Annotated in this window: 117 protein-coding genes and 2 riboswitches (2 of these 119 running past the window's edge); of the genes, 65 read left to right on the top strand and 52 right to left on the bottom strand. The window is 71.4% G+C overall.

All coding sequences use genetic code 11. The annotated features are described in order from the left end of the window. On the bottom strand, window positions 1-511 hold the 5' portion of the coding sequence (locus tag E4T13_RS13905) for a chorismate mutase (RefSeq protein ID WP_137178888.1). 266 nt of this gene lie to the left of the window's left edge; the window shows 511 of its 777 coding nt (coding positions 1-511); its start codon is at window positions 509-511; its stop codon lies beyond the left edge, outside the window. 115 nt (window positions 512-626) lie between these two features. Between E4T13_RS13905 and E4T13_RS13900 the strand changes: the two genes are divergently transcribed. Then, entirely contained in the window at window positions 627-1766 is a 1140-nt protein-coding gene (locus E4T13_RS13900) for a homoserine O-acetyltransferase (RefSeq protein WP_137178887.1), read from the top strand. A 10-nt stretch (window positions 1767-1776) separates the two neighbouring features. Here E4T13_RS13900 and moaB read toward each other — a convergent pair whose 3' ends face one another. The 3 genes from moaB to E4T13_RS13885 form a co-directional block, all read right to left on the bottom strand. Continuing rightward, on the bottom strand, window positions 1777-2316 hold the full coding sequence (gene moaB / locus E4T13_RS13895) for a molybdenum cofactor biosynthesis protein B (protein WP_137178886.1): 540 nt from the start codon (window positions 2314-2316) through the stop codon (window positions 1777-1779). A gap of 68 nt (window positions 2317-2384) precedes the next feature. After that, on the bottom strand, window positions 2385-3953 hold the full coding sequence (locus E4T13_RS13890) for a lytic transglycosylase domain-containing protein (protein WP_240791127.1): 1569 nt from the start codon (window positions 3951-3953) through the stop codon (window positions 2385-2387). A 380-nt stretch (window positions 3954-4333) separates the two neighbouring features. After that, window positions 4334-5122, bottom strand: a complete 789-nt coding sequence (locus E4T13_RS13885; protein ID WP_137178884.1) for a uracil-DNA glycosylase — start codon at window positions 5120-5122, stop codon at window positions 4334-4336. A gap of 88 nt (window positions 5123-5210) precedes the next feature. Here E4T13_RS13885 and E4T13_RS13880 point away from each other — a divergent pair, with 88 nt between their 5' ends. From E4T13_RS13880 to E4T13_RS13870, 3 genes are all read left to right on the top strand, one after another. Further along, window positions 5211-6854: an electron transfer flavoprotein-ubiquinone oxidoreductase gene (locus E4T13_RS13880; RefSeq protein ID WP_137178883.1), complete on the top strand. Its 1644-nt coding sequence runs from the start codon at window positions 5211-5213 to the stop codon at window positions 6852-6854. A 206-nt stretch (window positions 6855-7060) separates the two neighbouring features. Continuing rightward, entirely contained in the window at window positions 7061-7327 is a 267-nt protein-coding gene (locus E4T13_RS13875) for a hypothetical protein (RefSeq protein WP_137178882.1), read from the top strand. Between the two features lie 351 nt (window positions 7328-7678). Continuing rightward, window positions 7679-8560, top strand: coding sequence for a Ku protein (locus E4T13_RS13870; protein WP_137178881.1), 882 nt, complete (start codon window positions 7679-7681; stop codon window positions 8558-8560). Between the two features lie 68 nt (window positions 8561-8628). Here the strand turns inward: E4T13_RS13870 and E4T13_RS13865 are convergent, their stop codons facing one another. From E4T13_RS13865 to E4T13_RS13845, 5 genes are all read right to left on the bottom strand, one after another. Further along, the gene (locus E4T13_RS13865; RefSeq protein WP_137178880.1) at window positions 8629-8994 is read right to left on the bottom strand and encodes a hypothetical protein; all 366 of its coding nucleotides are present in this window, start codon (window positions 8992-8994) and stop codon (window positions 8629-8631) included. Between the two features lie 65 nt (window positions 8995-9059). Then, window positions 9060-9242, bottom strand: a complete 183-nt coding sequence (locus E4T13_RS13860; RefSeq protein WP_137178879.1) for a hypothetical protein — start codon at window positions 9240-9242, stop codon at window positions 9060-9062. A gap of 232 nt (window positions 9243-9474) precedes the next feature. Further along, window positions 9475-10245, bottom strand: a complete 771-nt coding sequence (locus E4T13_RS13855; protein ID WP_137178878.1) for a class I SAM-dependent methyltransferase — start codon at window positions 10243-10245, stop codon at window positions 9475-9477. After that, window positions 10242-10820, bottom strand: a complete 579-nt coding sequence (locus tag E4T13_RS13850; protein ID WP_137178877.1) for a TIGR04282 family arsenosugar biosynthesis glycosyltransferase — start codon at window positions 10818-10820, stop codon at window positions 10242-10244. Before E4T13_RS13850 ends, E4T13_RS13855 begins: the two co-directional genes overlap by 4 nt. Then, complete coding sequence (locus E4T13_RS13845; RefSeq protein ID WP_137178876.1) at window positions 10817-11512, bottom strand: TIGR04283 family arsenosugar biosynthesis glycosyltransferase; 696 nt, start codon at window positions 11510-11512, stop codon at window positions 10817-10819. The genes E4T13_RS13850 and E4T13_RS13845 overlap by 4 nt, the downstream gene beginning before the upstream one ends. A gap of 95 nt (window positions 11513-11607) precedes the next feature. On the opposite strand from E4T13_RS13845, the gene E4T13_RS13840 reads away from it, so the two are divergent. The 6 genes from E4T13_RS13840 (at window position 11608) to E4T13_RS13815 (ending at window position 18393) form a co-directional block, all read left to right on the top strand. Beyond that, window positions 11608-12696: a PA0069 family radical SAM protein gene (locus tag E4T13_RS13840; protein WP_306768492.1), complete on the top strand. Its 1089-nt coding sequence runs from the start codon at window positions 11608-11610 to the stop codon at window positions 12694-12696. A 123-nt stretch (window positions 12697-12819) separates the two neighbouring features. Further along, complete coding sequence (locus E4T13_RS13835; RefSeq protein WP_137178874.1) at window positions 12820-13371, top strand: hypothetical protein; 552 nt, start codon at window positions 12820-12822, stop codon at window positions 13369-13371. Between the two features lie 74 nt (window positions 13372-13445). After that, window positions 13446-15899, top strand: coding sequence for a DNA ligase D (gene ligD, locus E4T13_RS13830; protein ID WP_137178873.1), 2454 nt, complete (start codon window positions 13446-13448; stop codon window positions 15897-15899). Window positions 15900-16019: 120 nt separating this feature from the next. After that, entirely contained in the window at window positions 16020-16652 is a 633-nt protein-coding gene (locus tag E4T13_RS13825) for a ribonuclease HII (RefSeq protein ID WP_137178872.1), read from the top strand. A 60-nt stretch (window positions 16653-16712) separates the two neighbouring features. Then, a complete protein-coding gene (locus tag E4T13_RS13820; protein WP_137178871.1) occupies window positions 16713-17801 on the top strand; it encodes a DNA methyltransferase in 1089 nt (362 codons plus the stop codon). Then, window positions 17794-18393: an AAA family ATPase gene (locus E4T13_RS13815; RefSeq protein ID WP_137178870.1), complete on the top strand. Its 600-nt coding sequence runs from the start codon at window positions 17794-17796 to the stop codon at window positions 18391-18393. The genes E4T13_RS13820 and E4T13_RS13815 overlap by 8 nt, the downstream gene beginning before the upstream one ends. On the opposite strand, the gene E4T13_RS13810 is transcribed toward E4T13_RS13815, so the two are convergent. After that, window positions 18380-19456: an A/G-specific adenine glycosylase gene (locus E4T13_RS13810; protein WP_240791126.1), complete on the bottom strand. Its 1077-nt coding sequence runs from the start codon at window positions 19454-19456 to the stop codon at window positions 18380-18382. The genes E4T13_RS13815 and E4T13_RS13810 overlap by 14 nt on opposite strands. 2 nt (window positions 19457-19458) lie before the next feature. Between E4T13_RS13810 and E4T13_RS13805 the strand changes: the two genes are divergently transcribed. From E4T13_RS13805 to E4T13_RS13775, 7 genes are all read left to right on the top strand, one after another. Then, window positions 19459-19926, top strand: coding sequence for a DUF721 domain-containing protein (locus tag E4T13_RS13805; protein WP_240791125.1), 468 nt, complete (start codon window positions 19459-19461; stop codon window positions 19924-19926). Window positions 19927-19972: 46 nt separating this feature from the next. Then, on the top strand, window positions 19973-20575 hold the full coding sequence (locus tag E4T13_RS13800; RefSeq protein WP_137178867.1) for a thioredoxin domain-containing protein: 603 nt from the start codon (window positions 19973-19975) through the stop codon (window positions 20573-20575). A 1-nt stretch (window position 20576) separates the two neighbouring features. After that, the gene (locus E4T13_RS13795; RefSeq protein ID WP_170984987.1) at window positions 20577-25232 is read left to right on the top strand and encodes an AAA family ATPase; all 4656 of its coding nucleotides are present in this window, start codon (window positions 20577-20579) and stop codon (window positions 25230-25232) included. A gap of 85 nt (window positions 25233-25317) precedes the next feature. Beyond that, window positions 25318-25770: a VOC family protein gene (locus E4T13_RS13790; protein ID WP_137178865.1), complete on the top strand. Its 453-nt coding sequence runs from the start codon at window positions 25318-25320 to the stop codon at window positions 25768-25770. Beyond that, complete coding sequence (locus E4T13_RS13785; protein ID WP_137178864.1) at window positions 25767-26303, top strand: DUF6653 family protein; 537 nt, start codon at window positions 25767-25769, stop codon at window positions 26301-26303. The genes E4T13_RS13790 and E4T13_RS13785 overlap by 4 nt, the downstream gene beginning before the upstream one ends. A 32-nt stretch (window positions 26304-26335) precedes the next feature. Beyond that, window positions 26336-27577 carry a Na+/H+ antiporter NhaA gene (gene nhaA / locus E4T13_RS13780; RefSeq protein WP_137178863.1) on the top strand — a complete coding sequence of 414 codons (1242 nt, stop codon included), beginning with the start codon at window positions 26336-26338 and terminating at the stop codon, window positions 27575-27577. A 31-nt stretch (window positions 27578-27608) separates the two neighbouring features. Next, on the top strand, window positions 27609-29504 hold the full coding sequence (locus tag E4T13_RS13775) for an ABC transporter ATP-binding protein (protein ID WP_306768491.1): 1896 nt from the start codon (window positions 27609-27611) through the stop codon (window positions 29502-29504). A gap of 69 nt (window positions 29505-29573) precedes the next feature. Here E4T13_RS13775 and E4T13_RS13770 read toward each other — a convergent pair whose 3' ends face one another. Next, a complete protein-coding gene (locus tag E4T13_RS13770; RefSeq protein ID WP_206030172.1) occupies window positions 29574-30347 on the bottom strand; it encodes a CDP-diacylglycerol diphosphatase in 774 nt (257 codons plus the stop codon). Window positions 30348-30450: 103 nt separating this feature from the next. Between E4T13_RS13770 and E4T13_RS13765 the strand changes: the two genes are divergently transcribed. The 7 genes from E4T13_RS13765 to E4T13_RS13735 all read left to right on the top strand — a co-directional run bounded on the left by E4T13_RS13765 (window position 30451) and on the right by E4T13_RS13735 (window position 34777). Beyond that, window positions 30451-31749: an MFS transporter gene (locus E4T13_RS13765; protein WP_137178862.1), complete on the top strand. Its 1299-nt coding sequence runs from the start codon at window positions 30451-30453 to the stop codon at window positions 31747-31749. Between the two features lie 66 nt (window positions 31750-31815). Then, the gene (locus tag E4T13_RS13760) at window positions 31816-32109 is read left to right on the top strand and encodes an AtpZ/AtpI family protein (protein ID WP_137178861.1); all 294 of its coding nucleotides are present in this window, start codon (window positions 31816-31818) and stop codon (window positions 32107-32109) included. 44 nt (window positions 32110-32153) lie between these two features. Further along, a complete protein-coding gene (locus tag E4T13_RS13755) occupies window positions 32154-32909 on the top strand; it encodes a F0F1 ATP synthase subunit A (protein ID WP_137178860.1) in 756 nt (251 codons plus the stop codon). A gap of 49 nt (window positions 32910-32958) precedes the next feature. After that, window positions 32959-33183: an ATP synthase subunit C family protein gene (locus tag E4T13_RS13750; RefSeq protein ID WP_137178859.1), complete on the top strand. Its 225-nt coding sequence runs from the start codon at window positions 32959-32961 to the stop codon at window positions 33181-33183. Window positions 33184-33303: 120 nt separating this feature from the next. Then, on the top strand, window positions 33304-33801 hold the full coding sequence (locus E4T13_RS13745; protein WP_240791123.1) for a F0F1 ATP synthase subunit B': 498 nt from the start codon (window positions 33304-33306) through the stop codon (window positions 33799-33801). 11 nt (window positions 33802-33812) lie between these two features. After that, the gene (locus E4T13_RS13740) at window positions 33813-34322 is read left to right on the top strand and encodes a F0F1 ATP synthase subunit B (RefSeq protein ID WP_137178857.1); all 510 of its coding nucleotides are present in this window, start codon (window positions 33813-33815) and stop codon (window positions 34320-34322) included. Window positions 34323-34546: 224 nt separating this feature from the next. Next, complete coding sequence (locus E4T13_RS13735; RefSeq protein WP_137178856.1) at window positions 34547-34777, top strand: hypothetical protein; 231 nt, start codon at window positions 34547-34549, stop codon at window positions 34775-34777. Window positions 34778-34786: 9 nt separating this feature from the next. Here the strand turns inward: E4T13_RS13735 and E4T13_RS13730 are convergent, their stop codons facing one another. The 9 genes from E4T13_RS13730 to E4T13_RS13690 form a co-directional block, all read right to left on the bottom strand. Next, window positions 34787-35758, bottom strand: coding sequence for an acetylhydrolase (locus tag E4T13_RS13730; RefSeq protein ID WP_137178855.1), 972 nt, complete (start codon window positions 35756-35758; stop codon window positions 34787-34789). Continuing rightward, window positions 35739-36191 (bottom strand): GNAT family N-acetyltransferase, encoded by a 453-nt coding sequence (locus E4T13_RS13725; RefSeq protein WP_137178854.1) that lies wholly within the window; start codon window positions 36189-36191, stop codon window positions 35739-35741. The genes E4T13_RS13730 and E4T13_RS13725 overlap by 20 nt, the downstream gene beginning before the upstream one ends. Beyond that, window positions 36188-36748, bottom strand: a complete 561-nt coding sequence (locus E4T13_RS13720) for an NUDIX hydrolase (RefSeq protein ID WP_137178853.1) — start codon at window positions 36746-36748, stop codon at window positions 36188-36190. Before E4T13_RS13720 ends, E4T13_RS13725 begins: the two co-directional genes overlap by 4 nt. Before the next feature lie 58 nt (window positions 36749-36806). Beyond that, window positions 36807-37502 carry a PEP-CTERM sorting domain-containing protein gene (locus tag E4T13_RS13715; protein WP_137178852.1) on the bottom strand — a complete coding sequence of 232 codons (696 nt, stop codon included), beginning with the start codon at window positions 37500-37502 and terminating at the stop codon, window positions 36807-36809. A gap of 219 nt (window positions 37503-37721) precedes the next feature. Continuing rightward, complete coding sequence (gene gcvP, locus E4T13_RS13710; RefSeq protein ID WP_137178851.1) at window positions 37722-40625, bottom strand: aminomethyl-transferring glycine dehydrogenase; 2904 nt, start codon at window positions 40623-40625, stop codon at window positions 37722-37724. Continuing rightward, a complete protein-coding gene (gcvH, locus tag E4T13_RS13705) occupies window positions 40622-40999 on the bottom strand; it encodes a glycine cleavage system protein GcvH (protein WP_137178850.1) in 378 nt (125 codons plus the stop codon). Before gcvH ends, gcvP begins: the two co-directional genes overlap by 4 nt. A 12-nt stretch (window positions 41000-41011) precedes the next feature. Next, on the bottom strand, window positions 41012-42118 hold the full coding sequence (gcvT, locus tag E4T13_RS13700) for a glycine cleavage system aminomethyltransferase GcvT (RefSeq protein WP_137178849.1): 1107 nt from the start codon (window positions 42116-42118) through the stop codon (window positions 41012-41014). A 53-nt stretch (window positions 42119-42171) separates the two neighbouring features. Further along, window positions 42172-42262: riboswitch (glycine riboswitch) on the bottom strand. Between the two features lie 2 nt (window positions 42263-42264). Continuing rightward, window positions 42265-42368: riboswitch (glycine riboswitch) on the bottom strand. Window positions 42369-42411: 43 nt separating this feature from the next. After that, window positions 42412-42984 carry a histidine phosphatase family protein gene (locus E4T13_RS13695; protein WP_170984986.1) on the bottom strand — a complete coding sequence of 191 codons (573 nt, stop codon included), beginning with the start codon at window positions 42982-42984 and terminating at the stop codon, window positions 42412-42414. Continuing rightward, window positions 42981-43544 carry a hypothetical protein gene (locus tag E4T13_RS13690; protein ID WP_137178848.1) on the bottom strand — a complete coding sequence of 188 codons (564 nt, stop codon included), beginning with the start codon at window positions 43542-43544 and terminating at the stop codon, window positions 42981-42983. The genes E4T13_RS13695 and E4T13_RS13690 overlap by 4 nt, the downstream gene beginning before the upstream one ends. A 149-nt stretch (window positions 43545-43693) precedes the next feature. Here E4T13_RS13690 and ispH point away from each other — a divergent pair, with 149 nt between their 5' ends. The 5 genes from ispH to E4T13_RS13665 all read left to right on the top strand — a co-directional run bounded on the left by ispH (window position 43694) and on the right by E4T13_RS13665 (window position 48021). Continuing rightward, window positions 43694-44686 (top strand): 4-hydroxy-3-methylbut-2-enyl diphosphate reductase, encoded by a 993-nt coding sequence (ispH, locus tag E4T13_RS13685; protein WP_137178847.1) that lies wholly within the window; start codon window positions 43694-43696, stop codon window positions 44684-44686. 7 nt (window positions 44687-44693) lie between these two features. Next, window positions 44694-45674: a homoserine kinase gene (locus E4T13_RS13680; RefSeq protein WP_137178846.1), complete on the top strand. Its 981-nt coding sequence runs from the start codon at window positions 44694-44696 to the stop codon at window positions 45672-45674. Then, window positions 45667-46110 carry a ribonuclease HI gene (rnhA, locus tag E4T13_RS13675; RefSeq protein WP_240791122.1) on the top strand — a complete coding sequence of 148 codons (444 nt, stop codon included), beginning with the start codon at window positions 45667-45669 and terminating at the stop codon, window positions 46108-46110. Before E4T13_RS13680 ends, rnhA begins: the two co-directional genes overlap by 8 nt. A gap of 176 nt (window positions 46111-46286) precedes the next feature. Then, complete coding sequence (locus E4T13_RS13670; protein ID WP_137178844.1) at window positions 46287-46940, top strand: hypothetical protein; 654 nt, start codon at window positions 46287-46289, stop codon at window positions 46938-46940. Window positions 46941-47037: 97 nt separating this feature from the next. Further along, on the top strand, window positions 47038-48021 hold the full coding sequence (locus E4T13_RS13665) for a tripartite tricarboxylate transporter substrate binding protein (protein WP_170984985.1): 984 nt from the start codon (window positions 47038-47040) through the stop codon (window positions 48019-48021). A gap of 6 nt (window positions 48022-48027) precedes the next feature. Here the strand turns inward: E4T13_RS13665 and E4T13_RS13660 are convergent, their stop codons facing one another. From E4T13_RS13660 to E4T13_RS13640, 5 genes are all read right to left on the bottom strand, one after another. Then, a complete protein-coding gene (locus E4T13_RS13660) occupies window positions 48028-48966 on the bottom strand; it encodes a tripartite tricarboxylate transporter substrate binding protein (RefSeq protein ID WP_137178842.1) in 939 nt (312 codons plus the stop codon). A 78-nt stretch (window positions 48967-49044) separates the two neighbouring features. Beyond that, window positions 49045-49257 carry a DUF4170 domain-containing protein gene (locus tag E4T13_RS13655; RefSeq protein WP_137178841.1) on the bottom strand — a complete coding sequence of 71 codons (213 nt, stop codon included), beginning with the start codon at window positions 49255-49257 and terminating at the stop codon, window positions 49045-49047. Window positions 49258-49356: 99 nt separating this feature from the next. Further along, window positions 49357-50394, bottom strand: coding sequence for an Acg family FMN-binding oxidoreductase (locus E4T13_RS13650; protein WP_137178840.1), 1038 nt, complete (start codon window positions 50392-50394; stop codon window positions 49357-49359). A gap of 69 nt (window positions 50395-50463) precedes the next feature. Continuing rightward, window positions 50464-50751 carry an antifreeze protein gene (locus tag E4T13_RS13645; protein ID WP_137178839.1) on the bottom strand — a complete coding sequence of 96 codons (288 nt, stop codon included), beginning with the start codon at window positions 50749-50751 and terminating at the stop codon, window positions 50464-50466. A gap of 5 nt (window positions 50752-50756) precedes the next feature. Then, window positions 50757-51239, bottom strand: a complete 483-nt coding sequence (locus E4T13_RS13640; RefSeq protein ID WP_137178838.1) for a peroxiredoxin — start codon at window positions 51237-51239, stop codon at window positions 50757-50759. 132 nt (window positions 51240-51371) lie between these two features. Between E4T13_RS13640 and E4T13_RS13635 the strand changes: the two genes are divergently transcribed. The 4 genes from E4T13_RS13635 to E4T13_RS13620 all read left to right on the top strand — a co-directional run bounded on the left by E4T13_RS13635 (window position 51372) and on the right by E4T13_RS13620 (window position 54252). After that, window positions 51372-51983: a YqgE/AlgH family protein gene (locus E4T13_RS13635; protein WP_137178919.1), complete on the top strand. Its 612-nt coding sequence runs from the start codon at window positions 51372-51374 to the stop codon at window positions 51981-51983. A 51-nt stretch (window positions 51984-52034) separates the two neighbouring features. Then, entirely contained in the window at window positions 52035-52919 is an 885-nt protein-coding gene (locus E4T13_RS13630; protein ID WP_137178837.1) for a DMT family transporter, read from the top strand. Window positions 52920-52980: 61 nt separating this feature from the next. Beyond that, window positions 52981-53670 (top strand): class I SAM-dependent methyltransferase, encoded by a 690-nt coding sequence (locus tag E4T13_RS13625; protein WP_137178836.1) that lies wholly within the window; start codon window positions 52981-52983, stop codon window positions 53668-53670. Window positions 53671-53883: 213 nt separating this feature from the next. Continuing rightward, window positions 53884-54252, top strand: coding sequence for a hypothetical protein (locus E4T13_RS13620; RefSeq protein WP_137178835.1), 369 nt, complete (start codon window positions 53884-53886; stop codon window positions 54250-54252). 67 nt (window positions 54253-54319) lie between these two features. On the opposite strand, the gene E4T13_RS13615 is transcribed toward E4T13_RS13620, so the two are convergent. The 4 genes from E4T13_RS13615 to E4T13_RS13600 are packed head-to-tail and all read right to left on the bottom strand — an operon-like array spanning window position 54320 to window position 58294. After that, on the bottom strand, window positions 54320-55252 hold the full coding sequence (locus E4T13_RS13615) for a metal ABC transporter permease (protein ID WP_137178834.1): 933 nt from the start codon (window positions 55250-55252) through the stop codon (window positions 54320-54322). Then, a complete protein-coding gene (locus E4T13_RS13610) occupies window positions 55249-56538 on the bottom strand; it encodes a metal ABC transporter permease (protein WP_170984984.1) in 1290 nt (429 codons plus the stop codon). Before E4T13_RS13610 ends, E4T13_RS13615 begins: the two co-directional genes overlap by 4 nt. Next, the gene (locus tag E4T13_RS13605) at window positions 56535-57290 is read right to left on the bottom strand and encodes a metal ABC transporter ATP-binding protein (RefSeq protein WP_137178833.1); all 756 of its coding nucleotides are present in this window, start codon (window positions 57288-57290) and stop codon (window positions 56535-56537) included. Before E4T13_RS13605 ends, E4T13_RS13610 begins: the two co-directional genes overlap by 4 nt. Continuing rightward, a complete protein-coding gene (locus E4T13_RS13600; RefSeq protein WP_137178832.1) occupies window positions 57287-58294 on the bottom strand; it encodes a metal ABC transporter solute-binding protein, Zn/Mn family in 1008 nt (335 codons plus the stop codon). Before E4T13_RS13600 ends, E4T13_RS13605 begins: the two co-directional genes overlap by 4 nt. A gap of 132 nt (window positions 58295-58426) precedes the next feature. On the opposite strand from E4T13_RS13600, the gene E4T13_RS13595 reads away from it, so the two are divergent. From E4T13_RS13595 to E4T13_RS13545, 12 genes are all read left to right on the top strand, one after another. Next, window positions 58427-58759 (top strand): metalloregulator ArsR/SmtB family transcription factor, encoded by a 333-nt coding sequence (locus E4T13_RS13595; protein ID WP_137178918.1) that lies wholly within the window; start codon window positions 58427-58429, stop codon window positions 58757-58759. A gap of 224 nt (window positions 58760-58983) precedes the next feature. Next, window positions 58984-59910: a cytochrome c oxidase subunit II gene (gene coxB, locus E4T13_RS13590; RefSeq protein ID WP_137178831.1), complete on the top strand. Its 927-nt coding sequence runs from the start codon at window positions 58984-58986 to the stop codon at window positions 59908-59910. A gap of 38 nt (window positions 59911-59948) precedes the next feature. After that, window positions 59949-61550, top strand: coding sequence for a cytochrome c oxidase subunit I (gene ctaD, locus E4T13_RS13585; protein ID WP_137178830.1), 1602 nt, complete (start codon window positions 59949-59951; stop codon window positions 61548-61550). 21 nt (window positions 61551-61571) lie between these two features. Beyond that, window positions 61572-62522 carry a heme o synthase gene (locus tag E4T13_RS13580; RefSeq protein ID WP_137178829.1) on the top strand — a complete coding sequence of 317 codons (951 nt, stop codon included), beginning with the start codon at window positions 61572-61574 and terminating at the stop codon, window positions 62520-62522. Then, window positions 62519-62647, top strand: coding sequence for a hypothetical protein (locus E4T13_RS30780; RefSeq protein WP_256370452.1), 129 nt, complete (start codon window positions 62519-62521; stop codon window positions 62645-62647). The genes E4T13_RS13580 and E4T13_RS30780 overlap by 4 nt, the downstream gene beginning before the upstream one ends. A 2-nt stretch (window positions 62648-62649) precedes the next feature. After that, window positions 62650-63273 (top strand): cytochrome c oxidase assembly protein, encoded by a 624-nt coding sequence (locus tag E4T13_RS13575; protein ID WP_137178828.1) that lies wholly within the window; start codon window positions 62650-62652, stop codon window positions 63271-63273. A 93-nt stretch (window positions 63274-63366) separates the two neighbouring features. Further along, entirely contained in the window at window positions 63367-64203 is an 837-nt protein-coding gene (locus E4T13_RS13570) for a cytochrome c oxidase subunit 3 (RefSeq protein WP_137178827.1), read from the top strand. A 49-nt stretch (window positions 64204-64252) separates the two neighbouring features. Continuing rightward, window positions 64253-64621, top strand: a complete 369-nt coding sequence (locus E4T13_RS13565; RefSeq protein WP_240791121.1) for a DUF983 domain-containing protein — start codon at window positions 64253-64255, stop codon at window positions 64619-64621. A 126-nt stretch (window positions 64622-64747) separates the two neighbouring features. Next, a complete protein-coding gene (locus E4T13_RS13560) occupies window positions 64748-65431 on the top strand; it encodes an SURF1 family protein (protein ID WP_137178826.1) in 684 nt (227 codons plus the stop codon). Continuing rightward, window positions 65409-66893, top strand: coding sequence for a carboxypeptidase M32 (locus E4T13_RS13555; protein WP_137178825.1), 1485 nt, complete (start codon window positions 65409-65411; stop codon window positions 66891-66893). The genes E4T13_RS13560 and E4T13_RS13555 overlap by 23 nt, the downstream gene beginning before the upstream one ends. A gap of 172 nt (window positions 66894-67065) precedes the next feature. Further along, window positions 67066-67353: a hypothetical protein gene (locus E4T13_RS13550; RefSeq protein ID WP_137178824.1), complete on the top strand. Its 288-nt coding sequence runs from the start codon at window positions 67066-67068 to the stop codon at window positions 67351-67353. Window positions 67354-67400: 47 nt separating this feature from the next. After that, window positions 67401-68291, top strand: coding sequence for a hypothetical protein (locus tag E4T13_RS13545; protein WP_137178823.1), 891 nt, complete (start codon window positions 67401-67403; stop codon window positions 68289-68291). 256 nt (window positions 68292-68547) lie between these two features. Here the strand turns inward: E4T13_RS13545 and E4T13_RS13540 are convergent, their stop codons facing one another. Beyond that, window positions 68548-69627, bottom strand: coding sequence for a DUF2125 domain-containing protein (locus E4T13_RS13540; RefSeq protein WP_137178822.1), 1080 nt, complete (start codon window positions 69625-69627; stop codon window positions 68548-68550). Window positions 69628-69661: 34 nt separating this feature from the next. On the opposite strand from E4T13_RS13540, the gene E4T13_RS13535 reads away from it, so the two are divergent. Next, window positions 69662-70324 carry a gamma-glutamylcyclotransferase gene (locus tag E4T13_RS13535; protein WP_240791120.1) on the top strand — a complete coding sequence of 221 codons (663 nt, stop codon included), beginning with the start codon at window positions 69662-69664 and terminating at the stop codon, window positions 70322-70324. 222 nt (window positions 70325-70546) lie between these two features. Here E4T13_RS13535 and E4T13_RS13530 read toward each other — a convergent pair whose 3' ends face one another. The 4 genes from E4T13_RS13530 to E4T13_RS13515 are packed head-to-tail and all read right to left on the bottom strand — an operon-like array spanning window position 70547 to window position 73450. After that, on the bottom strand, window positions 70547-71257 hold the full coding sequence (locus tag E4T13_RS13530; protein ID WP_137178820.1) for a 1-acyl-sn-glycerol-3-phosphate acyltransferase: 711 nt from the start codon (window positions 71255-71257) through the stop codon (window positions 70547-70549). Then, window positions 71254-71841, bottom strand: a complete 588-nt coding sequence (locus E4T13_RS13525) for a YdcF family protein (protein ID WP_240791119.1) — start codon at window positions 71839-71841, stop codon at window positions 71254-71256. Before E4T13_RS13525 ends, E4T13_RS13530 begins: the two co-directional genes overlap by 4 nt. After that, window positions 71838-72710 carry an FtsX-like permease family protein gene (locus E4T13_RS13520; RefSeq protein ID WP_137178819.1) on the bottom strand — a complete coding sequence of 291 codons (873 nt, stop codon included), beginning with the start codon at window positions 72708-72710 and terminating at the stop codon, window positions 71838-71840. The genes E4T13_RS13525 and E4T13_RS13520 overlap by 4 nt, the downstream gene beginning before the upstream one ends. Before the next feature lie 8 nt (window positions 72711-72718). Beyond that, the gene (locus tag E4T13_RS13515) at window positions 72719-73450 is read right to left on the bottom strand and encodes a cell division ATP-binding protein FtsE (protein WP_137178818.1); all 732 of its coding nucleotides are present in this window, start codon (window positions 73448-73450) and stop codon (window positions 72719-72721) included. 120 nt (window positions 73451-73570) lie between these two features. Here E4T13_RS13515 and E4T13_RS13510 point away from each other — a divergent pair, with 120 nt between their 5' ends. The 3 genes from E4T13_RS13510 to E4T13_RS13500 all read left to right on the top strand — a co-directional run bounded on the left by E4T13_RS13510 (window position 73571) and on the right by E4T13_RS13500 (window position 75387). Next, window positions 73571-74062 carry a zinc-ribbon domain-containing protein gene (locus tag E4T13_RS13510; protein ID WP_137178817.1) on the top strand — a complete coding sequence of 164 codons (492 nt, stop codon included), beginning with the start codon at window positions 73571-73573 and terminating at the stop codon, window positions 74060-74062. Between the two features lie 28 nt (window positions 74063-74090). Beyond that, window positions 74091-74516, top strand: a complete 426-nt coding sequence (locus E4T13_RS13505) for a CoA-binding protein (protein ID WP_137178816.1) — start codon at window positions 74091-74093, stop codon at window positions 74514-74516. A 160-nt stretch (window positions 74517-74676) separates the two neighbouring features. Next, window positions 74677-75387: a DUF2076 family protein gene (locus E4T13_RS13500; protein WP_137178815.1), complete on the top strand. Its 711-nt coding sequence runs from the start codon at window positions 74677-74679 to the stop codon at window positions 75385-75387. Window positions 75388-75428: 41 nt separating this feature from the next. Here the strand turns inward: E4T13_RS13500 and E4T13_RS13495 are convergent, their stop codons facing one another. Genes E4T13_RS13495 through E4T13_RS13465 form a run of 7 tightly spaced genes read right to left on the bottom strand, consistent with a single transcriptional unit; the run spans window position 75429 to window position 80819 of the window. Beyond that, entirely contained in the window at window positions 75429-77033 is a 1605-nt protein-coding gene (locus E4T13_RS13495; protein WP_137178814.1) for a complex I subunit 5 family protein, read from the bottom strand. Further along, complete coding sequence (locus E4T13_RS13490; protein ID WP_240791118.1) at window positions 77030-78508, bottom strand: complex I subunit 5 family protein; 1479 nt, start codon at window positions 78506-78508, stop codon at window positions 77030-77032. Before E4T13_RS13490 ends, E4T13_RS13495 begins: the two co-directional genes overlap by 4 nt. Next, window positions 78505-78837, bottom strand: a complete 333-nt coding sequence (locus E4T13_RS13485) for an NADH-quinone oxidoreductase subunit K (protein WP_137178813.1) — start codon at window positions 78835-78837, stop codon at window positions 78505-78507. The genes E4T13_RS13490 and E4T13_RS13485 overlap by 4 nt, the downstream gene beginning before the upstream one ends. Next, a complete protein-coding gene (locus E4T13_RS13480) occupies window positions 78834-79781 on the bottom strand; it encodes a hydrogenase subunit MbhD domain-containing protein (protein ID WP_137178812.1) in 948 nt (315 codons plus the stop codon). The genes E4T13_RS13485 and E4T13_RS13480 overlap by 4 nt, the downstream gene beginning before the upstream one ends. Further along, complete coding sequence (locus E4T13_RS13475) at window positions 79778-80065, bottom strand: monovalent cation/H(+) antiporter subunit G (protein ID WP_137178811.1); 288 nt, start codon at window positions 80063-80065, stop codon at window positions 79778-79780. Before E4T13_RS13475 ends, E4T13_RS13480 begins: the two co-directional genes overlap by 4 nt. Further along, the gene (locus E4T13_RS13470) at window positions 80062-80322 is read right to left on the bottom strand and encodes a monovalent cation/H+ antiporter complex subunit F (RefSeq protein ID WP_137178810.1); all 261 of its coding nucleotides are present in this window, start codon (window positions 80320-80322) and stop codon (window positions 80062-80064) included. The genes E4T13_RS13475 and E4T13_RS13470 overlap by 4 nt, the downstream gene beginning before the upstream one ends. Then, on the bottom strand, window positions 80319-80819 hold the full coding sequence (locus E4T13_RS13465) for a Na+/H+ antiporter subunit E (RefSeq protein ID WP_137178809.1): 501 nt from the start codon (window positions 80817-80819) through the stop codon (window positions 80319-80321). Before E4T13_RS13465 ends, E4T13_RS13470 begins: the two co-directional genes overlap by 4 nt. Window positions 80820-80924: 105 nt before the next feature. Here E4T13_RS13465 and E4T13_RS13460 point away from each other — a divergent pair, with 105 nt between their 5' ends. From E4T13_RS13460 to E4T13_RS13450, 3 genes are all read left to right on the top strand, one after another. Continuing rightward, the gene (locus E4T13_RS13460) at window positions 80925-81800 is read left to right on the top strand and encodes a LysR substrate-binding domain-containing protein (protein ID WP_137178808.1); all 876 of its coding nucleotides are present in this window, start codon (window positions 80925-80927) and stop codon (window positions 81798-81800) included. Window positions 81801-81872: 72 nt separating this feature from the next. Beyond that, window positions 81873-83054, top strand: coding sequence for a non-hydrolyzing UDP-N-acetylglucosamine 2-epimerase (wecB, locus tag E4T13_RS13455; protein ID WP_240791117.1), 1182 nt, complete (start codon window positions 81873-81875; stop codon window positions 83052-83054). Continuing rightward, entirely contained in the window at window positions 83051-84223 is a 1173-nt protein-coding gene (locus E4T13_RS13450; RefSeq protein ID WP_206030171.1) for a nucleotide sugar dehydrogenase, read from the top strand. The genes wecB and E4T13_RS13450 overlap by 4 nt, the downstream gene beginning before the upstream one ends. Before the next feature lie 45 nt (window positions 84224-84268). On the opposite strand, the gene glmS is transcribed toward E4T13_RS13450, so the two are convergent. Then, entirely contained in the window at window positions 84269-86092 is a 1824-nt protein-coding gene (gene glmS / locus E4T13_RS13445; RefSeq protein WP_137178806.1) for a glutamine--fructose-6-phosphate transaminase (isomerizing), read from the bottom strand. Window positions 86093-86302: 210 nt separating this feature from the next. On the opposite strand from glmS, the gene E4T13_RS13440 reads away from it, so the two are divergent. Next, entirely contained in the window at window positions 86303-87547 is a 1245-nt protein-coding gene (locus E4T13_RS13440; protein WP_137178805.1) for an MFS transporter, read from the top strand. A 3-nt stretch (window positions 87548-87550) separates the two neighbouring features. Further along, entirely contained in the window at window positions 87551-88198 is a 648-nt protein-coding gene (locus E4T13_RS13435) for a trimeric intracellular cation channel family protein (RefSeq protein WP_240791116.1), read from the top strand. Here E4T13_RS13435 and E4T13_RS13430 read toward each other — a convergent pair whose 3' ends face one another. The 3 genes from E4T13_RS13430 to E4T13_RS13420 are packed head-to-tail and all read right to left on the bottom strand — an operon-like array spanning window position 88199 to window position 90890. Then, entirely contained in the window at window positions 88199-88612 is a 414-nt protein-coding gene (locus E4T13_RS13430; RefSeq protein WP_137178804.1) for a hypothetical protein, read from the bottom strand. A 50-nt stretch (window positions 88613-88662) separates the two neighbouring features. Beyond that, window positions 88663-89775 (bottom strand): alanine racemase, encoded by a 1113-nt coding sequence (locus E4T13_RS13425; protein ID WP_206030170.1) that lies wholly within the window; start codon window positions 89773-89775, stop codon window positions 88663-88665. Then, window positions 89772-90890, bottom strand: a complete 1119-nt coding sequence (locus E4T13_RS13420; RefSeq protein ID WP_170984983.1) for a pyridoxal-phosphate dependent enzyme — start codon at window positions 90888-90890, stop codon at window positions 89772-89774. Before E4T13_RS13420 ends, E4T13_RS13425 begins: the two co-directional genes overlap by 4 nt. Window positions 90891-90940: 50 nt before the next feature. On the opposite strand from E4T13_RS13420, the gene E4T13_RS13415 reads away from it, so the two are divergent. Then, window positions 90941-92050, top strand: coding sequence for a M20/M25/M40 family metallo-hydrolase (locus E4T13_RS13415; protein WP_137178802.1), 1110 nt, complete (start codon window positions 90941-90943; stop codon window positions 92048-92050). Window positions 92051-92114: 64 nt separating this feature from the next. Here E4T13_RS13415 and E4T13_RS13410 read toward each other — a convergent pair whose 3' ends face one another. The 5 genes from E4T13_RS13410 to E4T13_RS13390 form a co-directional block, all read right to left on the bottom strand. Then, the gene (locus tag E4T13_RS13410) at window positions 92115-94448 is read right to left on the bottom strand and encodes a hypothetical protein (protein ID WP_137178801.1); all 2334 of its coding nucleotides are present in this window, start codon (window positions 94446-94448) and stop codon (window positions 92115-92117) included. A 141-nt stretch (window positions 94449-94589) separates the two neighbouring features. Then, complete coding sequence (locus E4T13_RS13405) at window positions 94590-95933, bottom strand: tetratricopeptide repeat protein (protein ID WP_137178800.1); 1344 nt, start codon at window positions 95931-95933, stop codon at window positions 94590-94592. Window positions 95934-95946: 13 nt separating this feature from the next. Next, window positions 95947-96633 carry an SDR family NAD(P)-dependent oxidoreductase gene (locus E4T13_RS13400; RefSeq protein WP_137178799.1) on the bottom strand — a complete coding sequence of 229 codons (687 nt, stop codon included), beginning with the start codon at window positions 96631-96633 and terminating at the stop codon, window positions 95947-95949. Window positions 96634-96695: 62 nt separating this feature from the next. After that, a complete protein-coding gene (locus E4T13_RS13395; RefSeq protein WP_137178911.1) occupies window positions 96696-97019 on the bottom strand; it encodes a YnfA family protein in 324 nt (107 codons plus the stop codon). Further along, on the bottom strand, window positions 97016-98143 hold the full coding sequence (locus tag E4T13_RS13390) for a M20 family metallopeptidase (protein ID WP_137178798.1): 1128 nt from the start codon (window positions 98141-98143) through the stop codon (window positions 97016-97018). The genes E4T13_RS13395 and E4T13_RS13390 overlap by 4 nt, the downstream gene beginning before the upstream one ends. 126 nt (window positions 98144-98269) lie before the next feature. On the opposite strand from E4T13_RS13390, the gene E4T13_RS13385 reads away from it, so the two are divergent. The 3 genes from E4T13_RS13385 to E4T13_RS13375 are packed head-to-tail and all read left to right on the top strand — an operon-like array spanning window position 98270 to window position 100286. Continuing rightward, a complete protein-coding gene (locus E4T13_RS13385) occupies window positions 98270-98719 on the top strand; it encodes a MaoC family dehydratase (protein WP_137178797.1) in 450 nt (149 codons plus the stop codon). After that, entirely contained in the window at window positions 98716-99339 is a 624-nt protein-coding gene (locus E4T13_RS13380) for a TIGR00730 family Rossman fold protein (protein ID WP_240791115.1), read from the top strand. The genes E4T13_RS13385 and E4T13_RS13380 overlap by 4 nt, the downstream gene beginning before the upstream one ends. A 5-nt stretch (window positions 99340-99344) precedes the next feature. Further along, window positions 99345-100286: a bifunctional riboflavin kinase/FAD synthetase gene (locus E4T13_RS13375; RefSeq protein ID WP_137178796.1), complete on the top strand. Its 942-nt coding sequence runs from the start codon at window positions 99345-99347 to the stop codon at window positions 100284-100286. Window positions 100287-100308: 22 nt separating this feature from the next. Here E4T13_RS13375 and E4T13_RS13370 read toward each other — a convergent pair whose 3' ends face one another. After that, window positions 100309-101058 (bottom strand): arylmalonate decarboxylase, encoded by a 750-nt coding sequence (locus E4T13_RS13370; protein WP_137178795.1) that lies wholly within the window; start codon window positions 101056-101058, stop codon window positions 100309-100311. Between the two features lie 145 nt (window positions 101059-101203). Between E4T13_RS13370 and E4T13_RS13365 the strand changes: the two genes are divergently transcribed. The 7 genes from E4T13_RS13365 (at window position 101204) to E4T13_RS13335 (ending at window position 107954) form a co-directional block, all read left to right on the top strand. After that, the gene (locus E4T13_RS13365; RefSeq protein WP_170984982.1) at window positions 101204-102181 is read left to right on the top strand and encodes a tripartite tricarboxylate transporter substrate binding protein; all 978 of its coding nucleotides are present in this window, start codon (window positions 101204-101206) and stop codon (window positions 102179-102181) included. Window positions 102182-102302: 121 nt separating this feature from the next. After that, window positions 102303-104453, top strand: coding sequence for a catalase (locus tag E4T13_RS13360; RefSeq protein WP_137178793.1), 2151 nt, complete (start codon window positions 102303-102305; stop codon window positions 104451-104453). Window positions 104454-104573: 120 nt separating this feature from the next. Next, window positions 104574-105260, top strand: coding sequence for a 50S ribosomal protein L25/general stress protein Ctc (locus tag E4T13_RS13355; RefSeq protein ID WP_137178792.1), 687 nt, complete (start codon window positions 104574-104576; stop codon window positions 105258-105260). A 24-nt stretch (window positions 105261-105284) separates the two neighbouring features. Further along, a complete protein-coding gene (pth, locus tag E4T13_RS13350) occupies window positions 105285-105869 on the top strand; it encodes an aminoacyl-tRNA hydrolase (RefSeq protein WP_137178791.1) in 585 nt (194 codons plus the stop codon). Continuing rightward, on the top strand, window positions 105866-106330 hold the full coding sequence (locus tag E4T13_RS13345; RefSeq protein WP_137178790.1) for a hypothetical protein: 465 nt from the start codon (window positions 105866-105868) through the stop codon (window positions 106328-106330). Before pth ends, E4T13_RS13345 begins: the two co-directional genes overlap by 4 nt. A 6-nt stretch (window positions 106331-106336) precedes the next feature. Continuing rightward, entirely contained in the window at window positions 106337-107431 is a 1095-nt protein-coding gene (ychF, locus tag E4T13_RS13340) for a redox-regulated ATPase YchF (protein ID WP_137178789.1), read from the top strand. Window positions 107432-107447: 16 nt separating this feature from the next. Then, the gene (locus E4T13_RS13335) at window positions 107448-107954 is read left to right on the top strand and encodes a hypothetical protein (RefSeq protein ID WP_137178788.1); all 507 of its coding nucleotides are present in this window, start codon (window positions 107448-107450) and stop codon (window positions 107952-107954) included. Between the two features lie 196 nt (window positions 107955-108150). Here E4T13_RS13335 and E4T13_RS13330 read toward each other — a convergent pair whose 3' ends face one another. Further along, window positions 108151-108839, bottom strand: the 3' portion of a protein-coding gene (locus tag E4T13_RS13330) for an NAD(P)/FAD-dependent oxidoreductase (protein WP_137178787.1). It continues 487 nt past the right edge of the window; only the last 689 of its 1176 coding nucleotides appear in the window; its start codon lies off the right edge, out of view — the gene reads right to left on this strand; it ends in the stop codon at window positions 108151-108153.

The raw sequence follows: 108839 nt of genomic DNA, 5'->3' as shown, positions 1-108839 counted from the left end.
GTGCAACGACATGCAGGCGGGAGGGCGTGTGCGTGCGCCACCATCGCCCGGCGGCGGGCAGTGCGACCAGCGCGGCCGTTCCGGCCTCGAAGGCGGCGATCGCCGCGGCCTCGTTCCCGCAGCGCCTGATGGGGGCGGCCAGGCCGAGATGGGCGCGCAGCACCTCCACCCCGTCTTCCGGCAGCCAGGCGGCGACGCTGAGCGGTGCCTGCATGCTGGTGGTGGCGGCCAGCAATTCGCGCCACAGCCGGACCAGGGCGGTGCGGGGCAGCTTGCCGCCATGGCGGCCGAGCAGGCGGCGCAGGATGGCCGCCTCCCGCCCCGGACGGATCGCCGGGCCATTGCCCTTCGCTCCGCTGGCGGCCAGCCGCGCCACGACATCGGCCCGCCGCATGAGCAGGTCGTGCATCGCGTCGTCCAGCGCGTCGATCTCCGCCCGCAGCGCCGCGATGGCGGCGTCGGTGGCGGGCATGGTGTCGTTGCGCGGCTCTGGCGTGGTTGTGTCGGGCATGCTGGTCCGGTTCCGCCGGTTGAATAGAACCGCCGGCCCCCGGCGCCAAGGCGGCGGTTGCCCCGCCCGCGCGGCGCGCCTATTCCTGCGGCCCCCGCAAGACCCGCCAGAAGGGATGACCGAGGCCCTCGCCCCCACCCAGCCGATCGCCCATCAGCGCGTCCTGTTCGAGGACGGGCTCGCGCTGGATTGCGGGGCGGTGGTGGCGCCGCTGGCGGTGGCGTATCGCACCTATGGTACGCTGAACGCCGCGCGCAGCAATGCGATCCTGGTCTGCCATGCGCTGACCGGCGACCAGTATGTGGCGGAGAAGCACCCGCTGACCGGCAAGGCCGGTTGGTGGGAAACCATTGTTGGCCCTGGGCTTCCGATCGACACCAGCCGCTATTTCGTGATCTGCGCCAATGTCCTCGGCGGCTGCATGGGCTCCTCCGGCCCGGCCGAGCCGAAGCCGGATGGCAGCGGCCTCTGGGGGACGGATTTCCCCTCCGTCACCATCCGCGACATGGTCCGGGCGCAGAAGCGCCTGGTGGATCATCTCGGGATCGGGCGGCTGCTGGCGGTGGTCGGCGGCAGCATGGGCGGGATGCAGGTACTGGAATGGGCCGCGACCTACCCGGACATGGTCGTCGCCGCCGCGCCGATCGCCACTGCGACATACCATTCCGCTCAGAACATTGCCTTCCATGAGGTCGGCCGCGCCGCGATCCATGGCGACCCGGACTGGATGGGCGGCCGCTACTGGGAGGACGGGCGCATTCCCGCCAAGGGGCTGTCCGTCGCGCGGATGGTCGCGCACATCACCTATCTGTCGGAACAGGCGCTGGGCCGGAAGTTCGGCCGGCGCCTGCGCGGCGCGAGCGCGCTCACCTTCCTGGAAGACGTCTTCGAGGTGGAGAGCTACCTGCGCTACCAGGGCAGCACCTTCGTCCGCCGCTTCGACGCCAACAGCTACCTGACCATCACCCGCGCGATGGACTTCTTCGATCTCGGGGCCGAGCACGGCGGCGACGTGGCGGCGCCGTTCCGCGGCACGCAGACGCGCTTCCTGGTGGCGTCCTTCAGCTCCGACTGGCTGTTCCCGACCGCCGAGAGCCGCGCGATCGTGCGCGCGCTGAACGCAGCGGCGGCCAATGTCTCCTTCGTGGAGATCGCGACCGACAAGGGCCACGACGCCTTCCTGCTGGATGAGCCGGTGTTCCATCGCGCGCTGGGCGGCTTCCTGCGCGGCGCGGCGGAGCGGGCCGGGGTGTAGCGTCCGGCCGCTACGCCGCGCGCAGATGTTCCTGCAGCCGCGGCATCAACTCGACCAGGTTGCAAGGCTTGTGCCGGCTGTCGAGCTGGAACAGCAGGATGTCGTCCCAGGCATCCTTGCAGGCGCCCGTGCTGCCGGGCAGCGCGAACAGATAGGTCCCGCCCGCCACGCCGCCGATCGCCCGCGACTGGATCGTGGACGTGCCAATCTTGCGGTAGCTCAGCATGCGGAACAGTTCGCCGAAGCCCGTGATCTCCTTCTCCAGCACGCGGGCGAAGGCTTCCGGCGTCACGTCGCGCCCGGTGATGCCGGTGCCGCCCGTCGTGATCACGCAATCCACCTCCGGGTCGGCGATCCAGCGGCGCAGGATGCCCTCGATGATCGGCGCCTCGTCGCGGCAGATCTCGCGTGCCGCGAGCCTGTGCCCGGCCGCCTCGATACGGCTCGCCAGCGTGTCGCCGCTGCGGTCGGAGGCGAGGTCGCGCGTGTCCGAGACGGTCAGCACCGCGATGTTCACGGGCAGGAAGGTCAGGCTTTCGTCGATCGGCATGGCGGTGCTCCCTTGCCGAACAGGATAGGCGCGCCGCGCCTCCCGCCAAAGGGGCGCGGCGCAACCCGTCAGTTGCGCCGCCGCACCATCGCCGTCACCTCGGACGCCTCGGTGAAGCGGGGGAACTGCCCGGCGGCCAGCGCATCCAGGCTCGGCGCCGGCAGGCCGAGCCGCGCGGCATAGATCCAGGAATAGGCCAGCACGCGCTGCACGAAGCTGCGCGTCTCCGTCACCGGGATGCTCTCGATGAACAGGAAGGGATCGGTGCGGTGGCGCACGGCCGGCAGCCAGCGCGCCAGGTTGCCCGGCCCATTGTTGTAGGCGGCGAGCACCCGGATCAGGTCGCCATCCACCTGGTCGTGCCGGGCGAGATAGGCGACGTAACGCTGGCCCACTTCCAGCGAGAAGGCCGGGTCGTGCAGCCGCCGAACACCGGCCCCGCGCAGCGAGGCGTCACCGGTCACATAGCTGGCCGTCGCCGGCATGATCTGCATCAGCCCGCGCGCCCCGGCGGGGGAGACGGCCTGCGGGTTGAAGTTGGATTCCTGCCGCGCCAGCGCATAGAGCAGCGAGGGGTCCACCCGGAAGCCGTTCAGCGGCCGCAGCTGGGGCAGCGGGAAGCGGGCGAAGTCGCGCGGCCTGCCATCCGCGCTCTGCTGCAGCGAGGCGAGCTGCGCCGCCAGGTCCGTCATGTTCGCCTGGGACGCGATGGCCAGCATCGCCCGCATCACGCCGGCATTGCCCTGCACGCGGGGCCAGAGGGCGCGCATCTCGCGCTCCGCCCGGTCGGCCTCGCCGATCTGCAGCAGCGCCAGCGCGCGCCAGCCCGCGGCGCTCTCGGCAATCGCGGCCGCCTCGCCCTCGCCGGCGAGCTCGCGCTCCCAGGCGAAGCCCATCGGCAGGCCGAGCAGGCGCCGCGCGACGAGGCCGTAGAAGGTCCGGGGCTCCTGCGAGGCCTGCATCATCCAGGGCACGTAGCCCTGCGGTCGCCGCGCCTGCACCGAGGCGCGGCCGGTCCAGAAGGCCGCCGCCGAGCGCACCGCCGGGGAGGCCGCCTCCGCCCGCGCCGCGGCTTCGAAATAGGCGAGCGCCAGATCGGGCCGCTCCATGCCCCAGGCGGCAAGGCCCGCGATGAAGGCCGGGAATCCCGTGCCGCCGGCATTGCGGGCGGCCTCGCTGGCGACGCGGAAGGCTTCCTCGTCCTTGCCGGCCTGCAGCAAGGCCTGCGCGACGTCGCCCTTCAGCAGGGCCGCATAGGCGGTGCTCGCGCGGGACCGCGCGATCGCATTCAGCGCCGCCGAAACCTGCCCCTCCCGCGCACGATCGCGCACGGTGCGGTCGAGCGCCGGGTTGCGCGACACGCTGCGGGCGGCGGGTTCGGTCTCTTCCGGCACCACCTCGCCGCTCTCGGGCAGGGCGTTGCTGACGGGGGCGGGAGGCAATTCGGTGCCGCGCGGCGCCTTGCGCACCAGCAAAGCATGCACCGCCGGCGCATCCGGGTGGTCGGCATAGTCGGAAAGCCAGGCGAGCAGGTCTTGGGTCTGCACGGCATATCCGCGCGCCCAGCGGTCGGCCAGCACATGGCCGAGCAGGCGACGGTCATCCAGCCGTTCGGTCTCGCGCGCGGCCTGTGCCATCTCGCCCCGCGTCTGCAGGTCGAAGATGCGACGAAGCCGCGCCGCATCCGACGGCGCTAGGGGTTGCGGTAACCCGGCGACCCCACCCTGCAACGCGGGACGGGGAACGCTCATGGCGGTCTGGTCGGCCCGTTGCCCGAACGCAGGGACCTGAGCCCCCACGATCATCGTTGCCCCAACGAGGAGCAGCAGCGTCAGACGACGGGTGCTGCGAACCGGGCGGGGGCACCGGGCCATGGGGCAGATCGCTCGCATGGCGCCCTTCCCCTACAGGCCGATGTTAAGGGGTGGCAACCCCTCAAACGCGCCGAATGCTCGTGTCGTGAGACGCTACTTAACGAATCAGGGAGTTCCGCGGCGACCTTAACAAATTTTTTCGCTCATTCCGGTGCCACGGAGCCGTCCAGGGTCCGTCGCAGCAACAGCAGGTCGGACCAGGCATCCCTCTTCGCCGCTGGGCTGCGCAGGAGATAGGCCGGATGCAGGGTGGCGAGCGCCGGAAGACGGCCGAGGCCCTCCACCTCCAGCCCGTGCCAGCGGCCGCGCAACCGCGTGATGCCGTCCTTCGCCCGCAGCAGCGTCTTGGCCGAGACGCCGCCCAGCAGCACCAGGTGGCGCGGCCGTATCAGGGCGATGTGGCGCAGCAGGAAGGGCAGGAAGAGCATGATTTCCGCATCCGTCGGCGTGCGGTTCCCCGGCGGTCGCCAGGGCAGGATGTTGGTCAGGTAGAAGTCACGCTCCCGCTGCAGGCCGATGCTGGCCACCATCCGGTCCAGCAGCCGGCCGGAGACGCCGACGAAGGGCTTGCCCGCGCGGTCCTCGTCGGCGCCTGGCGCCTCGCCGATCATCATCAGGCCGGACGCCGGATTGCCATCCGAGAAGACCAGGTTGGTGGCGGTGTCGCGCAGCGTGCTCTCGGTGGCGGCGATGGCGTCCTTCAGCGCATCCAGGCTGTCGGCCTCACCGGCGAGCTTCGCCGCGGCCGCGGGGGCGGGCACCAGGGCCAGGGGCGCCACCACGACGGCAGCCGGCCGCGCGGGCACGACCGGACGCACGGGCGCGGCCGGCGGCGGCGCGGCGAAGCGGTCCACCGGCAGGGCCTCCAGCGCGTCATCCGCGCCCCATTCGAGCTGCAGCCTGAGCGCGGCGAGCAGCGCCTCTCTCTCCATGCCCGCGATATCGGCGCTGCGCGGGGTTCCGCGCAATGGCCCCCAGGGCTAAATGCCGGGCAGCCCCAGGAACGCCGGAGAAAAAGGCATGTCGGACGCCGAGCAGCGCGAAAGTATGGAGTTCGACGTGCTGGTGGTCGGCGGCGGTCCGGCTGGCCTCGCCTGCGCCATCCGGATCAAGCAGCAGAACCCCGACGCCGCCGTCTGCCTGGTGGAGAAGGGCAGCGAGATCGGCGCGCATATCCTCTCCGGCGCCGTGCTGGAGCCGCGCGCGCTGGACGAGCTGATCCCGGACTGGCGGGAGGACCCGCCCGCGCTGGCGACGCCCGTCACCGAGGACCGCTTCATGCTGCTGACGGCGACGCGCGCCTTCAGGCTGCCAACGCCGCCGCAGATGCACAACGAGGGCAACTACATCGTCTCGCTCGGCAATGTGTGCCGCTGGCTGGCCGCGAAGGCCGAGGCGCTCGGCGTCGAGATCTATCCGGGCTTCGCCGCCTCCGAGACCATCATCGAGGACGGCCAGGTGAGGGGCGTCGTCGCCGGCGTGATGGGGATCACGCGGGAGGGCGAGAAGGGCCCGAACTACCAGCCCGGGATGGAGCTCCGCGCCACCTACACGGTGTTCGCCGAAGGCTGCCGCGGCAGCCTCACCAAGCGCCTGTTCGAGACCTTCGACCTGCGCGCGGGCGTCGCGCCGCAGACCTATGCGCTCGGCATGAAGGAGCTGTGGGAAATCCCGAAGGAGAAGCACACGCCCGGGCTGGTGTGGCATTCCACCGGATGGCCGATGCCGTCCGACACCTATGGCGGCTCCTGGCTCTACATGCTCGGCGAGAATCTCGTCTCGATCGGCTTCGTGGTGGGCCTCGACTATCCGAACCCCTGGCTCTCGCCCTTCGAGGAGTTCCAGCGCTTCAAGCACCACCCGGCGGTGAAGGGCTTCCTGGAAGGCGGCAAGCGCGTGGCCTATGGCGCGCGCGCCTTGAACGAGGGCGGCATCCAGGCCGTGCCGAAGCTGGTCTTCCCCGGCGGGATGATCGTCGGCGACGCCGCGGGCTTCCTCAACGTGCCGAAGATCAAGGGCACGCACACCTCCATGAAGTCCGGCATGGTCGCCGCCGAGGCGATCGCGCTCGCGCTGCAGGGCGAGCGCCCGCCGGTGCTGGAAGGCTACCCCGCCGCGCTGAAGACCAGCTGGGTCTGGCAGGAGCTGGAAGGCGTGCGGAACATCCGCCCCGGCTTCGCGAAATACGGCTTCTGGGGCGGCATGCTGAACGCCGCGCTCGACACCTATGTGCTGCGCGGCAAGGCGCCCTGGACCTGGACTCACCACCAGGACCACGAGACCCTGAAGACGGCGTCCGAGGCGACGCGCATCGACTACCCGAAGCCGGATGGCGTGCTGAGCTTCGACCGTCTCTCCTCGGTGTACCTGTCCAACACCAACCACGAGGAGGACCAGCCCTCGCACCTGGTGCTGAAGGACCCGGCGCGCTGGGAAGGGGTCAACTGGGAGCGCTTCGCCTCGCCGGAAAGCCGCTACTGCCCGGCCGCTGTCTATGAGGCGGTGGGAGCGGCCGCGGGCAACGGCGAAGGCCCGATGCACCTCGTGATCAACGCGCAGAACTGCGTGCACTGCAAGACCTGCGACATCAAGGACCCGACGCAGAACATCGACTGGCGCACGCCGGAAGGCGGGGGCGGGCCGAACTACATCGGCGGGATGTAGCGCAACCCCCCGACGATTGCGGTCAATCGGGCAACACCCGCGGTTTTCAACGCGCTGCGGGGCTCGCCGCCCTTGACCGTCGCGCTTGCGCCGCGCAAGGCTCGGCGACGCTTCGGGGGCGCCGGAGCGGCCTGGTACGGTGCGGGACATGGGGTTCCGCGGACCCGCCGGGCGAGCGTGAGCGCCCGAGCCCAAGGGAGTCCCACATGATCCGTCGCTTCGCCCTCTTCGCGGCGCTCGGCCTGACCGTCGTCGCCGCGCCTGCCCTCGCCCAGCAGCGCCCGGCCCAGCCGCGCCAGCCGCAGATGTCGGAGACCGAGCGCCTGAACCAGCTCAGCCTGGAGCGCGCCCGCGCCGGCCAGAATGCGCTGCAGGGCGGCCCCGACACCACGCAGAACCTGAACCGCATCAGCGAGGAAGCGGCGCAGCGCGGCCAGAACATGGGCGGCCAGGCGCCGATGCCCTTCCGCTGATCCAGCGTGCCCCGCGCCGCCGGAGCGGCGCGGGTTTTTCCGGCGCCGCGCCGTGGATATCCTGTTCTTGCATCAACGGCGGTGGGATGCGGGCTCCGGGCCGTTCTCAACAAACAATCCCCGTATTTCTCCACAGGGTTGCTGGCGTTCTGCATCCTGGGCGCGTGCTGGCGCCAAGGCATGCTGCCGAGACTTGCCGCGCAATCTGAGCTGCCCTGGCCATCCATCTGATTCAGCCGCGAATGCTTGACCGCTTCTGCCGGGCGGGCTGCTCGTTTCACATTCGTTGACGAACCGCCGCCCGCCGCGCGCCGTTACGGCCCTGTCGCAGCCCTGCGAAAGAGGTCCTTCATGCCCGCGCGTCCCGTCTGGGAAGGCCATCTGCGGCTCTCGCTCGTCACCTGCGGAGTCGCCCTGCACAAGGCCGTTGGCGAGAGCGGCGGCGATGTGCGCTTCCATCTGCTCAACCCGGAGACCCACAACCGCGTCCGCCAGTGCTGGCGCGACGCCGAGACCGGCGACGAGGTGTCGCGCCGCGACCTCGTGCGCGGCTTCGAGGTGGCGAAGGACGAATACGTCGTCGTCACCGACGAGGACATCCAGGAGCTGAAGCTCGAAAGCACCAAGGTGGTGGACATCGAGCGCTTCGTGGATTGCGACGACATCGACCGGCTCTATTGGGATGAACCCTACTACATGGTGCCTAGCGGCAAGACGGCGGCGGAGCCCTTCGCGGTGATCCGGGAGGCGATGCGCGGCGAGAAGCGCGTCGCGATCGGGCGCATCGTGATGGCCAATCGCGAGCGGGTCGTCGCGATCGAGGTGCGCGGCCCGGGGCTGTTGCTGTCCACGCTCCGCTCCCAGGAGGAGGTGCGCAGCGACGCCGTGCTGTTCGAGGACATGCCGGAGGCGAAGGTGCAGCCGCAGATGGTCGAGATCGCCAAGAGCATCATCGCCCAGCAGGCCGGCCCCTTCGCGCCGGAGGATTTCCGCGACCGCTACCAGGAAGCGCTGGCGGAACTCGTGCAGCGCAAGGCCGGCGGCACCAGGCCCACCCGCAAGCGGGAGGCGCCGGAGGAGAGCAACGTCATCGACCTGATGGAGGCCCTCAAGCGCAGCCTGAAGGGGAGCGGCAAGGCGGCGCCGACGCAGCCGGAGAAGCGCGCCGCGAAGAAGGCGCCGGCGAAGCCGCGGAGCAAGGCGCCGCCGGCAAAGACACGGAAATCGGCGTAGGTCGGTCGCGTCCCCCTCCGGCAGCCTCCGGGAGCGGGCGAACGGCGGAACATGGTGTCACACGTCGTCTACCCCACCCGCCGCTCAGCCTGCCTGAGCGCCGCGCAGAGCCGCGAGAAGGAATACCAGAACGGACCATGCCCCTGCGCGCCCTGGCCAGGCGCGATCTCCGTCCCATGCGGCTCGCCGCGGCGGAGGATCGGCAGGCGCGCTTCGAACCGGCCGCGCATGTTCTCGAGGAAGGCGCCGGTCGCGGCCATGTATTGTTCGAGCATCTCGGCCGCGATCTCGATCTCGGCGAGGTTGCGGCCTTCGAGCGTCAGGGTCTTGAGACGCCGGCTGTCGGCGGCGAGCGCCAGATGCAGCTTGTGCAGTTCCGCCAGATGCCGCGCGATGGCCAGGCGGGCCTCGCGCGCCGAATCGCTCTCCGTCATCGCGCCGTCCCCGGGGGTTCCGCCGCGCATCCTGCGGCGGCAGGTCTTTCCCGGGCGTTAGCGCGTCAGGCGGGGCGGGGAAGGCGCCGGTAGGCGGGTGGTGCGAGGATGGCGACGACCAGCATCGCCAGGCTGAGTTCCACCAGATCGCCCGAAACCCAGGCGAGCATCACGCCCAGCAGCGCGGCCATCGCCAGCACCGCGGTGAAGAAGGCATCGGCGAGGCGCAGGAATTCCTGGCTGATCACGTCTCGTCTCCGGCCACGTGCGGTGCCTGTGCGGCGACCGCGTGCAAGATTGCTTCCCTGACGTTCCGTGACAATGTAAGCCACGGCACTTGTCGAAGTAGAGCATGTTTTCCGGCACGACGCAACTTCTGTGAGGAAGTGTAAGGTTCTGCGATGCGCTGTCTGCATTCCCGTGTAGTCGCCAAGCGCACGATCATTACAGAAGCGTGCGTGCGGGAAGTCGGGCCAGTAGTCAGGCCGGGCGGCGCGCCCAGATGGCGAAGACCCGGTGCGGCACGCTCAGCATCGCCTCCGGAAACCGGGCCTTCAGCAGCGCCGCGTGTTCCAAATCGAACCGCTCCACCGCCGAGCCGCCCAGCACCCCTCCAATGCCTGCGGAGGCCCGGACGCGACCGCGCCAATCGGCATGGCTGTACTCGGCCTCATGGTCGAAGCCGGCGAATTCCAGCGCCTCGAACCCCGCCAGCGAGAGATCCGCCGCCCAGGCCGGGTAGAAGCCGTTGCCGCGCCCGCCGCGCCAGCGCGGACTGTGCGCCTCGATCAGGTATTCGGAGGCATGCGCGACGCTGGCGGGCAGCGGCAGCCAGTCGAAATGGCAGATCAGCAACGCCCCGCCCGGCTTCAGCACGCGCCTCGCCTCGGCCGCCGCCAGCGCACGGTCGAACCAGTGCCAGCATTGCGCGGCGACGACCAGGTCGAAGGCGCCATCCGGCTGGCCGGTCCGCTCCGCCAGCCCTTCCTCGAAGCGTGCCGCCACCTCCTGTTCCGCCGCGAGCTTGCGCGCCGCCGCGATCTGGCCGCGCGCGGGGTCGAGGCCGAGAACATCGCCACCCATGCCGGCCAGCGTCCGCGCCACCGTGCCGGTGCCGGTGCCGAGATCCAGCACGCGCATCCCCGGCGCGAACAGGCCGCGTTCCGCGATCATCGCGTAGAAGCGTGGCGGGAAGCCCTGCCGGTGCTTCGCGTAGTCTTCGCTGGTGTTGGACCAGGCGGGCGCGGTCATGGGCTGCCTCCCCGGATGGCGGCAAGGTCGGCCGCGGTGTCCACGTCGCGCAACCGGCGCAGCAGCGCGACCCGGCGGCCGTGGAAATTGGCGAGCGTGTCGGTCAGCGCGTGCGAGGTTGACCAGCGCACCGCCGCGAAAGGCTTCCCGGGACGGCGCGGACCGAGCGCAACCAGCCAGTAGCCGCCATCCTCCGCCGGGCCGAAGGCGGCATCCGCCCGGCCGAGCGCGCGGAACGCCGCCGCGATATCCGCGCGGCCGACACCGGGGATGTCGCTGCCGACGATCAGTGCGCGGCGATGCGGCCGCAATGCTCGGTGCATGCGGGTGCCGAGGTCTCCCTGGCCCTGGGCGACCCGCGGCAGCCGCCTTGGCCAGCGCGCGGAAGCCCGGTCCGGCGTCACCGCGAGCACGGTGCACCAGCGCCGGTCCGGTGCGATCGCCGCCAGCAGCCTGGCAAGCTGCCCGCGATAGAACCGCAGCGCCGCCATCGCGCCGATGCCGCGCGCCAGCCGGCGCTTCACAGCGCCCAGTCGCGGCGCGCGCGCGAAGACGATGACCGTGTCGCCCTTCATGCTCTCCTGCGGGAATAGACGCTCTGGATCATGCGCGGCGGCACGCCGAGGAACCAGAGGGCGAGGCAGGACAGGTTGCGCGCGGAACGGCGCAGATAGCCCTCCCGCCGCCAGCGTTCGGCGCTGGTCACCGCAGCGGCGTCGAGCGGGGCGAGCCGCGCGCGTCCGAGGCGGCGGACAAGGTCCACATCCTCCATCAGCGGCAGTGGCCGCATCCCGCCGACCGACGTCAGCAGGTCGCGATGAATCAGCAGCCCCTGGTCGCCATAGGGCAGCGCCAGCTTGCGGCAGCGCCAGGCCACGGCGCGTTCCAGCCGGCGCGCTGCGGGCGAGTGGTCGTCGAGGGCGAAGCGGAAATAGCCGGCGCGGCCGGGATTGCGCATCGCCTCGCGAACCGCCGCCTCCCAGCCGGGCGCGAGCCGCGTATCGGCATGCAGGATCAGCAGCCACGGCCCGGCCGCCGCCGCCACGCCTGCGGCGATCTGCACGCCCCGGCCGCGTGGCGCTGCCAGCAGGCGTGCGCCCCGTTCCTTCGCCGCGGCCGCGGTGGCATCCGTGCTGCCGCCATCCACCACGACGATCTCGGCAGGCAGCCGCCCGAGCGCCGCCACCGCGCCCGGCAGGGTGCGCGCGGCGTTCAGCGCCGGGATCACCACGGACAATCCCGCGATCACGGATTCCGTGTTTCGCATTTTGTTCTTGACGCTTTCAAGCAGGTTGCTCACTCTTCGCCGTGAACAAAGCAGGAAACTCAGGAGCGATCATGCCGGACGGTGGAGCCTCCGCCATGCCCTCCCTGGCTCGCAAGGGCCGGGGCGCCGTCACCAACCCCGCGGTGCGCTACGAAAGCACGCGCACCGAGCGCTGCGACGATGGCTGGGGCACGCTCGCCGCGGAATTCGCGGAGCTTCCCCCGCTGCCCACGGAGCTGATCCGGGAGAAGGCGAAGGCCGCGCTGACCTGGAATGACAGCCCCGATATCGGCTTCGACCGGTCCCTGAACCCCTATCGCGGCTGCGAGCATGGCTGCGTCTACTGCTATGCGCGGCCCGCCCATGCCTATGTCGGCATGTCGCCCGGCCTCGATTTCGAGACGCGGCTGATGTTCAAGCCGGGCCTGCCGGCGCTGCTGGAGAAGGAGCTGTCGAAGCCGGGCTATGTCGCGAAGCCGGTGGCGCTCGGCGCCAACACCGATCCCTACCAGCCGGTCGAGCGGACCCTCGGCATCACCCGCGGCGTGCTGGAGGTGCTGGAGCGATTCGGTCATCCCGTGACCATCGTGACCAAGAGCGCGGGCGTGCTGCGCGACCTCGATATCCTCACCCGGATGTCCGAGCGCAACCTGGTCCATGTCTGTCTTTCCGTCACCACGCTGGACGGGAAGCTGGCCCGCATCATGGAGCCGCGCGCGGCGACGCCGCTGAAGCGGCTGGAAGCCGTCGCGGCGCTGAGCAAGGCGGGCGTACGGACCGGCGTGCTGGTGGCGCCGATCATTCCCGGGCTCAACGACATGGAGATGGAGCGCATCCTGGAGATGTCGGCCCGCGCCGGCGCCGCACGCGCGGGCTACGTGCTGCTGCGCCTGCCGCTCGAGATCCGCGGCATGTTCGAGGCCTGGCTGCAGGAACACTACCCCGACCGCGCCGCCCGCGTGCTGGCGCTGGTGCGGGAGACGCGCGGCGGGCAGTTCTATGACAGCCGCTTCGGCGTCCGGCAGACCGGCACCGGCCCCTATGCCGAGCTGATCGCGCAGCGCTTCAGGCTGGCGCTGCGCCGCTGCGGCATGGAGGGCCGCGACCGCATGGGCGAGCGCGGCCTGGACTGCAGCCAGTTCCGCCCGCCCCAGGCCGCGCCACGCCAATTGGAGCTGCTGTAGCTGCCGATACGCCAAAAACACCTCCCCGTGTGGCCAGGTCGAGTATCCTGTGCTCCGCTGCGCGCAACGGCATAGGATGCCGTCTCCGGCGCGCTGCGCCGGCCAGCGTGAGGGAGGCAGGCCATGCTCGATCTGGACCGCTTCGTCGCCGATTGCCGGGGGGCGCTCGCCGCCGATGCCGGGGGTCATCGCCACGTGCGGGAGGTGGTCGGCCGTGCCGTCGACGATCCTGCCGGCCTCATGGCGGCCATCGGCGAGCCGCAGCGCGCCGGGCTGAACGTGGTGTATCGCGCGCCGGACCTGACGGTGCTCAACCTCGTCTGGGGCCCGAACATGGTGCTGATGCCGCATGATCACCGGATGTGGGCGGTGATCGGCATCTACACGGGGCGCGAGGACAACATCTTCTGGCGGAGGCTGGAGGGCGGCCGGGTCGAGGCCGCGGGCGCCAAGGCGCTTGGCGTGCGGGACTGCACCGTGCTCGGCAAGGACATCGTGCATTCCGTCGTGAACCCGATCCCGCGCCTGACCGGCGCGCTGCATGTCTATGGCGGCGATTTCTTCGGCGTCGAGCGCAGCGAATGGGACCCGGAGACGCTGAACGAACGCCCCTATGACGGGCAGAAGGTCGTGCGCATGTTCGAGGAGTCCAACGCCGCCCTCGCCGCGCGCTGATCCGATGCGCCCGCGGCGGCGGGGATGATCGCATCGGCGCCGGCCGCGTTACGGTCTCATCCGGACCGGAAGCCATGCCGCGCCTCGATACCTACCGCGCCAAGCGCGACCTGACCCGATCGCCCGAGCCGGCCGGCCGCGTCGGCCGAAGGCGCAGGCACGCGCGGGCCTTCGTCGTGCAGATGCACGCCGCCACGCGGCTGCATTGGGACCTGCGGCTCGAACTCGACGGCGTGCTGAAATCCTGGGCCGTCACGCGCGGCCCGAGCCTCGATCCCGCCGAGCGCCGCCTCGCGGTGGAGGTGGAGGATCATCCGCTCGACTACGGCAGCTTCGAGGGCACCATCCCCGAAGGCTACGGCGCCGGAGAGGTCCTGCTGTGGGATCGCGGCACCTGGGAGCCGATCGGCGACACCGACCCCGCCACCGCCCTTGCCGAAGGCCATCTGAAGTTCAGCGTCACGGCGGAGCGCATGACCGGCGCCTGGGCGCTGATCCGCATGAAGCCGCGCCAGGGCGAGAAGCGGGTGAACTGGCTGCTCATCAAGGAGAAGGACGAATACGCCCAGCCCGGCAGCGGCGATGCGCTGGTGCGCGACAACGCCACCTCCGTCGCCAGCGGCCGCGCCATGCCGGCGAGGCGCAAGCCCGACCCCGCCGAGCCACAGCGCCGCTCGCGCTGGGCGAAGCGCGCGAAGCCGGATGCGCCGGTGCGCAACGCCGACCCGTCCTTCCTGCCGCCGCAACTCGCCACCCTCGCGGATCGCCCGCCGAGCGGCGCGGCCTGGGTCCATGAGCCGAAGCTCGATGGCTACCGCATCCAGGCGCGGATCCGCGATGGCACCGCGACTCTGCTGACACGCAACGGGCTCGACTGGACGCACCGCTTCCCGGAGACTGCCGCCGCCTTGTCGCGCCTGCCCGATTGCACGCTGGACGGCGAGGTGGTCGCGCTGGATGCGGAGAACCGGCCGGACTTCCCCGCCCTCGTCGCCGCGCTGGAGGCGAAGCGCACCGGCGCCTTGCGCTACCACGCCTTCGACCTGCTCTTCGCGGATGGCGCTGATCTGCGCGACCTCAAGCTGGCGGAGCGCAAGCAGCGCCTGCAGGCGCTGCTGCGGAAGCCGCCGGCGGGCGTCGCCTTCGTCGAGCATTTCGAGGCGCCCGGCGATGCCGTGCTGATGTCGGCCTGCCGGCTCGGCCTGGAAGGCATCGTCAGCAAGCGGCGCGACGCCGCCTATCGCGCGGGACGCGGGGAGGGCTGGGTGAAGACGAAATGCCGCGGCACCGACGAATTCGTCATCGGCGGGCATGCCACTGGCGCCAAGGGCTCGCTGACGCTGCTGATGGGTGCCTGGCGCGGCAGTTCCCTGGTCTATCTCGGCCGCGTCGGCTCCGGCATCGCGGCGGCGAAGGCGGCGCAGCTCGAACGCGCGCTGAAGCCGCTGCGCCGCAAGACCTCACCCTTCGAGGGCGGCGCCGGCGGCAAGGACGCGACCTTCGTCGAGCCGAAGCTGGTCGCCGAGATCGGCTATGCCGGCTTCACCGGCGAGGGGATGCTGCGGCAGGGCAGTTTCCGGGCGCTGCGCGAGGACAAGCCGGCGGAGCAGGTGGAGGCGCCCCGGACAGCAACGCAGAACCCCGCCGGCGGCAGCGTGCGGGCCTCCTCCGCGGCGGAGGTGGCGGGCGTGCCGCTCAGCAACCCCGACAAGCTGCTCTGGCCTGACGAGGGCATCGCGAAGCGCGACCTGGCCGAATACTTCGCAGCGGTTGCGCCGGCGCTGCTGGCCTATGCCGGCGGACGCCCGCTGACCCTGCTGCGCGCGCCCGATGGCGTGGAGGGCGGCCGCTTCTGGCAGCGCCATGCCGGCGCCGGCACCTCCGCGCTGATCGGGCAGGTCGCGATCGCGGGCGAGGCGAAGCCGCATCTCTGCGTGACGGATGCTGCGGGCCTCGTCGCGCTGGCGCAGTCGGGCGTGGTGGAGATCCATGTCTGGGGCTCGCGCGCCGCCGATCCGGAACGTGCCGACCGCCTGGTCTTCGACCTCGATCCGGATGAGGGCCTCGGCTTCGGCCGCGTGATCGAGGCCGCGCTGACCGTGCGCAAGGCCCTGGAGAAGGCCGGGCTGAAGGCCTTCTGCAAGACGACCGGCGGCAAGGGCCTGCATGTGGTGGCACCGATCGTCCCCTGCTACGAGTGGCCCGCGGTGAAGGCCTTCGCGCGCGGCTTCTGCGAGCGGCTGGCCGCGGCCGAGCCGGAGCGGTACACGACGACGCTCGCCAAGCGCGCGCGCAAGGGCCGCATCTTCCTGGATTACCTGCGCAACGAACGGCAGGGGACGGCGGTCTCCGCCTGGTCGCCCCGCGCGCGTCCGGGCGCGACGGTGTCGGTGCCGCTGGCCTGGAGCGAGGTGAAGGACGGGCTCGATCCGAAGGCCTTCACGATCCGGACCGCGCCGGATCGGCTGAAGCGCGCCGATCCCTGGCGGGGCTACGACAAGGCAGCGCGCGACCTGCCGGAGGCGTGACGTCGCCCGACCGGCTCGCAACCGTCGTCGCCATGGTCCGACGCTGATCGGCCGCGAACGCGGCGCCGACCGCGCGGGTTGCCCTCGCCAGGACTCGACCCCGCGCGCTATGCGGAGGTCATGCCGGGTTTCACGCTCGAATCGGCGCATGGCGGACGGGTGGCCGGGCTCGACGAGGCCGGGCGCGGGCCGCTGGCCGGACCTGTGCTGGCCGCCGCGGTGGTGTTCCGCCGGCGCCCCCCGCGCGCCCTCGCGGCGCTGATCGACGACAGCAAGAAGCTCAACGCTGCGAAGCGGGAAGCCGCCTTCGCCGCGCTCATCGCCGCGTCGCGGGCCGGGTTGCTGGACTATGCCGTCGCCGCGGCCAGCGTCGCGGAGATCGGCCGCATCAACATCCTCCGTGCCAGCCAACTCGCCATGGCGCGGGCGCTCGCGCGGCTGGCGGAGCCGCCGGACTTGGCGCTTGTGGACGGCAACCAGCCGCCCGCACTGCCCTGCGCGGTGCGCTGCGTGGTCGGCGGCGATGCCCAATGCCTCTCGATTGCCGCGGCATCGATCCTCGCGAAGGTCACGCGCGACCGGGCGATGGCGCGGCTCGATGCGCGTTGGCCGGGCTACGGATTCGCCAGCCACCAGGGCTATGCGACGGAGCAGCATCGCACGGCGCTCGCCCGCCTGGGCCCGACACCGCATCACCGCCGCGGCTTCGCCCCGGTGGACCAGGCGAGCCTCTTCGCGCTGCTCGGCGATTGACGCCGCGACTCGGCGCGCCGCATGGTGCCGGGCCGATTCGCGGGGGGTGCGGGCAGAACGATGGGGACCGGTCTCGACCTGCCGCTCGACCAGGTGCTGGTCGGCGACTGCATCGAGACGCTGCGGCGCCTGCCGCCCGCCTCGGTCCATGCCGTCTTCGCCGATCCGCCCTACAACCTGCAATTGAAGGGCGAGCTGCGCCGGCCGGACACGTCGGTCGTGGATGCCGTGGACGACGACTGGGACCGCTTCGCCGATTTCGGCGCCTATGACGCCTTCACGCGCGACTGGCTGGCGGAATGCCGCCGCGTGCTGCGCAAGGACGGCACGATCTGGGTGATCGGCAGCTACCACAACGTGTTCCGCCTGGGCGCCGCGCTGCAGGATCTGGGGTTCTGGATCCTGAACGACGTGATCTGGCGCAAGGCGAACCCGATGCCGAATTTCCGAGGTCGGCGCTTCACCAACGCGCATGAGACGCTGATCTGGGCGGCGCGCAGCCCGGAATCCCGCTATCGCTTCAACTACCAGGCCATGAAGGCGCTGAACGAGGAGCTGCAGATGCGCAGCGACTGGTTCATCCCGCTCTGCACCGGCGCGGAGAGGCTGCGCGACGATGCCGGCAGCAAGCTGCACCCGACCCAGAAGCCGGAGGCGCTGCTGCATCGCGTGATCCTGTCCTGCACCATGCCCGGCGAGGTGGTGCTCGATCCCTTCCTGGGCACCGGCACCACCGCGGCGGTGGCCAAGCGGCTCGGGCGGCGCTTCCTCGGGATCGAGCGCGAGGAAGCCTATGCCGCGGCGGCGCGGGAGAGGCTGGCGCTGGTGGAGCCGCTGCCGGAAAGCGCGGCGCTCTCGCTGCCCTCGAAGCGGGAGCAGCCGCGCATCGCCTTCGGCGTGCTGGTGGAGCGCGGCCTGGTTCCCGCGGGCGCGACGCTGACGGACCGGCACCGGCGCTGGAAGGCGCAGGTCGGCGCGGACGGCACGCTTCGCTGCGGCGCCGCGGCCGGCTCGATCCACAAGGTGGGCGCGGAGCTGCAGGCGGCGCCCTCCTGCAACGGCTGGACCTTCTGGTTCCTGGAGACGCGCGACGGCCGCATGCGCCTGCTGGACGAGCTGCGGCAGGAGGTGGTGGCGCAAGGTGGGTGAGGCCAGGCCGATCCTCTGGCTGATCGCCGGGCCGAACGGCGTCGGCAAGACAACCTATGCGCGGCGCTATCTGCGTACGGCGGCGGGAACGGAACGCTTCGTCAATCTGGATGAGTTGGCGCGTGGCTTGTCGCCGCTCACGCAGACGCCCGACGCGCAGACCGCAACCCGAGCGGCGCGTCTTGTGCTGACACTTGTCGACGAGGGAATCGCCGCACGCCGCAGCTTCGCGCTCGAAACCACCCTCGCCGGCCTCACGCACCTGCGCACCGTGCGAGGCGCGAAAGCCGCCGGCTTCAGCGTGAACCTTCTGTTCTGCATCCTGCCGGATCTCAGTCTGGCGCTGCGCCGCATCGCCGATCGCGTCGCGGCGGGCGGGCATGCCGTGCCGGAAGCCGACGCGCGGCGCCGCTTCCCTCGCGCCTGCGCCAATTTCGCGCGCTACGCCGCCGCTTGCGACCTGTGGCGCATCCTCGACACGCAGCGTGCCGAGCCACGCCTCGTCGCCTCCGGCCCGCCCCTCTCCGTAGCCGAGCCGGCACTGCTTGCCGCGCTGCCGGCGGCCTTGCGGGAAGCCGTCACGCCGGGCTGAAGGCGTCCTCCGCCAGGACGAGCAGCTTGCGCATCACCGTCGGCATCGCGGCCTTCGCCTCCGCCGGCGGCAACCAGGCGAACCCCTCCGGCGCGCCGCCCGCATGCCGCGCGGCGAGCAGCGTCATGCGCAGCTCGAAATGGGTGAAGCCGTGCCGCGCCTCGCCGGGCAGGGCGGTCCAGCGCAGGCCGGGCACGGGCGCATGCGCCAGCGCCTCCGCCGCGGCCCAGGCGGCCTCGCGCCAGGGTGTTCCGGGGACTTCAAGCATGCCGCCGAGCAGCCCCGTCGCCGGGCGGCGGCGCACCAGAAGGCGGCCGTCGGCATCGGCCATGGCGAAATGCACGCCGAACCGCAGCGGCCGCGCCTTCTTCTCCGCCTTGCGCGGCAGGGTCTCCGCAATGCCGGCACGCTGTGCCGCACAGGCCTCGCGCCAGGGGCAGAGCGCGCAGGCCGGGCGCCTCGGCGTGCAGATCGTGGCGCCGAGGTCGAACAGCGCCTGGGCGAAGTCGCCGGGGCGGGCCCGCGCAGCGGGCTGCTCCATCCAGCGATTCGCCAGCGCATCCAGCGCCTTCTTGGCGCCCGGCAGCGGCGCCTCCACGGCATGGATGCGGGCCGCCACCCGTTCCACATTCCCATCCGTCGGCACCACCGGCACGCCGAAGGCGATGGCCGCCACCGCCGCCGCGGTATAGGCGCCGATCCCGGGAATCCCGCGGAGTCCCGTGACGTCCCGCGGGAACCCCTGTTCCGCCAGCGCCTTCGCCCCGGCATGCAGGTTGCGCGCCCGGGCGTAGTAGCCGAGGCCGGCCCATTCCTCCGCCACCGCCGCCCAGGGCGCGGCGGCCAGCGCCGCCACATCGGGGAACCGCGCCAGGAACCGCGCATAGCGCGGGCCCACCGCGGCCACCGTGGTCTGCTGGAGCATGACCTCGGACAGCCAGACGCGGTAAGGATCGGGCTTGCCCGAGACGTCCCGCCACGGCAGGTCGCGCCGATGCCGGTCGTACCAGGCGAGCAGGTCGGGGGCCGGCGGCCCGCCCGGCAATGAGGAAGAAGGGGTCACGCGTGGCGAAGGATGGCGACGCAAGGCGGTTTCCGGGAGCCCCCCTGGCACTCTCCGCCCTGATCCCGGCCGTCACCCGCACGGCCTTCCGCCGGCGCAGCCCGGCCGGCGCCGCGCTGATGGCGGACTGGCCGCAGGCGGTCGGGCCGGCGTTGGCCGCCGTCACGGCGCCGCTGCGGCTCACCGCCGGCACGCTCACCATCGCCTGTTCCGGCCCGGTGGCCATGGAGTTGCAGCACCTGGCGCCGGAGCTGACGGCCCGGATCAATGGCCATCTCGGCCGCGCCGTGGTGGAACGGCTGCGTTTCGTGCAGCAGGCCGCCAGCGGCGCCCCGCACCGCGCCACCCCCGCGCCGGCCCGTCCGGGTGCCCTGCCGAAGCCCGTGGCGGAGCGGCTGGAGGCCCTGCCGCCGGGGGATCTGCGCGAGGCCCTGGAAAAGCTTGGCCGCGGCGTCTATCGGAACCGATAAGGGACCCCCCCGAGTCCCAGACCCCGCTTTGCCGGAGGCTGCCTGAATGATCCCTCGCCGTTCCGTCCTCGCCCTTGCTGCCGGCGCCGTGGCGCTGCCTGCCGCCCCGTCCTTCGCCCAGGACGACCCGCGCCTGACCGAGCGCTCCATCGGCAAGGCCGATGCGCCGGTGGTGGTGCAGGAGTTCTTCTCGCTGACCTGCGGCCATTGCGCGGCCTTCTCGCGCGACACCTTCCCCAAGGTGAAGCAGGACCTGATCGACACAGGCCGCGTGCGGCTGGTGTATCGCGACTTCCCGCTGGACCAGCTCGCCCTGGCCGTCGCCGCCCTGGCGCGCAGCGTGCCGGCGGATCGCTACTCGGCTTTCGTCCAGACGCTGTTCGCCACCCAGGACCGCTGGGCCTTCAACCGCAACGCGGATGTGAAGGGCGAGCTGTGGAAGCTCTCGGCCGTGGCCGGCATGGATCGCGAGACCTTCGAGAAGGCGATCGTGGACGCGCCCCTGCAGCGCGCCATCCTGGAGCAGCGGGCCGAGGCGCAGCGGCAGTACAATGTCAGCTCCACGCCGACCTTCGTGTTCGGCAGCCGCGTGGTGCCGGGCGCCATCGGCTTCGACCGCTTCGCCGCCCTGGTCGCCGAGACGCGCTGACATGGAGGCCGTGCCGCCGCCCGCCGAGGAGGGCACGGAGGCCGCGCCCGCCGAGGAGCCCGGCCGGACCGAGGCACAGATCGAGGCGGCGCGCACGGCCCGCCTCACCCGGCTGCGCATCGCCGGGTTCAAGTCCTTCGCCGAGGCGACGCTGGTCGAGGTGATGCCGGGGCTCACCGGCATCGTCGGCCCGAATGGCTGCGGCAAGTCCAACATCGTGGAAGCCCTGCGCTGGGCGATGGGCGAGACGAACGCCCGCACCATGCGCGGCGGCGAGATGGAGGACGTGATCTTCGCCGGCACGGCCAGCCGCGCCTCCCGCAATGTGTGCGAGGTGACGCTGACGCTGGAGGAGGCGATGGGGCTTGCCCCGCCACCGAATGCCGAGACGCCGGACCTCGAGATCGTGCGCAAGATCGAGCGCGGCTCCGGCAGCAGCTTCCGCGTCAACGGGCGGGAGCTGCGGGCGCGCGACGTGCAGACCATGTTCGCCGATATCGGCTCCGGCGCGCGCAGCTCCGCCATGGTCAGCCAGGGCCGGGTCGCCGCGCTGATCCAGGCCAAGCCCGAGGATCGCCGCGCGGTGCTGGAGGAAGCGGCCGGCATCGCCGGCCTGCGCGCCCGCCGGCACGAGGCCGAGCTGAAGCTGCGCCAGGCGGAGAACAACCTCGCCCGCGCCGAGGACCTGCTGAACGAGATGGAGGGCGCGCGGCAGGGCCTGCAGCGACAGGCCCGGCAGGCGGCGCGCTACCGCAACCTCTCCGGCTTGGTGCGCGGGGCCGAGGTGGAGTGGCTGGCGATCCTGCGCGCCCGCGCCCAGGCGACGCTGGCGACGGCGAAGGAAGCCTTCCACCGCGCCCGCACCGCGGTCGGCGAGGCCGAGTTCGAGGCGGAAGGGGCTGCGAAGCGTGCCTTCGCCGCGGAGCAGGGGCTGCCCGGCCCGCGCGAGGCGGAGGCGCTGGCGCGCACCGCGCTGGAACGCCGCCGCGTCGAATCCGAGACGCTGGACGCCGAGGAACAGGACGCCCGCGCGGCGCTCGACGCCGCCACCGGCCGGCGGGATGCGCTGGCCCGCGACCTGGACCACGCCGCGCGCATGCAGGCCGATGCCGAGGCCGCCGCCGCCCGGCTCGCTACCGAGGCCGAGGCGCTGGAAGCCGCCGCCGCCAGCCTGCCGGCGCGCAGCGAAGCCGCCGAGGCCGCCGAGGCCGAGGCCGCCGAGGCCGTGCAGGACGCCGCGCGCGCTGCCGACCGCGCCACCGAACTGGCCGCCGAGGCCGCCGCCCAGGCCGCCGCACTGGCCAGCGCCGAGAGCGAGGCCGCCAACCGCGCCAAGCGCCTGGCCGAGCAGGGCAACCGGCTCGCCGCCGAGCAGGGCGCCGCCGAGGCCGCCCGAGTGCCGCAGGACGCGCTGGACGCCGCCGCGGCCGCGGTGACGGAGGCCGAGGCCGCGCTGGCCGCGGCCGAAGACGCGCTGGTCGCGATGGAGGCCGGGCGGGCCGAGGCGCAGGCCCGCCACGAGGCCGCCCGCGGCGCCGCCGCCGAGGCCGAGGAAGCCGAGACCCGCGCCCGCGCCGCGCTGGAGGCCGCCGAGGTCGCGCTGCGCCGGCTGGGCCAGCAGCATCAGCGCCTTGCCGCCGAGCGCGACGCCGCGCGCGCCGCGCTGGTGCCGGAGGCCGAGCGCGCCGCCGCGCAGCAGGACGCGGAGACCACCGCCGACGCGCTCGCCGCAGCCCAGCAGGCGCTGGCCGCCGCCGAGGCGACGCATGCCGAGACCGTCGCGCGCCTGCAGGCCGCCCGCGCCGCCACCGCCGATGCCGAAGGCGCCGCCACGCGCGCGAATGCCGCGCTGGATGGCGCCGCGGGCGCGCTGCGGCGCCTGGCGGAGCAGCGCAGCCGCCTTGCCGCCGAACGCGACGCCGCCACCGCTGCCCTGGTGCCGGATGCGGAGCGCGGCGCGGCGCTGGACGAGGCCGAGGCCGCCGAGGCCGCGCTGCGCGACAGCCGCGCCGCGCTGGAGGGTGCCGAGGCCGCCCGCGCCGCCGCGCAATCCCGCCACGAGGCCGCGCGCAGCGCCGCCGTCGCCGCCGAGGGCGCGCGCGCCCGCGCCCGGGCCGAGGTGGCGGCGCTGACCGAGGTCGCCGCTGCCGCGGCGGTCAGCGCTGGGCTGGCGCCGGTGCTGGATTCCGTCTCGGTTCCGGCGGGGCTGGAAGCGGCACTGGGCGCCGCGCTGGGCGAGGCGCTGGACAGCCCGCTGGATGCCGCCGCGCCGCGCCACTGGCGCGCCCTGCCGCCCTTCGAGGTGCCGCCGCATCTGCCGGGTGGCGCGACGCCGCTGTCCCGGCTGGTCGAGGCGCCGGCGGCGCTGGCGCGCGCGCTGTCGCAGATCGGGCTGCTGCCGCGTGGCCAGGACGGCGCTGCGTTGCAAACGGCGCTGCTGCCGGGCCAGGCGCTGGTCAGCGAGGACGGCGCCTTGTGGCGCTGGGACGGCCATTGCGCCCGCGCCGGCACGCCGAGCCCGGGCGCGGTGCGCCTCGCGCAGCGCAACAAGCTGCGCGCCGCGCAGGTGGTGCTGGATCAGGCCGAGGCCGCCGCCGCCGCCGCCCAGACCGTCCGCGCCGAGGCCGAATCCGAGGAGCAGGCCGCGCGCGAGGAGGAGGCGCGCTGCCGCGGCCTTCGCGCCGAGGCCGAGCGCCGCGCCGCCGCCGCCATCGCCGCCGCCGAGCGCATCGCCGCCCGCGCCGCCGAGGCCGAGCAGCGCCTGGCTGCGCTGGCGCCGGAACTGGGTCGCCTCGACGCGGATGTTGGAGCCGCCGAGGCCGCGCTCGCCGCCGCCCGCGCCGCGCGCGATGCGGTGCCCGACCTCGCCGTGGCGCAGCGTGCGGCGCGCGACGCCGCCGAGGAAGAACGCCAGGCCCGCGAGGCCGAGGCGCGGTTGCGCGAGGCGCGGGCCGATGCCGAGCGCCGTGCCGGCGCTGCCGCCACGACCGCCGAGCGCGTCGCCGCCCGCGCCGCGCAGACCGAGCAGCGGCTGGCCGCGGTCGAGCCGGAACTGGCGCGGCTCGACACCGAGTTGCAGGCCGCCGCCGCCGCGCTGGAACAGGCACGCGCCGCGCGTGCCGCGGCGCCCGATACGCTCGCCGCCCGCGCCGCCCGTGACGCCGCCGCGCGCGCCGAGCAGCAGGCGGTGCAGCAGGATGCCACCGCGCGCGAGACGCGCCGCGGCGCAGAGGCGACGCTCGCGCGGCTGCGCCAGGAAGCGCAGGCGCTGACGGCGCGTGCGGCCGAGGCCGAGGCACGGCTTGCCGTGCTGGCGCCGCAGGTGGAACGCGCGGCGGCCGAGCGTGAAGCGGCAGAGGCCACGCTGGCCGAGGCGCAGGCCGCGCGTGAGGCGGCGCCCGATCTCGCCGCGCTGCGCGCCGAGGTGGAGCAGGCCCGCGCCGCACTGGTCGCCGCCCGCGCCGCCGAGGCCGCGGCGCGCGACGCCCGTGCCGCGCTCGCCGCCGAGGCGACGCGGCTGGCTGCGCGGCAGGAGACGATCGGGCCGGAGCGCGCGGAATGGGCGCAGCGACGCGAGGAAGCCGCCGCCCGCCGCGAGGAATTGTCGTCGCGGCGCGAGGAGGCAGAGGCCGAGGTCACGCGCCTGGCGGAAGCGCCCGAAGCCGCCGCGACGCGGCGCGCCGCAGCGGCGAGGCTGCTGGCGGAGGCCGAGACGGCGCATGCCGAGGCCGCGCGCGTGCTGCACGAGGCCGAGACGGAACTCCGCGCCGCCACGAACCATCGCCGCGAGGCCGATGCGCGCTTCGTCGCCGCGCGCGAGGGCCAGGTGCGCGCCGAGGGCGCGATGGAGACCGCCGAGGCCGCCGCCCTTTCGGTGGAGGAGCGCATCGCCGAACGCCTCGGCGAGGCGCATCCGGACCTGCCGGCCGACGTCGCCGACCTGACCGAGCAGGCGGAAGAGAGGGCGAGGAAAAAACTCGACCGGCTGACGCGCGAGCGCGAGGAGATGGGGCCGGTCAACCTGCGCGCCGAGCAGGAACTCAGCGAGCTCGACGCGCGCCGCGACGCCATCGACACCGAGCGGTCGGAAGTCGCCACCGCCATCGCCAAGCTGCGCGGCCAGATCGGCCACCTGAACCGCGAGGGGCGGGAGCGGCTGCGCGTGGTCTTCGACAAGGTGGATGCCGAGTTCCGCGGCCTGTTCACGCGCCTGTTCGGCGGCGGCCGCGCGCATCTGGCGCTCGTCGGCTCCGACGATCCGCTGGAAGCGGGGCTCGAGATCTACGCGGAGCCGCCGGGCAAGAAGCTCGCCTCGCTGAACCTGCTCTCGGGCGGCGAGCAGGCGCTGACGGCGCTCTCGCTGATCTTCGCGGTGTTCCGCTGCAACCCCGCCCCGGTCTGCGTGCTGGACGAGGTGGACGCGCCGCTCGACGACGCGAATGTCGAACGGCTCTGTGACCTGCTGGAGGTGATGGCCGCCGGCGACGAGGAGGGGCGCAACGGCACGCGCTTCCTGATCGTCACGCACCACCCGCTGACGATGGCGCGCATGCATCGCCTGTATGGCGTGACCATGCAGGAGCGCGGCGTGTCGCGGCTGCTGAGCGTGGACCTGCAGCGCGCGGTGGAACTGGCGGAGACCCCCGTCGCGGGCTGAGCCAGGCGATCAAGTTCTTGGTATGTTCTTGCATCGCGACCGGCCTGCGGCGCATGGTGCGGCCTTCCGACAGGAGGAAGCAGGCATGCCCGTCCCGCCCATCCCGCCCGGCTATGGCCGCGTCACGCCCTATCTGATCGCGGAGGACGCGAACCGCGCCTTGGCTTGGTATGCGGAGGCGTTCGGCGCCGAGGAGACCATGCGCATCCCCGGCGCGAACGGCACCGTCTCCCACGCGGAATTCCGGATCGGCGACAGCATGGTGATGATCGGCGAGCAGACCGCCGAGTACCAGGCCTATGCACCGCCGCATTACGGCGGCACCTCCGTCTCACTCGTGCTCTATGTCGAGGATGTGGACGCGGTCTTCGCGCGCGCCGTTTCGGCCGGCGCGAAGGCCGGGCGCCCGCCGGAGGACAAGCCCTATGGCGACCGCATGGGCTCGCTGACCGATCCCTTCGGCCATGTCTGGCACGTCGCGACGCATATCGAGGAGGTCAGCCCCGAGGAGATCGTGCGCCGCATGTCTGGCGGATGACCCTCGAGGCCCGCATCGCCCGCGCCCATCGGATGGATGATGCCGCCTGGGCGCGGCATGCGAACCCCTGGTCGGTCTGGACTCGTGTGCCGATCCTGCCGCTGCTGGCACTGGCGGTGTGGAGCCGGGCCTGGATCGGCTGGTGGGCGCTGGTGCCGGTTGCGGCACTGCTGGCCTGGACCTGGGTCAATCCCCGCGTCTTCCCGCCGCCACGCAGCACGGCAAGCTGGGCCTCGCGCGCCGTGCTGGGGGAGCGGCTTTGGCTGGCGCGGAACGAGGTGCCGGTGCCGGCGCGGCATCGGCGCATGCCGCTGCTGCTGAACGCGCTGTCCGCGTCGGGCGGGGTGTTGCTGCTCTACGGCCTTGCCATTCTGGCGCCCTGGGCCGCGCTCACCGGGCTTTCGGTGGCTTTGCTCTCGAAGATGTGGTTCCTGGACCGGATGGTCTGGATCGTTGCGGACATGGATGGCGATGTGCGCCTTGCCGCCTGGCGCGTGGAGAGATTGCGGAACGCTATCCAAGATCATACATAAAATTCACCTCCCGACATCCAGCGAGTAAGCTTATGGCCGAGCCTGCTTCGACCCGTCGTTCCGCACGTCCCGCCTCCATGCTCCGCGCCTTCCTCGCCAGCGAGGCGTCCGGCGGGCTGGTGTTGATGGCGGCTGCCGCGGCGGCCCTCGTCATTGCCAACTCGCCGCTTGCGCCCGCCTATTTCGGCGCCTTGAAGACCTATCTCGGTCCGCTCAGCCTTGGTCACTGGATCAATGACGGGCTGATGGCGGTGTTCTTCCTGCTCGTCGGCCTGGAGATCAAGCGCGAGGTGGTGGACGGCCAGCTTTCGACCTGGCCGCGCCGCGTGCTGCCGGGGCTTGCCGCGGCCGGCGGCATGGCGGTGCCGGCGGTGATCTATGTCGCGCTCAACCAGGGCAACCCGCAGGCGCTGGACGGCTGGGCGATCCCGACCGCGACGGACATCGCCTTCGCGCTCGGCGTGCTGGCGCTGCTGGGCAATCGGGTGCCGGTCTCGCTGAAGGTGTTCCTGACGGCGCTCGCCATCATCGACGACCTCGGCGCCGTCATCATCATCGCCATCTTCTACACCGAGACCATCTCGCTGCCCGATCTCGCCATCGCCGGGGCCATCGTGACCGCGCTGTTCGTGATGAAGGCGAGCGGCCAGCGGCGCGCGCTCTGGCCCTATCTCATCCTCGGCGCGGTGTTGTGGCTGTTCGTGCTGCGCTCCGGCGTGCATGCGACGATCGCGGGCGTGCTGCTTGCCTTCCTCATCCCGCTGCGTCGGACGCCGGGCGCGCCGGATGCCGGTGTCGAGGAATCGCTGCTGCACCGGCTGGAGCATGCGCTGCACAAGCCCGTCGCCTTCCTGGTCGTGCCGATCTTCGGCTTCGCCAATGCGGGCGTGACGATCCCGGCGCTTGATGCGAGCCTGCTGCAGGATGGCATCACCCTCGGCGTGATGGTCGGCCTGAGCCTCGGCAAGCTGGTGGGCGTGTTCGGCGCATCCTGGATCGCGATCCGGCTGAACTGGGCGGATCTGCCGATGGGCGCGGGCATGCTGCAGCTTGTCGGCACCTCGCTGCTCTGCGGCATCGGCTTCACGATGAGCCTGTTCATCGCGCTGCTCGCCTTCCCCGGCAGCGAGGCGATGCAGGCGCAGGCGAAGCTCGGCATCCTGTTCGGGTCCTGCATCGCGGGCGTCGCCGGCTGGCTGCTGCTGCGCTTCGCCCCGCGGGAGATCCCGGCGCCTGACGATCCCGTGCGCCAGGCTGCGCGCCAGGAAGGTTGACGCCGGCGCGGAAGGGGCGCGATCTGCCGCCGTGCTTCCCTTCCGCCAGTTCGAGAGTGCGATGGACCCGGTGGCGCAGCCGGGAAGGCCTGCGGCCCGCCTGCTCGGCGTGCCGGTGCCGGAGGAGGCGCCGCCGAAATCGCTGATCGGCTTCTACCTGCATTTCGCACGGCAGGCGCGCGCGCTGTTCCTGGCGCTGTTCGCGGCGGGGCTGGCGGTCGCGCTGCTCGACCTGCTGATCCCCATCTTCATCGGGCGCGTGATCGGGCTGCTGGAGGCGTACGGGCCGGAGCGCATCTGGGCGGAGGCAGGCGGCACGCTGGCGGGCATGGCGGCGCTGCTGCTCTTCGCGCGCCCTCTGGCGATCCTCTGCCAGAACCTGGTGACGCAGCAGGGCATCATCCCCGGCGTGACCAGCATGATCCGCTGGCAGGCGCATTGGCATGTGGTGCGCCAGGGCCTGCCCTTCTTCCAGGAGGATTTCGCCGGCCGCATCGCCAACCGCGTGATGCAGGCCGGGCCGGCGCTGCGCGAGAGCGTGGTGCAGTCGGTCAACGCGGTCTGGTACATCCTGGTCTACGGCACCGGCGCGGTGCTGACGCTGGCGGCCACCGATGCGCGGCTGGCGCTGCCGATCCTCTGCTGGTTCGTGCTGTACGCCACGCTGCTGCGGATCATCGTGCCGCGCATGCGCGACCGCGCGCGCAAGGCTTCGGAATCGCGCAGCGCGCTGACCGGTCGCGTTGTGGACAGCTACACCAACATCACCACGGTGAAGCTCTTCGCCAGCGCCGAGCAGGAAGACGCCCATGTGCGGGAGGCGCTGCAGACGCTGAACCACAACTTCGCGCGGCAGACCCGGCTGGTGACGCTGAACGGCCTGCTGCTCTCCACGCTGAACGCGATGCTGCTGGTGGCCACCGGCGGCCTGGCGGTGTGGCTGTGGTCGCAGGGCGAGATACCGCTGGCCGTCGTCGCGGCGGCGCTGCCGATGGCCTGGCAGATCGCCAACATCTCCGGCTGGGTCGCCTTCAACGTCGCGGGCATCTTCGAGAATATCGGCGTCGTACAGGAGGCGATGGGCTCCATCGCCGTGCCGCCCACCGCGCCAGACCCGCCCGGCGCCGTGCCGCTGATCGTCACGCGGGGCGCGCTGCGCTTCGAGCATGTGCGCTTCGGCTACGGGCGGGCGCCGGACGACCTGGCGCTCGGCCGCCGCGGCGCGGTGCTCGACGGTTTCGACCTGACCATGGCGCCGGGCGAGCGCGTGGGCCTGGTCGGCCATTCCGGCGCGGGCAAGACCACCGCGATCAACCTGCTGCTGCGCTTCTTCGCCCCGGAATCGGGGCGGATCCTGGTGGATGGGCAGGACATCGCCGGCTTCACGCAGGAATCGCTGCGCGCGGCCATCGGCGTGGTGACGCAGGACACCGCGCTGCTGCACCGCTCGATCCGCGACAACATCCGCTATGGCCGCCCAGATGCGACGGAGGCCGAGGTGGAGGCTGCCGCGCGGGGCGCGGAGGCGCATGACTTCATCGAGCAGCTCTCCGACTGGCGAGGGCGGCTCGGCTACGATGCGCATGTCGGCGAGCGCGGCGTGAAGCTTTCGGGTGGTCAGCGCCAGCGCATCGCCATCGCGCGCGTGCTGCTGAAGGACGCGCCGATCCTGGTGCTGGACGAGGCGACGAGCGCGCTGGATTCGGAAGTGGAGGCCGCGATCCAGGAGAGCCTCGATCGCCTGATGTCCGGCAAGACCGTGATCGCCATCGCGCATCGCCTCTCCACGCTGCAGCGCATGGACCGGCTGGTGGTGCTGGAGCATGGGCGGGTGGCGGAGCAGGGCACGCATGCCGCGCTGCTGGCCCAGGGCGGCGTCTATGCGAAGCTCTGGCAGCGCCAGTCCGGCGGGTTCATCGGCGCGTAGGTGCTTCTCCCTCTCCCGCTTGCGGGGGAGGGTCGGGGTGGGGGCCGCGCAAGCTGCCGGTCACGAAAGTCACCGCGCGATGGCGCAATCGTGGTCCTGCAACTCCTCCCCGCTCCCCGGATTGCCCGCCGTCGGATCGGCGCGGCCGGCGAGCAGCACGAAGCCCGGGCCTTCGCCGGCGAAGTCCATGCCCACCACGACCAGCGTGTAGCGGCCCATCGCCTCCCGCGCGCCGTTCACGCCCGCTGCCAGCAGCAGGAATGGATTGTCGGTCGTCAGCTCCGCGGCCGCGATGCGCCGCGCGAGGTAGCGCCGTCCGGCCAGGCGCGGCGCGAACGGCGCGAAGGCCGCGCCGATCTGCTGCGCGTTGTCGCGCAGCGCGTCGCGCACATCGGCGCGCACGCAATCCACATGGATGTGCAGCTGGTTCTGCGTGCGCCCATAGGCCGAGTTGATCGCCAGGCTGAACCCGTCGCGCGGGAGCGCGCGCGGCAGCCGCGCCTGCACCAGGTCGCGGATGCGCCAGGCCGCGTCGAAATAGTTCGGCGTTCCTGCTGCCAGCAGGGCCGGATCCTCGATGCCGGTCACGCGCGCGGTCGGGATCAGCAGGTATTGTGCGATGCCGCGGCGGTCCTTGAGCGCCGCATAGCCGCGCTCCACGCCCGCGCCGAGGGAGACCAGCGTGCAGGGCGCCGGCGAGGCACTTTCCTGCATGTCGGGCACGCAGCGCCCATGCACGATGTCCCAGAGCGCATCCGGGTTGGCCCTGGCGCCGGCCGCCGCCAGCACCAGCATGGACGCCACCCCGAGCATCCGTACTGCCCAGAGGCTCCAGCCGCGCATCGCTTTCGTCTCCTCCGCCCGCGCCGGTCGGCAGGCTGCGCCGGTCCCCGGGCTGCCGGCAAGCGCCGCTGGACGCTGGACCGCGCCGGTGCTGCCATGCGCCATGGCCGAACCCGCCAACGCCACGCTGCCATTGTGGCGCCAGCCTCCCTTCCTGCTGTTCCTCTCCTCCCGCGTCCTGTCCGCCTTCGCGCTGCAGATGCAGGTCGTCGCCGTGGGCTGGCAGGTCTATGCGCTGACAGACAGCGCCTTCGCCCTCGGCCTGATCGGGCTGGTGCAGTTCGTGCCCATGCTGCTGCTGACGCCCGTCACCGGCCTTGCTGCCGACCGGCTGGACCGCCGCGCCGTGACCGCCGCCTGCCGGGCCGCGAACGGCCTCGCTGCGGCCGCGCTGGCCGCGGGCAGCCTGGCGGGTTGGCTCGATGCCGGCTGGATCATTGCGATCGTCGCGCTGTTCGGCGTCACCCGTGCCTTCGAGATGCCGGCCTCCCAGGCGCTGCTGGCCAGCGTGGTGGCGGCGAAGGACCTGGCGCGGGCGAATGCGCTCGCCGCCTCGACCGGCCAGGCGGCGACCATCGCCGGGCCGGCCGCGGGCGGCCTGCTCTATGCGGCGGGCGGGCCGGCGGCGCCCTATGCGGGCGTCGCCGCCCTCGCGCTGCTGTCCGCCGTGCTGGTGCTGCTGATCCGCATGGCGGCGCAGCCACGGCCGCGCGGGCGCGTCACACTGGAGGTGCTGCTGTCGGGCCTGGTGTTCCTTCGCGCGCGGCCGGCGTTGATGGGGGCGGTGACGCTCGACATGGTGGCGGTGCTGATCGGTGGCGCCGCGGCGCTGCTGCCGGTCTATGCGCGCGACATCCTGGATGCCGGGCCCTGGGGCCTCGGCATCCTGCGCTCCGCGCTCGCGTCCGGCGGGCTGACGGCGTCGCTCTGGCTCGCCTGGCGGCCGCTCGGCCGGCGGGCGGGGCTCAGCATGCTGCGGGCGGTGGCGTTGTTCGGCGCCGGCACGGTCATGTTCGGGCTGTCCGAGTCGCTGGCGCTGTCGGTGATGGCGCTCGCGCTGGTGGGGGCCGCCGATGTGGTCAGCGTGGTGGTGCGGCAGTCCCTCGTGCAGCTTGGCACGCCGGACGAGATGCGCGGGCGGGTCGCGGCGGTGAACTCGCTATTCATCGGCACTTCGAACCAGCTCGGCGAGTTCTATGCCGGCAGCATGGCGGCGCTGCTCGGGCCGGTGGCGGCCGTGGTGCTCGGCGGTTTCGGCACGATGACGGTCGTGCTGCTCTGGATGCGCTGGTTCCCTTCGCTGCGGGCGGTGGACCGGCTGGAAGCGGTGACGCCCGATGATCCGCTCGGCGGTGGCGTGCAAGGCGCGGCGCATGCTGCAATGCGGCAGGGCTCGCCTTGACACCCGCCCCCCTGCACCGTAGGAGCAGGCCGCCTTCCGGGCGGGGGACCGCAAGGAGGAGCGCGCGTGCCGGACAGTGACGATTTCGAGGAGCGGCTGCGGAAAGCGCGGGAACGGCAGGGGGCGAAGCCCACCTCGCCAGGGCCCGGTCAGCTGCCGCAGGGGGGCACCTGGGGGATCGGTTTCCGGGCGGGTGTCGAGGTCGTCTCGGCGCTCATCGCGGGTGTGGGGCTCGGCTGGTTGCTCGACCGCTGGCTCGGTACCTGGCCGTGGCTCTTCCTCCTGTTCTTCGTCTTTGGCGGCGCTGCCGGGGTGCTGAACGTCTATCGGCTGATCACCCCACGCCGCGCCGGGAAATAGGCAGCTGCGGGCCGGGCCCGCTTGGGTTGGGCGGGAGAGCGAAGTTGGCTGCCGAAGGCAAGACGATCGACGCGCTGGGCCAGTTCGAGCTGACCCCCGTGCTGGGGAAGCTTGGCGCTTCCGTCGGCTTCACCCAGTCCACCGCGCATATGCTGCTGGCGGTCGGTGCGATCACCGCGCTGGTGATGTGGGGCATGGCGCGCCGCGCGGTGGTGCCGGGCCGCCTGCAATCGGTGGCCGAGGCGTCCTACGAGTTCATCCAGGGCCTCTGCCTGAACCAGATCGGCGACGAGGGGAAGAAGTTCTTCCCCTTCGTGTTCTCGCTGTTCATGTTCGTGCTGTTCGGCAACCTGATCGGGCTGCTGCCCTTCGCCTTCACCTTCACCAGCCACATCGTGGTGACCTTCGCGCTTGCCACGATCGTGTTCCTGCTGGTGACCATCGTGGCGCTGTCGATCCACGGCACGAAGTTCTTCGGCTACTTCTTCCCCGAGGGCGCGCCGAAGGCGCTGGCGCCGCTGATCATCCCGATCGAGCTGATCTCCTATCTCTCGCGGCCGGTCAGCCTCTCGGTGCGTCTCTTCGCCAACATGGTCGCCGGCCACGTCATGCTGAAGGTGTTCGCCACCTTCGTGGTGCTGATGGGCAGCGCCGGCGTCCTCGGTTTCCTCGGCGCCTCGCTTCCACTGGCGCTGAATGTCGTGCTGATCGGGTTCGAGCTGCTCGTCGCCTTCCTGCAGGCCTACGTCTTCGCGATCCTGACCTGCATCTACCTGCACGACGCCGTGCATCTGCACTGAGCGGCGGCGGACCCCTTACCCCAACCGAACACACGGAAGGATCACCACCATGGAAGTTCTCGCCGCGAAGGCCCTTGGCGCCGGCATCGCCGTCATCGCGCTCGCGGGCGTGGGCATCGGCATCGGCAGCATCTTCTCCGCGATGGTGTCCGCGGTCGGCCGCAACCCCTCGGCGCGCGATGCGGTCTTCCCGATCGGCATCCTGGGCTTCGCGCTGACGGAAGCGGTCGCGCTCTTCGCGCTGCTGATCGCCTTCCTCATCCTGTTCACCTGATCCGGCCGGGGCCGGGGCGGGTTCGCCCGCCCGGGCCCGCGCGCGGTGGGCTGCCGGCCAGTCCGGCGGCCGGGTGGCATGGGCGGCTTCGCGCCCATGCAGCGCAGAACAGAGGGTACCATGCCGCAGCTCGACTTCGGCAATCCGCTGCTGATCGCCCAGATCGTCTGGCTGCTGATCATCTTCGGCCTGCTCTACTACGTGATGTCCACCTACGCCCTGCCGCGCGTCGAAAGCGTGCTGGAGGAGCGTCGGGCTCGCATCGCCGCCGACCTCGCGGCCGCTCAGGCGGCCAAGGCGGAAGCGGATTCCGCGATGGCGGCGCATCGCGACGCCACGGCGAAGGCGCGGGCGGAGGCGCAATCCTCCATTGCCAGTGCGATGCAGCAGGCGCAGGCCGAGGCCGCGGCGCGCGGCGAGGAGCTGAACAAGCGCCTGTCGCGCCAGATCGAGGAAGCCGAGCAGCGCATCGGCGCCGCCCGGGACGCCGCGATGGGCGCGCTTCGCCAGGTCTCGCTCGAGACGGCGGAATCGCTGGTGGCGAAGGTCGCCGGCGGCGCCGACCGCGGCCGGCTCGAAGCCGCGGTGGACCGCGCGCTGGCCGCGCGGGCCGGCTGAAGGAGGCTCGGATGGAGCACCACTACGAGCATTTCTGGCTCGACCCGAAATTCTGGGTCGCCGTCTCCTTCGTCATCTTCTTCGCCCTGGTGGGCAAGATGGCCTGGGCGCGCGTCACCGCAATGCTGGACGAGCGCGCCAGCCGCATCCGCTCCGAACTGGATGAGGCGCAGCGCCTGCGGGCCGAGGCCGAGGCGATGCGCCGTGAGGCCGAGGCGGAGCGGGCCGCGGCGCTGAAGGAAGCCGAGGAGATGCTGTCCCGCGCCCGCGCCGAGGCCGAGCGCGTGGCGAAGGCTGCCGCCGAGGAGGCGGAGGCTGGAGCCAAGCGGCGGGAGCGCATGGCGCTCGATCGCATCGCGGCGGCGGAGGCGAGCGCGGTGGCCGAGGTGCGGCACGCCGCCGCCGAGATTGCCACGACAGCGGCGCGGGACGTGCTGGCGACGACGGTGGATGCCGAGGCCGATGCGAAGCTGATCGATGCCTCGCTGGCCGACCTGCCGAGGGCACTCCGGGCCGCCTGACCGCCCGCGACAGATCGGATCCCGCTTCGGCGGCTGAACGGGGACCCTCAGGGGTCCCCGTTTTCGTTTGCGAAGTCTCAACCTTTCCGACGGCACAAAGCGATCCGCGAAGGACGCATTGTCGCGCCTTGTGCGCGCGATGCGTGATTTGCGTCAAAATTGTATTGCTTTGTGAGGAAAATGTCGTCATGCTGCGATCCGAAATAGCGCGGTTTGGATAGATTATGAGACATCTTCCCGCCTCGCTGGGTGTGTTGCTGGGTCAGACTCGCGGAACGGTCAGTCTGGAATACGCCTTGCTCGCCGCCGCAGCGCTCCTCGGGCTGCTGGTTGGCGCCGCCGCGCTTCCCCAGGGCGAGTCCGGCCCGGTCGAGCGCGCGCTGATGCGCGCCTCCGCGGCTGTCCAGGCGGGCGATGCGCCGAGCTTCAGCGCCCGCGGCGGCGACCGGGACTGACGCGACGGATCAGAGGCCCCTGGTCTCCAGGCGGTCACCCGGTTCCAGCGCCTCCGGCGCGCCCTCCCGCAGCGTGGCGCGCGCCGTCGCGTCCTGCATCAGGATCGCCTGCAGGAACAGCACCGAAACCGCCGCGACGCGGGCGTGATAGGCGGGGTCGGACCAGCGGGGGCCTGCCGCAGCCTCGTCCGCGAAGGCGGCGTGTCGCGCCCCGTCCAGCACAAGCAAGGCCTGCGGCGCGCCGGTGATGGACTGGAACGGGATCTCGCGGTCCGCCGGGCTCGCGCCTTCCACCCAGCCATGGTCCGCCGTACCCGTCACATGCAGGATCGGGGTCGCCACGCGCGCGAAGGCCAGTCGCGGCGGCAATCCCCGCGGCGGGGAGGGGCTGAGGGCGATGCCCGCCCGCAGCCGCCGATCTGGCAGCGGCAGGCCGCGATCGCCGCCGGGCAGGCGCTGGCCGAGCAGGTGCTGCACCAGCCAGGCACCGTAGGAATGTCCTGCGACGGCCAGTCGCTCCGCATCCACGCGGCCCGCGAGCGGATCGCCCGTCTGCGCGGCCCGGCGCAGCACCTCCGTCACCGCGAAGATCCCGTCCTGCAGGCGCGCGACGGCATTGCCGACATCCAGCGCCGCCGCCGCGAGCGCCGGGCCGCGCTCGGCCACGCCGCGCCAGACTGCGGCATCGGTGCCGGGGTGCTGCAGATGCACCGCCACGAAACCGGCTTCCGCGACGCCGCGCCCGAGATAGGCCAGCCCCTCGCGCGATCCGCCAAGGCCATGGCTGATGATCACCACCGGGCGTGGGCCTGGCGTGGCCGGCAGCCGGATCAGCACCGGCAGGTCCCGATCCCGCGCCGCGTCGCGCCAGGTCCCGGGGAGCGGCTGGGACCGCGCCGGGCGCGCTGCCAGCAGCATCGGCGCCGCCAGCAACAGACGGCGGCGCAGGCCGGGCCTCCGCTCAGTCGAGCTTGCGGTCATAGGTGATCCACATGGTCCGGGTCGCCAGCCGGTCATAGACGCCGCGCGCCCGGAAATTGTCGTCCGCCGTGATCCAGCGGATCAGGCTCCAGCCTCGCGCGCGACCTTCCGCCGCCAGCGCCTCGATCAGCGCATCGGCCACGCGCGTCCCGCGCGCCGCCGGCGCGACGAACAGGTCATCCAGGAAGCCGCCTGTGCTCGCCGCCAGCGGCCGCGCGAAGGGGCGGTAATGCGCGAGGCCCACTGCGCGGCCGTCGGCATCCTCTGCCACCAGCGCCTTGACCTCATGCGCGGGGTCCATGATCCAGCCCCAGACCGTTGCGCGCATCTCCGGCGTCTGGGAAACGCGGTAGAAGGCAGCATAGGCGGCGTAGAGGCGCTCCCAATCCTCGCGGTGATGCGGGGCGAGAGGGACGACGCGGATATCGGTCACAGCCTTATCCTCCCTGCCGCCGCCAGGCCGGCGAGCGCGGCGCCGACATGCATCGCCTGGTGCAGCATCCCCTGGCCGATGCCCGCCAGCACCTCGGCGACGGGAAGGCAGGCAAGCTGCATCGTCTCGCCAGGCTCATGCGCCATGGCGCCGGCGGGATGCGCCCCCTCGGCCAGCACGAAATGGATGCGGTTCGTCTGGATCGCCGGGTTGGGGTAGGCGGCGTAGAGATACCGCCAGTTGCGCGCGGCGTGCCCGGTTTCCTCGAGCAGTTCGCGCCGGACGGCGGAGAGGGGGTCGGCATCGCCGGGGTCCATGACGCCGCCCGGCAATTCGAGGCACCAGGCCTGCGCGGCATGGCGCCACTGCCGGACCAGCACCATCCGGTCGTCATCGGTCAGCGCGACGACCGCCGCCCAGTCCGGGTAGTCCAGCACATACCAGGGGGAGAGCTCCGCCCCCTCCGCGGTGCGCAGCCGATCGGCCCGCAAGCTGATCCAGCGGTCCTGCACGAGGGTGCGGCTGTCGAGCAGGGTCCAGGGGGGCGCGTCGTCCATGCCCCTTCGTCGCCCGGCCCGCACCGCGCCGCAAGCGCGGCGCGATGACGCGTCGCGATCAGGCCGCGCCGCGATCCTTGCGGCGCGTCAGGCCGAGGCCGAACAGGCCGGCACCGAGCAGCGCGAGGCTTCCCGGGGCGGGGATCACATTCGCCAGGTCCGGGCCGGCATCGTTGGACACCAGGCGGAGCTCGGCGATGTCGAAGCCGTCGCGGCCGGGCGCGGCGGTGGACCCGTCGAGGAAGCGGATCAGGTTGTAGTCGCCGCCGCTGACGGTGATGGTGAAGGTGGTGCGATTGCCGTCGAAGGCACCGGTGAGGGTGGCGATGGTCTGGCCGGGCGCGGCCGTGGTGGGCGGCAGCCCGCCCCACTGGCCGTTGCGCAGCACGCCGATATCCACCCAGCCGCCATCGGCGACGCCATCGCCATCCGCATCCACGCCAAGCGCGACGGTCGCCTGCTCGCTGTGGTTGCCGGAGTTGCCAAAGGTGAACTCGGCCAGCGTCACCTCGGCGATCGCACGGTCGAGCGGGATACCCGCGACCAGCGCGCCGCCGATTCCAAGGGTGCGGAAGCTGTTGGCGACGCCGTCGAACATCGCGGCGGCATTGCTGCGCCCCGGAGCGACGGGTGTGCCGCCGCTGAAGGCAAGCGTCGTGAAGTCGGCGATTCCGTCATGCAGTACGGAGGCAGCCTGCGCGCCGGGGGCGAGAAAGGCGGCGCTGAGGACGGCGGCGGCGAGGGTGCGTCGCACGATGCAACTCCAAAGGGAGAAACGAGGGGGTCTTCCCCTCTCCTGTTCGGAGCAACAATGCGAAATACAACCAAAGGAGTCAACAAACGGTTGAGCTCGCCGCACCCGCGCAAACCAAGCTCTTACAAATCAATACATTGGTAGACATACCCGGATCGGTTGTGCCGATCCGGGGGGCTTGCTCCGCCGCGCGAAAGCGCGGCGGCCGGCACGCGGTGCCTACTCGGCCGCCTGGGCGTAGGCCTCCAGCGGCGCACAGGTGCAAACCAGGTGCCGGTCGCCATGCACGTTGTCCACGCGCTTCACTGGCGGCCAGTATTTGTGCGCCGCGACCCAGGGCAGGGGGAACGCGGCCTGCTGGCGCGAATAGGCATGCGTCCAGGCATCGGCCATCACCTCGGCCGCCGTGTGCGGCGCGTTCTTGAGCGGGTTGTCCGCCTTGTCCGCGCGGCCCTGCTCGATGGCTCGGATCTCCTCGCGGATCGCGACCATCGCGGCCACGAATCGGTCGAGTTCCGCCTTCGGCTCGGACTCGGTGGGCTCCACCATCAGCGTGCCGGCCACGGGCCAGGACATGGTGGGCGCGTGGAAGCCGTAATCCTGCAGGCGCTTGGCGATGTCCTCCACCGTCGCGCCGCCATTCTGCTGGAAGCCGCGGCAGTCGAGGATGCATTCATGCGCCACCATCCCCTTCGCGCCGCGATAGAGGATGGGGAAATGCGGCGCGAGCCTGTGCGCCACGTAGTTGGCGTTGAGGATCGCCACCTGCGTCGCCCGCGTCAGGCCCTCGGCGCCCATCATGCGGATATAGGCGTAGCTGATCGGCAGGATGGAGGCGCTGCCGAAGGGCGCCGCGCTGACCGGGCCGAAGCCCGTGGCCGGCCCGGCTTCCGCCAGCAGCGGGTGGTTCGGCAGGTGCGGCGCCAGATGCGCGGCGACGCCGATCGGGCCGACGCCGGGGCCGCCGCCGCCATGCGGGATGCAGAAGGTCTTGTGCAGGTTGAGGTGGCACACATCCGCGCCGATCGCGCCGGGCGAGGTCAGCCCGACCTGCGCATTCATGTTCGCGCCATCCATGTAGACCTGCCCGCCCTTGGCATGGATCAGGTCGCAGATCGCGCGGATCTGCGTCTCGAAGACGCCATGCGTGGACGGATAGGTCACCATCAGCGCCGAGAGGTTCGCCGCGTGCTGCTCGGCCTTCGCGCGGAGGTCGTCGAGGTCGACGTTGCCGTCGCGGTCGCAGCCGACGACGACCACTTTCATCCCTGCCATCACCGCGCTGGCCGGGTTCGTGCCATGCGCGCTGGACGGGATCAGGCAGACGTCGCGATGCGCGTCGCCGCGCGCCAGGTGGTAGGCGCGGATCGCCAGCAGCCCGGCATACTCGCCCTGGCTGCCGGCATTCGGCTGCAGCGAGACGGCGGCGAAGCCGGTGATGGTCGCCAGCCAGGTCTCCAGCGTGCGGATCAGCTCGATGTAGCCTTCCGCCTGGTCCACCGGCGCGAAGGGATGGATGGCGCCGAAGCCCGGGAAGGTGACGGGGATCATCTCCGCCGTCGCGTTCAGCTTCATCGTGCAGGACCCCAGCGGGATCATGCTGCGGTTCAGCGCGACGTCCTTGTCCTCGAGCGACTTGAGGTAGCGCAGCATCGCATGCTCGGCGTGGTGCGCGTGGAAGACCTGCGCCGCGCAGAAATCGCTGCGCCGCGCCAGCGCATCCGGCGTGCCGCCGAAGGGTGCGATGGAATCCAGCGGCTGCGGCTGCGCCTGCGCAGCTTCCGTGATCGCCATGACGAGCTGCGCGAGGTCCTTGCGCGTGACGGTCTCGTCCACCGCGATGCCGACGATGCCGCCGGCGTGCCGCGCCAGGTTGAAGCCGCGCTTCAGCGCCATGGCGATGAGCGCATCCGCCTTGTCGCCGGCCTCGATGGCGATCGTGTCGAAGAAGCTGTCATGCGCCAGCCCGAAGCCGGCGGCCTTCGCCGCACCGGCCAGGATGCGCGCCTGCAGCGCCACGCGGCGCGCGATGCGGCGCAGGCCCTCCGGCCCGTGCCACACCGCATACATGCTGGCCATCACCGCCAGCAGCACCTGTGCGGTGCAGATGTTGCTGGTCGCCTTCTCGCGCCGGATGTGCTGCTCGCGCGTCTGCAAGGCGAGGCGCATCGCGGGCGCGCCGGCGGCATCCACTGAGACGCCGACGAGCCTGCCCGGCATCAGGCGCTTGTGCGCGTCCTTCACCGCCATATAGCCGGCATGCGGTCCGCCATAGCCCATCGGCACGCCGAAGCGCTGCGCGGAGCCGACCACCACATCCGCCCCCATCTCACCGGGCGGCGTCAGCAGCGTGAGTGCGAGCGGATCGGCCGCGACGATGGCCAGCCCGCCGGCGGCCTGCACCGCGGCGATCTCCGCGCGCAGGTCGCGCACCTCGCCGGTGGCGCCGGGATATTGCAGCAGCAGCGCGAATGGCTTCTCGTTCGTCACCGTCACCGCGATCTCGGCCGGCTTCGCGATCACCACCTTGAAGCCGAGCGGCTCGGCGCGCGTGCGAACCACGGCGATCGTCTGCGGCAGCGCATCGGCGGCGATGACGATGGTGTCGGACTTGCCGCGGGTCGCGGCATGCGCCAGCGCCATCGCCTCGGCTGCCGCCGTCGCCTCGTCCAGCAGCGAGGCATTAGCCACCGGCAGGCCGGCGAGCTCCGTCACCATGGTCTGGAAGTTCAGCAGCGCCTCCAGCCGGCCCTGCGCGATCTCCGCCTGGTACGGCGTGTAGGCGGTGTACCAGCCGGGATTCTCGAGCACGTTGCGCAGGATCACCGGCGGCGTGATGGTGCCATGGTAGCCGAGGCCGATAAGGCTCTTGATGTCGGCGCGGTTGCGCGCGGCCAGCGCGCGCAGCTCGGCGATCGCCTCCGCCTCCGTCGCCGGCTCCGGCAGCGCGGCGGCGAAGCCGGCGCGGATGTCGCCGGGCACGGTCTGCGCGGCGAGGTCGTCCAGGCTCGCGACCCCGATCGCCTGCAACATCGCCGCGATCTCGGCCTCGGAGGGCGCGACATGGCGTCGGATGAAGGCGCCGTGGTCCTCCAGCGCGGCGAGTTCGAACAGCGCGCTCATGCCGCGCTCTCCACGAAGGCGGCATAGGCGGCCTCGTCCATCAGCGCGGCGACCGAGCCCGCATCCACGCCTTCCAGGCGGAAGAACCAGCCCTCGCCGGTGGGATCGGAGTTGATCAGGCCGGGATTCTCCGCCAGCGCGGCATTGGCTTCCGCCACCTTGCCCGCGACCGGCGCATAGACGTCGGAGGCGGCCTTCACGCTCTCGACGACGGCGATGGATTCGCCCTCTGCCACGTCGCGCCCGGCTTCGGGCAGGTCCACGAAGACCACGTCGCCCAGCGCGTTCTGCGCATGGTCGGTGATGCCGACCGTGGCGATGTCGCCCTCCAGCCGGATCCATTCATGGTCCTTGGTGAAGCGCAGTTCGGCCATCGGATCGGCTCCTCAGCGGGCGTAGCGGTGGGGATGGAAGGGAAGCGGCGCGACGCGCGCGGCAAGCGGCTTGCCGCGCACCAGCAGTTCGAGCGGCGTGCCGTCCGCGGCGTGTTCGCGCGCGACGTAGCCCATGGCGACGGGACCGTTCACGGAAGGCCCGAAGCCGCCGGAGGTGACCTCGCCCACGGTGGCGCCGTTCGCCTGGATTTCGGTATGCGCGCGGGCGGGCTGGCGGCCCTCGGGCCTGATGCCGACACGCAGGCGCTTCGCGCCGGTGTCGAGTTCGGCGCGCACGCGATCGGCGCCGCAAAAATTCCACTCGGTGCGGCGGCGCTTGCCGATGGTCCAGACCAGATTGGCCTCGACCGGGCTGGTCGTTTCGTCGATGTCGTTGCCGTAGAGGCAGAGCCCGGCCTCCAGCCGCAGCGAATCCCGTGCTCCGAGACCCGTCGGCTGCACGCCCGGCAGCGCCAGCAGCGCACGGGCAAATCGTTCGGCCGATTCCGCCGGCACGGAGATCTCGACGCCGTCCTCGCCGGTATAGCCGGAGCGGCTGACGATGGCGGGCACGCCGGCGATGTCGAAGGCGCCGATGCCCATGAAGGACAGGGCGGCGATGCCGGGCGCGAGCGTCGCGATCGAAGCGACCGCCTGCGGCCCCTGCAGCGCGATCAGCGCCCGGTCGGGCAGCGGGCGCAGCGTGACGCCCGCGGGCATGGCGGCGGCGATCAGCGCCAGGTCCTGCTCCTTGCGGGACGCATTGACCACCAGGAACAGGCGGTCACCGAGATTGGCCACCATGAAGTCGTCGAAGATGCCGCCGGCCATGGTCATCAGCAGGCCGTAGCGCTGCCGGCCCGGCTTCAGCCCCTGCACATCGGCCGGCGTCAGCGCCTCCAGAGCCTTGGCCGCGCCCTCGCCGACGAGTTCCGCCTGGCCCATGTGGGAGACGTCGAACAGCGCGGCCGCGGCGCGGCAATGCAGGTGTTCGGCCATGATGCCGGCGGGGTACTGCACCGGCATCGCATAGCCCGCGAAGGGCACCATGCGCCCGCCCAGCTCGCGATGCAGGGACGCCAGGGGCGTTTCGAGAAGCGCGGAATCCGACTCGGCCACGGTGCCTCCATGGGCTCCCGCCGCCGGAATGGCGTCGGGTCTTCCGTGGCCCCCCTCTGTCCCGTGACCTGAGAGATTCGGCGCCCTGCGGGCTGCCTTACTCCGTCGGTGCCGCGCCCCGTTCGAGGTGCGTCTTTCCAGAGGTCCCTACCCGCGCGGCCCTTCTGCCTGAGCGTTTCCGGGGGCCGGTTGCGCCTTCGGCGGATGCCGGGGCCTCTCGGCCCCTGCACCTCTCTCCCGCGCGGGATCTGCGGGATGGGCGGGTATGACTCAGGGGGAAGCCGGAGGCAACCTCAGCCGAGCGCCTGCCACGCCGCCGTCAGCAGCCGCCATTCCGGCAGCGCCACCGCGAACCAGCAGCCTGCCGCGGGCTGGTCCAGCGCACGGGAGATCGGCGCGCCCAGCAGATGCCCCCGCAGCAGGGCGCCGACGCCGCCATGCGCGGCGACCAGGATATCGCCGGCCTCGGGCGTCTCCGCCACGGCGGCGCGCACGGCGCCGACGATGCGCGCCTGTGCATCCATCGCGCGCTCCCAGCCGCGCACGCTCTCCTCCGGGCGGGCGAAGAAGGCATCCGCCATCCGCTGGAACTCCGGCGGCGGCAGGTAGCCCGTGGCGCTGCGGTCGTTCTCGCCGAGATCCTCCCGCACCCGCACGCCGAGCCCGCGCGAAGCGGCCAGGATGCCGGCGGTCTCGATCGCCTTGCATTCGGTGCTCGCCCAGACGGCGCCGATGCCCGCCATCCCGCCGGATGCGGCGAAGCGGCGGAGCTTCGCGATCCCGTCCGGCGCAAGGTGCCAGTCCGGCACTGGCACCGCCGGATCGATCACGACCTCGGGGTGCGTGAGGAAGACCAGCCGCCTCAACGCGGTCCGCGCTGGCGGTTGTAGGCCAGGTCGTCCGGGGTGAGCTGGAAGGCGATTCGGACGAGGTAATCGCGCACCTGCGTGCCCTCGGCCGGCTGGACCATGATCGCGGCGGGCCGGGCTGCGGCCACGGCGCGGGCGACATTGGCCGGGAAGCTGACCTGGGTGGCGCTGGTGACGCGCGCCAGGTTCACGCTGTCGGCCGGGTCGCTCAGCACCACGAACCAGGGCAGTTCCACGCTGCGCCCCTGCGCCGCCGGGCCGCGCTCGGCTTCGAAGCGGGGGGTGACGCGCACCTCCACGGCCCGCCGGTCGCGGCCGGCGAAGTCGCAGCGCGCATCGAAACCGATGATCCTGGCGTCAAGCACCATCGAGGTCAGGTCGCGCGGCGCGCCCGGCCGGAACTGGGTGAGGTCGGCGCCATCCGCCAGGATGGCGATGCGCGGGCAGGGGGCCTGGCTCGTGCTGGAGGTGCCGCCGCCGCAGCCGGCCAGCGACAGCACCGCCCCGGCGGCCCCCGCCATCCACGCCACCCGCTTGCCGTTCCACTTCTGCCGCATCCGATGCTCCATCCTTCCGTGCTGCCGGAGCGGCCGCCGGGTCTGGCGCTTCGCCATCCCCTCCGGTATCGCATCGCCGCCTGCCCAGGGCCAACCCCGCCCGCCCAGACCGTCACCGCGACCGAGACCGAGCCGAAGCCGCCCTGCGCATGATCCCGCCCGCCACCAGGCCGCCGCTCCGCCTTCTGCTTGCCGCCCCGCGCGGGTTCTGCGCCGGGGTGGACCGCGCCGTGCGGATCGTGGAGGAGGCGCTGGCCCGATACGGCGCGCCCGTCTATGTCCGACACGAGATCGTGCACAACCGCCATGTGGTGGACGGCCTGCGCGCCCGCGGCGCCGTCTTCGTCGAGGAACTGTCCGAGATTCCCGACGACGGCCGCCCGGTGATCTTCAGCGCCCATGGCGTGGCGAAAAGCGTGGTGAGCGAGGCGCTCAGCCGCCGCCTTGTCACGCTCGACGCCACCTGCCCCCTGGTGACGAAGGTGCACCGGGAAGTGGAGCGCCAGCATGCCCGCGGGCGCCACCTTCTGCTGATCGGCCATGCAGGCCACCCCGAGGTGCTGGGCACCATGGGCCAGTTGCCGGAAGGGGCCGTGACGCTCGTGCAGGATGTCGCCGAGGCCGAGGCGGTGCAGCCGCCCGCCGGCGCCGCGCTCGCCTGGAGCAGCCAGACCACGCTTTCCGTGGACGACACCGCCGGCATCGTCGCGGTGCTGGCGCGGCGCTTCCCCGACATCGCCGGGCCCGCCAAGGAGGATATCTGCTACGCCACCTCCAACCGCCAGGCCGCGGTGAAAGCGCTGGTGGCGCGCGGGGCGGAGCGGGTGATCGTGGTGGGAGCGCAGAATTCCTCCAACTCGCGCCGCCTGGCGGAGGTCGCGGAGCGTGCCGGCGCGGCGGGCGCGCTGCTGGTCGAGCAGCCCGAGAGCCTCGACGCGGGCGGCTTCGCGGGCTGCGCCGCGATCGGCCTCACCGCAGGCGCCAGCGCGCCGGAATCGCTGGTGCAGGCGGTGATCGACCGGCTTCGCAGGCGCTTCGATCTTGCGGTCGAGGAGGTGCGCGTGGCGGAGGAGACCATCGCCTTCCGCCTGCCGCCCGGCCTGGCCCCGCGCACCGCGCGCGACACGCTGGCGGCGGACTGAGCCGCGCATGGCGGTCTACACCGAGGTCTCGGACGAGGCGCTGCGCGCCTTCCTGGCGGAATACGAGCTGGGCGAACTCACGGCCTTTCGCGGCATCGCGGAGGGCGTCGAGAACTCCAACTACGCGCTGCGGACCTCGCGCGGCGACTTCATCCTGACGCTCTACGAGAAGCGGGTGGATCCGAAGGAACTGCCCTATTTCCTCGGGCTGATGGACTATCTGGCGTTCCGCGGCGTGCCCTGCCCGACGCCGGTGGAGGGACGGGACGGCGAGGCGCTGCGCAGCCTCTGCGGCCGGCCCGCGGCGATCTGCACCTTCCTGGAAGGCGTGTGGCCGCGGCGGGTGCGGCCGGAGCACCTGGCTCCGCTCGGCGCGGCGCTGGGGCGCCTGCATACGGCGGGCGGCGGCTTCCCGGTGTTCCGCCCCAACGCGCTCGGACCCAAGGGCTGGGCGCCACTGCTCGACGGCTGCCGTGCGCGCGGCGACGAGGTGGCGCCGGGGCTGGTGGCGGAGCTGGACGCGCATCTGGCCGCGATCCTGGCGGCCTGGCCCGCGGCGAGCGCGCTGCCCGACGGGCAGATCCATGCCGACCTGTTTCCCGACAACGTGTTCTTCCTGCCGGGGCCTGACGGAAAGCCGCAGGTTTCCGGGCTGATCGACTTCTACTTCGCCTGCACCGACCTGCTGGCCTATGACGTCGCGGTCTGCCTCAACGCCTGGTGCTTCGAGCCGGACGGCTCCTTCAACGTGACCAAGGCGCGGGCGCTGATCGGTGCCTATGCCGCCGTGCGCCCGCTCTGGGCGGCGGAGCGCGCGGCGCTGCCGGTGCTGTGCCGCGGGGCTGCGATCCGCTTCCTGCTGACGCGCCTGTTCGACTGGACCAACACGCCGCCCGGTGCGCTGGTGACGCGGAAGGATCCGGTGGAATACCTGCGCAAGCTGCGTTTCTTCGCCGCTGCGGCGAGCCCGGAGGCTGTGGGTGCCTGAGGATATCGTCGAGATCTGGACCGATGGCGGCTGCCGCCCGAATCCCGGCCCTGGCGGCTGGGCGGCAATCCTGCGCTACGGCCCGACGGTGAAGGAGCTGTCGGGCAATGACGCCGCGACCACCAACAACCGCATGGAACTGACCGCGGCGATCAACGCGCTGGAGGCGCTGAAGCGCCCCTGCTCCGTGGTGCTGCACACCGACAGCGAATATGTCCGCAACGGCATGGAGCGCTGGGTGAAGGGCTGGGTGCGCAACAACTGGCGCAACAGCGCGCGCGACCCGGTGGCGAATTACGAGTTGTGGCAGCGCCTTCTCGCCGCCGCCGCGCCGCATGACGTGGATTGGCGCTGGGTGCGCGGCCATTCCGGCGACCCGATGAACGAACGCGCGGACGCGCTGGCGACCGCGGCACGGCAGGCGCTGGCGGGGTGAAGCTGCAGAGCCCAATCTGCTTGCGCGTGGCAGCGCGCGTTCCTAATGTCGTCGCGGCGCTGCCCACCGAACCTGCCGCCGGGTTAAACGGGCCGATCTAAATTTGATCTTTGTCGGTCCCCTCGCGGTCCGTGTGTAATCGGCGGTCACTGGCCTTCATGCGAGAGGCGAAGCCCGTGCGTGTGATCCCTGTCACCACAGAAAACGTTGAACACCTTAAGCGAATCGGCCGGAGCGCACTGCCCGAGGTTGGCTCGTCGCACCTGAGCGAGGCGATAGCCTCGCTGCTCAGCTATCGGAGCCACGCATCACTCCTCGCCAGCATGGCCGTGGCACTGCAGGTTCCCCTGCTCGTTTGGCCAGACACGTCTCGTTTCGAAGGACGTTTGCGAGAGCTCGGCCACGACGTTCTCAGCGTCCCAGCTCTGGCTGAAAGACTTGCGTCAGCCGACTTGCCTACACCCGCCTGGCGGGAGTTCGAGGCTGGCGATCTTCCCGGCGTGAATGCTTGGTTCAGGTCGTGCGAACAACGCGGATCGCCCTACGTTTACATAAGCAGGCGCAAAGAGCGCGCACGGTTGGACTGGGACTGGATTTCTGTTGATTCGTCTGAAGATGGAAAGCTCGTTCGGGCAAACAAGCGCTCCGTCGTAGATCGCATGGTCAGCGCGTTCCGCGCGTCTGCTGCGCCTCGCAAGGCTGTATTCGAAGGCTCCGCATTCGTTGGTCAGATTGAGGGGCTGACGTTCGAAGCTGCCCGCCTCCTCGCGTCGGAGATTTCGCTCATTCTGAACGACGTTCAGCGTGTAAGGCACTTCGAGACCGCGTGATCTGTTGTTCGCTCTGAGTTGACAGCCGAGAGGACGGGCAGGTCTGATCCGTTGCGAAAGGCACGCCAGAAGGCGCGCCGATGGAGGAAGCCGCCACGTGACCCAGCCGCTCGCTCGACGTGTCTTGCTCGCCGCGCTGCCGGCGCTGGCCTTGCCCTCGCTGGCGCGCGCGCAGGTCGCCTCGGCCTCCGGCTGGCCGTCGCGCCAGGTGCGCTTCATCGTGCCCTTCGCGCCGGGCGGACCGGTGGAGGTGCCGACGCGCTTCATCGCGGAGCATCTCGGCACGCGCTTCGGCCGTCCCGTGCTGGTCGAGCCGAAGCCCGGCGCCGGCGGCGCGATCGGGCTGCAGGCGATGCTCTCGGCCAATGACGGCCACACCTTCGTGGTCACCACCGGCTCCGTTGCGATCCTGCCGGCAATCATGCGCAACCCCGGCTACGATCCCTTCACGGACCTCGTGCCGATCACGCGCGTCTCGGAAGTGCCGCTGGTGTTCCTTGCGCGGCCGGATGGCAAGGTGCGCGACCTGGCGCAACTGCTCGAGCGTGCGAAGGCGGAGCCCGGGCGGATCACCGTTTCCTCCTCCGGCACCGGCTCCACCACGCATCTGGCGAGCGAGCTGCTGAAGGTGCGGGCCGGCATCGACCTGCTGCACGTGCCCTATCGCGGCACGGCCCCCGCGATGAACGCGCTCTACGCCGGCGACATCGACATGGTCGTGACCGGCCTCATCGAGGGCATGCGTCACGTGAAGGAGGGCCGCCTGCTCGGCCTCGGCGTCACCTCGGCGCAGCGGACGCCGGCGCTGCCGGAGGTGCCGGCGATCGCGGAGGCGGTGCCGGGCTACGACATGCAGATCTGGTACGCGATGTTCGGCCCGCGCGGCACGCCGCCCGAGGTGGTGGAGCTGCTGGCGAAGGAGGTCGCGCCGCTCGCCGAGGGTTCGCTGCTCGCACAGCGGCTGCGGGAATCGGGCGGGCGTCTGCTGCTCGACGGGCCGGCACCGCTCGCCGCGCTGCTGCGGCAGGAGGTGCCGATGTGGAAGGAGGTCGTGGACCGCGCCGGGCTGGCGGAAGGCTGAGGGCCGCTATTGCGGCCTGAGCCCCGCCGCAGCGATCAGCGGGCGCTTCGCCTCTGCTTCCGCGGCCAGCGCGGCGGCGAAGCCGGCCGCGTTGCGCTGCACCGGGGAGAACCGGGCGGTGCGCAGCGTCTGCGTCACGCGCGCGTCGCTCGCCACCGCGGCGCATTCGGCCTCCAGCCGCTGCAGGATCGGCGCCGGCAGCCCGGCCGGGGCCAGCAGGCCGCCGAACTGCGATTCCTCGACATCGAGGCCGAGCTCGCGCGCGGTCGGCACGTCCGGGAAGTCGGGCAGGCGCTGCGGCGCCAGGGCGGCCAGGATCGGCACGCGACCCACCAGCCCCGCGGTGGTGCCGCCCGCCAGCACCGCCAGCGGGATCTCGCCGCCGAGCAGGGCGGTGGCGATCGGCGGGTCGCCGCGGAAGGTGATGCCGTTGAACTCCACGCCTGCGGCGCGCTGCAGGGCCAGCATGCCCCAATAGGGTGCGGTGCCGACGCCGCCGAAGGCGAAGGCCAGCGTGCCCGGTGCCGCGCGCGCGGCGGCGATGGCCTCGCGTGCCGTGGGCGGGCCGTCGCGGCCGGCGACGAAGAAGAAGTAGCCGGCGAAGACCTGACAGATCGGCTGGAAGCTCGCCATCGAATAGCCGGCGTCGCGCAGCAGTTGCGGCTGGGTCGCGATCGGACCGTTCGGCGTGAAGAGCAGGGTGTAGCCGTCGGGCCGCGCCTGGGCGACAGCGCGCGCGCCGATCGAGCCCGCCGCGCCGTCCCGGTTCACCACCGCGACGCCCGTGCCGAGCTTCTCCGACAGCGCCTGGGCCATGCCGCGGGCCAGCACATCCACCACGCCGCCGGCCGGGAAGGGCACGATCACCTGGATCGGCCGGTCCGGCCAGGCCCAGGCCGGCGCCGCCCAGACCAGGCAGGCGAGCAGCATCACCAGCTTGCGCATCCGACATTCCCTCCCGCCCGGCGACACCGCGCCGGCGCAACATCCTGCGGGAGTGCCGGGCCGGGCGCCAGGGGGCGGTCAGGCCACCGAGGCGGTCGGCCGCGCCTCCATCACGAACAGACGATGGGTCGCGATGTCCACCTTGCGGCGCATGTGGTCGCGCCAGGCGCGCTCGGCCGTCGCCAGGTCGTGGAAGGGGCCGTGCAGCTCCTCCGTGCCCGGGTCGAGACGCGTGAAGCTCGTGTCGGTGAAGACGCCGCCCCACACGACCCAGATCCTGCGCTCGTCCATCATCCTCTCCCTGCCGATGCATGCGGCGGCGCGGGTTCAATGCCGCAGCGCAGCATGAGCCCTACGCGGGCCGCGGCGCCGACGGAAGCCCTGGCGGTGTCAGGTCTCGTCGAGCACGGCCGCGACTGGCCGGCGCGCGCTGGGCGAAGGCCTCTCGCCGCGGCCGATCCGCAGCAGAAGCTGCGGCACGGCCGCGCCCACCGTGGCCGCCAGACGCAGGCGCAGCGCCGGCACTTCGACGGCCTGGTTCAGGTAGGAGGCGGAGAGCCCGCCGGCGGTGAGCGTCAGCAGCATCCGCTCCAGCGCCTCCCCCGCTGCCAGCCAGTCGCGCGGCGTATCGCCGGGCGTGGCGAGCACCGCCAGCGCCGGCGCGCCCTCCGCCAGCGCGGCGTCCCGGGCCGCCTGGCCATCGCCGAGGTCGAAGCGCCGCAGCAGCAGCGCCATGCCGCCGGAGAGCAGATCGGGCAGGCCGAAGCCGGCGGCGGAGATGCCATCCTGCGTGCCGCTGTGGCGCGAGCGGATCCACCTTGCCAGCTCCTGCCGGAAGGCGGGGTCGGCCATCTGCACCCGGTCGCCCTCCGCCACCAGCCGCGCGATGGCCTGGCGCTGGGCGGGAGACTCGACCCAGTGCAGCCAGGTGTCGCCATCCTGCTCGGCTGCGGCGATGGCCTCCTCGCGCAGCGTCGCCGGCACGGGCTCAGGCTCGAAGGCCTGTCGGCTGGTGTGCCGCGCGGTGATCGCGCGCAGCAGCCGCGCCATCCTGGCCGCCGGCGGGCAGGGGCCGCGCGCGGTGATGCGGGCGAGAAGGTCCGGCTCGGCGGGGTCGGGCAGCGCCGCGACCTCCAGCGCCTCGCCGAGCGCCGCGGCGGCGCAGCGCAGATTGGCGAGCGCGGCGCCGCAGGAGATGGTCAGTTCCCGGTCATCCGGGTCCACCACCGGCAGGGCGCGTTCCCGGTCCGCCAGCAGGTCCAGCCGCGCGCCGCCATGCAGGCGGAAGCGCCAGGGCTGGGTGTTGTGGCTCGAAGGGGCCAGCACGGCATAGGTCAGCAGGAAGCGCAGCCGGTCCGCAGGATCGGTGCAGCCTGCAAAGGCGCCGGGCTCCACGGCCCAGGGATCGTCCTGCCTCGGCCCGTCCATCCGCCCCTCCCCATCCGGGCTTGGAGGGACAGCATGAACGATGCCGGCGGGCTTGTGCCTTGCGCCGGATCAACTCCGCTTGCGCGTGAGTTGGCGCAGGTTGGCAGCGACCCGCTTGCGCGCGGGCTGCAGGGCGGCGGCCGCGACCAGGTCGGGCCGGGTGCCGGCCAGCGCCGCGCGGCTGGCGGCGAGCGCCCCGGCGGCGAAGGCCTGCTGCTTCTCGAAGGCCATCTCGGCCAGCGCCACGCTGGCGCCGACCGGCTCGGCCCAGAGCTGGGCGCTGCGCAGCGCGAAGACCCAGCCGGACTGCCAGGCGAGCGTCGCGTAGCTCGCCGCGCCCGGCCGGCGTCCGGCCATGGCGGCTAGACCGCCTCCAGCACCGCTTCGGCCTTGCTCACTTCGAAGGCGCCCGGCGCCTCGATGGCGATGTGCGTCACGGTGCCGTTCTTCGCGACCAGGGCGAAGCGCTGGCAGCGGACGCCGAGGCCGCGAGCGGTGAGGTCGAACTCCAGGCCCATCGCCTTGGTGAAGGCGGCGGCGCCGTCGGCCAGCATCGCCACCTTGTCCTCGACGCCCTGGTCCTTGCCCCAGGCGCCCATCACGAAGGCATCGTTCACGGCCATGCAGGCAACGAGGTCCACGCCCTTCGCCTTGAGCGCGGCGGCGTTCTGCACGAAGCCCGGCAGGTGCTTGGCCGAGCAGGTGGGCGTGAAGGCGCCGGGCACGCCGAACAGCACCACGGTCTTGCCGGCGAAGAGCTCGCCGGTATCGACTTCCTTCGGCCCCTCGGCGGTGGCCTGCATGATCTTGACCGCGGGGATCTTGTCGCCGGCCTTGATGGTCATCGTCTGCTCTCCGGGGGGCTCTCGGTTGTCAGGGGCGGTGTAGATCGGTTCGGGCCCGGCCGTCCATGCGGGGAGGGTCGTACGGTGGCCGCCGTCCTTGCGGCGCCACCCTGGCGCCGCCATCTTTCGCGGATGGCCAGATCGTCCTCCAAGAAGCGCTTTCCCGGCGAATCGGCGGCCCCGGCGGGCGAGGGGTGGCTGACGGGGCATCTGCTGGTCGCCATGCCGACCATGCAGGATCCGCGTTTCGCCCGCAGCGTGATCTGCCTCTGCGCGCATTCCGGCGAGGGCGCGATGGGGATCGTGCTGAACAAGCCGCTGGATGGCCTCTCCTTCGACGACCTGCTGAAGCAGCTGGACCTGGATCCGGTTCCTCCGCAGCGGCGCATCCGGCTGATGTCGGGCGGCCCGGTGGAGAACGGTCGCGGCTTCGTGCTGCACACCGCCGACTGGGAGACGGAAGGCAGCCTGAAGGTCCAACCCGGCATCGCGCTGACCGCGAGCGTCGATATCCTGAAGGCGATCGCCGGCGGCGGCGGCCCGCGCGAAGGGTTCCTTGCGCTCGGCTATGCCGGCTGGGGTCCGGGCCAGCTCGAGACCGAGATCCAGCAGAACGCCTGGCTGTCCGTGCCGGCCGACGAGGCGCTGCTGTTCTCCGCCGATGCGGCGCAGCTCTGGACGCGCGCTTTGGCGAAGCTGCATGTGGACCCGGCGCTGCTGTCGGGGGTCGCCGGGCACGCCTGACCCGCGCGGCGCGCGCTGGACGCGCGCAGCGTCCCTGCCACACTGGCGGCGATGTCCCGCACTCTCCAGGGCGTGCTGCTGCAACTCGTGGCGCTGGCGCTCTTCGTCGCCATGGATGCCCTGTTGAAGGTGATGGTCGCCTTCTACCCGGTGCCGCAACTGATGTTCGTGCGCTTCCTCGCGCACACGCTCTTCGTGATCCTGGCGCTGAAGCTGCTGACCGGCAGCGTGCCCTGGCGATCGCGCGCGCCGGTGCTCCAGACCCTGCGGAGCGCCATGCTCGCCGTCGCCAACGCCGCCCTGTCCTTCGCGCTGATCCATATCCCGCTGGCCGACGCCACCGCGGTGGTCTTCGCCGCGCCCGTGCTGACGGTCGCCGCCGCGGCCTTCTGGCTCGGGGAGAAGGTTTCGCCGCGGCGCTGGATAGGCGTCGCGATCGGCCTGGCCGGCGTGCTGGTGGCGATCCGCCCGCCCTTCCTGACTGGCGAGCCGCTGCACTGGGCGATGCTGCTGCCGCTGGTCACGGCGCTCGGCAACACGGTGTACCAGCTGCTCACCCGGCGGCTCGCCCTGGTGGACGATCCGCGCATAACTTTTGTGCATACCAGCCTTGCGGCATGCGCACTGACGGCGCTGGCGCAGCCCTTCGTCTGGGTGACGCCCGCCGCGTCCGACGTGCCGTGGATGCTGCTGCTCGGCGCGCTCGGGGCGCTCGGGCATTCCATCCTGGTGCTGGCCTTCGCCCGAGCCCCGGCCTCGGTTCTGGCGCCGATGTCGTATTCCCAGCTGATCTGGGCGGGGCTGGCGGGCGTGCTCATCTTCGGCGACTGGCCCGACGGCTGGACCCTGCTCGGGGCCGGGGTGATCGCCGCGGGAGGCGTGCTCGTGGCCCTGCCCGAGCGGCGCCCCCAGCCCTCTCCGCGCGGCGACGCGTGATGATCCGCTTGCGCCCGGAGCCGGTTGGCACTAGCACCGCGCCTGCCGGAAACGGGCCGAGATGAGCATCCGCACCGATACCCCCGCGAGGGACCATCCGCGCGCCGTCCTCGATGCCGAGGGCGTACGCGACGCTTACCGCCGCTGGGCCGGTATCTATGACGTCGTCTTCGGTGGGGTGTCCGCACATGGACGCCGACGCGCCGTCGAGGCGGTGAACCGCCTGCCGGGCACCCGCGTGCTGGAGGTCGGAGTCGGCACAGGCCTCGCCTTGCCGCGCTACCGGCGGGAAAAGCGCGTGATCGGCGTCGATCTCTCCCGCGAGATGCTGGAGAAGGCCGCGGTGCGCGTGCGGGAGGAGAACCTCGCCCACGTCGTCGGCCTCTGCGAGATGGACGCCGAGCGGATGGCCTTCTCCGACGGCAGCTTCGACATCGCCGTTGCGATGTTCACGGCCTCCGTCGTGCCGAATGCCAAGACCCTGTTCGCCGAGATGTCGCGCGTGGTGCGACCGGGCGGCGACCTGCTCTTCGTCAACCACTTCGCGGCCGAGTCGGGCCTGCGGTGGTGGGCCGAGCGTTCGATGGCGCCGCTGGCGCGGCTGCTGGGCTGGCATCCTGATTTCGCCCTGTCGGACCTGCTCGATCCCGCCCTGGTGCGGGTGGAGGCGATGGAGCCGTGCCAGCCCGCGGGACTCTTCACCCTCGTGCGGGTGCGCAACCAGCCGGCGTTGGCGCTCGCGGCGGAATAGCGCGGCGCGCGCCGTCGCTTGGCACCCTGTCCCAGGCGCGGGCGCCCCGTATCCGTTTTGCGCGATTGCCCTCAGGCAACGTTGTAGCCTCGACCCCTCGGCCTATTGTGATCGCGTGGATCTCCGCACGGCCGGGCGCGGCACGCTTCGCATGCCCCCCGGCCGGTGCCGGCTGCGTCCCGCGACAACGATGCATCAAGGAGAGACGAGACAATGATCACGCGGAAGAACGCGCTGCTCGGCGCCATCTTCGCCGCCAGCCTGGCGATTCCCTCCGCCTTCGCGCAGCAGGGTGCACTGCCGGCGCCGTCCTCGGCCTGGGTCAATGCGGTCATGCAGGGCCTGAACCCCGCCACGCGCGCCGACATCGAGCGGCGTTCGACCGGCGGCAACCACCCCTACGAGATCATGCGCGTGATCCTGCTGAACAACATGCAGCTCGCGAACCTGGTGCAGCCCGGCCAGCCGCCGCTGTCCGAGGTGGTGGCGATCGACTTCATCCGCGAGCACGCCGTCGTCCGTCAGGGCGACGCGCTGCGCGTTCTGAACTTCGATCGCCAGACGCTGAACCTGAAGCGCTGATCCGGCGCGCGGGGCGCCGCGCGGCCGGGCGAGGGGCGCGGCGGGGGGTGTTCCCCGCCGCGTTCCTTCATGCCGGCGCCGGCGCCGGGGGCCGGTCCTGCCGCAACGGCCTGACCAGCGCGGCGACCGCCACGACCAACCCGCCCAGCGTGCCGATGACGCCCGCCGCATTGAGCGCGAGATCCAGGCCCAGCGCGGCCGGCACCGGACCGGCAAGCGCATAGCCAGCGGCCCCGAGCGCCGCGCCCAGCGCGGCCCCGCCCAGCACCTGCACCGTGTAGCGGTCGGTCATCAGTCGCAGCGCGGCCGCCGGGCAGACCAGCAGCGCCACCACCAGGATCGATCCCACCGCTTCGAAGGCGGCGACGGCCGCGGCGGCGACCAGCAGTGCCAGGCCGAGCTCGATGCTGCGCGAAGGCAGGCCGATGGCGCGGGCATAGCCGGGGTCGAAGCAGGCCAGCTTGATCGGCCGCCAGAACACCGCGACGGCCAGCGCGACCGCCACCGCCACGCCCGCGAGAAGGCCGAGCTGGCGCGGCAGCGTGGCCAGCGCGGCCGGATCGAACAGCGCGCCGGGTTCGCGCCCGCTCACCCAGACCAGCGTCTCGAGCTGGCCGAACAGCACGCAATCCAGGTCCAGATCCACGCTGCGCGCGCCGGTGACTTCCAGCAGCACCAGCCCGATGGCGAAGAAGGTGGTGAAGACCGCGCCGATGGCAGCGCCAGGATCGAGTCGCGCCGCCTTCTGCACCACGGCGATCAGCGCCACCGCGGCGACGCCCGCCACCATCGCGCCCGCCAGCATCGGCAGGCCGCTGCGCGCCCCGGTTATGGCGAAGCCGAGCACGATGCCCGGCAGCACCGCGTGGGACAGCGCATCGCCCACCAGGCTCTCCCGTCGCAGCACCAGGAAGGAGCCGAGCAGCCCGCAGGTGCCGCCCGCCAGCATCGCCGCCAGCAGCGGCGGCAGGTCGAGCATCAGGAAGTCCTGCAGCGTCATCGCCGGGCCCCCAGCGCATGCGGGCTGGCCGGCAGGGCCGAGGGTTCCGGCAGCAGCCGCGCCGCCATGCCCGGCGGCAGCCCGTGCTCCACCAGGTCGGCCAGCCGATCGGCCGCGGCGGCATCGGCGGCGCCGGCCGCCAGCAGATGATGCTCCACGGCGCGATGCGCGCGCACGGCGCGGCGCGCCAGGGTGGCGCCGCGCGGGGTGAGGTGGACATGGTCCTCGGCGCGCGCCACCAGGCCGCGCTGCGCCAGCCAGAAGGCCAGCCGCCGCGCCTTGCCGAGGCTCCAGCCGCGCGCCGCCGCGACGGCGCCGATCGGCGCCCAGCGGTCGCCGGCCGTTCCCGGCCCGGCGCCCGCGGCTTCCTGCGCCTCCCAGGCGGCGCGCAGGAAATGCTCGGTGTCGGCGGAGAGGCGACGGCCGGCGATCTGCCAGGCGCGTGCGAGCAGCCCGCGCTCGGGCGCCAGCAGCAGCGCGAGGGTGAAGAGGCAGGCGGCGACCAGCACCACGGCGGCGCCGGTCGGCACCTCCGGATGCAGCGCCGATAGCCAGGCGCCGGATGCGCCGGCCAAGCCCCCGGTGGCGGCGGCGACGGCCAGCATGCGCGGCAGCCGATGCGTGACGAGCCGTGCGGTGGCGGCGGGCAGCACCAGCAGCGCCACCACCAGGATCAGCCCGACCGCCTGCAGCCCGCTCACGCAGACCAGCACGATCAGGCCGAGCAGCAGCAGGTCCGTCCGGTCGGTGCGCAGGCCCTGCACGCGGGCGAAATCGGCATCAAAGGCGACGCTGCGCAGGCGCTGGAACGACAGCAGCACGAGGGCCAGGCACAGCGCCGCGACGGTCGTGGCGATCAGCGCGTCCTCCGCGCGCATCGCCGCGGCCTGGCCCAGGATGAATTTCGACAGCCCCGCCTGCGCCGCGCCCGGCAGCGTCTGGAGCCAGGAGAGCAGCGCGACGCCGGCGGCGTAGAAGGCGGAGAGCACCACCGCGATCGCGGCATCCTCGCGGATGCGCTTGGTGCGGGTCAGCGCTTGCACCGCGAGCACGCCGAGCAGGCCGGCGATGGCGGCGCCGGCCAGCAGCGGCGGCAGGGCGCGCGGATCGGCGCCGAGCAGCGCCACGATCAGCGCCGCGACGGCAACGCCGGGCAGCGCGGCATGACCGACCGCGTCGGAGACCAGCACACGCCCACGCAGCAGCGCGAAGGTGCCGACCGTGCCCGCGGCGATGCCGAGCAGGGCGCAGCCGGAGAGCACGACGAGCGTGTTGTAGGCGATCACGTCCCGACCGCCGCGGCGCCGACGCTCGCCTCGTCCAGCACGGCGAGACGGGCGCCGTAGGTCGCGGCGATGTTGCGGTTGGTGAAGGCCTCCTTCACCGGCCCCGCCGCGAAGACCCGCGCATTGAGCAGGAGTACGGACGAGAAATACTCGGGCACGGTGGCGAGGTCGTGATGCACCGCGACGACATGCCGCCCGCGCTCCGCCAGGCTGCGCAGCACGCCGACGATCGCGGCTTCCGTGGCCGCGTCCACCGCGGCGAAGGGCTCGTCCATCAGCACGAGGTCCGCATCCTGCGCCAGGGCGCGCGCGAGGAAGACGCGCTGCTGCTGGCCGCCGGAAAGCCGGCCGATCTGGCGGTCCGCATACTCGCTCATGCCGACCTGCTCGAGCGCGGCGCGCGCTGCCTGCTTCTCGGCGCGCGGCACCACGCCCCACCAGCGCATGCGCGGGTAGCGCGCCATGCACACGACATCGAGCGCGGTCGCCGGGAAGTCCCAATCCACGCTGGCGCGCTGCGGCAGGTAGCCGACGCGATTGCGCACATCGTCGAGCCGCCGGCCGAAGAACCGCACCTCGCCCGAGAGCACCGGCACCAGGCCGAGTGCGGCCTTCAGCAGCGTGGACTTTCCGGCGCCGTTCGGCCCGACGATCGCCGTCAGTCCCGGCGGCGCCGACCAGGTCACGTCCCACACCGCCGGCTTCTCGCCATAGGCGACGGTGAGGTGCTGGACCTCCAGCGGCGCGCTCATGCCGCGAGGCGCCCGTTCAGGCCGCGATCCGGCACGCGGCCGCCGAGGGCGCGGGCGATGGTGGTGATGTTGTGGTCGAGCATGCCCTCATAGGTGCCCTCATAGGTGCCGGCCTTGCCCATTGCGTCGGAGAACAGGTTGCCGCCGAGCGCCACGCGCTGGCCGCGCGCGCCGGCGCCTTCGATCAGCGCGCGCACGGCGCGGTCGGGCACGGAGGTCTCGGCGAAGACGGCGGGAATGCGCTGTTCCGCCAGCTTGCGCACCAGCGCCTCGATGGCGGCGAGGTTCGCCTCGGATTCGGTGGAGATGCCCTGGATGCTCTCCACCTCGAAGCCGTAGCGCGCGCCGAAATAGCCGAAGGCGTCATGGGCGGTGACGAGCACCCGCGCATTCTGCGGCACGGTCGCCAGTACCTCCTCCGCATAGGTGTCGAGCCGCGCGAGGCGGGCACGGTAGCGCGCCAGGTTGTCGGCGAAGCCTTCCCGCGCATCCGGGACAAGCTGCGCGAGCGGGGGCAGCGCCGCCGGCGCGGCATCTGCCCAGAGCCGTGGGTCCATCCAGACATGCGGGTCGGCGGCGTCGGGATAGTCGGGATTGGCGCGCAGCCTCTCGCGCGGCAGCGACTCGGCCAGCAGCACGACCGGCCGGCCGGTGCCGCGCACCCGGTCCATCACGTCGCCCATCCGGCCCTCCAGCCGGTGTCCGTTGCCGAAGACGGCATCGGCGGAGAGCAGCCGGGCGATGTCGCTGCGGGTCGGGCGGAACAGGTGCGGGTCCACCCCCTCGCCGATCAGCGTCTCGACCCGCAGGCGGCCGCCTGCGGTCTCCCGCACCACGTCGCCGACCATGCCGACGGTGCAGAGCGCCGTCGGCATGCGGCTGCCGCGCGCCTGGGCGAGGGCCGGCAAAGGCAGGACGGCACCGAGGCCGGCGAGCAGGACGCGGCGGCCGACACGTGAACTCCTGTTCACATGTATTGCTGTCGAGACGTCATCCCTGTTCATCTGTTCAGATGTTCCTTGTATTTCAATGACTTGAGCTTGCGCGGAGATTGTCAGGCAGGCAGGTTTCGTCAAGGGATGCTGGACGCCGCGCGCGGCGCACGGGATGCTGCGGAGCAGGAGCGGGGCGGCGCGATGGGTGTCCGGGAACGGATCGGCGAGGACCAGGTTGTCGAACTGGCGGAGATGTTCCGCCTGATGAGCGACCCGACGCGGCTGCGCATCATCCTGGCGAGCCTGGATGCGCCGGTGCCGGTCGGCGAGGTGGCGGAGAAGCTGAACATCTCGGCATCGCTCGTCTCGCACCATCTGCGCCTGCTGCGCGCGGCGCGGCTGCTGCAGGCGGAGCGTCGCGGACGCCAGGTGTTCTACGTCGTCGGCGACAGCCATATCCGCTCGATGCTGACCGACATGGTGGATCATGTCGCCGAAGGCGAGGCGGAGGCCGAGGCTGCTCCCGGCGGCTGACGCTTTCGCGCAACTCCTTGACTTTCCCAGCGGGTTGGCCTTGGCCGCGGTGGCGCCGAGGCAGTCACGCCCGACTTGTGCGGTGCATTAGCCGCTTCTATAGGTCGCGTGTGGGGAGCCCGGCCGCCGAATGGCGGAGGGGGATCCGCGCGCCGGGTGCAGGCCCGGCCGTACAGGGTTCGAGGAAAGAGCGCGGCGATATGCCGCGCCGGCGGGACAATAGAATGAGGCAGGCGATCGGCGCGCTGATGGGACGGATGGCCCGCATCTTCGGGGCTGTCGCGATGGCCGGCGGTATGCTGGCGGCCGGCGCCGCCGCGGCGCTGGCGCAGGAGGGCGCGCCGATGGTCGGCGCGCCGCAGCCCTGGGGGATCGGGCTGCAGGCTTCGGGCGGGCCGATCAAGGACGCGATCTCGTCCTTCAACAGCCTCGTGCTGTGGATCATCATCGCGATCACGATCTTCGTGGCGGCGCTGCTGGTCTACGTGATCTGGCGCTTCCGCGCCGCGGCCAACCCGAACCCGACCCAGACCAGCCACAACACGATGCTGGAGATCGCCTGGACGGTGGTGCCGGTGCTGATCCTGGTGGTGATCGCGATCCCGTCCTTCCGCCTGATCTACTACCAGGATCGGGCGGTAGACCCGGAGCTGACGATCAATGTCCAGGGGCGCCAGTGGTACTGGCACTATGGCTATCCGGAGCAGGGCGGCTTCACCTTCGACAGCTATCCGGTGCGCGAGGAGGAACTGGCGCAGGGCCAGATCCGCAACCTCTCGGTGGACAATCCGCTGGTCATTCCCGTCGGCGCCGCGGTGCGCATCCTCACCACCGGCCAGGATGTGATCCACAGCTTCTTCGTGCCGTCGCTCGGCGTGCAGAAGTACACGATCCCGGGACGGACGCTGGAAACCTGGATCAAGGCGGACCGCCCGGGCGTCTTCTATGGGCAGTGCAACCAGATCTGCGGGGTGAATCACTGGTTCATGCCGATCGAGGTCCGCGCCGTGCCGCGCGAGGAGTTCAACGCCTGGGTCGAACAGGCGAAGACGCGCTTCGCGCAGGGCCTGCCGCCCGGCCCGCCGCCCTCGGCCCTGGCTGAGCGCGCGCCCGCCACCCCCGCCACCACCCTCGCCGAGGCGCGCCGCTGACGCGGCGCCCCGTCAACCCGATCACCGGACGGAACGCGATGGCAACCGCTGCCCACGGCCACTCCCACGACGATGACCACCACGACCACAAGCCCGGCTTCGTGGCCCGCTGGCTGTTCAGCACCAACCACAAGGACATCGGCACGCTCTACATCGGCTTCGCGCTGATCGCGGCGATCGTCGGCGTCGGCCTGTCCTTCCTGATGCGGCTGGAGCTGCAGCAGCCGGGCATGCAGATCTTCGCCGATGGCCAGATGTGGAACTCCTTCGTCTCCGCGCATGGCCTGATCATGGTGTTCTTCGTGGTCATGCCCGCGCTGATCGGCGGCTTCGGCAACTGGTTCGTGCCGATCATGATCGGCGCGCCGGACATGGCCTTCCCGCGCATGAACAACATCAGCTTCTGGCTGCTGGTGCCCTCGCTGCTGCTGCTGGGCGCGAGCCTGTTCGTGGGCGAAGGTCCGGGCGGCGGCTGGACCATCTACCCGCCGCTGACGACGAACACCTATCACCCGTCGATGGCGATGGACCTCGCGCTGTTCTCGCTGCACCTGGCGGGCGCGAGCTCGATCCTCGGCGCGGCGAACTTCATCACGACGATCTTCAACATGCGCGCGCCCGGCATGACGCTGCACAAGATGCCGCTGTTCGTGTGGTCGATGCTGGTCACCGCCTTCCTGCTGCTGCTGGCGGTGCCGGTGCTGGCCGGCGCGATCACCATGCTGATCACCGACCGCAACTTCGGCACGGCCTTCTTCAAGCCGGAAGGCGGCGGCGACCCGGTGCTGTTCCAGCACCTGTTCTGGTTCTTCGGCCACCCCGAAGTCTACATCATGATCCTGCCGGCCTTCGGCATCGTCAGCCACATCGTCTCCACCTTCAGCCGCAAGCCGGTGTTCGGCTATCTCGGCATGGCGTATGCGATGGTGGCGATCGGCTTCGTCGGCTTCATCGTGTGGGCGCACCACATGTTCACCTCGGGCATCGACGTGGACACGCGCGCCTACTTCATGGCGGCGACGATGGTCATCGCCGTGCCGACGGGCATCAAGATCTTCAGCTGGATCGCCACCATGTGGGGCGGCAAGATGACCTTCGAGACGCCGATGCTGTTCGCCATCGGCTTCATCTTCCTGTTCACGGTCGGCGGCGTGACGGGCGTGGTGCTGGCCAATGCCGGCATCACCCAGATCCTGCACAACACCTATTACGTGGTGGCGCACTTCCACTACGTGCTGAGCCTGGGCGCGGTGTTCGGCATCTATGCCGGCGTCTATTACTGGCTGGGCAAGATGTCGGGCCGCCAGTATCCCGAAAAGCTCGGCCAGATCCATTTCTGGCTGACCTTCATCGGCGTGAACCTGACCTTCTTCCCGATGCACTTCCTGGGCAACCAGGGCATGCCGCGCCGCTATCCGGACTATCCGGACGCCTTCACCGGCTGGAACGTGATCGCCTCCGTCGGATCCTACATCTCGGTCGCTTCGTTCCTGTTCTTCTTCTACGTGCTGTGGGTGACCTTCGCGCGCGGCGCCAAGGCGGCCGACAATCCGTGGGGCGAGGGCGCGACCACGCTGGAATGGCAGGTGAGCTCGCCGCCGCCCTTCCACACCTTCGACGAGCTGCCGCGCGTCCGCTGACGCGCATGGAGTAGGAACGCGATGAGCGGCCACGCCATCGAGCAGAGGGGGGCGCAAGCCCCCCTCGACACATCGGCGGACCTTTCGGAGGTGCGCGACTGGATCGCGCTGCTCAAGCCGCGGGTGATGACGCTCGTCGTCTTCACCGCCGTGGTCGGGCTGCTGGTGGCGCCGGTGGCGCTGCCGCCGGTGATCGCCATCGCCGCGATCCTCTGCATCGCGGTGGCGGCGGGCGCGGCGGGTGCCATCAACATGTGGTACGACCGCGACATCGACGCGCTGATGCGCCGCACGGCGCGCCGGCCCATCCCCTCCGGCCGGATCGAGCCCGGCTCGGCGCTCGGCTTCGGCATCACGCTCGCGGTGGCGTCGGTGGCGGTGATGGGGCTGGCGACGAACTGGGTGGCAGCCGGCTGGCTCGCCTTCTCCATCCTGTTCTACGTCGTGGTCTACACGATGTGGCTGAAGCGCCGGACGCCGCAGAACATCGTCATCGGCGGCGCCGCCGGCGCATTCCCGCCGCTGATCGGCTGGGTCGCGGCGACAGGCGAGGTTTCCCTTGTGCCGGTGATCCTGTTCGCCATCGTCTTCATGTGGACACCGCCGCATTTCTGGTCGCTGAGCCTCTGGGCGCATGGCGACTACGCGCGGGCAAAGGTGCCGATGCTGCCGGTGACGCATGGCGCGCGCCGCACGCGGCGCGAGATCATGGCCTACACGGTGGCGCTGGTGCCGCTGACGCTCGCGCCGTGGGCCGTCGGCTTCAGCGGCCCGCTCTACGCGGCGGTGGCGCTGGCGCTTGGTGCCGGCTTCCTGTGGCAGGCATGGCGCGTGCTGCGCGAGGCGCAGGATGCCGAGGGTCGCTCCCTGGCGAAGGATGCGGCGGCGCGCGGCGCTTTCAAATACTCGCTCTACTACCTCTTCGTGCTGTTCGGCGCGTTGGCGGTGGATCGGCTGGTCTTCGCCGGATGACGCCCGAGGAACGCACCGCCTTCGAGAAGCGCCGCCGTGCGCGCAACTGGGCGATTTTCCTGACGCTCGTCGGGCTGGTGGTGCTGTTCTACTTCATCTCGATGGCGCGGGTTCTTCGGGGGTGAGCATGGACGCCTCTCGTCAGGCCGTCATCGCGCGGCGCAATCGCCGGGTCGTCGGCGCTGCCTTCGGCGTGGTGTTCGGCATGGTCGGCGTGTCCTTCGCCGCCGTGCCGCTCTATGACCTGTTCTGCCGCGTGACCGGCTACAACGGCACGCCGATGATCGGCCAGGCCGCGCCGGGCGCTGCCGGGGAGCGGACCGTCACCATCCGCTTCAATGCCAACACGCAGCCCGACCTGCCCTGGCGGTTCGAGCCGGTGCAGCAGGCGGTGCAGCTTCGGCTCGGCGAGGAGGGCGTGGGCTTCTACCAGGCGAGCAATCTCGCTGACCGGCCGTCCACCGGCATCTCCACCTACAACGTCACGCCGGAAGTCGTCGGGAAGTATTTCCACAAGACGGCCTGCTTCTGCTTCGAGGAACAGACCCTGGCCGCCGGCCAGCAGGCGGACATGCCACTGGCCTTCTGGGTGGACCCGCGGATCGCCGACGACCCGAACACCCGGGGCATCCGGACCATCACGATCAGCTACACCTTCTTCCGCAGCCTGAACGACGCAGAGCGCGCCGGCGCGCTGGCCAATGCCGGGCCGCATGTCGGACGACGCGAGAGCCCGAGCGTGCTGCGCTGAGACCCGCGCCGACTTGATCCCACCCGCGTCTTGCGGGATTCATTCACCACCAAGGCCGGGGCCGAACCCCGCCGCGACCACCCAGGACGAGCGATGGCAAGCCACAGCGAACCGGGCGCCAGCCCCTACAAGCACCCCTACCACCTGGTGGAGCCCTCGCCCTGGCCGCTGATGGGTGCCTTCTCCGGCGGCGCGCTGGTGCTCGGCATCATCCTGGTCGCGCACAACAACAGCTGGTGGATGCTGGGCGCCGGCCTGGCCGGCGTGATCGCCACCATGTTCTTCTGGTGGCGGGACGTGCTGCGGGAGAGCAACACCCCGGGCCTGCACAGCGCCGTGGTGCGCATCGGCCTGCGCTACGGCATGGTGCTGTTCATCGCCTCGGAGGTGATGTTCTTCGTCGCCTTCTTCTGGGCCTATTTCCACTTCGCGCTGTATCCCGAGCATGTCTCGGGCGCGGAGCATGCGGTCTGGCCGCCGGCGGGGGTGCATACCTTCGACCCCTTCGGCCTGCCCTTCATGAACACGATGATCCTGCTGCTGTCGGGCTGCACGGTGACCTGGGCGCATCACGCGCTGCTGCAGAACGACCGCAAGGCACTCATCACCGGCCTGGCCCTGACCGTGCTGCTCGGCATGTCCTTCACAGCCTTCCAGATCTACGAATACGCCGAGGCTCCCTTCGCCTGGAGCGGGGGCATCTATTCCTCGACCTTCTATCTCGCCACCGGCTTCCACGGCTTCCACGTGCTGGTCGGCACGATCTTCCTGGCCGTCTGCCTGATACGCGCCACGCGCGGCGCCTTCTCGCCGGATCGTCACTTCGGCTTCGAGGCGGCGGCCTGGTACTGGCACTTCGTGGACGTGGTCTGGCTGTTCCTCTTCATCTTCATCTACTGGTGGGGTGCCGGCGAGATCGCGGCGCACTGACGCCGAGGCGGGCGGCGCGGCGTGAGGCCGCGCTGCCCGCGGCCCCCGCATGGCGACAGTCCCCGACAATGCGGTCGCCCCCTTCATGCGCGTGGCGCTGGCTGGCCGCTGCCCGCGCTGCGGCGAAGGCAGGCTCTTCGGCGGCCTGCTGGACGTGGCGCCGCGCTGTACCGTGTGCGGCCTCGAACTGTCGAAGCAGGATTCCGGCGACGGGCCGGCGGTGGCGGCGATCTTCCTGCTCGGTGCGCTGACGGTGATCGGCGCCTTCCTGGTCGAATTCCGGCTGGAGCCGCCCTTCTGGGTGCACCTCGTGCTCTGGCCGATCGTGCTGCTGCCGGGTTCGGTGCTGACCATGCGCATCGCGAAGGCGGCGCTGATCTGGGCGCAGTGGCGGCACCGGACCAGCGCGCTGGGCTGACACCCTTGGATCGGCGGGTGCGGTGCCCGCGCACCTTGCGCGTCGGCAGCATGAGCGGCCTCGGCCTCCCCGGGCTGCGCTGCGGCGGTGGCGGCGGCGAATGATGCGCCCCACATCGGTCGAGCGATGCGCCGCCCTGTCCTGATCGCCGTCCTGGCGTCGATTCCCGTCCTTGGCCTGCTGCTGTTCCTCGGCACCTGGCAGGTGCAGCGGCTGGCCTGGAAGAACGACCTGATCGCCCGCATCGCCGCCAGCGAGGCTGCGCCGGCGGCACCGCTGACCGAGCCGCCGGCGATGCTGGCCAAGGTGCGCGCCACCGGCCGATTCGACCACGCGAAGGAGGTCCTGCTCGGCCTTGAGGTGCGCGGTCCCGTGCTCGGCGCGCATCTCGTCACGCCGCTGCTGCGCGATGGCGCCTCCACCATCCTGGTGGATCGCGGCTGGGTGCCGATCGAGAGCCGCGCGCCCATCGCCCGGCCCGAAGGCGAGGTGACCGTGGAAGGCTGGGTGCGACCGGGGGAGCGGGCCGGCACGCTCTCCGCCACCGACGACCCGGCCGGGCGCCGCTTCTACACCTTCGACCCGGATGCCATCGGCCGGGCGCTGGGGCTGGACCCCGTGGCGTCTTTCGGGCTGGTGGCGCTGGGGGACGGCGGCGGCACGCTGCCCGATCCCGCGCGCACCTTGCCGCGACCGACGAACAGCCATCTGGGCTATGCGATCACCTGGTATGGGCTGGCGCTGGCGCTGGTCGGCGTGCTCGTGGCCTTCGTGCGACGGAGAGGTGATGAACAGCAATCCCGCCCATGACCGGCTGAAGGCCCGCTTCGCCCGGATCGGCGCGCTGAACGAGGCTGCCGGCATCCTGCATTGGGATGCGAGTGCGATGATGCCGCCCGGCGGCGGCCATGCCCGCGGCGAGCAGCTTGCGGCCCTCGCGGGGGTCATGCACGACCTGCTGACCGCGCCGGAGGTCGCCGGCGACCTTGCCGAGGCCGAGGCGGGGGATGCGTGGGAAGCGGCCAACCTCGCCCTGATGCGCCGCGCCCATGCGCGCGCCACGGCGCTGCCCGTGGACCTCGTCGAGGCGACCAGCCGCGCCAACTCCGCTTGCGAGAAGGTGTGGCGCGAGGCCAAGGCCGATGCCGACTTCGCCAAGGTGCAGAAGCTGCTGACCGAGGTGGTGCGGCTGCAGCGGGAGACGGCGCAGGCCCTCGGCGCCGCGCTCGCGATGGATCCCTATGACGCGCTGATGGATGGCTACCAGCCCGGCGTGACGGCGGGCGATGTCGAGCCGGTGTTCGCCGCCTACGAAGCCTGGCTCGCCGAGGCGCTGCCGCGCGCGGAGGCGATCCAGGCGAAGCATCCGCCGCCGCTGCCGCTCGAAGGCAAGTTCCCGGTGGAGGCGCAGCGCGCGCTCTGCCGCGAGATGGCCGAGCGCGTCGGGCTGGAGTTCAGCCATGCGCGCCTGGATGAATCGCTGCATCCCTTCTGCGGCGGCAATCCCGCCGATGTGCGCATCACCACCTACTACGACGAACGCAACCCGGCGAAGGCGCTGCTCGGCGTGCTGCACGAGACCGGGCATGCAATGTACGAGCGCCACCTGCCGGCGGGCTTCGCGCGCCAGCCGGTGGGCGAGGCCGCGGGCATGGCGGCGCATGAATCGCAGTCGCTGATCGTGGAGATGCAGGCCTGCCGGTCCGATGCCTTCCTCGGTTTCCTTGCCGGGCGGCTCCGCCAGGTCTTCGGCCTGTCCACGCGCATCGCCTGCGGCGAGAACCTGGCGCGGCTGTGGCGACGCGTGGGGCGCGGCTTCATCCGCGTGGACGCCGACGAGCTGACCTATCCCGCGCATGTGATCCTGCGCTTCCGCCTGGAACGCGCGCTGATCGGCGGGACGCTGGAGGTGGCGGACCTGCCGGCCGCCTGGAACGACGGCATGCGCGCGCTGCTCGGCATCGTGCCGCCGGACGATGCGCAGGGCTGCCTGCAGGATATCCACTGGCATGACGGCGCCTTCGGCTATTTCCCGTCCTACACCCTCGGCGCGATGGCCGCGGCGCAGCTCATGGCGGCGCTGCGACGCGCGGTTCCCGATCTCGATGCGCAACTCGGCAAGGGCGACCTATCGGCGATGATGCATTGGCTCAGCCTGCATGTGCACGGGCAGGGCGCCAGGCTCGGCTTCCAGGATCTGTTGCGCCACGCCACCGGCAAGCCGCTCGATCCCGCGGAGTTCACGGCGCATCTGACGGCGCGCTACCTGTAGAGGTGGTCGCTGGACAGTGAGCCTTGCCTAACAGCGCATCGAACCAGTTCACTGCTCCCGTGGCTTCCGGCTTGTGGCGTGTCGGCGATGTCGATACGCTCGGCGTTGAACTGTGACGTTCACGACGGCAGGGTCGCCTCAGGATTGCGCTATGGCTGCGGGAGGGCAGAGGGTGCAGACCCGCAGCAGTGCGTTGTGGGAACTCGTAAAGGATGTGGCGTTCCATACTGCAAGGCTCGGCGTGGTGCTTGGCGGTCATATCCTCATGGCTGCCATCTTGCTTGCCTCCATTTTTGCCATCGAGAAGCTTTTCGATTGGTTCTGGCCGCTTGAGGGTCTTATGCTGTTCGGCCATTGGAAAGCGAAATATCTTTTTCATGTCATGGACCTATTTGTGATCGGGCTCTTTATAGTGTCAGGTGTGCGTGAAGTCTTTGCTGTGTTTCGGAGTCGCAAATGACGCGGTTTAGCTCCGTTGCGCGATATGAGACAGGCAGAGTTCTGCCAGTGAACACGGCTGAATGGATCAGATCCGTAGTTACCTTAAATTTGGGAGGAATTTCAATACTCGCTGCGATGGCGCTTTTCGTGGGAGTGGTGTTCGGTGAATTTGTAGAGGACGCTTCAGGGCGGCCTCCGTTCAGCGTGAACCAGCAGGATAGCGACTCGCGCAATGCCGAGCGAGAACACAATCCATCCTCAGACGAACACATTCCTCAGATTCTTGAACAGGAGGCAGATTCGTTCCTGCTCGTCCGCTCCATCGGCGACGCATTGGCAGTTCGGGTTATGCTGCATGCGAACGTCTTGGAGAACGAAGCAAGTCGTCTTTTTGAGAAAGGAGAGGTAATTATTGCTCGAAACCTATATGGCGACGCAGTGCTGTTGGGCAGGCATCTTTTCCAACATGCCGTGAGTCCGGGTGTCGCCTTTTCCGGTCAAAAAGACGTTGTGCGCGTTTTGCATGCTTGGGCACGTCAGGAGGCTGCGTTTAGTTACTATCAGAATTCTACTCGCAGATTGCAGGAGACCATGACTGAGATTAGGGCAATTGGACGTTTATCTGGCGATTCGGAACGTGAACGAGAAATACTGCGAATATTTCGGGCTGAGCGGCCTTGGGATTTGGTAACTGAAATAGCCGTTAGGCGTGATCTTGCAGAAATTCTCCTTCAACAAAAAGAGTATTTTCATGCCTTGATTCAGATAAACGGGCTGTTAACTACCCTTAGGCAGCTGTCGACATTTGATGGATATCGCGGCGCGATTATTTTCTCGCTTGGTGAGGCGGCTGATTTACTTGCGCGCATGCCGAATCAGGACGATGTCAACGTTTCTGCTGTTCGCAACGTATACCGAGGTATGGTGGGGGATATGCAGAACTCTAGCGACCGCTAAAAATTCGCTCACCAGTCTTTAGGAGCTGTCGCCAAACATCTTCAATGTGAGCCTTTGGTGGCTGGGCGGCTGGGCTGCATCGTGACTAGCCGCGTTGTGGAGCCGCTAGAACGAACGACAGGATGTGGACCTCGGCCGCCCGGTGCAAAGTAGGCGCCGGCCTGCGCCGGGCGAGTGATATGGCGAACATTAAATGCCCGATCCTGGCACCGCTGCTGCCCGGCGCGCTCGGCGCCTCCGTCTCAGTGCGTCCCATTCACCGCGGCAGGGTCGGCCGCGGCCAGTCGAGCGGGGCGAAGCGCAGCACGGGGATCCGCGCGAGCGCCAGGGTGCGGTCCTCCAGCGTCACCGGCACCTCGACCTCCGGCGTCCCGGTCTCGGCCGAGGGCCGGCTGAGCAGCGGCAGGACGGTGCGCGCGGTCGCCGCCGCACGACGGCCGACCAGGCCGGCTTCCGAGAGCGCCTCCAGCGCTTGTGTCGCGCCGGTGATGCGCAGCGTGCCCGCGCCCATGGGCTGCAGCGCCTCGTCGAAGGCGAGCGTCGCGGCGGCGTTCGCGCCGACCGGGCCCCAGCGGACGGCAAGCGCGCGCAGCTCCAGCGTGCCGCCGCCATCGCGCCAGGCCTCGGCCCGCGTCGCGGGGGCGCGGCCGGCGGGCAGGGGGCCACTGAGCCAGAGGTCCGCGGCGATCGAACCGATGGTGCGCCCGAAACCCTCGGCACCGGCGCCGACCGGCGCGACGGGCAGCTCGACGCGCTCCGCGGTGAGCGTCACCGCCAGCGCCGGTTCTGTCTCCGTGGCGGAGGCGCTGCCTGCGGCGGTGAGGCGCAGCCGCCTGATCTCCACGCCGCCCGCGGGACTGCCGATGCGCAGTCGCTCGGCCGAGAGTTCCGCGGAGCTTGGCGGCGTATCGGTTTCCAGCGGCAGTTCGGCAGCGAGCACATCCGCGGCGAAGGGGTATTCGATGCCGCCGACCCGCAGCCGCTGCTGCCCCGGCAGTTCCACATGCAACCGGTCCAGGCGCGGCAGGGTGATGCGCAGCACCAGCGGCGTCGCGGTGAGCGCGAGGCCGCCCGGCAGCGTCGCCGCCGCGCCGTCCAGCCGAACCCGATCGATCGTGAGCGTGGCCGAGAAGGGCCAGCCGCCGCGCACCGCCGGGCCATGCTCCACGCGCCAGCCCTGTGCGCGCCGCAGCTGGACCCAGGTCTGCCAGCCCTCCTCGAGCTCGGTGGCCATGCTGCGCCACAGGACGGCATGCCCCGCCGCGACCGCGACCAGGCCGATTGCAAGCAGCAGCAGAAGGCGGCGTGCCGCGCGGGTGGGGGTCTTCCGGTTCATGCTCGCGAGGCCTATAGCCCGGCTCCGCCCGCCCGTGGATACACCGCCCCCTCCGCATCGCCTGGCCCGGCCCGATGACCCGCCGCTCGCGGCCTGCGGGCATATGTGGGTCTTCGCCTATGGCTCGCTCATCTGGCGGCCCGGCTTCGCGCATGCCGGGCGGCACAGGGCGCTGCTGCGCGGCTATCACCGCCGCTTCTGCCTGTGGTCGCATCGCTACCGCGGCACGCCGGAGCGGCCTGGACTGGTGCTCGGGCTGGATCGCGGCGGGGCCTGCCATGGCGTCGCGTTCCGCGTCGCCGGTGCCGCCGCGGCGGAGGTGCTGCGCTATCTCGACGACCGCGAGCTGCCGGATGGCGCCGAACAGGTCTATCACCGCCGCCTGCTGCCGGTGCGGCTGCTGGACGGCGGGGGGACGGTGGTGCCGGCGGTGGCCTATGTGGCCAACCGCGCCTGCCGGCTCTACGCGCCGACCCTGGCGGCCGAGCGGGCGGCTGCGGTGATCGCCGAGGGCGTCGGGCAGATGGGGGCCAACCGGGAATACCTGCTCAACACGCTGACTCACCTGGCGGAGCTGGGTGTGCGCGATGCCGGCCTGGCGCGGATTGCCGCGCTGCTGCCACCGGCGGACGGCGCGAACCTGTCCACAGGGGGTGGCGCCGCGCCGGAATGTGAGGAAATCCGCCACGTTCCGTAACACGGACCTGTCATGCTGCCGTGACAGGCCGATAGGCCGATTTTCCGCGGTCAATGAAATCAATTGGTTAGACGCAGGGCGGCGCTGGGGATAATTACGAAACAGTTGCGCTGCACCGCAAAAAACAAGCCTATCGTAAGGCTTTGTAGGCCGCGGTCACGCCAGCCAAGTGCTCATGTCCCACAGAATTATCCACAGCCGTCGCCCCCCAGTGCCGCGCCCTCAGGGTTCCGCCAGCAGCCGCTCGCTTTCCGTCTCGATGGCCTCCTCGAGTGCCGGCAGGAGACGCGCGCGCGGCAGGCGGGGCGGCAGCGGCGGCAGCACGGAGATTCGGATGACCCCTGGCCGCTTGTGGAAGGCGCGCCGGCCCCAGACGCGCCCGCTGTCGGTCGCTACCGGGATCACCGGCGCGTCGGACGCGCCGGCAATGGCGACCACGCCCGGCTGATACGGCACGCGCTTGCCCGGCGCGGTGCGGGTGCCCTCGGGGAAGATCACCACTTGCCGTCCTTCGGCCAGCGCCGCCTGTGCCGCGCGCAGCATGCTCCGCAGCGCGGGCCCGCCGCCGCTGCGGTCCACCGGGATCATCCTGGCGCGCCGGGCATGCCAGCCATAGAGCGGGATGGAGAGAAGCTCCTTCTTCAGCACGTAGGCGGTGTCGGGCAGCAGGGCGAGCCAGACGATGGTGTCGAAGGCCGATTGGTGCTTCGCCACGATCACCGACGCGCCCGGCGGGATGTGCTCCATGCCCCGCAGTTCGAGCCGCACGCCGCAGATAGCCCGCAGCAGCACGATCACGCCGCGCGCCCAGAGGCGCATCAGCCGCATCATCGCGCTGCGCGGCGCCAGCAGCAGCGGCAAGCCGGCGACGGTGAGGATTGCCGTCAGCGCGAAGAAGGCCGCGTTGAACAGCAGCGAGCGGAGGAAGATCATGAGCGCGCTGTCTCGCGCGCCGGCAGCAGCGCGCCAAGACCTGTCGCCGCCGCGCCGAGCTTCGCGTATTCCAGCGCCAGCAGCCACGCGCGGCGGCTGGCGGAGAGCGCGGGCGGCGCCACCGGGTTCGGCAGCAGCACGACCTCCGGCATCGCCCGGCGCAGTTCCAGCATCGCACGTGGCAGGTGGTAGTCGGCGGTGACGACGCGGAGCGACCGCAGCCCATGCGCCCGCGCCCAGGCCGCCGTCTCCACGGCATTGCCCGTGGTGGTGGCTGCGGCATGGCCGAGATCCACCTTTCCGGCCAGCGCGGTGGGCTGGCGCCCATTGGCCCGCGCCAGCGCCGCCAGCGTCAGCCCCGGGGCCGCGCCGGAGATCAGCAGACGTGGTGCGGCGCCGTTCTCCAGCAGGGCAAGGCCCGCCTCCACCCGCCCCCCGCCGCCGGTCAGCACGACGATGCCGTCGGTCCGCCGCCCCGGCTCCGCCCGCGCCTGATGCGCCGCCTGAAGGAACCACAGGAAGCCCAGGCCGAGCAGCAGCAGCACCGCCAGCGGCGGCAGGATCCAGCGCAGCCAGGACCTCACGGCAGGCGCCTCAGCCAGCGGCGCACGGTGGCCTGGGCGGTGCCCCAGCCCACCAGGAAGGCGAAGGGCGGCACGGCGGCCAGGGCTGGCCAGGGCAGCAGCGCCCAGGATTGCGCCATGCCCCCCGTGCCGGCGCCGATCCAGGGTGCGGCGAGGTCGGCCAGAAGGGCCAGCGCCGGCACCGCCGCGATCGTGCCGGCCAGCGCGCCGCCGGCGGCGAGCAGGCCGAGGCGCCGCGCGAAGCGGCCGGCGATGTAGCGGTCCTCCGCGCCCAGCCCGTGCAGCACCTCGACCGCATCGCGTCGCGCGGCGAGGCCGGCGCGGGTCGCCACCGCGACGACGGCGGCGGCAACCGCCGCGACCAGCGCCAGGATCACCCAGGACAGGCCCTGCAGGCTGCGCGCCAGCGCCGCGAGGCGCTGCACCCAGAGGCCGTGCGCCTCGATCACGGCGCCCGGCACGCTGGCCGCCAGGCGATCGCCGATCAGCACGGGATCGACGCTGGTGTCGCGCAGCCGCACCTCGATCACGGCCGGCAGCGGCAGGCCCGCGCTGCCGCCGAGCCAGGGGCGCAGCAGCTCGGCCAGGCGTTCCTGGTCCATGGCGCTTGCCTCCGACACCTCTGGCATGCGGCGCAGCGCGGCGATGGCGCGCTCCACCCGCGCCGCGTCGGAATCCGGCAACTGCACCGTGACGGCTGCGGCGGCGCCGCGCTGCCATCGCTCGGCCAGCGCGGCTGCGCCCTGCGCACCGGCGACGGCCAGTGCCGCCAGCAGCGCCATCGCCGCGACCAGGCCGGGCAGCAGCCAGCCTGCCAGGGCGCGGCGCAGCCCGAGCGGGTCGCGCGAATAGCGGGCACGCCTAGCCATGCGCGGGACTACTCAAGCGCACCGTCATCCTCCGGCCAGGCATCCAGGCCGCGTGCGTTGTCGGGGTCGTGCAGCCTTCCCTCATGCAGGAACAGCGAGGGCGCCGGGAAGCGCGCCACCAGCTCCTCGTCGTGACTGGCGACGACCACGGTGGTGCCGAGTCGGTTCATCTCCCGCAGCAGCGCCAGCAGGCGGCGCGCCTGCCGCGTATCCAGGTTGCCGGTGGGCTCGTCGGCCACCAGCAACTCCGGCCGGTGCACCACGGCGCGGGCGATGGCGATCCGTTGCTGCTCGCCCCCGGAGAGCTCGAGCGGAGAGGATTGCGCCTTCGCTTCCAGCCCGACCCAGCGCAGCATCTCCGACACATCGGCCCGCAGCGAGGCTTCCGCGCGCCCCGCCAGGCGCAGCGGCAGCGCGACGTTGTCGAAGACGGACAGGTAGGGCAGCAGCCGGAAATCCTGGAACACGACGCCGATGCGCCGCCGCACCGGCGGCAGCGCGTCGCGCGGGGCGCGGGCGAGTCGCAGCCCCAGCACCTCCACCTCGCCGCGCGTCGGGCGCAGCGCGAGATGCATCAGCCGCAGCACCGAGGACTTGCCGGCGCCGGACGCGCCGAGCAGCCAGGTGAAGGAGCCGCGTGGCAACGCGAAGGTGATGTCGGTGAGCGCTTCCGGCCCCCATGCGCCGCGCAGGGGACCGCCGCCGGGATAGCGCAGGCCGACCGCCTCGAAGCGGATCATGCGGCCTGTCTGCCCCGTGCCGCCCCGCCCGCCAAGAGGCGATCGCGCAGCACCGCCGCACCGGGCTTCGGCACGCGGGTCATTGCGCCTTTGCGCCGCGCCGATCACATTCGGTCTCCGATGCGTATCGCCTGTCCGAACTGCTCGGCCGAATACGAGGTGCCGGAGTCGCTGCTCACCGGCGGCGCCCGGCTGTTGCGCTGCGCCCGCTGCGGCCATCAGTTCGAGGCCAGGCCGGCCGAGGCGCCGCCGCCCGCACCCGCCCTCCCGCCGGCGGCCGCCGGGGAACCGCCGGTCGCGCAGCCCGCGCCCGAGCCCCCCCCGGCGCCCGAGCCCCCGGCGCCGGAGCCACCGCCGGAGCCGCCCGCGCCGCGGCCCCCCCCCTTGGCGGAGCGCCGCCCGCCGCCCGCCCCGCTGCCGCCGATCGAGCCCCCGGTTCGGCCCGACGCGCCGGAACCTGCGCGGCGCACCGGCGCTTCGCTGGCACTGGCCTGGGCGATTTCGCTCGGCGTGCTCGGCGCGGCGGGCTGGGCGACCTTCGAATACCACGCGGAGATCGTCGAGGCCTGGCCGCCGGCAGCGCGGGTCTACCAGGCCTTCGGGATGCGATAGGGCGGCCTTTGCCGCGAAAGGACGAAGCGTGGACGAGGACGCGACCATCCGCGACCTGCTGCTGTCGACGCGCCGGATCGCGGTGGTCGGCGCCTCCGACCGGCCGGACCGGCCGAGCCACGGCGTCTTCGGCTTCCTGCTTGCGCGTGGCTACGACGCCGTGCCGGTGAACCCGACGCTCGCCGGGCGGGAGATCCATGGACGCGCGGCGCTGGCCGGGCTGGAGCAGGCGAAGCCGCTGGACATGGTGGACGTGTTCCGCCGCAGCAGCCTCGCCGGGGCGGTGATGGACGAGGCGGTGCGACTCGGTGCGCGCTCCGTCTGGCTGCAGCTGGGCGTGGTGGACGCGGCGGCGGCGGCGCGGGCGCGCGCGGCCGGGGTGATCGTGGTGATGGACCGCTGCCCGGTGATCGAATGGCGGCGGCTCGGCCTGCCGCCGCGGATCTCCGCCTGATCCGTTGCGGATCGTCACGCGGCCGACGCTTGAAAAGCCCCTTGGGGTGGGCCACGTTCCGGCCTACATGAACAGTCGGTAAGGTTGCGCGGGCGCCTTGCCGACCCGACCCGCCCGCGATCCCAGGCCGCACGGCCAGTGAAGAGGACATCTGACGACGATGACCGACGAGGAACGCCGGATCATCACCAGCTTCGTGGAGCGGGTGAGCGGCGCCGCCGGCGCGGCGCCGGCCCGCCCGGCCTCGCCCTGGGGCGCGCTGGGCGGCGGCGCGCAGCCGGCGCAGCCCCCGCTGCCGCCCGTGGACCCCGAGGCCGACCGGCTGATCGCCGACCTCATGGCCCGCTACCCGGAGGCGCGCTACCGCCTGACCCAGATGGCCTTCGTGCAGGAGGCCGCGCTGGTGGAGATGCAGAATCGCATCCAGCAGCTGGAGTGGGAGAAGGAGAACGCTACGCGCCAGGGCCAGGCCGCGCAGAATCGCGGCATGCTCGGCGGCCTGTTCGGTGGCGGCGGCCGTCCAGCGGCGATGCCGCCCCGGCCGCAGCCGCAGTATCCGCCCGGCTACAACCCGGCGGCGATGCAGCGCGGCGGCTCGGGCTTCCTCGGCACCGCGATGATGACGGCGGTGGGTGTCGCCGGCGGCATGATGCTGGGCAATGCGCTGATGTCGGCCTTCTCGGGCGGCGGCGCGGCGGAGGCGGCGACAGCCGGCGCCTTCGGCCAGGATGCGGTGCCGACCTCCTCGCCCTGGACCGATCCGGGCGCGGCGCCGGCCGACGATGCCGCGGCCTATGACCAGGGCGGCGGCTACGGTCAGGACGATGCCGGCGCCTATGACGATGGCGGCGGCTACGACGAGGAGATCTGATCCGCGTTCCCCTCCCCCGCGCAGGCGGGGGAGGGGTTCGGTCAGCTTCGCGCCGCGGCCATCGCGGCGATCAGTGCGAGCACCACGCCGAGCAGCGACAGACCCGCGGCCGGCCAGGGCCTGAACAGCATCTCGAAGCGCAGGATGGCGCGGCCCAGGGCCTCGCGCGGGGCGGCGCCGCGCTTCGCCAGCACCAGCAAATCGCCTTCCGGCAGCGCCGGCACCCGGTCCGCCCAGCGCATCCACGGCCAGGACAGCGCCGCGCCGAGCAGCACGGGCGCGATCGCCGCCATGCTCCACATCTTTCCCGCATCGGCGCCAACCATCGGCAGCAGCGCCCAGGGCAGCAGCAGTGCCGCGCCGCCCAGGCCGAGCCAGGGCCACAGCAGTCCGGGCGCGGGGCGCGCGGCGTGGCCCTCGCCGGCCGCCTCCGTCACGCGCCGCACGAAGTGCAGCATCAGCAGCGTCGAGCCGAAGGCCGACAGCGCCGCGCACCAGGCGGCGAGGCCGGCGCCGAGCTCGTCCTTCACTGCCGCCTTGGCCAGCGCGCCGCCGGTGGGCGGCAGCCCGCCGAAGCCGAGCGCCAGCAGCAGCGCCAGCGGCAGCACCCAGCGCCGCGATTCGCGGCCGCTGGCCAGCGCCACGCCGACGCCGAGGAACAGCGCGCCCTTCGCCAGCATGTGGTGCAGCGCGTAGAAGGCCGCGTGCAGCCCGCCATCGGCGATGCCGAGCACGATGCCCATGCCGAGCACCGCACCGACGACGCCCATCTGGCTGACGGTGGAATAAGCCAGCACGGTCTTCGGATTGCGCTGCGTCAGCCCCGCGGCCACGCCCCAATAGGCCGTCAGGAAGCCGATCACCGTCAGGGCCATGCCCCAGCCGGCCGGTGCGCCGTCATCCGGCAGGAAGCGGATCAGCCCGATCACGCCGGCCTTCACGATCACGCCGCTCAGCACCGCGGAGGCCGGCATCGGCGCGGCGGGATGCGCGACCGGCAGCCAGACATGCAGCGGCACCAGCCCCATCTTCAGCCCGAAGCCGAGCACCAGCAGCAGCGCCGTGATGTGCCCGCCCGGATAGGTGGCGAGCGGCGGCACGACATCGGCGATGGCGATAGAGTCGCCCGGCGCCGCGGTGGCCAGCAGGGCGAAGCCGAGCAGCAAGGCGATCTCGCCGAGCACCGCCAGGAACAGGTAGAGCGCGCCGGCGCGCACCGCCGCCGCCGTGCCGTCCTGCACCACGAGGCCGAAGCCGGCGAGGCTCGCGACCGCGAAGGCGAGGTAGAAGCTGCCGAGGTCGCCGGCGATGAAGACACCGAGGCTGCCGGATTGCGTCAGCAGCCACCAGGCGGCGAAGCGCGGCTGGTCGCCGAGATAGGCGCGCGCGTAGAGCCCCGCCGCACCCCAGAGCAGCGCCGCGCCGCCGAGCAGCAGCGCGCCGGGCGCATCGAGCAGCAGCGTCAGGCGCAACCCGCCGGCATCCGCCACCAGCGGCGGCACATGGCCGAGGAGCAGCGCGACAAGCAGCGCGGGCAGCGGCGCCGCCCAGAGCAACCTCTGCACCGTCGCGCGCACCTTCGGCCAGGCGAGCGCGAACAGCATCGCCAAGGGTGCGAGCGGCGCGAGAACGAGCAAGAAACTCATGGCGCGCCCACGCGCACGAGGCCGAAGGCGTAGAGCGGCAGCACGCCGAGCAGCATCGAGGCGACAGCGAGCGCCAGCACGCAATACTCCTGCGCCCGCGGCACGGGCCGCGCCATGCAGCCCGGCGCCGGCGCCGACAGCGCGGCGGCGACGATGCGATACACGTAGCCGCCGGTCAGCAGCCCGCCCGCGAGGATCACCAGTGACCACCACCACTGCCCGGTCTCGACCGAGGCGCGCAGCAGCAGCCATTTCGCGCTGAAGCCGCCGCTGGGCGGCAGGCCCATGAGCGACAGGCCGCCGAGCGCGAAGGCGATGACGGTGACCGGCATGGCGCGCGCCGCGCCGCCGAGCGCATTCACGCGGTCATGCCCGAGCGAGGCCGCGACCAGCCCGGCGCCGAGGAACATCGCGGCCTTGGCGAGCGCATGGGAAATCGCCTGCAGCACGCCGCCGAGCCAGGCGCGGGAGGCGGTCTCGGCATCCGCCGCGGCGAGCAGCGGGAACATCAGGAACAGGTAGCCCATCTGCGCGACGGTCGAATACGCGACGAGCAGCTTCAGCCGCTCCTGCCGCAGCGCGACGACGCTGCCGACGACGATGGCGGTCGCGCCGAGTGCCGCCAGCACCGAGGCGCCGCCGAGCACGAAGGGCGCGGGCAGCACCCAGAACCACAGGCGCAGCAGCAGCACGAAGGCGCCCTTCACGACCAGGCCCGACAGCAGCGCCGAAGCCGCGGCCGGCGCGCCGGCATGCGCGGGCGGCAGCCAGAGATGCAGCGGAAACAGCGCCATCTTGGCGATGAGCCCCGCCGTCATCAGCGCGCCCGCCACCATGGTCGGCGCATCGGCCCGCGTGCGCCCCGCCAGCAGCGCGATGTCGAGCGTGCCATAGGCGCCGTAGAGCAGCCCGGTGCCGAGCAGGTACAGCACGGATCCGATCAGCGCGAAGAGAAGGTAGCGCAGCTCCGACTTGAACTGGCTCGGGCGGCCGTCGAGGCAGGCGAGCGCCAGCGCGGTGAAGGTCAGCATCTCCAGCGCGACGAAGAGGTTGAACAGGTCGCCGCCGAGGAACGCCGCGGCGAGGGACGCGGCCAGCGCCGGTACGAAGCACCAGAAGGCGTAGGCGGCGCGACTCTCCGGCGCACCGCGCGGTGTGTCGTAGGGCGTGCGGCCGAACAGCGCGACCGCGAGCAGCACGACGGCGCCGGTCAGCAGCATCGCGGCGGAAAGCCCATCGGCGCGCAGCGCCATGCCGAGCGGCGGCTGCCAGCCGCCGATCACATAGGAGAGCGGCGCGCCGCCGGACTGCACCTGCGCCGCAATGGCAAAGGCGATCACCAGCCACAGCCCCAGCGCCGCCAGGCTGATGGTGCGCGCATGCCGCCCGCCCGCCACGAAGGCGAGCAGCATGGCGCCCGCCGGCAGCGTCAGCGCCATCACCAGCAGCCAGCCGCCTTGCGTCGTCGCGGTCACGGCTCCGATGCCGTGCGTTCGGGCGGATCCTCGGCGACGGTCGCCGCGCCGGCGATCTGGTAGAGGCGCAGCGTCAGCACCAGCGCGAGCGCGGTGGCGGCGAAGGCGACGACGAGGCCGGTGATGACCATGGCCTGCGGCACGGGATCGCCGCCGAGGCCGGCCGCGGCGCCGCGCCGCGCCACCACGCCGAACAGCAGGAAGACGCCGGCGCCGAGCAGGTTGAAGGCGATGATCTTGCGCAGCACCTCGGCCTGCGCGACCAGGCCATACAGCCCGATGGCAACCAGGCCGCAGGCGGCGAGCGCCAGGATGTCGGTGCCCGTCATGCGCGGCGCCTGCGCTCCGGCGGGCCGGCGATGAGGCAGGCCAGCGCGGCCGCGACGGAGAGCGTCATCGCCGCCTCGATCAGCAGGATCAGCGGCTTCGCGAAGCCGGCGGGATAGGCCAGGAAGCCGTCGGCGATCAGGAAGCCCGCCAGCCCGACGCCGAGGAACGTCAGCGGCCCGATGGCGATCATCAGCCTGAGGCGCCAATCGGTGACAGAAGGCGGCCGCGCCAGCCCCGCGATCCAGGGCAGCACCCACATCGCGGCCAGGATCGTGCCGCCCTGGAACTTGCCGCCGGGCGCATCGGTGCCGACCCAGGCGATGTAGATGCCGATGACGATGCCGACCGGCGGGAGGATGCGCGCGAGCAGCGAGAGCGGCCCGTGATCCGCACGGGGGAAGACCGGGCCGGGCGCGCCGCCCCAGCGATGGTCCGCCGCCATGGACCAAACGGCCAGCACGGCGAAGACCAGCACGATCGCCTCCAGCAGCGTGTCCAGGCCGCGATGCGCCATCAGCACCGCGGAGACCGGGTTGCCGAGGCCGAGCGGCGCGGTGCCGGCGAGCGCCGCCTCGGCCAGGCTCGGCGCGGGATCGGGCAGGTTCAGCACGCCCCAGGCCAGCAGCCCCCCGACCGCCAACGCAAGCAGGGCGGCCAGGATTCGCTGCACCGGGTTGGGCGTCGCCGCAGAAATCTCCGCCTCCCCGCCGCGCAGCCGCGCGACGACATAGAGGATGATGACGCCTGTGGCGCCCGCACCGATCGCGGCTTCGGTCAGCGCGACATCCACTGCGCCGAGCCGCACCCAGACCAGCGTCAGCAGCAGCCCCGTGGCGACGAAGCCGATCACCGCGGCGAAGGCCGTGCGCGCGAGCAGCGTCCAGGCTGCGGTGCCGAGCACGGCGAGCGCGAGCAGCAGATCGAGCAGCAGGCCGGCGTTCAACGCTCGTCCCTCGCCGCGGCCGCGCCGATCAATTGCGCGGCGGTCGCGCCGCCGATCAGCACCAGCGCCCAGATCAGCACCAGCTTCAGCGCCGCGCCCAGGCTCGGCGCCAGCGGCAGCAGGCCGAGGACGATGAGCCCGAGCCCGAGATTGTCCGCCTTGGTCAGCGCATGCACCCGGCTCAGCGTGTCGGGGAAACGGATCAGCCCCGCCGTGCCGGCGACGAAGAAGAACACGCCGGCCAGGACGCAGAGCGTGCTGAAGGCGCCGATGACGAGGCTCATCGGCCTATCAGCCGCGCGGCCATGACGAAGGCGACCGAGGTGAAGGCGCCGAGCAGCGCGAGCAGCAGCGCAACATCCAGGATCGCCGCGCTGCCAGAGGCGCCGGCCACCAGCAGCAGCGCCGCGATGCCGCCGGTGCAGAGAAGCTGCGCCGCCATCAGACGGTCCGCGCGGCGCGGCCCGCGCAGCACGCGCCACAAGCCGGCCAGCACCGTCAGCAGCACCAGCACGGCGGCGGCGAGCAGGATCTCCGTCATGGCTTCGCGCCCAGCGCGGCGGCGACGTCCCGCTCCGTCCTGGCCAGCGCGGCCGCATGCGGCTCGCGCATGTCCAGCACATGCAGGCGCAGCGTGCCCTGGCCGCTTTCCAGCGGCAGCGCGCCGGGGGCGAGGCTGGCCAGCAGCCGGAATCCGTCCTGCGCCGCGCCCGGCGGCAGGTGCAGCGGCACCGCGACATCGCCAGGGGCCAGCCGCATGTCGCGCGCCAGCGCCCGCCGCGCGATGTCCCAGCCCGCCAGCACGCTCTGCCGCAGCACCCCCGCGATCACCCGCGCCAGGGCGGCCGGCGAGATCCGGGCCGTTGCCGGCGGCAGCAGCGCCAGGCTCGCCCAGGTGCCGAGCCCGGCCGCCAGCAGCCCGAAGCCGAGTCCGAGGAGATTCGGTCCCGCCACCACGAGCCACAGGGCGAACAGCGCCGCGCCGCGCAGCAGAGCGGCGGAGAATGGCGTCGGACTCGGCGGGTCGGGGTCGGGCACGGCGGCATACTACCCATCCTGGCTTGCCTGGGCGTCGCAAGACTGTGCCCTGCGTGCCCGCACGGCGCTTGATCCGCGCGGCCGTTGCGCGGCATCTGCTGCGCGATGCGGCTGCCGGACCTCGATCTCGACCTGTTGCGCTGCTTCGTCCTGGTGGCGGAGACGCGGGGCTTCACCGCGGCGGGCGATGCGCTGGGCCTGACGCAATCCGCCGTCAGCCTGCGGGTGAAGCGGCTGGAGGAGGTGGTGCGCCACCCGCTCTTCGATCGCACCACCCGGACCGTGTCCCTGACGCGGGAAGGCGAGGTTCTGTTGGGCTATGCCCGCCGCCTGCTGGCACTGAACGACGAGGCGGTGCGGCGGCTGGCGGCGCCGCCGGTGGCGGGGCGGCTGCGGCTCGGCGTTGCCGACCATTTCGTGCCGCGCAGCCTGGCGCCCATCCTGGCCCGCTTTGCCCGCACCTATCCTGAGGTCCGGCTGGAGGTGGAGGTCGGGCGCAGCCACGAGCTCCGCGCCAAGCAGTCCACGGGCGGGCTCGACCTGGTGCTGGGCAAGCGCCGCGATGGCGAGACGGCGGGCACGCCGATCTGGACCGAGCAGGTGGTCTGGGCCGCGGCGCCGGATTGGACGCCGCCGGTGGATCGCCCGCTGCCGCTGGCGCTGCTGCCGGAGGGCTGCCTGTTCCGCGAACGCGCGCTGGCCGCGCTGGGCCGGGCGGGCCTCGCCTTCGAGACGGTGTTCACCTGCGACAGCCTGCTCGGCCTGGCGGCTGCGGCGCAGGCGGGATTCGCGCTGACCGTGCTCGGGCGGTCAGGCTTCCCGCCGGGGCTGGTGGAGGCGCAGGGCCTGCCGGAGCTCGGCGTGGTCGAGATGGCGGTATTCGGCGATCCCGCCGGGCGGCATCAGGTCGTGGCGCCGCTGATCGGCTTCATCCGGGACAGCCTGATCGGCACAAAGCAAGAACAATCAATTTCAGGTTGAATTGCAGGCAAGGCTGAATCACCCTCGCGGGAGGATGCCGCATAGCGTTTCAGGGTGGGCGAGCGCGCCTCGATGAGCCTGCAATCCGGTTGCGCCGGCCTGCGGGTGATGCTCGTGCTCGGCACGCGCCCCGAGGCGATCAAGATGCTGCCCGTGCTGGATGCGCTGCGCGCTCGGCCGGGCTTCGCGCCGTTCCTGCTCTCCACCGGCCAGCATCGGGAGATGCTGGACCAGACGCTGGCAGCCTTCGGGGCGGCGGCCGACCAGGACCTTGGCGTGATGACGCCGGGGCAGCCGCCGGCGTTGCTGTTCTCCCGCATCCTGCTCGGCGTGACGGAGGTTCTGGGGCGGGAGAAGCCCGACCTGGTCCTGGTGCATGGCGACACCACCACCGCGATGGCCGCGGCGCTGGCCGCCTTCTACGCGCGCGTGCCGATCGGCCATGTGGAGGCCGGCATGCGCTCCTGCGACCTGGCGCGGCCCTTCCCGGAGGAGTTGAACCGGGTGGTGGTGGACGCGATGGCGACGCTGCGATTCGCGCCGACGGAGGCGGCGGCGGCGAATCTCCGTCGTGAATACGGCGCGCGCGGCCATGTCCTCGTCACCGGCAACACCGGCATCGACGCGCTGATGGGGATGGCGATGCGGCTTGCCACGGATCGCGCCCTGTCAGCCCGGGTGGAGGCGATGCTTCCCCCGCTCGACCCCGTGCGGCGCCTGCTGGTGGTGACGGCGCATCGGCGCGAGAGCTTCGGGCGCGGCCTTGATGCGCTGTGCGACGCGCTGGCGCGCATCGCCGTACGCGGCGATGTCGAGATCGTCTGGCCGCTGCACCGCAATCCCGCGGCGCGCGGCGCGGCACTGCGGCGGCTGCGCAGCGTGCCCGGCATCCACTTGGTCGAGCCGCTGGACTACGCCGGGATGGTCTGGCTGATGTGCCGCGCCACCCTGCTGCTGACCGACAGCGGCGGGTTGCAGGAGGAAGGCCCGGCACTGGGCAAGCCGGTGCTGGTGCTGCGCGACGTGACGGAGCGGCCGGAGGCGGTGGCCACGGGCGTGGCGAAGTTGGTCGGCACCGATCCGCGCGCGATCCGGGGCGAGGTCGCGCGGCTGCTGGACGACGGGGTCGCCTATGCCGCCATGGCACGGCATGTCTTCCCCTATGGCGATGGCACCGCGGCGGCAAGGATCGTGGACGCGATCGCGGCATGGGCCGGCTCGCACCGGGTAACGGCGGCGCGGAGTGCGGCGTGAGCCGCGTCTGCGTGCATGGCCTCGGGCATGTGGGGCTGCCGACGGCGGCGCTGCTGGCGCTGGCCGGGCATCCCGTGACGGGGCACGACATCGCGCCCGCCCTCGTCGCGCGCGTCAACGCCGGCGCCTCGGGCTTTGCGGAGCCGGGGCTGGATGCGCTGCTGGCGCGCGTGATCGGCTCCGGCGCGCTGCGTGCCACCACCTGCCCGGCGACGGCCGAGGTCCACATCATCGCCGTGCCGACGCCGCTGGCCGCGGATCGTCGCGCCGATCTCTCCGCCGTGTGGCAGGTCGCGGCCGCCATCGCGCCGCTGCTGCGCGGCGAGGAACTGGTGATCCTGGAAAGCACCGTGCCGGTCGGCACGACCGAAGCGCTGGCGGCGCGCCTGCCGCCGGGTGTCGCGGTGGCGCATGTGCCCGAACGCGTCCTGCCGGGACGCGCGCTGCAGGAACTCGTGCACAACGACCGCGTCGTGGGCGGCCTGGACCAGGCGGCGGCGTCCCGCGCCGCGACGCTCTACCGCGCCTTCGTCCGCGGTGCGCTGGTGGAGACGGATGCGCGCACGGCGGAACTCGTGAAGCTGGCGGAGAACGCCTATCGCGACGTGAACATCGCCTTTGCCAACGAGCTGGCGGCGATCTGCGAACGGGTCGGCGTGGAGGCGCGGCACGCCATCGCGCTGGCGAACCGCCATCCGCGCGTGAATATCCTTTCGCCCGGCACCGGCGTGGGCGGCCATTGCATCCCGGTGGACCCTTGGTTCCTGGCGCAGGCGGCGCCGGAGGATTCCGTGCTGATCCGCGCGGCGAGGTCGGTGAACGATGCGGTGCCGCAGCGCGTGCTGGCGCAGATCCGCGCCGCCTGCGCGCGCTTCCCGGCGCCGCGCGTGGCCTGCCTCGGCCTGGCCTACAAGCCGGATGTGGAGGATGTGCGCGAAAGCCCGGCGATGGCCGTGGCGCAGGCGCTGCTGGCCGATGGTCTTCCGGTCGTTGTGAGCGACCCGTTCGTCAGCGAGGTGCCGCAGGGCGCGGTGCGGCGGGAGGCGGCGGAGGCGATCGCAGGGGCGGATGTGGTGGCGGTGCTGGTGCCGCACACGGTGTTCCGCGCGCTGGATTCACGACTTTTCGCGGGCAAAGCGGTGGTGGATCCGGTCGGTCTGCTAGGGTGATTTTGTCGTTCGCTGCCTCGCATGCGGCGCGAACGCCCGAAAGAATCACTCCACCGTCACGCTCTTGGCGAGGTTCCGGGGCTGGTCCACGTCGGTGCCCTTCAGAACGGCCACGTGATACGCCAGCAGCTGCACGGGAATGGCGTGCAGGATCGGCGTGGAGAAGGCGCCGACGGTCGGCAGCTCGATTACATGCTCGGCGAAGCGGCGCAGCGCCGGGGCGCCCTGCGCATCGGTGAACGCCATCACGCGGCCGCCGCGCGCCGCGGCTTCCTGCAAATTGCTGCAGGTCTTCTCGAAGAGCGGGCCGCTGGGGCACAGCGCGATGACCGGCACGGCGGAATCGATCAGCGCGATGGGCCCATGCTTCATCTCGCCGGCGGCATAGCCCTCGGCGTGGATGTAGCTGATCTCCTTCAGCTTGAGCGCGCCTTCCAGCGCGATCGGGAAGAGGCTGCCGCGGCCCAGGAACAGCACGTCCCGTGCCTTCGCGACTTCGGCGGCGAGCGCGCGGATCTCGGCGTCGCGCTCCAGGATTTCCGCGGCGAAGGAGGGCACCGAGAGCAGCGCCTGGGTCAGCCGCCCCTCATCCACCTGCGAGATCTGCTTGCGCGCGCGCCCGAAGCCCACGGCCAGGCAGGCGAGCACCGCAAGCTGCGCCGTGAAGGCCTTGGTGGAGGCGACGCCGACCTCCGGTCCCGCCACCGTCAGCAGCGCGGCGTCGGAGGCGCGCGCCATCGTGCTTTCCGGCACGTTGACGATGGAGAGCACCTTCTGCCCGCCCTCCTTCAGCAGCCTGAGCGCCGCCATCGTGTCCGCCGTCTCGCCGGACTGGGAGACGAGGATCGCGGCGCCGCCTTCGGGCAGCGGCGGGTCGCGGTAGCGCAGCTCGCTGGCGACGTCGGCGTCGCAGGGGATGCGCGCCAGCTTCTCGATCCAGTAGCGGCCGACATGCGCGGCGAGGAAGGCGCTGCCGCAGGCGGTCAGCGTCAGCCTCGGCACCTTCGCGGGATCGAAGGGCAGGCGCGGCAGCCGCACTTCCAGCGTGCCGGGGTCGAGATACTGGCGCAGCGTGTCGCCGAGCACCGCCGGGTGCTCGTGCAGCTCCTTCTCCATGAAGTGGCGGTAGTTGCCCTTTCCCACCGCGGCGCCGGAGACGGCGGTCTGCACGATGGCGCGTTCCACCGGCGCATCGGCGGCGTCGAAGAACTTCGCGCCCTCCTCCGTGATGACGACCCAGTCGCCTTCCTCGAGATAGGCGATGCGGCGCGTCAGCGGGGCCAGGGCCAGTGCGTCGGAGCCCAGGAACATCTCGCCCTCGCCAAAGCCGACGGCGAGTGGCGCGCCCTGTCGGGCGCCGAGCAGCAGACGGCCATGGCCGGCGAAGACCGCGGCGATGGCGAAGGCGCCATGCACCCGCTTGAGCGTGGCGCCGAAGGCGGCGACCGGGTCCATGCCATCGGCCAGGTGCTTGTCCAGCAGGCGGACGAAGGTCTCGGTGTCGGTCTCGGTCTCGAACAGGGCGCCCTGCGATTCCAGCTCGGCGCGGAGCTCGGCGTGGTTCTCGATGATGCCGTTGTGCACCACGGCGACGCGGCTGGTCGCGTGCGGATGGGCGTTGCGCTCGGTCGGCGCGCCATGCGTGGCCCAGCGGGTGTGGCCGATGCCGGTCGTGCCGTTGAGCGGCGTGCGTTCCAGCACGCCGGCCAGGTTGCCGAGCTTGCCCTCGGCGCGCCGGCGGTCGATGCCGTCGGGCACCAGCGTGGCGATGCCCGCGCTGTCATAGCCCCGGTATTCCAGGCGCCGCAGCGCATCCAGTAGCAAAGGGGCGGCCGAGGCGCGGCCGATCACTCCGACGATCCCGCACATGCGGTGCTGTCTCCTTGTCTGCGGTCGGCCGCAACCACCTTACATTAACCGTAATGCCCTTCCGGCGGAATGCGGCGTTGCAGCAGAACCCGGTCACAGCCTGTTTCCCGATCTTGCGCGACGCATGGCTGCCCGGCGCGGCTTCGCATTGACCCGCCACGGCCCGAGGCGCAGCCTTCCCGGCCTCCGCCCCGCAGGAGCCCTGCCGGCATGGTTGCAGCCCCGACGCCCGAACGGGCGCAAGATCCCGCACCGGCCGGGCGTGATGCCCGCATCCTGACGCTGATCGGCACGGGGCATTTCCTCAGCCATTTCTACATCCTCTGCCTGCCGCCCCTGTTCCTGGTGTGGCGGGATGAGTTCGACGTTTCCTATGCCGAACTGGGCCTTGCCGTTGCGTTGATGAGCGCGGTAACGGCGGCGCTGCAGACCCCGGTGGGCTTCCTGGTGGACCGGCACGGCGCCCGGCCCTTCCTGGTGGGCGGCGTGCTGCTGATGGGCCTGTCCATCGCGGCCATGGCTTTCGCGCCCGGCTACTGGGCGATCCTGCTGCTCGCGCTGCTCTCGGGCGTGGGCAATTCCGTGATCCACCCGGCGGACTACGCCATCCTCGGCGCCTCGATCGACAAGTCGCGGATCGGGCGGGCCTTCGCGCTGCATACCTTCACCGGCAACCTGGGCTTCGCCTTCGGCCCGCCGACCGTCGCGGCGATGCTGCTGGTGATGGACTGGCGGCCGGCGCTGCTGATCCTGGGCCTGATCGGCGTGCCGGTGGCAGGCGCCATCCTGTGGCAGAGCCGCATCCTGCAGGACCAGGTGAAGGCCAAGGATCGCGGCCCGCAGCCGAGCGGGCGTGAGTTGCTGCTCTCCCGCCCCATCCTGCTGTTCTTCGGCTTCTTCCTGCTCTCGGCGATGGCCGGCACGGCGATCCAGGCCTTCTCCATCACGGTGCTGGGCAAGCTCTGGGGCACGCCGGTCGCCGTCGCCTCGCTTGCGCTGACCGGCTACATGGTGGGGGCCACGGGCGGCACGCTGGTCGGCGGCTGGTTCGCGGACCGCTCCACGCGGCACTTCGCCTTCATCGTGGGCCTGACCTTCGCCGCGGCGGCGCTGCTGATGGCGCTTGGCACGGTGCCGCTGCCGGAGTGGATGATCCCGCTGGTCGCCGCCGCAGCCGGGCTTGCGATGGGCGCATCGCGCACGCCGCGCGACGTGATGCTGAAGGAAGCCGTGCCGCCGGGGCAGATGGGCAAGGTGTTCGGCTTCGTCTCCTCCGGCCTGCCGCTGGGCGGCGCGATCACCCCGGTGCCCTTCGGCTTCCTGATCGATATGGGCCTGGCCTGGATGGTGCTGCCGCTGACCGCGGCGCTGCTGCTGGCTTCGTTGCTCTGCATGGGCGGCGCGGCCGAGGCGGCGCGGCGCGCCCCGCCGGTGGCGCCGCTGCCGGCGGAGTAGCGCTTGGACGCGCTGGATGCGGCGCTTCGGCTGCTGGACTGGATCGGCATCGCCGCCTTCGCCGCCTCCGGCGCGCTCGTGGCCAGCCGCAAGCAGATGGACGCCGTCGGCTTTATGCTGATCGCCTGCGTCACCGGCTTTGGCGGGGGCACCATGCGCGACCTGCTGCTGGGCCGCACGCCGGTGTTCTGGCTGGCGCATCCGGAACTGCTGGCGATCGCCGCCGCCGCGGCGCTGGTGGTGTTCTTCACGGCTCATCTCGTCGAAAGCCGCTTCCGCGCCCTGCTCTGGGTGGATGCCGTCGGCATGGCGCTCTACGCGGTGATCGGGGCCGAGATCGCGCTGATCGCGGGCGCCGATCCCTGGGCCGCGGTGCTGCTGGGCGTGGTGACTGCGACGGCGGGCGGCATCCTGCGCGACGTGATCTGCAACGAGCTGCCGCTGATCCTGCGGCGGGAGATCTACATCACGGCCGCCGCCGCCGCCGCGGTGACCTATGTGGCGCTGCGCCTGGCGCCGCTGCCGCGCGACGTGGCGCTGGTTTCCGGCATCCTGATCGGCTTCGCGATCCGGGCGGCGGCGATCGCGCGGGGTTGGTCGCTGCCGGCGTACAAGTCCCGCCCCGCGCGGGACTATCCCGACCGCCGCTGATCAGGCGCAGCGACCGGCGGCGTCCGGCGCGTCGAAGCCTTCGAACTCGGCCTCGTGCGGGGCCGCCTCGACCCAGAGCAGGCGCTGCGCGCCAGGCAGGATGCGCGCCTCCCCGGCGATCAGGCGGCTACTGTCCAGCGCGGAGACGCGCCGGTAGCGCAGCGAGGCGCCGTCCGGCCCGAGTTGCCAGTCGCGCACCGGAAGGGTGCGGCAGAACAGCAGCAGCCGCACCGCCATCTGGCCCGTGCCGTCCTGCGTCAGCAGCAGGCGCGCGGCGCCGCCATCGCCGCGCAGCCGCGCGGTGCGGCCGATCCAGTCACGGAAGGGCGGAACCGGGAGCGGCGCGGCCTTCGCGATGCCGGGCAGGGCCAGCATCGGCACGGCGAGCACCGAGCGGCGCGCGAGATGCATCATGGCAAGGCGTAGCTTGCCACGGCGCGCCGCACCGCAGCATGCTCAAAGCGTTACCAATAGTTGCAGCGCAACCACTCCGCGACGACCCGTCCGCCGCGCAGCACATGGTAGCGGTCATGCGCCGCGGCGGTGAGGCAGGCATGGTTCGGCGCGATGCGCAGCCGGGCGCCGACCCGCAGCTTGTCGAAGGGCAGGGGCGTGTCACCGGCGGCGCGGACCTCGCCATGCTCCTGGTGCACGCGCACCACCATCGCCTCCCCAGGCAGGGGTTTTCCTTCGAGGTCCAGCACGCGGCCGAATTGCCAGTCGCGCGGCGCGTTCTGGGTGCTGCGGTCCTTCGACAGCGCGAGCGCGCCGGCATCCAGCAGCACCGTGCCCCGTGCGGGATAGCGGCCGATGACGCTGGCGAGCACCGTGACGGCGATGTCCTCCAGCGGGTGGGTGCCGATCTGGCCCTGGAACAGGTCGCCGAGCATGTAGACGCCGGCGCGCATCTCCGTGACGCCCTCCAGATGCGAAGCGTAGAGCGCGGTGGGGGAGGCGCCGGCCGAGACGATCCGCACCGCATGGCCGGCGGCGCGCAGGCGCGCCGCCGCGCGCACCACGCCGGCGCGTTCCGCCTCCGCGATGGCGGCCATCTCCGCCGCGCTCCGCCCGGCATAGGAATGGCCGGAATGGGAAGCGACGCCCGCCAGGCGCGGGCCGAGCGCGGCGCCGATGGCGAGCAGCTCGTCGCTGTCGGGTGCGACGCCGGCACGCGCCTCGCCCACATCCACCTCGATGAGTGCTTCCAGCTTCCCGGGATGCGCGGCGATGGCGCCAGCGGTGTCGAGGTCGTCCGTGATGACCTTCACCGCATTGCCCGCGGCGTTGAGTGCTGCAACGGCATCGAGCTTCGCCGGCACGATGCCGACGGCGTAGATCTGGTCGCGGAAGCCGTGGTCGGCGAAATAGCGCGCCTCCGCCAGCGTGCTGACGGTGATCGGGCCCTTGCCGGGTGCCGCCATCTCCGCGACCTGGGCGTTCTTGGCCGTCTTCATGTGCGGTCGCAGGATCACGCCGGGATGCCGCGCCATGGCCGTCGCCATGCGGGCGACGTTGCGCTCGAGGATGTCGAGGTCGAGCAGCAGGCAGGGTGTGGGCAGATCCAGCAGGCCGGTCACAGCGCGAGACCCAGCATCTCCGCGTAGCGCGGCGTGGATTTGAGGCCGGTGCCGGTCAGCACGACGACGGTGGTTTCCGCCGGGCCGATCCGTCCGCCGTTGCGCAGCTTGCCGAAGGCTGCCGCGGCCTGGGCGCAGGTGGGCTCGACATAGATGCCTGTGCGGGCCAGCGCGAGCGAGGCTTCCGCGATCTCCGCTTCCTCCAGCAGCACCGCGCCGCCGCCGCTTTCGCGCATCGCCGTCAGGCATTCCGGCAGGCGCAGCGGCTGGGCGATGGCGGTGCCCTCCGCGATGGTCGGCTTTGCCGGTTCCGCCGGCAGGCCGAGGGCCGCCCGCGCGATGGGGCCGCAATTGGCCGGCTGCGCCGCGAATATGCGTGGGAGCTTCGCGATCTGCCCGGCGCGCAGCAGTTCGGAAAAGCCGAGCCAGCAGCCCAGCACGTTGGAGCCCGCCCCGCAGGGCACGATCACGTTGTCCGGGGCGACGTACGATAAATCCTCCCAGAGTTCGTAGGCGAGGGTCTTGGTGCCTTCCAGGAAGAAGGGATGCCAGTTGTGGCTGGCGTAGAACACTTCGTTCGATTTGTTCAGCGCGGCGTCGGCGCAGTCCTGGCGAGAGCCGGGGATCAGCTCGATCGCGGCACCCGCCGCGCGCGATTGCACGGTCTTGGCGGGGCTGGTGCTGGCCGGGACGAAGATGGTCGCGGCCATCCCGCCGGCGGCGGCATAGGCGCTGACCGCCGCGCCGCCATTGCCCGAGGAGTCCTCCAGAACGCTCGAAATGCCCTGGTCGCGCAGCAGCGACAGCATCACGGACGCGCCGCGATCCTTGAAGCTGCCGGTCGGCATGAACCATTCGCATTTCAGCAGTGCCGTGCCGCCCGGCAGCGCGCGCTCCACCAGCGGGGTGCAGCCCTCGCCCATGCTGATCGGCGCCTTGGGGGCGAAGGGGAAGGCGGCGGCGTAGCGCCAGATGTTTCGTTCGTTCCGCGCGATGTCTTCGCGGGAGATTCCCTTGCGGGGCGTCAGCATCAGGGGCTCGCGGGCGTCGCCGCTCCAGCGCGGCTGGTCGAGCGGCCAGGTCCGGCCGGTGCGGGGGTCGAGGTAGCTCTGCATGGGGGGCACTCTCCCTTGCGGCGCTGCCCCGGGCAAGCGAGGCTCCGGGCATGCCAGACCTGACAGACCCCGTCCTCAAGCTCGCCGCGGAGCTCGTCGCGATCGACAGCCGCAGCTTCGTCTCCAACCTCCCGGTCGCCGACCGGATCGAGCGCGAGCTCGGCGGCTTCGATCTGGAGCGGCTGGACTACGTGGACGCGAACGGCGTCGCGAAGCGCGCGCTGGTGGCGCACAGGGGGCCAAAGGGCGGCTATGCCCTGTCGGGCCATATGGACACGGTGCCGGCGACGGGATGGGAGAGCGACCCCTGGGCGCCGCTTCTGGACGAGGCGGGGCTGCTGCACGGCCTCGGCAGCGTGGACATGAAGGGGCAGGTCGCGGCAGCCATCGTCGCCGCGCAGCAGGCGCCGAAGGACGTGCCGGCGACGCTGCTGATCACGTCGGATGAGGAGACCACCAAGGCCGGCGCCGCGCGCATCGCGAAGGACAGCGCGCTCGCGAAGTCGCTCGGTCTCAAGGGCATCATCGTGGCGGAGCCCACCAGCCTGGCGCCGGTGCGCGGCCATCGCAGCCATATCGCCTTCATGGCGATCGCGCGCGGCGTGCAGGCGCATTCCTCCACCGGCAAGGGCGAGAACGCCAACTGGAAGCTGCTGCCCTTCCTGGCGGCGATGCGCGGCGTCTTCGACCGGCTGCGCAGCGATGCGTCGCTGCAGGATGCGGAGTACGACCCGCCCTTTTCCGACTTCAACCTGGTGCTGGACAACCACGGCACGGCGCTGAACGTGACGGTGGCGAAGGCGACCGCGCATATCAAGTTCCGCTACAGCGCCAAGGTGGATCCCACACCTGTGGTGGAAGCGGTGCGCGCTGCGGCGAAGGATGCCGGTCTCGACTTGCAGGAGCAGTGGGAAGGCCGCCCGCCCGAACTGCCGGCAGATCACCCGCTGGTGGCCTTCGGCGTGAAGCTCAGCGGCAAGCCGCCGCGCACGGCGCCCTACGGCACCGATGCCAGCGAGTTGCAGGCGCTGGCACCCTGCCTGGTGCTGGGGCCGGGCGATGTGGGCCTGGCGCATACGCCGCGCGAATGTGTGCGCGCTGCGGAGTTGGTGGAAGCGGTGCCGCTGTTCGGCAGGGTGTTGGCGGCCGGCGCGGGGTGAACCGCGCCGCGGCAGATGTACGGGGAGGAGATCGCCCCCTCCCCGATTTTTCGCTCTGCCGGGATCAGAACGCGAAGACGTTGAAGGTGATGTCCTGCAGGTTGAACTGATCGGCCGAGGTGGGGGCCGAGACCCGCAGCGTGTCGAAGGCCTGCCCATCGTAGCCGGTCAGGTCGTCGAGGTTCACGCTGGTGATGTTGCTGCCCGTGTTGTTCAGCAGCGACGTCTCCAGGATCAGGTTGCCGCCGGCATAGAACTCGAAATTGGCGGTCTCTCCATTGCCGAAGGCGGTAAAGCCCAGCGTTCCGCCAAAGGCGAAGGCGAGTTGGTCGTCGAGGAGGTTGGAGTCGCCGTCATCGGGCAACGAGGCGCCAGTCTTCAGGGAGATTGTCACCGCGCCATTCGGCCCGTCGATGTCGCGGTTGTTGTCGCCGTCGCCGGTCGAATAGATGCCCTCCGGCTTGCGCCAGCGCACATCGGTCGGGTCGCCGTCCAGCGTGAAGTAGGTGAAGACGTCGCCGATGGGCAGGTTCTCCACGATCACGCCGTCCACCAGCGGGTGATACTCGGGATTGGCGCCGGTATTGATGAAGCCTTGGCCGTCGCCGGCGCGATCCACCAATTCGTTCACACCGTCGTTCCGGACATCCAGCCGGATGCGGTCGTAGCTGTCCGCCGCGCCCGGCGTGAAGGAGGCGATCGCGTCGATGTCGAGGTCGGTGAGGGCAAGGTTGGACGCCGCGTCGACGAGCGCGACGATCTCCAGAGTGTCGAAGGTGCCTGCCCCGGAAACCGCCCGGTCGGCAAGGCCCAGGCCATCATCGAGGTCGATGGCAACCTGCTCGACCAGTGTGCCGCCGGAGAACAGGCGGACGACGACGTCCATGCCGTCATGCGAGTCGGGCTCGTACTTGAAGTCGAGCAGCGCGGAGACGCCGGCGAAGCTGCTGCCCAGTTCGAAGCGCATGATCTCGCCGTTGTTGAACTCGCGATTCCCGGTGCCTTCGTCACCGTAGTTGCCGCCGGGCTGATAGGGCGTGCCGTCCTCGGCCACGGCGTTACTGCCGGAGTCGACCACGAGTCCGCCTCCGGTGACGCTGCCGCCACCGTTCCCGCTGCGCAGCCCGCCCTCCTGCTGCTGGAAGTCCGGGTCGCCGGGTTGCGTGTTGCCGAACCGGTCCGGCAGGCCGATACGCGAGTCGAACTGACCGAAGACCGTGAGATCGAAGATGTTGAGCGGCGTGTCCGTTCCGTTTAGGTTCCCCATGGGGTCCGCGTTCGGATCGCTGCCAAAGAAGAAGTCCGAGGAGGAAGTCGACAGCAGCTCCCGCGCATCCACCCCATTCTTGCCGATGTCGAGCGTCGCATAGAGGCCGCGATCCGGCGCCGTGGTGTCGATCTCGAAGGAGATCATGGCATTCGCGGTGGGCAGGGGCGGGATGGTGTCCGGCACGACATCGGCTGCCAGCACCAGGTCGTCGGCCGACCAGCCGACGGCGTTATCGAACACCGAACCGATGGTGAGGTCGTTCGAGCCCGCAGCCTGGAAGGCGTCGAAGAAGGCGACGATGTCGCCGAGGTCGCCGACGAAGGCGTTGCCGTCGATCCAGATCGTCTCGTTCTCGTAGTTGATCGTCACCTTGGTGCCGTCCGCGAGCACGCCGAGGTTCAACTCGCCGGCCGAGTCGTCCTGCACGAAGCCGCCCTGCAGGTCGCCATTGGTGTCGTCGATGGTCGCGCCGTCGCTGTCGATGATCACGGCCGTCTCGGCGCCGTTCACGCGCACGGTGAAGGAGGCCATCAGAAGCTGCTTGCCCTGCTTGACCTCGAAGTTGATCGACTCGCCGTTGTTCAGGCGCGAGGCGTTGCCGCCTGGATCGAAGCCAGCATTGCCGATCACGCCGAAGCCGACGCCATCGGAGAACATGATCCGGTTGCCGGTGTCGGCAGCTTCCATGGTCGCGGTGTCGAGCTTGCCCGGGCCGGAACGGGCAAGGCCGGTGATGGTGAACGGATCGTCCGAATCGTCCAGCGTGCCGGTGGTATCCACCAGCCGCCCGCCATTGAGGTCGGCGATGTTATAGGCCACCACGCCCTCGCCGACGCGCAGGTCGCCCGTGGTGTTCACCTGGCCGGCAAGCGCGGTGTCCACCGAGCCGTCCAGTACGTTCACGCCAAGCGCCGCCATCTGCTCGGCGGTGCCGGTGAAGGCGAGGAACTGCTTCCACTCGCTGCCGGTGAAGTCGACCGTCGTGCCATTGCTGTAGGTGCGGGTCGCGAAATCCTCGTTGGAGGTCAGGTACTCCAACTGCTCGCCGCTCGGGCCTGGCAGGGCGAAATCGACAGAGCGGGTGCCGAACCAGAAATACTGGGTGGTGGTCGTCGGGACGATCGTCATGGCGTTTTCTCCTGCCGCCGCGTCATCAGCGGCTCAGCAGGAATTGTTAGGAAAAAGGAACTTTTCTGCCACTAACTCACGGTTGCATACAGTGTAAGACGATCACCCGACATTGTATGGCAAAATGCATAACATTCCGGATCAGTGCATTACGAGGCGCGCGCCATCCGCATAGCCGATGCGCTTTTCCGGCGGGACAGGATGGCGGCCGGCGACCCGCTCCAGCAGCATCCGCGCATCCTCCGTGAGGCCCGCCTTCATCGCCGCATCGAGGAAAAGCTGCTCCAGCACGTCCTGCTGCGCGTGGCTGCCGCCGAGGCGATGCAGGTCGCCCAGCGCCGGCCGCAACGCGTTCACTGCATCCGCGAAGCGTCCCTGCCGATGCGCGAGCGCCGCGCGGCAGGCGGGCAGCGCGGCATCGCGCAGGATGGCCGCATGCGCCGTGTTGCCGCGACCCGCCTCCGCCACCGACTGCAGCAGGCGCTGCGCCGCCGCCTCCCGCCCCGTCGCCGCCAGCGCCATCATCCAGTGCGGCTGGGTGAAGGCCGAAAGCGTGTCGCCGATACGCGCCTCGGCCTTGTCCGCCAGTTCCGTCCAGCGATCGCCAACCGGCACGCCCTGGCGTTCCAGCCGCCACAGCATCGAGGCGGCATTCTGCACGTCGATATAGAGATCGGGCATCGCCTGCGTCACCGGCGAGGCATGGTCGCGGAAGCGGCGGTCATAAAGCGCCAGCACCGCATCGAACTCGCGCCGCTCGACATGGAACATCGCGCGGTGCCACCACAGATGATGCATCAGGTTGTTGCCGCCTGCCCAATGCGGCTCACCTGCATCCAGCCAGGCGATGCCCTCGCTGCGGCGGCCCTGCATCTCCAGCACATGCGCCACGCCATGCGTCGCCCAGAGATCGCCGGGATCGAGCGCCACGGCATCCCGCCCGGCATGCTCGGCCACGGTGTAGTTGCCGCATTCCTCGTTGGCGAAGCAACGGCAAGCCAGCACGCTGCCCCAGCCGGGAATGTCGGCGGACCAGTGCGGCAGGATGCGCTCGACGAGCGACAGCATGCGCTCCGGCGCGCCCATCCAGAAGGCGGTGAAGTGGTGCAGGCGGAAGGCGAGGATGTCGCGCGGATGCTCCGCCACGATCTGCTCCCACACGCCGAGCGCGGCTTCGGGTCGGCCGCCGCTCCAGGCGCGCAGCGCGGCGAGATGCGCGCGTTCCCGCGCATTGGCCGGCAGCGCCTCGGCGCGCGCCAGCGCGGCTTCTGCGCGCGGCAGCATGCCGCGGTCGTAGGCGAGCATCGCGGAGTAGCCCGCCATCGCCTGCAGCAGCGGCGCCTGCGGGTCGAGCGCCAGCGCCGCCTTCAGCCGCGCGCCGGTGTCGAAGCGGTAGCGCAGGAAGCCATCGATCACCCGGTCGAAGCCCAGCGCCGCGTCGTCAGACGCGGCCGTCATCGCCAGCCCCTGTGCGTCCTTCGGCATGATCCGCAACTCCTCAGAAGGTCTCGACCCAGGGCCGCATCTCGATCTCCTGCGACCAGGCGCTGCGCGGCTGCTCCACCGCGGCGAAGGCGGCCTCGGCGATCGCGTCGGGGTCGAGCAGCGTCTCCTCGCCGGGGTCGGGGCGGCGCGCGCTGCGGATGCCGCCATCCACAACGATGTGGACGACATGGATGCCCTGCGGGTGAAGCTCCCGCGCCAGCGCCTGGCCCAGGCCCCGCAGCGCGAACTTGCCCATCGCGAAAGGCGCGGAGCGCGGATAACCCTTCACGCTGGCGGAGGCGCCGGTGAGCAGGATCGTGCCGCGGCCGCGCGGCGTCATCGGCCGCGCCAGCATGTGCTTCGCCGCCTGCTGCGCGACGAGGAAGGCGCCGAAGGCGCAGACCTCCAGCGTGCGACGGACGCCCGTCGGGTCCAGCTCCGTCACCGGCCCGCGCACGCGGAAGGAGGCGTTGTAGAGCACGATATCGGCGCCCGCGGCCTGCGGCGTCGCGAACAGCGCTGCCACTTGCGCGGGATCGGACGCATCGCAGGCATGGGTGGTGGCGCCGATCCCGGCGGCCAGCGGGGCGAGCTTCTGCACGTTGCGCGCGGCCAGCGCGACGGCATGGCCCGCGCGGGAAAGGCGACGCGCGAAGGAGGCCGAGAAGCCTTCGCCCGCCCCGACGATCAGCGCCTGCATCGCGATCCTCCCTTGCTGTCCGGCCACGCTGCAACCACAGGTCACGCCGGCAAGGCAAGCCCTCAGGCGCCGCGCGGCGCGAACAGGATCACCGCGGCGCCGCCGAGGCAGAGCGCAGCGCCGACCAGGTCCCAGCGATCCGGACGCGCGCCTTCCGCCAGCCACATCCAGGCCAGTGACGCCGCGATGTAGACGCCGCCATAGGCGGCGAAGGCGCGGCCGGCGAAGGGCGTATCCACGCGCGTCAATGCCCATGCGAAGAGGATGAGCGAGACCACGCCGGGCAGCAGCCACCAGGCCGACCGCCCCAGCCGCAGCACCGCCCAGAAGGCGAAGCAGCCGGCGATCTCCGCGAAGGCGGCGAGAAGATACAGCGCAGCGGTCAGCCGATCTCCTCCAGCAGCGCGCAGAGCGTCGCGCAGCGCGGCGCGAGCTGTTCCCACAGGATGTGCTCATGCGGCGCATGCGCGCCGGCGCCAGGGCAGCCCAGCCCGTCGAGAGTCGGCACGCCCATCGCGGCCGTGAAGTTGCCGTCCGAGCCCCCGCCGCGATGCTGCACCGGCAGTTCGTAGCCGTGCTTCGCGGCCAGCGCCTTGGCCTGGTCGTAGAGCGCCAGGATCTCCGGCGTCTCGGCGAAGGGCGGGCGGTTCATGCCGCCGGTGACCGTCACGGCGACGCCGTCGCGCTCATAGGCCAGCGCATGGATCGCCGCTTCCATCTTCTCGCCGAGCGGGATGGTCGGCACGCGCAGGTCCACCTCGCACCACGCCTCGGGCGAGATCACGTTGGGGCGCGTGCCGCCGCCGATGGGCGCGACATTGGTGGTGACGCCCGCGGCGAGGTCCGTCATGGCGTGGACCTTCAGGATCACCTCGGCCAGCGCGACGATGGCGCTGCGGCCGTCGCTCCAGTTGCCGCCGAAATGGGCGGAGACGCCGCGCACACGCACCATGAAGCGGCCGACGCCCTTGCGTGCCGTCACCGCCGAACCGTTGGCGCCGGCGGGTTCGGGGATCAGCACGGCGCGCGCGCCCTTCGCGGCCTGCTCAATCGGCGCGCGGCTGGTCGGGCTGCCGACTTCCTCGTCCGGCGTCAGCATCAGGATGATGGGGCGACGGGTGGACGTCTTCTGGCGCAGGATCTCGCGCACGCTGTGGAAGGCCATGAAGCTGCCGGCCTTCATGTCGTAGATCCCCGGGCCATGCGCCTTCGCGCCCTCAACCCGCCAGGGCATGGAGGTGGCGAGCGTGTCGTGGTCCCAGACCGTGTCGAGATGGCCGGCCACGACCACAGGCGCACCCTCGCCCGGCGTGCGGCAGACCAAGGTGTCGCCGAAGCCGTCGCGGCCTGGCAGGCGCTCGATGGCGCCGCCCGCGGCGGCAAGCTCGGCCTGGCAACGGTCCAGCAGGCGGTTCACCGCGCCGGCATCGGTGGTGGGCGTCTCCGCCTCCACCCAGCCGCGCAACTCGGCCAGCAGGCGGTCGGAGGAGCCGATCTCGGTCTTGGGCATGGGGGTGTCCGGCAGGGAAAGCGGGGCTTCTGGCAAGCCGTCGCGGCGCCGTAAACCCCGCCCCTTGCCCGGCCGCAACCCCAGGGCTAACCAAGCGTGTTGCGCTGCAGCGGAGCCGCGAGATCCATGAGTGAAGGCGTGTTCTACGAGGACCTGGCCGTCGGCCAGAAAGCGAGCTTCGGCAAGACCATCACCGAGGCCGACATCGTGCTGTTCGCTGCCGTTACCGGCGACACCAACCCGATGCACCTGAACGAGGAATACGCCAAGGGCACGATCTTCGGCGAGCGCATCGCGCATGGCATGCTGGCCGCGGGCCTGATCACCAAGGTGATGGGCACGCAGCTTCCGGGTCCCGGCACGATCTATCTCTCGCAGAACCTGAAGTTCCGCCGCCCCGTGCGGATCGGCGACACGGTGACGGCGACGGTCGAGATCACCGCGCTGAGCCCGGAGAAGCACCGCGTCTCGCTGCGCACCGTCTGCGCCGTGCGCGGCGAGCCTGTGCTGGAGGGCGAGGCGCTGGTGACGGTGCCGTCCCGCGCGGGCCATCGCGTGAAGGAAGCGGCGGAGTGACCGCATCCGATGAGGGTAGGGCCGGACCGCGCAAGCTGAAGCGCGTCTGCGTGTTCTGCGGCTCCACCGTGGGCAGCCGGCCGGCCTATGCCGAGGCCGCACGCGCGCTGGGGCGGGAGGTTGCGGCGCGCGGGCTTGGCCTGGTCTATGGCGGCGGCGCGGTCGGGCTGATGGGCATCGCCGCGGACGCCGCGCTGCAGGCCGGCGCGGAGGTGATCGGCGTGATCCCCTATGGGCTGCTGAAGCGCGAGGTCGGCCATGGCGGCGGCGTCGAGATGCACATCGTGGACACGATGCATGAGCGCAAGGCGAAGATGGCCGAGCTCTCGGACGGCTTCGTCGTGCTCCCCGGTGGCTACGGCACGCTGGAGGAGGCGGTGGAGGCGCTGACCTGGTCGCAGCTCGGCATCCAGGACAAGGGCGTCGTGTTCCTGGATGTCGAGGGCTACTGGGGCCCGTTCATGGCCGCGCTGGACCACATGGCGACAGAGGGCTTCGTGCGGCCGCAGCACCGGCCGCTCGCGATGCATGCGGCGACGCCGGGCGCGGCGCTGGACGCGCTGGACGCCTTCGCGCCACCGCCTGGCACGCAGGTGTGGCTGCGGCCGGAGCAGATGTGACGGCGATGCCGGCAGTCGTCGAGGACTGGTGCGCAGTTCCGGCTGACCTGCGCGGCGCTACGGTGGCGCTCGGCAATTTCGATGGCGTGCATCTCGGCCATGCCGCGGTGATCCGCGCCGCGCATGGCGCGCGGCCCGACCTGCCGCTTGCGGTGCTCACCTTCGAGCCGCATCCCCGCGAGCACTTCCGCCCGGAGGACCCGCCCTTCCGCCTGACCTTGCTGCCGGCCAAGGCCGAGGCGCTGGGCGTGCTCGGCGTTGCGGTGGTGTATGCGCTGCGCTTCGACGCCGCCCTTGCCGCCATGCCGGCCGAGGCCTTCGTGGAGCAGGTGCTGGCGGAGGGCGTCGGCGCGAAGCACCTGGTCTGCGGCCACGACTTCGCCTTCGGCCATCGCCGCGGCGGCGACATCGCCTTCCTGACGCGCGAGGCGGAGGCGCGCGGCATCGGCCTGACGGTGGTGCCGGCCGTCGCGGACGAGGCCGGGCCGATCTCCTCCTCGCGCATCCGCCGCCTGCTGCAGGACGGCTATCCCGAGCGCGCCGCGCGCGAACTCGGCCGCGACTGGGAGCTGCGCGGCGAGGTCTTCCGCGGTGACCGGCTGGGGCGCGAGCTCGGCTGGCCGACGGCCAACATCCTGCTCGGCCGCCACCTGGAACCCGCCCGCGGCGTCTATGCGGTGACGGTGGCGCTGGCGGACGGGGCCGTGGTGCCGGGCGTCGCCAATGTCGGCCGCCGCCCCACGCTGGGCGGCGATCCGGTCACGCGGCTGGAGGCGCATCTGTTCGACTGGTCGGGCGACCTCTACGGGCAGGAAATCCGCGTGCGCCTGCACAGCTTCCTGCGGCCCGACGCGACCTTCGACGGGCTCGATGCGCTGAAGGCCGCGATCGCCGCGGATGCGGCGGAGGCGCGGCGCGTGCTGGGCGCATGGGGCGGGCTTGGATAGCCACGCCCCCTGCGCAACGGGGTCAGAACCGCTCCAGCAGCTTGCCGCAGCCCTCGACCTTGTCCTGGATGCCGCGCGCGCGCAGCGCGTGCCAGTAGGTCGCCGTGTTGATCGCGATCACCGGCTTGCCGAGCCACATCTCCGCCATCGCCGCGAGCTTCACCATGGAGAGGTTGGTGCCGACCTGCACGATCGCGTCCACGTCGTCGCCATCCAGGTATTTCATGGCGGCGACGCATTCCTCCGACGTCGTCTCAGCGATGCCGATCCAGCTCGGCCGCTGCAGCGCGATGTCGCGCACGACGGAAAAGCCCATGTCGGTGAAATAGCGCGCGACCTCGATGTTCATCGCCGGCCAATAGGGCGAGAGCACCGCGATGCGCTTCACCCCGCCATAGGCGTTCAGCGCCGCCGTGCAGGCATGGCTGCCGACGCTGATCTTGAGGCCGGAGAACTCCTCCACCTGCTTCACGAAGCGATCGGCGCCCTTCACCCCGTCGAAGAAGGTGACCGCCGACATGCCCATCACCAGGTGGTCGGGCGCGCAGGTCAGCACCGACTTCACCGCGTCCAGGGTGTTGCCGGCGATGACCTCGGCGCCGGCCCGGAAGGTCTCGTTAGAGATGGCGTTGGCGTTCGGCGTGAAGATGCGCGCGTAGTGGTTCGTCACCCCGGCCGGGCGCATCATGTCGAAATCGGGCTGCACGATGGTGTTGGTGGACGGTCCCATCACCCCGAACTTGCACCGCCAGCCCAGCATGTCCTTGCTCATCGCAGCCCTCCTCGGCAATCGCGCGGGCGCAGCCTGCCATATCGGCGACGCGGCGGAAGAGGGCCGCGCGGGTACGAATATTGGAAGGGAGTTGCGTCCGGGCCGTCTCCGAACCAGTTTGCGGGGAGTCAGGGAGACCTATTCGATGACATCCTCGCTGCCGCGCCGCCTGGCGCTTGGCCTCGGCGCAGCCCTTCTCACGCGGCCCGCCCTTGCCCAGACCGGCGATTGGCCGAACCGGCCGATCCGCTGGGTGAACCCCGGCCCGGCCGGCGGAGCGGGCGATGTCATCTCCCGGCTGGTGGCGGACCGGCTGAGCGCGCGGCTCGGCCAGCCTGTCGTGGTGGACAACCGCCCCGGCGCCGGCACCAATATCGGCATGGCGATCGTCGCCCGCGCGCCGGCCGACGGCTACACGGTCGGCCTGGCGACCATCGCGGCGAATGCCGCCAACAAGTGGCTCTACCGCAGCCTGCCCTTCGACCCGGAGAAGGACTTCGCCGCCGTCGGGCTGATCGGGCTGGTGCCCAACATCGTGGTGATCCCGCCGAGCGTGCCGGCGCAGACCCTGCAGGAATTCATCGCCTGGGCGAAGGCGCAGAACCGGCCGATCAATTTCGGTTCGGTCGGCGCGGGTTCCTCGCAGCACCTGGCGGGCAGCCAGTTCCAGGTGATCACCGGCATCCCGATGCAGCACCTGCCCTATACGAACAGCGGCCAGATGAACACGGACCTCATGGAAGCGCGCATCGACATGCTGTTCCAGTCCATCTCCGCGGTGACGCAGATGGCGCAGAGCGGGCGGATGCGCCCGATCGCGGTGAGCGGCACGAACCGCGTCGGAGCCTTCCCGGACCTGCCGACGATGCAGCAGCAGGGCGTGGACATCACCTCGACCGGCTGGTTCGGCCTCTGCACGCCCGCCGGCGTGCCGGAGCCGATCCTCGCGCGGCTCGACAAGGAACTCGGCGAGATCGTGGAGGACCCGTCCTTCCGCGAGCGGCTGGCCGCCACGGGATCGATCCCGCGGAAGATGGGGCGTGCGGATTTCCAGCGCTTCATGAACGAGGAGAGCCTGCGCTGGCGCGACGTGATCCGCGCGGTGGGTGCAAGCGCCGACTGAGGCGCGGCCCCGGAACTTATCCGGGCCTCGGTCTTTCTGGGGATGTGCCGGTCCGCAGCGCGCTGCGGCGGATGGCACAAGGCGTTGGCCGATCGGGCCACGCGACCCCCGGAGGACCCCCATGCCGAACGACGCCGCATCGCCCAGCCTCGACAACGCGCTCGGGCACCATGCGCCGGGCGCCGGACAGCGGGAATTCGGGACCGGATTCGGCAAGGGCGGAGAGACGCATCAGCAGGTGCCCGCCAAGGGGAAGCATGGCGACGGCACGGCGCATCTGACCGACAATTTCGGCCATCGCATCGCCGACAACCAGAACTCGCTGCGCGCCGGCGCACGCGGCCCGACGCTGCTGGAGGACTTCGTCCTCCGCGAGAAGATCTTCCACTTCGACCATGAGCGCATCCCCGAGCGCATCGTCCATGCCCGCGGCACCGGCGCGCATGGCGTGTTCGAATGCATGAAGGCGATCCCGGAGCTGACCACCGCCTCCATCTTCCAGAAGGCCGGCGCGACCTGCCCCGTCTTCGTGCGCTTCTCCACCGTGGCCGGCGGTGCGGGTTCGGTGGACACGCCGCGGGACGTGCGCGGCTTCGCCGTGAAGCTCTACACCGAGAGCGGCAACTGGGACCTGGTCGGCAACAACATCCCCGTCTTCTTCATCCAGGACGCCATCAAGTTCCCCGACCTGGTGCACAGCGTGAAGATGGAGGCGGACCGCGGCTATCCGCAGGCTGCGTCGGCGCACGACACCTTCTGGGACTTTATCGGACTGATGCCGGAATCGCTGCACATGATCATGTGGGCGATGTCGGACCGCGCGATCCCCCGTTCCTACCGCATGATCGAAGGCTTCGGCGTGCACAGCTTCCGCTTCGTGAATGCGAAGGGGGAGGGGCGGTTCGTCAAGTTCCACTGGAAGCCCGTGCTCGGGCTGGAATCCACCACCTGGGACGAGGCGGTGAAGATCGCCGGCGCCGATCCCGACTTCCATCGCCGCGACCTTTTCGAGGCGATCGCTGCCGGCGATTTCCCGCAATGGGAACTCGGCATCCAGGTGTTCGACGAGGCCTGGGCGGCGAAGCAGCCCTATGACGTGCTGGACGCGACGAAGCTGGTGCCGGAGGAGGAGATCCCGGTGCAGGTCGTCGGCCGCATGACGCTGAACCGCAACGTGGACAACTTCTTCGCCGAGACCGAGCAGGTCGCCTTCCTGCCGAGCAACGTCGTCCCCGGCATCGACTTCACCAACGACCCGCTGCTGCAGGGGCGCCTGTTCTCCTACCTCGATACCCAGAAGTCACGGCTCGGCACGACGAATTTCCACCAGATCCCGGTGAACGCGCCGAAATGTCCGTTCCACAATTTCCAGCGCGACGGGATGATGCAGACCCTGGTGCCGACCGGCCGCGCCAACTACGAGCCGAACAGCCTGGCCCAGGCGGGCGAGCCCGGCGGGCCGCGCGAATGCCCTGCCACCGGCTTCACCTCCTTCCGTGCCAATGACGAGCGCAACGACGGCGGGGAGAAGCTGCGGGTGCGCGCGGAACTCTTCGCCGACCACTACAGCCAGGCGCGGCTGTTCTACCGGTCGCAAACCGCGAGTGAGCAGGCGCATATCGCCTCGGCGCTGGTGTTCGAATTGTCGAAGGTTCAGATCGAGCACATCCGCAAGCGCGTGCTGTCGCGGCTGCGCAACATCGACGAGGACCTGGCCGCGCGCGTGGCCAAGGGGCTGGCCATGGACCTGCCGGAGGCCGCCGAGGCGGCGCGCGAGCCGGTGGAGATGAGGCCCTCCGCCGCGTTGTCGATCCAGAAGAACGCCAAGCATACAATGAAGGGCCGGAAGGTCGGCATCCTGTTCGCCGAAGGCTCCGACCTCGCGGCGATCGAGAAGCTCAAGGCGGAGATCACCGAGGCCGGCGGCACGCCCTTCCTGGTCGCGCCCAAGGTGGGCGGCCTGGCGGTGAAGGGCGGGATGCTGAAGGCGGATGGGCAGCTCGCCGGCTCGCCCTCCGTCCTGTTCGACGCCGTCGCCTCGATCCTGATGCCGGACCAGGCGGCGAAGCTTGCGAAGGATGGCGCGGCAATCCAGTGGTTCATGGACGCCTATGCCCACTGCAAGACCATCGCGCATTGCCGGGGCACGCAGGTGATCCTCGACAAGGCGCATGTCGAGCGGGATGACGGTGTGGTCCCCATCGAGTCCTTCGCCCGGGTGGGCACGAAGCGGCACTGGGACCGGGAGCCGAAGGTCCGCGACCTGGCGTGACCCCCCGGGGCGCAGGAGGCCTTCGCCCCTTGCGTCCCTTGGCCCCTTCCGCTACCCACCGCCCGCGCTGGCACCCCTGGAGGCCGGCGCTTTCCGTGTTTGTGCATAAGGAGCCTGGCGATGGTCCAGACTGTTCGGATCGAGGCCGTGGCGCGCGGGCGTGCCGGTAAGGGGGCGGCGCGCGCGACCCGGCGAGAGGGGCTGGTCCCCGGTGTTGTGTATGGCGCGAAGCAGGAGGCGACGCTGATCGCCCTCGACCCGCGCGACGTGGTCAAGGAACTGACCAAGGGCGGCTGGCAATCCCACCTGTATGAGGTGGCGGTGAAGGAAGGCCCGACGGAGCGCACCATCATGCGCGACGTGCAGTTCGACCCGGTGACGGACCGCCCCGTGCACGTGGATTTCCAGCGGGTTGCGCCCGGCGCGCGCATCCGGGTCCGCGTCCCCGTGGTGTTCCTGCACGAGGACACCAGCCCGGGCCTGAAGGCCGGCGGCGTGCTGAACGTCGTCCGCCGCGAGGTCGAGGTTCTGGCCGAGCCCGACAAGGTGCCCGACCATTTCGAGCTCGACCTGGCCGAGGCGAAGATCGGCGACAACCTGCGCTGGTCCTCGATCAAGGACACCTTCGGCGCCCGCCCGGGCATCGTCGGCCGCGACTTCATGGTGGCCTCGATCGCCGCCCCGCGGGTCGAGGCCGAGGCCGCGCCGGCAGCGGCCGCCGCGCCGGAGCCCGCCAAGGGCAAGGGCGGCAAGGCCGCGCCGGCCAAGGCTCCGGCAGCGGCCGCGGCGCCTGCCAAGAAGAAGTAACCTCCGCGCCGGGAGGACGATGCGGTGCTGCTGTGGGTGGGGCTCGGCAATCCCGGGCCGGAACATGCCAGGCAGCGCCACAACATCGGCTTCATGGCGCTGGATGCGATCGCCCGGCGCCACGGCTTCTCGCCGTGGCGCAAGCGATTCAAGGGCGAGGTCGCGGAAGGCGCGCTGGGTGGCGTGAAGGTGCTGGCGCTGAAGCCGATGACCTACATGAACGCCTCGGGCGACGCTGTGCAGCAGGCGGCGTCCTTCCTTAAGATCAGGCCCGCCGACATCTGGGCGTTTCATGACGAGCTGGACCTCGCGCCCGGCAAGGTGCGGGTGAAGAAGGGCGGCGGCACCGCCGGCCACAACGGCCTGCGCGACATGCAGCGCGCCCTGGCGACGGCCGATTTCGCGCGTGTGCGGCTTGGCATCGGCCATCCTGGGCACCGTGACGCCGTGACGGGCCATGTGCTCGGCAACTTCGCCAAGGTGGATGCCGGCTGGGTGGAGGCGCTGCTGGACGCCCTGGCCGATGCTGCGCCGCTGCTGGCGGCCGGCAAGCCGGAGGATTTCATGACGCGCGTCGCGCTGCTGACGCAGGAGAACGAGACGCGATGAGCGACGACGTCTTTCCCGACAGCTTCGGCGAGATGACCCACGGGCCGGGCCCGGAGGATTTCGCCAATGGCGCCGCCGCGCTGGCCGCGGGGCTGGTGCGGGAAGCGCAGGCGCTGGCGCAATCCGCCGCTGCGCTGCGCGCCGCCACCGTGCCCGGGCCGGAAGGCGTGGGCGACGTGCGCCGCGCGCGGCTTGCGCTGCATGCGGGCGGCGAGGCCGCGATGCGCGCGGCTCTGGCGCTGGACGCGGCGGCGATGCTCGGCGCGAACCAGCGCGCCGCCGAACTGGCGCCGCGCCTGGCGGAGGCCGCGAAGCGTGCGGGCCTGCCCGCCGCCACCGTCGCGCCGCTGCTGCGTGCGGCGGCGCTGGATTTCCGCACCGACGACGCCGCGGCGCGCATCGCCGCCTCCACCCTTGCCGCGGAGCTCTGTGCGCTGCTCGCGGCCGACACGACGGGCTGAACGACGATGGGTTTCAACTGCGGCATCGTGGGGCTGCCGAATGTCGGCAAGTCCACGCTGTTCAATGCGCTGACGCAGACCGCCGCGGCGCAGGCGGCGAATTATCCGTTCTGCACGATCGAGCCGAATGTCGGCCGCGTCGCGGTCCCTGATCCACGGCTGGAGGTGCTGTCGCGCATCGGCAAGAGCCAGAAGATCATCCCGACCAGCCTGGAATTCGTGGACATCGCCGGGCTGGTGCGCGGCGCGTCCAAGGGCGAGGGCCTCGGCAACCAGTTCCTGGCCAACATCCGGGAGGTGGACGCGATCATCCATGTGCTGCGCTGCTTCGAGGATGGCGACATCACCCATGTCGAAGGCAGCGTGGACCCCGTGCGCGACGCCGAGACGGTCGAGACGGAGCTGATGCTCGCCGACCTCGACAGCCTGGAGAAGCGCGCGCTCGGCCTGGTGAAGCGGGCGCGCGGCGGCGACAAGGAAGCCATCGCCCAGATGGCGCTGATCGAGCCGCTGAAGGCCGCGCTGGAAGCGGGCAGGCCCGCGCGTACGGCGGTGCCGAAGGGCGAGGACGCGGCGGCCGCGCGGCTGCAGCTGATGACCACCAAGCCGGTGCTGTACGTGTGCAACGTGGAGGAAGGCAGCGCCGCGACAGGCAATGCGCACAGCGCGGCGGTGCAGGCGATGGCGGCGGCGCAAGGCGCCAAGGCGGTGATCGTCTCGGCGGCGATCGAGGCCGAGATCAGCCAGATGCCGGAAGCCGACCGCGGCGATTTCCTCGCGTCGCTCGGCCTGGAGGATAGCGGCCTCGATCGCATCATCCGTGCGGGCTACGAACTGCTTGGGCTGGTGACCTATTTCACCGTCGGCCCGAAGGAGACGCGGGCCTGGACCATCACCAAGGGCATGAGGGCCCCGCAGGCCGCCGGTGTGATCCATGGCGATTTCGAGCGCGGCTTCATCGCCGCCGAGACCATCGCGTATGACGACTACGTCGCGCTGGGTGGCGAGGCCGGTGCCAAGGATGCCGGGAAGATGCGCGTGGAAGGCAAGGAATACGTGGTGAAGGACGGCGACGTCCTGCTGTTCCGGTTTAATGTGTGACCTAAGCGCCATTAGCATGGGCGACGCCGACGACTCGACTATGCAGTTGGTGCGCGCAAAGGAAGCACTGCGCCAAGTAGAACAGAGGCTAGCCGCGCAGGCGACAACGCTGGCAACACTCGAGACCCGTGCAACGTCGCTTGTTGGCTGGGCTCTGGCGGGTCTTGTCGCGGGCGGTGCTGCTCTTGTGACACCGGCTGTGCCGACGGTGCTTGCTTATGCTGCTGCCGGCTTGATCGCAGCGCTCTTGGCCTCGGCGGTGACCGCGGCTTTGGCAATCGCGCCGAGGGACTGGGGAGTCCAAGGCCACCTTCCCCGCGACGTCATCGGCGACTTCGATGAGAGCGAGGCGAAGTTTCTGGAGTGGCTTGCCGAGGGCCTGGGCAAGGCTGCGGAAGACAATCGGCAGCGCATCACCGACGCCGCTCGGCGGCTCCAAATCAGTCTTCTCTGGTTCATTGCCGCTGCGCCCCTAGGATTCGTGTCGGGCGTCATCGCCTGGGCTCGGACGGCCTTGGATTAGCCGGCGGGCGGCCCGAATCGGACGGGCCGCGCTGTTCCGTCGGCTTGACCGGCTCGGGTCGCTCACGCGGTGGCCGGCCCGAGTTCTGACTGTCACTCATTCTGTGGCACCTTCACGCGACAGTGCGGCTGTTCGCGACACCATACGTCAATTGCTCCTCTCGGCAACGTATTGATGTTGGCGATCACTGTCGATCTCAAGCCGCCTCCCCCGCCGCCCAGCCGCTCGACCAGGCCCATTGGAAATTGTAGCCGCCGAGCCAGCCGGTGACGTCCACCGCCTCCCCGATGACGAACAGGCCCGGCACCGCCTTCGCCATCATCGTCCGCTGGTCGAGGCCGGCGGTGTCCACGCCGCCGAGCGTCACCTCGGCCTTGGCGTAGCCTTCGGTGCCTGAGGGCTTCAGCGTCCAGGCCTTCAGCAGCGCACCGAGCTTCCGCAGGTCGGAATCGCCGATCTCGCCGATCACGCGCGGCGGCAGGTGGCGCTCTGCCAGCGCCTGCGCCAGGCGCTGCGGCAGCAGGGCGGCAAGCACGGTCTTCGGCTCCTGCTTCGGGCGCGCGCGCTTGGCGTCCAGCAGCAGCGCGGCGGCGTCGCGATCCGGCAGCAGGTCCAGCGTGATCGTCGCGCCCTCGCGCCAGTAGGACGACGCCTGCAGGATCGCGGGGCCGGAGAGGCCGCGATGGGTGAACAGCATCGCCTCCGGAAAGCTCGCCTTGCCGCAGCGCGCCACCGTCTCCAGCGCCACGCCGGAGAGCGGGCGCATCAGCTCCAACGCATCGCCGGAGAAGGCGAGCGGCACCAGGCCGGGGCGGATCTCGGTCAGCGCCAGGCCGAAGCGCTGCGCCAAGTCATGCGCGAAGCCCGTCGCGCCCATCTTCGGGA

The organism is Roseomonas sp. AR75 (assembly GCF_005222815.1).
In the GTDB taxonomy this organism is placed as follows: Bacteria; Pseudomonadota; Alphaproteobacteria; order Acetobacterales; family Acetobacteraceae; genus Falsiroseomonas.
This window is presented reverse-complemented; position numbering and strand designations above follow the sequence as displayed.

What these genes read in the sequence shown, in the direction of transcription:
- E4T13_RS13900 (WP_137178887.1), top strand. Translation starts at nt 627, where the DNA reads ATGACCGAGGCCCTCGCCCCCACCCAGCCGATCGCCCATCAGCGCGTC.
- moaB (WP_137178886.1), bottom strand. Translation starts at nt 2,316, where the DNA reads ATGCCGATCGACGAAAGCCTGACCTTCCTGCCCGTGAACATCGCGGTG.
- E4T13_RS13890 (WP_240791127.1), bottom strand. Translation starts at nt 3,953, where the DNA reads ATGGCACAGGCCGCGCGCGAGACCGAACGGCTGGATGACCGTCGCCTG.
- E4T13_RS13885 (WP_137178884.1), bottom strand. Translation starts at nt 5,122, where the DNA reads ATGGAGAGAGAGGCGCTGCTCGCCGCGCTCAGGCTGCAGCTCGAATGG.
- E4T13_RS13880 (WP_137178883.1), top strand. Translation starts at nt 5,211, where the DNA reads ATGTCGGACGCCGAGCAGCGCGAAAGTATGGAGTTCGACGTGCTGGTG.
- E4T13_RS13875 (WP_137178882.1), top strand. Translation starts at nt 7,061, where the DNA reads ATGATCCGTCGCTTCGCCCTCTTCGCGGCGCTCGGCCTGACCGTCGTC.
- E4T13_RS13870 (WP_137178881.1), top strand. Translation starts at nt 7,679, where the DNA reads ATGCCCGCGCGTCCCGTCTGGGAAGGCCATCTGCGGCTCTCGCTCGTC.
- E4T13_RS13865 (WP_137178880.1), bottom strand. Translation starts at nt 8,994, where the DNA reads ATGACGGAGAGCGATTCGGCGCGCGAGGCCCGCCTGGCCATCGCGCGG.
- E4T13_RS13855 (WP_137178878.1), bottom strand. Translation starts at nt 10,245, where the DNA reads ATGACCGCGCCCGCCTGGTCCAACACCAGCGAAGACTACGCGAAGCAC.
- E4T13_RS13850 (WP_137178877.1), bottom strand. Translation starts at nt 10,820, where the DNA reads ATGAAGGGCGACACGGTCATCGTCTTCGCGCGCGCGCCGCGACTGGGC.
- E4T13_RS13845 (WP_137178876.1), bottom strand. Translation starts at nt 11,512, where the DNA reads ATGCGAAACACGGAATCCGTGATCGCGGGATTGTCCGTGGTGATCCCG.
- E4T13_RS13840 (WP_306768492.1), top strand. Translation starts at nt 11,608, where the DNA reads ATGCCCTCCCTGGCTCGCAAGGGCCGGGGCGCCGTCACCAACCCCGCG.
- E4T13_RS13835 (WP_137178874.1), top strand. Translation starts at nt 12,820, where the DNA reads ATGCTCGATCTGGACCGCTTCGTCGCCGATTGCCGGGGGGCGCTCGCC.
- ligD (WP_137178873.1), top strand. Translation starts at nt 13,446, where the DNA reads ATGCCGCGCCTCGATACCTACCGCGCCAAGCGCGACCTGACCCGATCG.
- E4T13_RS13825 (WP_137178872.1), top strand. Translation starts at nt 16,020, where the DNA reads ATGCCGGGTTTCACGCTCGAATCGGCGCATGGCGGACGGGTGGCCGGG.
- E4T13_RS13820 (WP_137178871.1), top strand. Translation starts at nt 16,713, where the DNA reads ATGGGGACCGGTCTCGACCTGCCGCTCGACCAGGTGCTGGTCGGCGAC.
- E4T13_RS13800 (WP_137178867.1), top strand. Translation starts at nt 19,973, where the DNA reads ATGATCCCTCGCCGTTCCGTCCTCGCCCTTGCTGCCGGCGCCGTGGCG.
- E4T13_RS13795 (WP_170984987.1), top strand. Translation starts at nt 20,577, where the DNA reads ATGGAGGCCGTGCCGCCGCCCGCCGAGGAGGGCACGGAGGCCGCGCCC.
- E4T13_RS13790 (WP_137178865.1), top strand. Translation starts at nt 25,318, where the DNA reads ATGCCCGTCCCGCCCATCCCGCCCGGCTATGGCCGCGTCACGCCCTAT.
- E4T13_RS13785 (WP_137178864.1), top strand. Translation starts at nt 25,767, where the DNA reads ATGACCCTCGAGGCCCGCATCGCCCGCGCCCATCGGATGGATGATGCC.
- nhaA (WP_137178863.1), top strand. Translation starts at nt 26,336, where the DNA reads ATGGCCGAGCCTGCTTCGACCCGTCGTTCCGCACGTCCCGCCTCCATG.
- E4T13_RS13770 (WP_206030172.1), bottom strand. Translation starts at nt 30,347, where the DNA reads ATGCGCGGCTGGAGCCTCTGGGCAGTACGGATGCTCGGGGTGGCGTCC.
- E4T13_RS13765 (WP_137178862.1), top strand. Translation starts at nt 30,451, where the DNA reads ATGGCCGAACCCGCCAACGCCACGCTGCCATTGTGGCGCCAGCCTCCC.
- E4T13_RS13750 (WP_137178859.1), top strand. Translation starts at nt 32,959, where the DNA reads ATGGAAGTTCTCGCCGCGAAGGCCCTTGGCGCCGGCATCGCCGTCATC.
- E4T13_RS13745 (WP_240791123.1), top strand. Translation starts at nt 33,304, where the DNA reads ATGCCGCAGCTCGACTTCGGCAATCCGCTGCTGATCGCCCAGATCGTC.
- E4T13_RS13740 (WP_137178857.1), top strand. Translation starts at nt 33,813, where the DNA reads ATGGAGCACCACTACGAGCATTTCTGGCTCGACCCGAAATTCTGGGTC.
- E4T13_RS13735 (WP_137178856.1), top strand. Translation starts at nt 34,547, where the DNA reads ATGAGACATCTTCCCGCCTCGCTGGGTGTGTTGCTGGGTCAGACTCGC.
- E4T13_RS13730 (WP_137178855.1), bottom strand. Translation starts at nt 35,758, where the DNA reads ATGACCGCAAGCTCGACTGAGCGGAGGCCCGGCCTGCGCCGCCGTCTG.
- E4T13_RS13720 (WP_137178853.1), bottom strand. Translation starts at nt 36,748, where the DNA reads ATGGACGACGCGCCCCCCTGGACCCTGCTCGACAGCCGCACCCTCGTG.
- gcvP (WP_137178851.1), bottom strand. Translation starts at nt 40,625, where the DNA reads ATGAGCGCGCTGTTCGAACTCGCCGCGCTGGAGGACCACGGCGCCTTC.
- gcvH (WP_137178850.1), bottom strand. Translation starts at nt 40,999, where the DNA reads ATGGCCGAACTGCGCTTCACCAAGGACCATGAATGGATCCGGCTGGAG.
- E4T13_RS13690 (WP_137178848.1), bottom strand. Translation starts at nt 43,544, where the DNA reads ATGCGGCAGAAGTGGAACGGCAAGCGGGTGGCGTGGATGGCGGGGGCC.
- ispH (WP_137178847.1), top strand. Translation starts at nt 43,694, where the DNA reads ATGATCCCGCCCGCCACCAGGCCGCCGCTCCGCCTTCTGCTTGCCGCC.
- E4T13_RS13680 (WP_137178846.1), top strand. Translation starts at nt 44,694, where the DNA reads ATGGCGGTCTACACCGAGGTCTCGGACGAGGCGCTGCGCGCCTTCCTG.
- E4T13_RS13660 (WP_137178842.1), bottom strand. Translation starts at nt 48,966, where the DNA reads ATGCGCAAGCTGGTGATGCTGCTCGCCTGCCTGGTCTGGGCGGCGCCG.
- E4T13_RS13655 (WP_137178841.1), bottom strand. Translation starts at nt 49,257, where the DNA reads ATGGACGAGCGCAGGATCTGGGTCGTGTGGGGCGGCGTCTTCACCGAC.
- E4T13_RS13650 (WP_137178840.1), bottom strand. Translation starts at nt 50,394, where the DNA reads ATGGACGGGCCGAGGCAGGACGATCCCTGGGCCGTGGAGCCCGGCGCC.
- E4T13_RS13645 (WP_137178839.1), bottom strand. Translation starts at nt 50,751, where the DNA reads ATGGCCGGACGCCGGCCGGGCGCGGCGAGCTACGCGACGCTCGCCTGG.
- E4T13_RS13640 (WP_137178838.1), bottom strand. Translation starts at nt 51,239, where the DNA reads ATGACCATCAAGGCCGGCGACAAGATCCCCGCGGTCAAGATCATGCAG.
- E4T13_RS13635 (WP_137178919.1), top strand. Translation starts at nt 51,372, where the DNA reads ATGGCCAGATCGTCCTCCAAGAAGCGCTTTCCCGGCGAATCGGCGGCC.
- E4T13_RS13630 (WP_137178837.1), top strand. Translation starts at nt 52,035, where the DNA reads ATGTCCCGCACTCTCCAGGGCGTGCTGCTGCAACTCGTGGCGCTGGCG.
- E4T13_RS13625 (WP_137178836.1), top strand. Translation starts at nt 52,981, where the DNA reads ATGAGCATCCGCACCGATACCCCCGCGAGGGACCATCCGCGCGCCGTC.
- E4T13_RS13620 (WP_137178835.1), top strand. Translation starts at nt 53,884, where the DNA reads ATGATCACGCGGAAGAACGCGCTGCTCGGCGCCATCTTCGCCGCCAGC.
- E4T13_RS13615 (WP_137178834.1), bottom strand. Translation starts at nt 55,252, where the DNA reads ATGACGCTGCAGGACTTCCTGATGCTCGACCTGCCGCCGCTGCTGGCG.
- E4T13_RS13605 (WP_137178833.1), bottom strand. Translation starts at nt 57,290, where the DNA reads ATGAGCGCGCCGCTGGAGGTCCAGCACCTCACCGTCGCCTATGGCGAG.
- E4T13_RS13600 (WP_137178832.1), bottom strand. Translation starts at nt 58,294, where the DNA reads ATGAACAGGGATGACGTCTCGACAGCAATACATGTGAACAGGAGTTCA.
- E4T13_RS13595 (WP_137178918.1), top strand. Translation starts at nt 58,427, where the DNA reads ATGGGTGTCCGGGAACGGATCGGCGAGGACCAGGTTGTCGAACTGGCG.
- coxB (WP_137178831.1), top strand. Translation starts at nt 58,984, where the DNA reads ATGAGGCAGGCGATCGGCGCGCTGATGGGACGGATGGCCCGCATCTTC.
- ctaD (WP_137178830.1), top strand. Translation starts at nt 59,949, where the DNA reads ATGGCAACCGCTGCCCACGGCCACTCCCACGACGATGACCACCACGAC.
- E4T13_RS13580 (WP_137178829.1), top strand. Translation starts at nt 61,572, where the DNA reads ATGAGCGGCCACGCCATCGAGCAGAGGGGGGCGCAAGCCCCCCTCGAC.
- E4T13_RS30780 (WP_256370452.1), top strand. Translation starts at nt 62,519, where the DNA reads ATGACGCCCGAGGAACGCACCGCCTTCGAGAAGCGCCGCCGTGCGCGC.
- E4T13_RS13575 (WP_137178828.1), top strand. Translation starts at nt 62,650, where the DNA reads ATGGACGCCTCTCGTCAGGCCGTCATCGCGCGGCGCAATCGCCGGGTC.
- E4T13_RS13570 (WP_137178827.1), top strand. Translation starts at nt 63,367, where the DNA reads ATGGCAAGCCACAGCGAACCGGGCGCCAGCCCCTACAAGCACCCCTAC.
- E4T13_RS13565 (WP_240791121.1), top strand. Translation starts at nt 64,253, where the DNA reads ATGGCGACAGTCCCCGACAATGCGGTCGCCCCCTTCATGCGCGTGGCG.
- E4T13_RS13560 (WP_137178826.1), top strand. Translation starts at nt 64,748, where the DNA reads ATGCGCCGCCCTGTCCTGATCGCCGTCCTGGCGTCGATTCCCGTCCTT.
- E4T13_RS13555 (WP_137178825.1), top strand. Translation starts at nt 65,409, where the DNA reads ATGAACAGCAATCCCGCCCATGACCGGCTGAAGGCCCGCTTCGCCCGG.
- E4T13_RS13540 (WP_137178822.1), bottom strand. Translation starts at nt 69,627, where the DNA reads ATGAACCGGAAGACCCCCACCCGCGCGGCACGCCGCCTTCTGCTGCTG.
- E4T13_RS13530 (WP_137178820.1), bottom strand. Translation starts at nt 71,257, where the DNA reads ATGATCTTCCTCCGCTCGCTGCTGTTCAACGCGGCCTTCTTCGCGCTG.
- E4T13_RS13520 (WP_137178819.1), bottom strand. Translation starts at nt 72,710, where the DNA reads ATGGCTAGGCGTGCCCGCTATTCGCGCGACCCGCTCGGGCTGCGCCGC.
- E4T13_RS13515 (WP_137178818.1), bottom strand. Translation starts at nt 73,450, where the DNA reads ATGATCCGCTTCGAGGCGGTCGGCCTGCGCTATCCCGGCGGCGGTCCC.
- E4T13_RS13510 (WP_137178817.1), top strand. Translation starts at nt 73,571, where the DNA reads ATGCGTATCGCCTGTCCGAACTGCTCGGCCGAATACGAGGTGCCGGAG.
- E4T13_RS13500 (WP_137178815.1), top strand. Translation starts at nt 74,677, where the DNA reads ATGACCGACGAGGAACGCCGGATCATCACCAGCTTCGTGGAGCGGGTG.
- E4T13_RS13495 (WP_137178814.1), bottom strand. Translation starts at nt 77,033, where the DNA reads ATGAGTTTCTTGCTCGTTCTCGCGCCGCTCGCACCCTTGGCGATGCTG.
- E4T13_RS13485 (WP_137178813.1), bottom strand. Translation starts at nt 78,837, where the DNA reads ATGACGGGCACCGACATCCTGGCGCTCGCCGCCTGCGGCCTGGTTGCC.
- E4T13_RS13475 (WP_137178811.1), bottom strand. Translation starts at nt 80,065, where the DNA reads ATGAGCCTCGTCATCGGCGCCTTCAGCACGCTCTGCGTCCTGGCCGGC.
- E4T13_RS13470 (WP_137178810.1), bottom strand. Translation starts at nt 80,322, where the DNA reads ATGACGGAGATCCTGCTCGCCGCCGCCGTGCTGGTGCTGCTGACGGTG.
- E4T13_RS13460 (WP_137178808.1), top strand. Translation starts at nt 80,925, where the DNA reads ATGCGGCTGCCGGACCTCGATCTCGACCTGTTGCGCTGCTTCGTCCTG.
- wecB (WP_240791117.1), top strand. Translation starts at nt 81,873, where the DNA reads ATGAGCCTGCAATCCGGTTGCGCCGGCCTGCGGGTGATGCTCGTGCTC.
- glmS (WP_137178806.1), bottom strand. Translation starts at nt 86,092, where the DNA reads ATGTGCGGGATCGTCGGAGTGATCGGCCGCGCCTCGGCCGCCCCTTTG.
- E4T13_RS13440 (WP_137178805.1), top strand. Translation starts at nt 86,303, where the DNA reads ATGGTTGCAGCCCCGACGCCCGAACGGGCGCAAGATCCCGCACCGGCC.
- E4T13_RS13430 (WP_137178804.1), bottom strand. Translation starts at nt 88,612, where the DNA reads ATGATGCATCTCGCGCGCCGCTCGGTGCTCGCCGTGCCGATGCTGGCC.
- E4T13_RS13420 (WP_170984983.1), bottom strand. Translation starts at nt 90,890, where the DNA reads ATGCAGAGCTACCTCGACCCCCGCACCGGCCGGACCTGGCCGCTCGAC.
- E4T13_RS13415 (WP_137178802.1), top strand. Translation starts at nt 90,941, where the DNA reads ATGCCAGACCTGACAGACCCCGTCCTCAAGCTCGCCGCGGAGCTCGTC.
- E4T13_RS13410 (WP_137178801.1), bottom strand. Translation starts at nt 94,448, where the DNA reads ATGACGATCGTCCCGACGACCACCACCCAGTATTTCTGGTTCGGCACC.
- E4T13_RS13405 (WP_137178800.1), bottom strand. Translation starts at nt 95,933, where the DNA reads ATGCCGAAGGACGCACAGGGGCTGGCGATGACGGCCGCGTCTGACGAC.
- E4T13_RS13400 (WP_137178799.1), bottom strand. Translation starts at nt 96,633, where the DNA reads ATGCAGGCGCTGATCGTCGGGGCGGGCGAAGGCTTCTCGGCCTCCTTC.
- E4T13_RS13390 (WP_137178798.1), bottom strand. Translation starts at nt 98,143, where the DNA reads ATGCCCAAGACCGAGATCGGCTCCTCCGACCGCCTGCTGGCCGAGTTG.
- E4T13_RS13385 (WP_137178797.1), top strand. Translation starts at nt 98,270, where the DNA reads ATGAGTGAAGGCGTGTTCTACGAGGACCTGGCCGTCGGCCAGAAAGCG.
- E4T13_RS13375 (WP_137178796.1), top strand. Translation starts at nt 99,345, where the DNA reads ATGCCGGCAGTCGTCGAGGACTGGTGCGCAGTTCCGGCTGACCTGCGC.
- E4T13_RS13370 (WP_137178795.1), bottom strand. Translation starts at nt 101,058, where the DNA reads ATGAGCAAGGACATGCTGGGCTGGCGGTGCAAGTTCGGGGTGATGGGA.
- E4T13_RS13365 (WP_170984982.1), top strand. Translation starts at nt 101,204, where the DNA reads ATGACATCCTCGCTGCCGCGCCGCCTGGCGCTTGGCCTCGGCGCAGCC.
- E4T13_RS13360 (WP_137178793.1), top strand. Translation starts at nt 102,303, where the DNA reads ATGCCGAACGACGCCGCATCGCCCAGCCTCGACAACGCGCTCGGGCAC.
- E4T13_RS13355 (WP_137178792.1), top strand. Translation starts at nt 104,574, where the DNA reads ATGGTCCAGACTGTTCGGATCGAGGCCGTGGCGCGCGGGCGTGCCGGT.
- E4T13_RS13345 (WP_137178790.1), top strand. Translation starts at nt 105,866, where the DNA reads ATGAGCGACGACGTCTTTCCCGACAGCTTCGGCGAGATGACCCACGGG.
- ychF (WP_137178789.1), top strand. Translation starts at nt 106,337, where the DNA reads ATGGGTTTCAACTGCGGCATCGTGGGGCTGCCGAATGTCGGCAAGTCC.
- E4T13_RS13335 (WP_137178788.1), top strand. Translation starts at nt 107,448, where the DNA reads ATGGGCGACGCCGACGACTCGACTATGCAGTTGGTGCGCGCAAAGGAA.